This is a genomic window from Burkholderia sp. Bp9004 (genome assembly GCF_003858025.1).
Classification (GTDB): domain Bacteria; phylum Pseudomonadota; class Gammaproteobacteria; order Burkholderiales; family Burkholderiaceae; genus Burkholderia; species Burkholderia diffusa.
In genome coordinates this window covers 1-115343 of the sequence record NZ_QTQD01000009.1, presented here as the reverse complement: position 1 = coordinate 115343, position 115343 = coordinate 1, and the positions used below count along the sequence as shown (strand labels likewise).

The 115343-nt window shown below is 67.8% G+C and carries 90 protein-coding genes, 1 pseudogene and 1 riboswitch (1 of these 92 running past the window's edge); of the genes and pseudogenes, 49 read left to right on the top strand and 42 right to left on the bottom strand.

Going from position 1 to position 115343, the window contains the following annotated elements:
* The 3 genes in view from DIE08_RS12930 to DIE08_RS12920 are tightly spaced (at most 10 nt apart) and all read right to left on the bottom strand, a layout consistent with a single transcriptional unit that may run on beyond the window.
* Positions 1-589, bottom strand: the 5' portion of a protein-coding gene (locus tag DIE08_RS12930) for a cytochrome c oxidase assembly protein (protein ID WP_124623296.1). Its footprint begins 284 nt before the window's first position; only the first 589 of its 873 coding nucleotides appear in the window; the start codon lies at positions 587-589; the stop codon falls past the left edge of the window.
* A 10-nt stretch (positions 590-599) separates the two neighbouring features.
* Positions 600-1040 (bottom strand): copper chaperone PCu(A)C, encoded by a 441-nt coding sequence (locus DIE08_RS12925; protein WP_124623294.1) that lies wholly within the window; start codon positions 1038-1040, stop codon positions 600-602.
* A gap of 8 nt (positions 1041-1048) precedes the next feature.
* Complete coding sequence (locus DIE08_RS12920; RefSeq protein WP_124902099.1) at positions 1049-1693, bottom strand: SCO family protein; 645 nt, start codon at positions 1691-1693, stop codon at positions 1049-1051.
* A 282-nt stretch (positions 1694-1975) separates the two neighbouring features.
* Between DIE08_RS12920 and otsB the strand changes: the two genes are divergently transcribed.
* Both otsB and otsA read left to right on the top strand, forming a co-directional pair.
* A complete protein-coding gene (gene otsB / locus DIE08_RS12915) occupies positions 1976-2728 on the top strand; it encodes a trehalose-phosphatase (protein WP_124902098.1) in 753 nt (250 codons plus the stop codon).
* Complete coding sequence (gene otsA / locus DIE08_RS12910; protein WP_124902097.1) at positions 2725-4101, top strand: alpha,alpha-trehalose-phosphate synthase (UDP-forming); 1377 nt, start codon at positions 2725-2727, stop codon at positions 4099-4101. The genes otsB and otsA overlap by 4 nt, the downstream gene beginning before the upstream one ends.
* A gap of 96 nt (positions 4102-4197) precedes the next feature.
* On the opposite strand, the gene DIE08_RS12905 is transcribed toward otsA, so the two are convergent.
* A complete protein-coding gene (locus DIE08_RS12905) occupies positions 4198-6027 on the bottom strand; it encodes an ABC transporter ATP-binding protein (protein ID WP_124902096.1) in 1830 nt (609 codons plus the stop codon).
* 561 nt (positions 6028-6588) lie between these two features.
* On the opposite strand from DIE08_RS12905, the gene DIE08_RS12900 reads away from it, so the two are divergent.
* From DIE08_RS12900 to DIE08_RS12885, 3 genes are all read left to right on the top strand, one after another.
* The gene (locus tag DIE08_RS12900) at positions 6589-7653 is read left to right on the top strand and encodes a glycosyltransferase family 4 protein (RefSeq protein ID WP_059599136.1); all 1065 of its coding nucleotides are present in this window, start codon (positions 6589-6591) and stop codon (positions 7651-7653) included.
* A 236-nt stretch (positions 7654-7889) separates the two neighbouring features.
* Positions 7890-8690: a hypothetical protein gene (locus tag DIE08_RS12890; protein ID WP_124902094.1), complete on the top strand. Its 801-nt coding sequence runs from the start codon at positions 7890-7892 to the stop codon at positions 8688-8690.
* A gap of 37 nt (positions 8691-8727) precedes the next feature.
* Complete coding sequence (locus DIE08_RS12885; RefSeq protein WP_059599138.1) at positions 8728-9192, top strand: DUF2214 family protein; 465 nt, start codon at positions 8728-8730, stop codon at positions 9190-9192.
* Between the two features lie 42 nt (positions 9193-9234).
* Here the strand turns inward: DIE08_RS12885 and gudD are convergent, their stop codons facing one another.
* Entirely contained in the window at positions 9235-10587 is a 1353-nt protein-coding gene (gene gudD / locus DIE08_RS12880; RefSeq protein WP_124623282.1) for a glucarate dehydratase, read from the bottom strand.
* Between the two features lie 428 nt (positions 10588-11015).
* On the opposite strand from gudD, the gene DIE08_RS12870 reads away from it, so the two are divergent.
* Positions 11016-11777 carry a FadR/GntR family transcriptional regulator gene (locus DIE08_RS12870; protein WP_059599140.1) on the top strand — a complete coding sequence of 254 codons (762 nt, stop codon included), beginning with the start codon at positions 11016-11018 and terminating at the stop codon, positions 11775-11777.
* A 205-nt stretch (positions 11778-11982) separates the two neighbouring features.
* Here DIE08_RS12870 and DIE08_RS12865 read toward each other — a convergent pair whose 3' ends face one another.
* The 3 genes from DIE08_RS12865 to pdxY all read right to left on the bottom strand — a co-directional run bounded on the left by DIE08_RS12865 (position 11983) and on the right by pdxY (position 16816).
* Positions 11983-13131 carry a branched-chain amino acid ABC transporter substrate-binding protein gene (locus DIE08_RS12865; RefSeq protein WP_124902092.1) on the bottom strand — a complete coding sequence of 383 codons (1149 nt, stop codon included), beginning with the start codon at positions 13129-13131 and terminating at the stop codon, positions 11983-11985.
* Between the two features lie 371 nt (positions 13132-13502).
* The gene (locus tag DIE08_RS12855) at positions 13503-15647 is read right to left on the bottom strand and encodes a phosphocholine-specific phospholipase C (protein ID WP_124623275.1); all 2145 of its coding nucleotides are present in this window, start codon (positions 15645-15647) and stop codon (positions 13503-13505) included.
* A gap of 308 nt (positions 15648-15955) precedes the next feature.
* Positions 15956-16816, bottom strand: a complete 861-nt coding sequence (gene pdxY, locus DIE08_RS12850) for a pyridoxal kinase PdxY (protein ID WP_059523664.1) — start codon at positions 16814-16816, stop codon at positions 15956-15958.
* A gap of 174 nt (positions 16817-16990) precedes the next feature.
* Between pdxY and DIE08_RS12845 the strand changes: the two genes are divergently transcribed.
* Complete coding sequence (locus tag DIE08_RS12845; RefSeq protein WP_124902091.1) at positions 16991-18055, top strand: alpha/beta fold hydrolase; 1065 nt, start codon at positions 16991-16993, stop codon at positions 18053-18055.
* A 25-nt stretch (positions 18056-18080) separates the two neighbouring features.
* Here the strand turns inward: DIE08_RS12845 and DIE08_RS12840 are convergent, their stop codons facing one another.
* Positions 18081-19079: an LLM class flavin-dependent oxidoreductase gene (locus DIE08_RS12840; protein WP_124902090.1), complete on the bottom strand. Its 999-nt coding sequence runs from the start codon at positions 19077-19079 to the stop codon at positions 18081-18083.
* Between the two features lie 641 nt (positions 19080-19720).
* On the opposite strand from DIE08_RS12840, the gene hpnI reads away from it, so the two are divergent.
* The 16 genes from hpnI to DIE08_RS12745 all read left to right on the top strand — a co-directional run bounded on the left by hpnI (position 19721) and on the right by DIE08_RS12745 (position 38015).
* Positions 19721-20896, top strand: coding sequence for a bacteriohopanetetrol glucosamine biosynthesis glycosyltransferase HpnI (hpnI, locus tag DIE08_RS12835; protein ID WP_124902089.1), 1176 nt, complete (start codon positions 19721-19723; stop codon positions 20894-20896).
* A gap of 168 nt (positions 20897-21064) precedes the next feature.
* Positions 21065-22507, top strand: a complete 1443-nt coding sequence (gene hpnJ, locus DIE08_RS12830; RefSeq protein ID WP_306426965.1) for a hopanoid biosynthesis associated radical SAM protein HpnJ — start codon at positions 21065-21067, stop codon at positions 22505-22507.
* A gap of 3 nt (positions 22508-22510) precedes the next feature.
* Positions 22511-23395, top strand: a complete 885-nt coding sequence (gene hpnK, locus DIE08_RS12825; RefSeq protein WP_124902088.1) for a hopanoid biosynthesis-associated protein HpnK — start codon at positions 22511-22513, stop codon at positions 23393-23395.
* The gene (locus DIE08_RS12820) at positions 23392-24432 is read left to right on the top strand and encodes a lysylphosphatidylglycerol synthase domain-containing protein (RefSeq protein ID WP_124623267.1); all 1041 of its coding nucleotides are present in this window, start codon (positions 23392-23394) and stop codon (positions 24430-24432) included. Before hpnK ends, DIE08_RS12820 begins: the two co-directional genes overlap by 4 nt.
* A gap of 87 nt (positions 24433-24519) precedes the next feature.
* Positions 24520-25077, top strand: coding sequence for a hypothetical protein (locus DIE08_RS12815; protein ID WP_059599148.1), 558 nt, complete (start codon positions 24520-24522; stop codon positions 25075-25077).
* A 265-nt stretch (positions 25078-25342) separates the two neighbouring features.
* Positions 25343-26032, top strand: coding sequence for an ABC transporter permease (locus DIE08_RS12810; protein ID WP_059523652.1), 690 nt, complete (start codon positions 25343-25345; stop codon positions 26030-26032).
* Positions 26029-26742 carry an ABC transporter permease gene (locus DIE08_RS12805; protein WP_059447650.1) on the top strand — a complete coding sequence of 238 codons (714 nt, stop codon included), beginning with the start codon at positions 26029-26031 and terminating at the stop codon, positions 26740-26742. The genes DIE08_RS12810 and DIE08_RS12805 overlap by 4 nt, the downstream gene beginning before the upstream one ends.
* Before the next feature lie 21 nt (positions 26743-26763).
* The gene (locus tag DIE08_RS12800; RefSeq protein ID WP_124902087.1) at positions 26764-27564 is read left to right on the top strand and encodes an ABC transporter ATP-binding protein; all 801 of its coding nucleotides are present in this window, start codon (positions 26764-26766) and stop codon (positions 27562-27564) included.
* A gap of 21 nt (positions 27565-27585) precedes the next feature.
* A complete protein-coding gene (locus DIE08_RS12795) occupies positions 27586-28623 on the top strand; it encodes a GlxA family transcriptional regulator (protein ID WP_059599151.1) in 1038 nt (345 codons plus the stop codon).
* Between the two features lie 1015 nt (positions 28624-29638).
* Positions 29639-30871 carry an aspartate aminotransferase family protein gene (locus tag DIE08_RS12780; RefSeq protein WP_059603334.1) on the top strand — a complete coding sequence of 411 codons (1233 nt, stop codon included), beginning with the start codon at positions 29639-29641 and terminating at the stop codon, positions 30869-30871.
* A 30-nt stretch (positions 30872-30901) separates the two neighbouring features.
* Positions 30902-31954: an arginine/ornithine succinyltransferase subunit alpha gene (gene aruF, locus DIE08_RS12775; RefSeq protein WP_124623257.1), complete on the top strand. Its 1053-nt coding sequence runs from the start codon at positions 30902-30904 to the stop codon at positions 31952-31954.
* Positions 31951-32997 carry an arginine N-succinyltransferase gene (gene astA, locus DIE08_RS12770; protein WP_124623255.1) on the top strand — a complete coding sequence of 349 codons (1047 nt, stop codon included), beginning with the start codon at positions 31951-31953 and terminating at the stop codon, positions 32995-32997. The genes aruF and astA overlap by 4 nt, the downstream gene beginning before the upstream one ends.
* A gap of 7 nt (positions 32998-33004) precedes the next feature.
* Positions 33005-34468, top strand: a complete 1464-nt coding sequence (gene astD, locus DIE08_RS12765; RefSeq protein ID WP_124902086.1) for a succinylglutamate-semialdehyde dehydrogenase — start codon at positions 33005-33007, stop codon at positions 34466-34468.
* Positions 34469-34482: 14 nt separating this feature from the next.
* A complete protein-coding gene (gene astB, locus DIE08_RS12760) occupies positions 34483-35823 on the top strand; it encodes an N-succinylarginine dihydrolase (protein ID WP_124623251.1) in 1341 nt (446 codons plus the stop codon).
* A 7-nt stretch (positions 35824-35830) separates the two neighbouring features.
* Positions 35831-36865 carry a succinylglutamate desuccinylase gene (gene astE / locus DIE08_RS12755; protein WP_185715859.1) on the top strand — a complete coding sequence of 345 codons (1035 nt, stop codon included), beginning with the start codon at positions 35831-35833 and terminating at the stop codon, positions 36863-36865.
* 355 nt (positions 36866-37220) lie between these two features.
* Positions 37221-38015, top strand: coding sequence for an ABC transporter substrate-binding protein (locus DIE08_RS12745; RefSeq protein WP_059467138.1), 795 nt, complete (start codon positions 37221-37223; stop codon positions 38013-38015).
* Between the two features lie 70 nt (positions 38016-38085).
* On the opposite strand, the gene DIE08_RS12740 is transcribed toward DIE08_RS12745, so the two are convergent.
* Both DIE08_RS12740 and cdpA read right to left on the bottom strand, forming a co-directional pair.
* Positions 38086-39597, bottom strand: coding sequence for an HDOD domain-containing protein (locus DIE08_RS12740; RefSeq protein ID WP_124623247.1), 1512 nt, complete (start codon positions 39595-39597; stop codon positions 38086-38088).
* A gap of 27 nt (positions 39598-39624) precedes the next feature.
* Positions 39625-41364, bottom strand: coding sequence for a cyclic di-GMP phosphodiesterase CdpA (gene cdpA, locus DIE08_RS12735; RefSeq protein WP_221622505.1), 1740 nt, complete (start codon positions 41362-41364; stop codon positions 39625-39627).
* A 279-nt stretch (positions 41365-41643) separates the two neighbouring features.
* On the opposite strand from cdpA, the gene DIE08_RS12730 reads away from it, so the two are divergent.
* A complete protein-coding gene (locus DIE08_RS12730) occupies positions 41644-42195 on the top strand; it encodes a peroxiredoxin (protein WP_124902083.1) in 552 nt (183 codons plus the stop codon).
* A gap of 90 nt (positions 42196-42285) precedes the next feature.
* Here the strand turns inward: DIE08_RS12730 and DIE08_RS12725 are convergent, their stop codons facing one another.
* The gene (locus DIE08_RS12725) at positions 42286-42915 is read right to left on the bottom strand and encodes an NAD(P)H-binding protein (RefSeq protein WP_124902082.1); all 630 of its coding nucleotides are present in this window, start codon (positions 42913-42915) and stop codon (positions 42286-42288) included.
* A gap of 254 nt (positions 42916-43169) precedes the next feature.
* On the opposite strand from DIE08_RS12725, the gene DIE08_RS12720 reads away from it, so the two are divergent.
* Complete coding sequence (locus DIE08_RS12720; protein WP_124902081.1) at positions 43170-44618, top strand: NYN domain-containing protein; 1449 nt, start codon at positions 43170-43172, stop codon at positions 44616-44618.
* Between the two features lie 115 nt (positions 44619-44733).
* Here the strand turns inward: DIE08_RS12720 and DIE08_RS12715 are convergent, their stop codons facing one another.
* The 8 genes from DIE08_RS12715 to DIE08_RS12680 form a co-directional block, all read right to left on the bottom strand.
* Positions 44734-45117 (bottom strand): VOC family protein, encoded by a 384-nt coding sequence (locus DIE08_RS12715; protein WP_059603371.1) that lies wholly within the window; start codon positions 45115-45117, stop codon positions 44734-44736.
* A 94-nt stretch (positions 45118-45211) separates the two neighbouring features.
* Positions 45212-48520: an efflux RND transporter permease subunit gene (locus DIE08_RS12710; protein WP_124902080.1), complete on the bottom strand. Its 3309-nt coding sequence runs from the start codon at positions 48518-48520 to the stop codon at positions 45212-45214.
* A 3-nt stretch (positions 48521-48523) separates the two neighbouring features.
* The gene (locus tag DIE08_RS12705) at positions 48524-51643 is read right to left on the bottom strand and encodes an MdtB/MuxB family multidrug efflux RND transporter permease subunit (RefSeq protein ID WP_124623235.1); all 3120 of its coding nucleotides are present in this window, start codon (positions 51641-51643) and stop codon (positions 48524-48526) included.
* A 15-nt stretch (positions 51644-51658) separates the two neighbouring features.
* Positions 51659-53032, bottom strand: coding sequence for an MdtA/MuxA family multidrug efflux RND transporter periplasmic adaptor subunit (locus DIE08_RS12700; protein WP_124902079.1), 1374 nt, complete (start codon positions 53030-53032; stop codon positions 51659-51661).
* A 251-nt stretch (positions 53033-53283) separates the two neighbouring features.
* Positions 53284-54108, bottom strand: a complete 825-nt coding sequence (locus tag DIE08_RS12695; protein WP_124902078.1) for an IclR family transcriptional regulator — start codon at positions 54106-54108, stop codon at positions 53284-53286.
* Positions 54109-54703: 595 nt separating this feature from the next.
* A complete protein-coding gene (locus tag DIE08_RS12690; protein WP_124902077.1) occupies positions 54704-56662 on the bottom strand; it encodes a PhoX family phosphatase in 1959 nt (652 codons plus the stop codon).
* A gap of 193 nt (positions 56663-56855) precedes the next feature.
* Positions 56856-58049 (bottom strand): ammonium transporter, encoded by a 1194-nt coding sequence (locus DIE08_RS12685; RefSeq protein WP_124623226.1) that lies wholly within the window; start codon positions 58047-58049, stop codon positions 56856-56858.
* Positions 58050-58292: 243 nt separating this feature from the next.
* A complete protein-coding gene (locus tag DIE08_RS12680) occupies positions 58293-58628 on the bottom strand; it encodes a hypothetical protein (protein WP_124902076.1) in 336 nt (111 codons plus the stop codon).
* A 193-nt stretch (positions 58629-58821) separates the two neighbouring features.
* Between DIE08_RS12680 and DIE08_RS12675 the strand changes: the two genes are divergently transcribed.
* The 4 genes from DIE08_RS12675 (at position 58822) to DIE08_RS12660 (ending at position 61332) form a co-directional block, all read left to right on the top strand.
* A complete protein-coding gene (locus DIE08_RS12675) occupies positions 58822-59250 on the top strand; it encodes a hypothetical protein (RefSeq protein WP_124902075.1) in 429 nt (142 codons plus the stop codon).
* A gap of 91 nt (positions 59251-59341) precedes the next feature.
* The gene (locus DIE08_RS12670; protein ID WP_124902074.1) at positions 59342-59797 is read left to right on the top strand and encodes an Rrf2 family transcriptional regulator; all 456 of its coding nucleotides are present in this window, start codon (positions 59342-59344) and stop codon (positions 59795-59797) included.
* 136 nt (positions 59798-59933) lie between these two features.
* Positions 59934-60575, top strand: a complete 642-nt coding sequence (locus tag DIE08_RS12665) for an NAD(P)-dependent oxidoreductase (protein WP_124902073.1) — start codon at positions 59934-59936, stop codon at positions 60573-60575.
* Between the two features lie 286 nt (positions 60576-60861).
* Positions 60862-61332 carry an Lrp/AsnC family transcriptional regulator gene (locus DIE08_RS12660; RefSeq protein WP_006754321.1) on the top strand — a complete coding sequence of 157 codons (471 nt, stop codon included), beginning with the start codon at positions 60862-60864 and terminating at the stop codon, positions 61330-61332.
* A gap of 80 nt (positions 61333-61412) precedes the next feature.
* Here DIE08_RS12660 and DIE08_RS12655 read toward each other — a convergent pair whose 3' ends face one another.
* From DIE08_RS12655 to DIE08_RS12645, 3 genes are read right to left on the bottom strand one after another with little or no spacing between them, the layout of a single operon-like run.
* Positions 61413-62186: an ABC transporter ATP-binding protein gene (locus DIE08_RS12655; protein ID WP_124623220.1), complete on the bottom strand. Its 774-nt coding sequence runs from the start codon at positions 62184-62186 to the stop codon at positions 61413-61415.
* A gap of 4 nt (positions 62187-62190) precedes the next feature.
* Positions 62191-63867: an iron ABC transporter permease gene (locus DIE08_RS12650; protein WP_124902072.1), complete on the bottom strand. Its 1677-nt coding sequence runs from the start codon at positions 63865-63867 to the stop codon at positions 62191-62193.
* Entirely contained in the window at positions 63857-64900 is a 1044-nt protein-coding gene (locus DIE08_RS12645; RefSeq protein ID WP_124902071.1) for a Fe(3+) ABC transporter substrate-binding protein, read from the bottom strand. Before DIE08_RS12645 ends, DIE08_RS12650 begins: the two co-directional genes overlap by 11 nt.
* Before the next feature lie 242 nt (positions 64901-65142).
* Here DIE08_RS12645 and DIE08_RS12640 point away from each other — a divergent pair, with 242 nt between their 5' ends.
* Complete coding sequence (locus DIE08_RS12640; RefSeq protein ID WP_011884072.1) at positions 65143-65304, top strand: hypothetical protein; 162 nt, start codon at positions 65143-65145, stop codon at positions 65302-65304.
* Between the two features lie 160 nt (positions 65305-65464).
* Here the strand turns inward: DIE08_RS12640 and DIE08_RS12635 are convergent, their stop codons facing one another.
* Both DIE08_RS12635 and DIE08_RS12630 read right to left on the bottom strand, forming a co-directional pair.
* Positions 65465-66832, bottom strand: coding sequence for an amino acid permease (locus DIE08_RS12635; protein WP_059603412.1), 1368 nt, complete (start codon positions 66830-66832; stop codon positions 65465-65467).
* Between the two features lie 297 nt (positions 66833-67129).
* Positions 67130-69421, bottom strand: coding sequence for an FUSC family membrane protein (locus DIE08_RS12630; RefSeq protein ID WP_124902070.1), 2292 nt, complete (start codon positions 69419-69421; stop codon positions 67130-67132).
* A 181-nt stretch (positions 69422-69602) separates the two neighbouring features.
* On the opposite strand from DIE08_RS12630, the gene recC reads away from it, so the two are divergent.
* The 4 genes from recC to arfB are packed head-to-tail and all read left to right on the top strand — an operon-like array spanning position 69603 to position 79316.
* A complete protein-coding gene (gene recC / locus DIE08_RS12625) occupies positions 69603-72941 on the top strand; it encodes an exodeoxyribonuclease V subunit gamma (RefSeq protein WP_124902069.1) in 3339 nt (1112 codons plus the stop codon).
* Positions 72938-76654 carry an exodeoxyribonuclease V subunit beta gene (gene recB, locus DIE08_RS12620; protein WP_124902068.1) on the top strand — a complete coding sequence of 1239 codons (3717 nt, stop codon included), beginning with the start codon at positions 72938-72940 and terminating at the stop codon, positions 76652-76654. Before recC ends, recB begins: the two co-directional genes overlap by 4 nt.
* Entirely contained in the window at positions 76651-78915 is a 2265-nt protein-coding gene (locus DIE08_RS12615) for an AAA family ATPase (RefSeq protein WP_124902067.1), read from the top strand. Before recB ends, DIE08_RS12615 begins: the two co-directional genes overlap by 4 nt.
* A complete protein-coding gene (arfB, locus tag DIE08_RS12610) occupies positions 78912-79316 on the top strand; it encodes an alternative ribosome rescue aminoacyl-tRNA hydrolase ArfB (protein WP_124902066.1) in 405 nt (134 codons plus the stop codon). Before DIE08_RS12615 ends, arfB begins: the two co-directional genes overlap by 4 nt.
* 55 nt (positions 79317-79371) lie before the next feature.
* Here the strand turns inward: arfB and DIE08_RS12605 are convergent, their stop codons facing one another.
* The 5 genes from DIE08_RS12605 to thiC all read right to left on the bottom strand — a co-directional run bounded on the left by DIE08_RS12605 (position 79372) and on the right by thiC (position 85035).
* Positions 79372-80652, bottom strand: coding sequence for an EAL domain-containing protein (locus DIE08_RS12605; RefSeq protein WP_059603432.1), 1281 nt, complete (start codon positions 80650-80652; stop codon positions 79372-79374).
* Between the two features lie 448 nt (positions 80653-81100).
* Positions 81101-82027, bottom strand: coding sequence for a DMT family transporter (locus DIE08_RS12595; protein ID WP_124623206.1), 927 nt, complete (start codon positions 82025-82027; stop codon positions 81101-81103).
* Between the two features lie 146 nt (positions 82028-82173).
* Positions 82174-82422 (bottom strand): hypothetical protein, encoded by a 249-nt coding sequence (locus tag DIE08_RS12590; protein WP_059603438.1) that lies wholly within the window; start codon positions 82420-82422, stop codon positions 82174-82176.
* Between the two features lie 210 nt (positions 82423-82632).
* A complete protein-coding gene (locus DIE08_RS12585; protein ID WP_059449419.1) occupies positions 82633-82848 on the bottom strand; it encodes a glycine zipper 2TM domain-containing protein in 216 nt (71 codons plus the stop codon).
* Positions 82849-83103: 255 nt separating this feature from the next.
* Positions 83104-85035: a phosphomethylpyrimidine synthase ThiC gene (thiC, locus tag DIE08_RS12580; protein ID WP_059603441.1), complete on the bottom strand. Its 1932-nt coding sequence runs from the start codon at positions 85033-85035 to the stop codon at positions 83104-83106.
* A 124-nt stretch (positions 85036-85159) separates the two neighbouring features.
* Positions 85160-85276, bottom strand: a riboswitch (TPP riboswitch).
* A gap of 269 nt (positions 85277-85545) precedes the next feature.
* Here thiC and DIE08_RS12575 point away from each other — a divergent pair.
* The 3 genes from DIE08_RS12575 (at position 85546) to DIE08_RS12565 (ending at position 87336) form a co-directional block, all read left to right on the top strand.
* Positions 85546-85797 carry a pentapeptide MXKDX repeat protein gene (locus DIE08_RS12575; RefSeq protein ID WP_124902065.1) on the top strand — a complete coding sequence of 84 codons (252 nt, stop codon included), beginning with the start codon at positions 85546-85548 and terminating at the stop codon, positions 85795-85797.
* 88 nt (positions 85798-85885) lie between these two features.
* Positions 85886-86518, top strand: a complete 633-nt coding sequence (locus DIE08_RS12570) for a cytochrome b/b6 domain-containing protein (RefSeq protein ID WP_124902064.1) — start codon at positions 85886-85888, stop codon at positions 86516-86518.
* A gap of 29 nt (positions 86519-86547) precedes the next feature.
* On the top strand, positions 86548-87336 hold the full coding sequence (locus DIE08_RS12565; RefSeq protein WP_059603447.1) for a molybdopterin-dependent oxidoreductase: 789 nt from the start codon (positions 86548-86550) through the stop codon (positions 87334-87336).
* A gap of 42 nt (positions 87337-87378) precedes the next feature.
* Here DIE08_RS12565 and DIE08_RS36710 read toward each other — a convergent pair.
* A pseudogene (locus DIE08_RS36710) lies at positions 87379-87543 on the bottom strand (helix-turn-helix domain-containing protein); the annotation flags it as partial.
* Between the two features lie 415 nt (positions 87544-87958).
* Here DIE08_RS36710 and DIE08_RS12550 point away from each other — a divergent pair.
* Positions 87959-89140: an EamA family transporter gene (locus tag DIE08_RS12550; RefSeq protein WP_059603453.1), complete on the top strand. Its 1182-nt coding sequence runs from the start codon at positions 87959-87961 to the stop codon at positions 89138-89140.
* 21 nt (positions 89141-89161) lie between these two features.
* On the opposite strand, the gene DIE08_RS12545 is transcribed toward DIE08_RS12550, so the two are convergent.
* From DIE08_RS12545 to DIE08_RS12515, 7 genes are all read right to left on the bottom strand, one after another.
* Complete coding sequence (locus DIE08_RS12545; protein WP_124902062.1) at positions 89162-90361, bottom strand: MFS transporter; 1200 nt, start codon at positions 90359-90361, stop codon at positions 89162-89164.
* A 251-nt stretch (positions 90362-90612) separates the two neighbouring features.
* Positions 90613-91437, bottom strand: coding sequence for a phosphodiesterase (locus tag DIE08_RS12540; protein ID WP_124902061.1), 825 nt, complete (start codon positions 91435-91437; stop codon positions 90613-90615).
* Positions 91438-91479: 42 nt separating this feature from the next.
* Positions 91480-92511: an ABC transporter ATP-binding protein gene (locus tag DIE08_RS12535; RefSeq protein WP_124902060.1), complete on the bottom strand. Its 1032-nt coding sequence runs from the start codon at positions 92509-92511 to the stop codon at positions 91480-91482.
* 24 nt (positions 92512-92535) lie between these two features.
* On the bottom strand, positions 92536-93432 hold the full coding sequence (locus DIE08_RS12530) for an ABC transporter permease (RefSeq protein WP_124902059.1): 897 nt from the start codon (positions 93430-93432) through the stop codon (positions 92536-92538).
* 10 nt (positions 93433-93442) lie between these two features.
* Positions 93443-94267 carry an ABC transporter permease gene (locus DIE08_RS12525; protein ID WP_124902058.1) on the bottom strand — a complete coding sequence of 275 codons (825 nt, stop codon included), beginning with the start codon at positions 94265-94267 and terminating at the stop codon, positions 93443-93445.
* A gap of 16 nt (positions 94268-94283) precedes the next feature.
* The gene (locus DIE08_RS12520; RefSeq protein ID WP_124902057.1) at positions 94284-95312 is read right to left on the bottom strand and encodes an ABC transporter substrate-binding protein; all 1029 of its coding nucleotides are present in this window, start codon (positions 95310-95312) and stop codon (positions 94284-94286) included.
* A gap of 64 nt (positions 95313-95376) precedes the next feature.
* The gene (locus DIE08_RS12515; RefSeq protein WP_124902056.1) at positions 95377-96402 is read right to left on the bottom strand and encodes a substrate-binding domain-containing protein; all 1026 of its coding nucleotides are present in this window, start codon (positions 96400-96402) and stop codon (positions 95377-95379) included.
* Positions 96403-97439: 1037 nt separating this feature from the next.
* On the opposite strand from DIE08_RS12515, the gene DIE08_RS12505 reads away from it, so the two are divergent.
* From DIE08_RS12505 to DIE08_RS12460, 9 genes are all read left to right on the top strand, one after another.
* Complete coding sequence (locus DIE08_RS12505; protein ID WP_124902055.1) at positions 97440-98588, top strand: porin; 1149 nt, start codon at positions 97440-97442, stop codon at positions 98586-98588.
* A 345-nt stretch (positions 98589-98933) separates the two neighbouring features.
* The gene (locus tag DIE08_RS12500) at positions 98934-99560 is read left to right on the top strand and encodes a flavin reductase family protein (RefSeq protein WP_059603478.1); all 627 of its coding nucleotides are present in this window, start codon (positions 98934-98936) and stop codon (positions 99558-99560) included.
* Positions 99561-99971: 411 nt separating this feature from the next.
* Entirely contained in the window at positions 99972-101204 is a 1233-nt protein-coding gene (locus DIE08_RS12495) for a 3-methyl-2-oxobutanoate dehydrogenase (2-methylpropanoyl-transferring) subunit alpha (protein ID WP_059603482.1), read from the top strand.
* 2 nt (positions 101205-101206) lie between these two features.
* The gene (locus DIE08_RS12490) at positions 101207-102250 is read left to right on the top strand and encodes an alpha-ketoacid dehydrogenase subunit beta (RefSeq protein WP_059603485.1); all 1044 of its coding nucleotides are present in this window, start codon (positions 101207-101209) and stop codon (positions 102248-102250) included.
* A 1-nt stretch (position 102251) separates the two neighbouring features.
* On the top strand, positions 102252-103589 hold the full coding sequence (locus DIE08_RS12485; RefSeq protein ID WP_124902054.1) for a dihydrolipoamide acetyltransferase family protein: 1338 nt from the start codon (positions 102252-102254) through the stop codon (positions 103587-103589).
* Positions 103590-103594: 5 nt separating this feature from the next.
* On the top strand, positions 103595-104986 hold the full coding sequence (lpdA, locus tag DIE08_RS12480) for a dihydrolipoyl dehydrogenase (protein WP_124902053.1): 1392 nt from the start codon (positions 103595-103597) through the stop codon (positions 104984-104986).
* Positions 104987-105436: 450 nt separating this feature from the next.
* Positions 105437-106066, top strand: a complete 630-nt coding sequence (locus tag DIE08_RS12470; RefSeq protein WP_124902052.1) for an NAD(P)H-binding protein — start codon at positions 105437-105439, stop codon at positions 106064-106066.
* 190 nt (positions 106067-106256) lie between these two features.
* Positions 106257-106934, top strand: a complete 678-nt coding sequence (locus DIE08_RS12465) for an SOS response-associated peptidase family protein (protein WP_124902051.1) — start codon at positions 106257-106259, stop codon at positions 106932-106934.
* Positions 106935-107248: 314 nt separating this feature from the next.
* Positions 107249-108679, top strand: coding sequence for a cytosine permease (locus DIE08_RS12460; protein ID WP_124902050.1), 1431 nt, complete (start codon positions 107249-107251; stop codon positions 108677-108679).
* 115 nt (positions 108680-108794) lie between these two features.
* On the opposite strand, the gene DIE08_RS12455 is transcribed toward DIE08_RS12460, so the two are convergent.
* A complete protein-coding gene (locus DIE08_RS12455) occupies positions 108795-110000 on the bottom strand; it encodes an MFS transporter (protein ID WP_124902049.1) in 1206 nt (401 codons plus the stop codon).
* A 504-nt stretch (positions 110001-110504) separates the two neighbouring features.
* Positions 110505-111416 carry a LysR family transcriptional regulator gene (locus DIE08_RS12450; protein WP_124623184.1) on the bottom strand — a complete coding sequence of 304 codons (912 nt, stop codon included), beginning with the start codon at positions 111414-111416 and terminating at the stop codon, positions 110505-110507.
* A 172-nt stretch (positions 111417-111588) separates the two neighbouring features.
* On the opposite strand from DIE08_RS12450, the gene DIE08_RS12445 reads away from it, so the two are divergent.
* Entirely contained in the window at positions 111589-112509 is a 921-nt protein-coding gene (locus DIE08_RS12445) for a pyridoxal-phosphate dependent enzyme (RefSeq protein ID WP_124902048.1), read from the top strand.
* Positions 112510-112779: 270 nt separating this feature from the next.
* Here the strand turns inward: DIE08_RS12445 and DIE08_RS12440 are convergent, their stop codons facing one another.
* Together DIE08_RS12440 and DIE08_RS12435 are read right to left on the bottom strand one after the other, a co-directional pair.
* A complete protein-coding gene (locus DIE08_RS12440; RefSeq protein WP_124902047.1) occupies positions 112780-113895 on the bottom strand; it encodes a DUF2242 domain-containing protein in 1116 nt (371 codons plus the stop codon).
* 126 nt (positions 113896-114021) lie between these two features.
* Complete coding sequence (locus DIE08_RS12435) at positions 114022-114915, bottom strand: LysR family transcriptional regulator (protein ID WP_124902046.1); 894 nt, start codon at positions 114913-114915, stop codon at positions 114022-114024.
* 107 nt (positions 114916-115022) lie between these two features.
* Here DIE08_RS12435 and DIE08_RS12430 point away from each other — a divergent pair.
* A partial coding sequence (locus DIE08_RS12430; protein ID WP_375142006.1) for a TerC family protein occupies positions 115023-115343 on the top strand: 321 nt, incomplete at its 3' end.

Here is a 115343-nt window from a genome sequence, read left to right as displayed (position 1 = left end):
CCGCGACGACGATCAGGATCCGGCGGCCCGGTGACAGCCGCGCGGGCGGCGCGGGACGCGGATCGACGACGAGCCACCAGAACAGCAGCCCGTCGATTACCATGCTCCAGTTCATCACGCGATACAGGCGCCAGTCGAGCATCGCGATGAAGTGGATCGGCGATAGCAGCCAGAAATAGATCAGCCCGACGAACAGCACGACCGCGACGACCGGATGGAACACCACGTCGAGCGTCGCGCGCATGGGCGCCCACGCGAGCGCGGGGCGCACGAAGCGCTGCCGCCAGCGAAACGGTATGCCCGCGCGGATCGCTGCGCCCGGGTAGGCCAGCGCGATGAAGAACGGCCCGAGGTGATGCAGCACGAGGTGCTGCGCACGGTGCATGAAGAATTCGTGCTCGAAGAAGTAGTCGAGCCGGGTATGGAGCGCGATGTAGAGCGCCGTCAGCCCGAGCCAGAACGAGAACTGCCGCAGCGGCGACACCTTCGCCTTCTTCACGCCGCGCGCGAACAGCACGGCGGCCGTCAGCACCGCGATGACCACGGTCGGCGACGGTTCCCACGGATCGAGCCAGTACAGGACGTTCATCGCGCGCGCATCACTTCGCCTGGGCCGGCGACTTCACGGCGAACGGCGTGTCGACCGTCTCGCCATCGGAGAACTTCAGGCGCAGGCGCACGGTGTCGCCGGGCTTGATCGTGTGCCTGGGTTCCTCGAGCATGAAGTGATAGCCGCCCGGCGCGATGTCGACCTTGCCGCGCGCGGGGATCGTCAGCTTGTCGACCATTTCCATCTTCTGCGTCGAGCCGTTCGACACGGTCTGGTGCAGCATCGCCATCCCGTAGTCGGGGCTGTCGACGTCGACGAGATCGACCGGTTTGTCGCCCGTGTTGACGAGCGTCACGTAGCCGCCCGCGGGCAGCTTGTTCGGCAGCCAGCGCACCCATGCGTTCTGCGCGATGATCGCGCCTGCGGCATACGCGTGCGCGCCGGTGCACAGCGCGGCGAGGAGGGCGAACGTCTTGAGGGGCGTCTTCATGTCGGAGTTCAGGTGGTGGAGGCGGTGTCGATGATCCGGCGCACATCGGCGGCGATGGCGTCGGGTGAATCGCGGTCGGTCGCGAGCAGGCGCGCGCGACCGTTCGCGTCGAAGATGTAGACGGCCGAGCTGTGCGTAACCTCGTAGCCGCCGGACGGATCGCGTTTTTCCATCTGGTACGCGACGCGATAGCGTTTCGCGAGCGATTCGATCTGGCTGTCGGTGCCGGTCAGGCCGCGCGCGTGCGCGGCGTCGAACGCGGCGACGTACGCCTGCATCGTCTGCGGCGTGTCGCGCGCGGGGTCGACCGAGACGAACAGGATGCGCACGTCGTTCGCCCGCGGGCCGAGCTTCGCGAGCACTTCCATCAGGCGTGCCATCGTTTCGGGGCAGACGTCCGGACAGTGCGTATAGCCGAAGTAGACGAGCGCGACGCGGCCGCGAAACGCGTTCGCGTCGACTGCCCGGCCGTCGCCGCCGGTGAGCGTGAACGACAGGTCGGGCAGGTGGCCCGTGACGTTGGTCAGGTGCCAGTTCGGCTCGTCGCGCGTGCATGCGGCGAGCGCGACGGCGGCGGTCAGCGCCGCGACCGTGCGGACGAAGCGGGTCAGACTGAAGAGGCGCCGGTGCGGCGCGGGACGGGCAGACGACATCCTGGGGCTCGATCGGACGGAATGGTCGTCGGCCGGCGCGGCGCCATGCGTCGCGCGGCCGGCGGTTGCAGACTGTAGCGCAATTCCTGCGCCTGCGTCCTTTCGAAACCCGTACGGCATGGGCGAGCGGGGCAATATGTCGCAGTTGATGCGGATGGCTGCGCGAGGCTCGCCCGCCACCGGTTTCGCCCATCTCGCTACGCAGGCGCGGTAAGATGCGCACAATTCCATTCTCGCAGCGGCGGCCCGCGTTTGCAGGCCGCTCCTCAGACCATCGAATCGATGCAATCCGTTCCGGCTTCCCTGTCCCTGACCGATACCGCGTTCTTTTTCGACTTCGACGGCACGCTCGTCGAGCTGGCGCCGACACCCGACAGCATTCACGTGCCACCGTCGCTGCTGACGCTGCTCGATGAACTGCGGCGTCGCACGCACGGCGCGGTCGCCGTCGTGTCGGGTCGCGGCATCGACAATCTCGACACGTTCCTGAACATGCCGGACCTGCCGATCGCAGGCCTGCACGGCGCCGAACGTCGCGATGCGAACGGCGACACGCAGCGTATCGGCTTCAACGACGAACGGCTGCTGCGCATCGAGCGCGAGCTCGCGGCCGTCGTCGACCGTCATCCGGGCATGCTGCTCGAAATCAAGGGTGCGGCCGTCGCGCTGCATTACCGCAACGCGCCCGAGCGCGAGCCGGCCGCGCGCGAGGCGGCCGAGCGCCTCGTCGCCGAATATGCGGATGCGTACGTGCTGCAGCCCGGCAAGATGGTATTCGAGATCAAGCCGAAGGGCGTCGACAAGGGTCGCGCGCTGGCCGCGTTTCTCGACGAGCCGCCGTTCGCGGGCCGCATGCCGCTGTTCGCGGGCGACGACCTGACCGACGAGAAGGGCTTCGCGGTGGTCAACGCGCGCGGCGGCCTGTCGATCAAGGTCGGCGCGGGCGAGACGTCGGCCCGCACGCGACTCGACTCGGTCGACGCGCTGCACGAGCAGATCGCCCGCTGGCTTGGCGCGGAGCAGCAGGGCGCATGAGTCGACTCATCATCGTTTCGAACCGCGTCGCCCCGATTTCGGAAGGCGAGCCGGCGGCGGGCGGCCTCGCGATCGGCGTGTACGACGCGCTGAAGGAGACGGGCGGCATGTGGTTCGGCTGGAGCGGCGAGGTGGTCGCGTCTGGTGCGCCGCAGATCCGGGTCGAGGAGCGCGGCCCCGTGACGTTCGCGACCGTCGGGCTGTCACGCCGCGATTACGACCAGTACTACCGAGGTTTCTCGAACGCGACGCTGTGGCCCGCGTTTCATTACCGCGCCGACTTGATCCAGTACGACCGCCACGAGTTCGAAGGCTACAGCCGCGTGAACGTCTGGCTCGCACAGCAGCTCGTGCCGCTGCTGCAGGACGACGACGTGATCTGGGTGCACGACTATCACCTGATCCCGTTCGCGCGTGCGCTTCGTGCGGCCGGCGTGAAGAACCGCATCGGCTTTTTCCTGCACATTCCGTTTCCGGCCGCGCAGGTGCTCGTCAACGTGCCGCCGCATCGCGAGCTCGTCGAGTCGCTGTGCGCGTTCGACCTGCTCGGCTTTCAGACCGAGCCGGACCTGCGCGCGTTCTGCGACTACATCGAGTTCGAGGCCGGCGGCGAAGTGGCGCGCGAAGGGCGCACGGTGCGCGTCAGCGCGTTCGGCAAAACGCTGCGTGCGGCGGCCTATCCGATCGGCGTGTATCCGGACGAGATCGCGTCGCTCGCGCAGGCCGGCGAGAACGGCAAGGCCGCGCGCATGGCCATGTCGCTGCGCGGGCGCCAGCTGATCATGAGCGTCGACCGGCTGGATTATTCGAAGGGGCTCGTCGAGCGGTTCCGCGCGTTCGAGAAGCTGCTGGAGCACCAGGCGTCGATCCGCAACCGCGTGTCGTTCCTGCAGATCGCGCCGTCGACGCGCGCCGACCTGCGCGCGTACCAGGACATTCGCCTGCAGCTCGAAGCGGAGTCGGGGCGCATCAACGGCCGCTACGCGGAGCTCGACTGGGCGCCGATCCTCTACATTCACCGCCAGTACGACCGACAGGTGCTGGCCGCGCTGTATCGCCTCGCGCGCGTGGGCTTCGTGACGCCGCTGCGCGACGGCATGAACCTCGTCGCGAAGGAATACGTGTCCGCGCAGAATCCGGACGATCCGGGCGTGCTCGTGCTGTCGCGTTTCGCGGGCGCCGCGCGCGAGCTGACGGGCGCGCTGATCGTCAATCCGATCGACATCGACGGGATGGCCGATGCACTGTCGCAGGCGCTGACGATGCCGCTCGCCGAGCGGCGCGCGCGCTATGCGGACATGATCGCGCAGCTGCGCGAGAACAACGTGTCGGTGTGGCGCGACAACTTCCTGCGCGACCTGCAGCGCGTGTAACCCGCGCGCTGCACGGCGGAGGCCGCGCGATGCCGTGAAAAAAAGCCGCCGTGCGCGAAGCACGGCGGCTTTTTTTGTCGGCTGCGCTGCGCGGCGTCAGGCCACGCGTTCGCCGGTCGGTGCGGTGCCGTCGGGCGCGTGATGGCGGCCGTGCTGCTTCGCGAGCAGGTCGCGGTACAGGCCCGGACGGTTGCGCAGCACGTCGGGGCTGCCGTCGTCGATCACCTTGCCGTTGCTCATCACGATGATCCGGTCGAAGTTGCGCAGCGTCGACAGCCGGTGCGCGATCGCGATCACCGTGCGGCCGACCATCAGGCGGTCGAGCGCGCTCTGGATCGCTTCCTCGGATGCGCTGTCGAGTGCGGACGTCGCTTCGTCGAGCAGCAGGATAGGGGCATCCTTCAGGATCGCACGCGCGATCGCGATGCGCTGGCGCTGGCCGCCCGACAGCTTCACGCCGCGGTCGCCGACGATCGTGTCATAGCCTTCCGGCATCGCCTCGATGAACTCCGAGCAGCGGGCGTCGCGCGCGGCGGCGAGCACTTCCTCGCGGGTCGCGTCGGGGCGGCCGTATGCGATGTTGTCGTAGATGGTCCGGTGCAGCAGCGAGATGTCTTGCGGCACGAGCGCGATCGCGTGCCGCAGGCTGTCCTGCGTGATCGCCTTCACGTCCTGCCCGTCGACCTTCACGGCGCCGTCCTGCGTGTCGTAGAAGCGCTGCAGCAGCGCGAGCACGGTCGACTTGCCGGCGCCCGACTTGCCGATGAGGCCGACGCGCTGGCCCGGTTCGATATGGAGGTCGAAGTGGTCGAGGATCGCGCGGCGATGCGGATACGCGAACGTCACGCGTTCGAAATCGACGCGCCCACCCTTGGCCGACAGCGGTTGCGCGTCGGAGCGGTCCGGCATCCCGTGCGGCTCGAGCAGCGTCTTCACGGCTTCGGACAGGCGCGCCACATGCTGCGTGACGTCGACGAGCGCGACCGCCAGATCGCGCGTGCCGTGTAGGATCGTGAAGCCGAGCGAGCTGACGAGCACGATGTCGCCGGAGGTCGCGCGGCCTTGGTCCCACAGCCACAGTGCCCAGCCGAGCAGGCCGGCGGACAGCATCGCGGTGATCACCGCGTGCAGCAGGCGCAGCTTCTCGAGATAGAGCAGGCTTTGCTGGCGCGCGTCCATCTCGGCCTTCACCGTCGCGCCGAAGCGCTTCTGTTCGCGCAGCGTCATCCCGAACGCGCGCACGAGGCCCATGTTGCCGATCACGTCGACGAGCTCGCCGTCGACCGCCGCGGCCTTCGACGCGAACGCGTGATGGCGCGCGGAACCGCGCCCGGCAAGCTTGAACAACACGACCGAGAGCACGGCCGAACAGCCGAGCAGGCCGGCGGCCATCAGCGGGTTCACGACGATGATCATCAGGATCGCGCCCATCACCGCGATGCACGGCGGCAGCACGTTCCACGCCATCGTGTTCTCGGACGTATAGACGGCGTTCGACGTGGCGGTGATGCGGCTCGCGAGCGTGCCCGGCTGCTTTTCCGAGTAGTACGTCGGCGAATGGCCGATCAGGTACTGGAACAGGTCGCGCCGCAGGTCGCCGGTGACCGCGACGAACGTGTGCGCGGCGACCCAGCCGCCGACGCGCCACAGCAGGTTGTCGGCCGCGATCAGCCCGACGAGCAGCGCGAACGCACTCCACAGCGGGCCAGGATGATGACGCCCGGTCGCGAGCACGTCGATCAGGTGTTTGATCGCGTATTGCGAGCCGAGTGCGCAGCCGACGGCGGCCAGCACGCTGCAGAGCACGATCAGGTGCGCGACGGGATGCAGGCGGATGTAGCGGAACAGAAACGCGATCGGCCGATGCGCGTAGCTCGACAGCTTCGCGTTGTGGGCGTTGCGCTGGGCAGGGGTGAGAGATTCCAAAATATGCGTGCGGTGATTCGGTGATTGAGCGGATCGGTGGATCGCAGCCCACGGTCGCCCGGACTGAATAATCCGGCATTGTAAACAAGGCCGTGCATTGCGCTGCGCGAATCTTGCCTTGGTCAGGGGCGCGCGACCAATTTTGAGATAAAATTCGGCATCCGTCCTGCCGCATGCGCCGGAATCGCGATGCCGGCAGCGAGGGGACGACTCGGAACGCCAAAAGGGCCTTCCACTCTAGAACGGACGCCCAAGTCCGCGGGTTGCAAAGTGTTGCACCTTTGTAACAAAGTAAAGTGTTTGAAATGTTGTGCGCCGTATCGGGATTAACCCTAGATAATCGGCTCCGGGTTCGATTCCAGGTTTTTACGAACCCCTGTCAACGGGTCTTCGTTTCAAACGTTCTATGCCTGTCGCGTCGCCGACGCTCCTTGAGCAGCGCGGGTTCGACGCCCCCGGCAGGCTGATTCGTCCGATTTTCGGACGAAATGCATCCAGCCCGGACCGCCGGCAGGTTGCCGACCCATACCTGGTTTTTAGCCGATTTTTTAGGAGTTACGCATGCGAATCGCCCAAATCGCTCCGTTGCACGAAGCGGTGCCCCCGAAACTGTACGGTGGTACCGAGCGAGTGGTGTCCTACCTCACCGAAGCGCTTGTCGAGATGGGGCATGACGTCACGCTGTTCGCGAGCGGCGATTCGCAAACGTCGGCGAAGCTCGAAGCGTGCTGGCCGCAGGCGCTGCGCCTCGACCCGACGATCCGCGACGTGATGGCCCCGCACATGCTGCTCCTCGAGCAGGTGCGCCGCCGTGCGGAAGAGTTCGACGTCCTGCACTGCCACATCGACTACTACCCGTTCTCGCTGTTCTCGCGCCAGCCGGTCCCGCATCTGACGACGATGCACGGCCGTCTCGACCTGCCGGAACTGCAGCCGATCTTCAACGCGTTCAGCGACGTGCCGGTCGTGTCGATCTCCGACAACCAGCGCATCCCGCTGCCGCAGGCGAACTGGCTGTCGACCGTGTACCACGGCCTGCCGGAAAACCTGCTGACGCCGATCCCGAACGTGAAGCCGAGCTACCTCGCGTTCCTCGGCCGCATCTCGCCGGAGAAGCGCGTCGACACCGCGATTCGCATCGCCGAGCAGGCCGGCCTGCCGATCAAGATCGCCGCGAAGCTCGACAAGGCCGACCGCGCGTACTACGAAGAGAAGATCAAGCCGCTGTTCGCGCTGCCGCACGTCGAGTACATCGGCGAAATCAGCGAGTCGGAAAAGACCGAATTCCTTGGCAACGCGCACGCGCTGCTGTTCCCGATCGACTGGCCGGAGCCGTTCGGCCTGGTGATGATCGAGGCGATGGCCTGCGGCACGCCGGTGATCGCATTCAAGCGCGGTTCGGTGCCGGAAGTGATCGAAAACGGCGTGTCGGGCTTCGTCGTCGAAGACGAACTGTCGGCCGTCGCGGCGCTCAAGCGTCTCGATACGTTGCCGCGCGAGAAGGTGCGCGCCGCGTTCGAAGCACGTTTCTCGTCGAAGGTGATGGCGCAGAACTACGTGAAGGGCTACGAGGAACTGCTGCGCCAGAAGCACCGCACGGTGCTGCGCGAAGTCAACGCAGGCTGATGCCGGCGCGTTGGCCGCACTGCGGCTGAGGCCGTCATTGACGCCCCGTCCGGGTCCCCGGCGGGGCGTTGTCACATCTGCGGCGCCGATCTGTTGTATTCTCGCCGCGCCCGGCGCCGCGAACGGTCCCGGAAGCGGCCCGGCACGCCATCCGGTCGTCTGTCCAGACGGTAATGTCCCTATAATGGCCGTGCCGCGAAATCCGGCCCCGCAAGAACATCGAGAGGAGAGCAGTCTTGGCGAGATCGAAAACCACGCGCGCAGCGCCGGCCCCCGGCGCCGGCGTGATCTTCGCGTTGCGCGCGATCGGTCTCGTGCTGCTCGCGCGCTGGCTGTTCTCGATGTCGCAGATGGGCTATCGCGCGTCGCTGTCGGCGATGGTGTCGTCGCCGTGGGCATTCGTCTATCTCGTGCTGATTTTCCTGCTGCTCGCGCTGCCGGGCGCCGTCGCGCGCGCCGAGCGGCCGTTCCATCCGCTGCCGCAGTGGCTGCGCCAGGCGCTGCGGGTCTTCGCGCTGATCGGTTTCCTGTTTGCCGTGTGGTCGATCGGCGCGTTCGCGTGGGCGGCCGGCTGGCGCCGTGCGCTGCACGCGGTGACGGCGACCAACGGCTGGCTCGTCGCCGCGCCGGCGCTGTATGCGGCGATCGTGTGGATGTGTCGCCCGCGGCCGCTGTGGCGCACCAACGTGGCCGCGCGACGCTTCGCGGTCGGCCGCTACGCGATCTCGCTCGATACGCTCACGCGTACCGCGATCGTCTGGATGGAGAGCCGTAAGGTCGGCCAGTACGACGCGCGCGAACTGTCGGTGCGCTGGCCCGGCCGGGGCGCGTCCGCCGCGGCCGAGCAGGGTGCGCAGGCGGCCGTCGTGCCGCCGCGTCGCGGCAGCCTGTTTCGGCGGCCGAAGGTGGAACTGCTGTGGGATTCTCCGGCGGCCGTCGGCCATAACCGGCAGATCGTGATGCGCGCGCCGCTCGCGACCGAGGGCGACCGCGTTGCGGTGCTCGCGCTCGACGCCGCGCTCAAGCAGATCGTCTGACAAGGCCTGCGCGGCGCGCGGGCGACAAGGAGGCGCAATGATCGTTCGCTGGTTGCTGGCAGCCGTTCACCTGATGGCGTTCGGCGTCGCGTTCGCCGCGATCGCGGGGCGCAACCGCGCGCTGCGCCGGGTCATCGCGTCGGCGCAGGCCGCCGACCTGCCCGGCGTGTTCAAGGCCGACGCGGCCTGGGGATTGTCCGCGCTGGTGCTGATCGCGACGGGGCTCGCACGCGCGTTCGGCGGCTTCGAGAAGGGCGCCGCGTATTACCTTCACGCGCCACTCTTTCACCTCAAGATGACCGCGCTCGTGCTGATCCTGCTGCTCGAGATCGTGCCGATGCTCGGGCTGATCCGCTGGCGCATCGCCGCGCGGCAACAGCAGATGCCCGATCTGGGCCGCGCACGGACCTATGTGCGCATCGGCCATTGGCAGGCCGTGCTCGTGATGGTCATCGTGTTCGCCGCGTCGGGAATGGCGCGGGGGATCGGGGCGGCCGGTTAGGCCTTCCGGCCGGGCGGACCAGCCGCCCGGCTCGTCCTGCGCTCAGCGCACGAGGCAGGGGCGCTTGTTGTTGAACGTCCAGCCCGGAATCAGATACTGCATCGCGGCTGCATCGTCGCGCGCGCCGAGCCCGTGCTGCTTGTACAACTCGTGCGCGACCGCGACCGCATCCATGTCGATGTCGATGCCGAGACCCGGACGCTTCGGCACTTCCACGAGCCCGTTCTCGATCTTCAGCGGCTCGCGCGTCAGCCGTTCGCCGTCCTGCCAGATCCAGTGCGTGTCGATCGCGGTGACTCGACCGGGCGCGGCGGCCGCGACGTGCGTGAACATCGCGAGCGACACGTCGAAGTGGTTGTTCGAATGCGAGCCCCACGTGAGGCCCCAGTCGCGGCACATCTGCGCGACGCGCACCGAGCCCTGCATCGTCCAGAAGTGCGGGTCGGCGAGCGGGATGTCGACCGCCTGTAACTGCACCGCATGGCCCATCTGCCGCCAGTCGGTCGCGATCATGTTGGTCGCCGTCGGCAGCCCGGTCGAGCGGCGGAATTCGGCCATCACCTCGCGGCCCGAGTAGCCGTTTTCCGCACCGCACGGATCTTCCGCATAGGCGAGCACGTGATGCAGGTCGCGGCACAGCCGCACGGCCTCGTCGAGCGACCACGCGCCGTTCGGATCGAGCGTCACGCGCGCGTCGGGGAAGCGCTCGGCGAGCGCCGTCACGGCTTCGATCTCGCGCGCGCCTTCGAACACGCCGCCCTTCAGCTTGAAGTCGTTGAACCCGTAGCGCGCATGCGCGGCTTCGGCGAGGCGCACGACCGCCTCGGGTGTCAGCGCGGCCTCGTCGCGCACGCGCGTCCAGTCGTCGGTCGCGCCGCGGCCGTCGCGATAGGGCAGCGCGGTTTGCGTCCGGTCGCCGACGTAGAACAGGTAGCCGAGCATCTCGACGCGCTCGCGCTGCTGCCCCTCGCCGAGCAGGGCGGCCACGGGCACGCCGAGATGCTGGCCGAGCAGGTCGAGCAGCGCGGCTTCGAGCGCGGTGACCGCGTGGATCGTGGTGCGCAGGTCGAAGGTCTGCAGGCCGCGGCCGCTCGCGTCGCGGTCGGCAAAGGTGCGCCGCACGTCGTTGAGCACCGCATGGTAGTTGCCGACCGGCTGACCGACGACGAGCGCGCGCGCATCCTCGAGCGTGCGGCGGATGCTTTCGCCGCCCGGCACCTCGCCGACGCCAGTGCGGCCCGCGCTGTCCTTCAGGATCAGGAGGTTGCGGGTGAAGAACGGGCCGTGCGCACCGCTCAGGTTGAGCAGCATGCTGTCGTGGCCGGCGACCGGGATGGCTTGCAGGTCGACGATGCGCGGCGTGTCGTGGGAAGGCGAGGCAGTGACGGCGTTCATGGCGGCGATGGCGAAAGAGTGGGCAATGCCGTGCGGCAAAAGCTTTGCCGCGCGCGGCGGGAGGTGCGATCATTCGACAACCGACGTGCGCGGCGCGCAAGCCCCGCATGTCGACAGCAACCCGAAAGGGTGAGGGCGACCCGCTCGATGCTGGTGTCGCGGCGGACCGGAGCCAAGCGCGGATGCGCGCTTCGGTGTCGACCGTGAAACCGGGCGCCGGCAGCCGCGCACAAGCGCGCATGCTGGCCGATCGCGAACCACGGGACCCGGCAGGTGCTTGTACACCAGCCTTGGTCAACAGGAGATCCGTATCGCGATCATCAGTCGTCGGATGACTTGTGACGCAGTATAATGAATCATCGGCGTTCGCTCAAACCCCGCGTAAACCCTCGGCTCACATTACGATCATTCAAAAAGGAACCGGCCTCATGTCCGTGCCCACGCTTCCCGCAGCGCCGCGCCGTCGCGCACGCAGCCTCGCACAAGATGTCGTCGACGCGCTGACCGCGCAGATCGAAAACGGCACGCTGCGTCCCGGCGACAAGCTGCCGACCGAAACCGAAGTCATGGCGGCGCAGGGCGTCAGCCGCACGGTCGTGCGCGAAGCGATCTCGCGGATGCAGGCGAGCGGCCTCGTCGAGACGCGCCACGGCATCGGCAGCTTTGTGCTCGAACCGACGCGCCGCCAGGCACTCGGCATCGATCCCGCGACCATCACGACGCTGCGCGACGTACTAGCCGTGCTCGAGCTGCGCATCAGCCTCGAAAGCGAATGCGCGAGCCTCGCCGCGCAGCGCGCGAACGATACCGACCTCGCCGCGCTGCGGCGGGCGCTCGACGCAATCGCGTCGGGGGCGGGCGGCGGTCGCGACACGGCGCAGCTCGATTTCCAGTTCCACCTGCAGATCGCGCAGTCCACCGGCAACCGCTACTTCGTCGACATCATGACGCAACTCGGCGCGTCGATCATTCCGCGCACGCGCGTGAATTCGGCGCGCTTCGCCGGTGACGACCTCGAGCGCTATGTCGGCCGGCTCAATCACGAGCATGAAGACATTTACGAGGCGATCGCGCGTCACGACCCGGAGGCCGCGCGTGCCGCAATGCGCACGCACCTGACCAACAGCCGCGAGCGGCTGCGCCGTGCGCACGAGGCGGCCGAGGCGGAACGCGACACGCAGGCCAGCTGACGAGACGCCCCGCAAAATACCGCGGGTCACGTCGAATACCGTCCAAACATCAGTCATCGTATAAGATCAGCGCGATTGCGCCGATCGTTTTATTGCTTGCGATGCATCCGTCGGCACGCGCATCGTGCGAGAGAAGACGGGGCGGCGTTTCCGCCGTGGCCCGCCCCCAGGCCGCCTGGCTATCCAGGCAGCCGATCCCGCTCGATCAGCCTCCCTTCGTCACGATGGTCTTCCACGTACCGCTCTTCACCTGATACAGCGTCGACATCCCGCTCTTCAGCGAGCCGTCGCTCGCGAACGAGATGCGGCCGGTGACACCTTCGAAATCGACTTTCTTCAACGCCGGGCGATAGACCTTCGGATCGGTCGAGTTGACTGCCTGCATCGCCTTGATCGCCGCCCACGCCGCGTCGTAGCCGAACTGCGCATACGACAGCACGTCGACACCGAAGCGCTTCTTGAACCGCTGCTCGAAATCCTTGCCCTGCGGCAGCTCGTCGAGCGGCCGTCCGTATTCCCACGCCATCGCGCCTTCCGCGGCCGGGCCGGCGATCTTGATGAACTCGTTGTCCTTCACGCCGCCGCCGCCGACGAACTGCGCGTTCAGCCCGAGCTGGCGCATCTGCTTGATGAAGTTCGCGGCGAGCGAATCGAGACCGCCGAAGAAGATCAGGTCGGGATTCTTGCCCTTCAGGCTCGTGATCTGCGCGCGGAAGTCGACCGCCTGGTTGCTGGTGAACTCGCGGCCGATGATGTTGCCGCCGGCCGCCTTCACGGCCTTCTCGAACTCGTCGGCCTCGCCCTGGCCGAACGCGGTGCGGTCGTCGATGATTGCGATGCGCTTCGCCTTGGTCACGTCCACGGCGTACTTGCCCGCGTTGCCGGCGTTCTGGCCGTCGGTCGCGATCACCATGAACATGTTCGCGAGCCCGCGCGACGTGAGCGTCGGGTTGGTCGCGGCCGGGTCGATCACCGGGATGCCGGCCTTGTCGTAGACCACCGATGCCGGAATCGTCGTGCCCGAGTTGAAGTGGCCGACCACCACCGACACGTTCTGGTCGACGAGCGCCTGGGCGGCCTGCACGCCGATGCGCGGGTCGGCCTGGTCGTCCTGCACGACGAGGTTGAAGTGCGCGGGCTTGCCGGCGATCTGGATCTTCTGCGCGGCCGCATCGTCGAGCGCGAGCTGCACGCCGTTCTGGAGATCCTTGCCGTAACCGGCGTTCACGCCGGTGAGCGGCGCGGCGAAGCCGACCTTCACGTCGGTTGAGTCGGCCGCCTGAGCGGCCTGTTGCGAGAGGAGAGCTACCGCGGATACGACCGATACCGACAACAGGGAATGACGGAATTTCATGTTCGTTCCTCTTGTTCTTACACCAGCGGGTGGGTACCGCACGCAGCCGGCGGGCCGGGCGCGTGCGACGGGCGGGCGGTTCGACCGCTTCTCGGAATCGGGCGGGGAGGTTGGCATGCTGATGCTTCCCGGAAGAATCTCCCGTCAGGCTCTGCGAGGAGCCCCGATCGCTTCGATATATAGGTCGCCGATATGCGCGGGTCTTGGCAATTTGCTGCGCATTCGGTGCGGATTTGCGCATAGCTTCTACGCGAGCGTGGGCGGCCGGTATCGGGAGTTTCCCGTCGCGAGCGCAACGGGTCGGAAGGCGGGCGGCGGTGGGGGGCAGACACGGCGCGGCCCGCCGGGGCCGCGCCGTGTCATGACAGACGTCAGTCGGACAGCGCGTCCGATGCGGCTTCGGCGTCGTCGTGCGCCGCGGTCGTGCGGATCAGCGGGTCGCTGGTGCTCGGGCGGCCGGTCTCGACGTGGCCCGCGAAGCGGCGCTGGAATCCGAGCGGCTTGCCGTCGCTGATGGTCAGGTCATACCAGCCGTTGCTGCCGCGCAGGTCCCAGTAGTCGTCGACGTGCGTACCCGGCTTGAGGTCGAACTCACGTGCATGGCCGTGGCCGTATGCGTTCGTCACCTTGAGCCGCACGGTCTTGTGGCCGCGGTTCATCAGGCGCAGCGTGATGTTGCCGTTCGCGACGTCGTAGCCGTAGATCACCTCGGGGTTGACGCTCGCGGGGCCGACCGCCGACGCGGCGGGGCTGCGGAAGTGGCAATAGAAGCCGTTCGGGCCGTACACGTCGAGGTCGTACAGGCCGAGCGACGGCGCCGGGCTCCACGTGTCGGAGAGCCGCTTGCCGGCGTCGACCGTGTAGGTCCACGGGCCGTCGACGCGGTTGCGCGCCTGAACCTGGAACGCCGCGCCCGCCGCGCCGGTGTTCGCGAAGGTCAGCCGGAACTGGCCGCTCGCGTTGTCGATCCGGCCGTGCACGAACAGTTCGTACGGCAGCGCGCGCGCCGGACGCAGGCCGGCCTCCTGCTTCGGCAGATGCTGGACGACCGGCGGCACCGGGATGTAGTCGGGGTGACGGTTGCGGTCGGGCGGCGCGTAGCCGCTCGTGTCCGGGAGCTGTGGCCAGCTTGCGTCGGGCGTTGCGAAGTCGAACGCGGACGTCAGGTTGCCGCACACCGTACGGCGCCACGGCGACACGTTCGCCGCGGTGACCGCGTACTGCGCGCCGAAGCGCGCTTCGATGAATTGCAGCAGCGACGTGTGATCGAAGGTCTGCGAACAGACCCAGCCGCCCTTGGTCCACGGCGATACCACCAGCATCGGCACGCGCGGCCCGAGCCCGTACGGGCCGGCCATGTGCGACGCATCGCCGGCGAACACCTCGTTGGTCGTCGCGACCGTTGACAGCCCGTTGTCGCGCGACTGCGGCGCGAACGGCGGCTGCACGTGATCGAAGAAGCCGTCGTTCTCGTCGTAGGTGATAAAGAGCGCGGTCTTGCTCCACACGTCCGGATTCGACACGAGCGCCTTCAGCACCTGCTCGATGTACCACGCGCCGTAGTTCGCCGGCCAGTTCGGGTGCTCCGAGTACGCTTCCGGCGCGCAGATCCACGACACCTGCGGCAGCGTGCCGTTCTTCACGTCCTGCTGCAGCACGTCGAACAGCGTGCCGCCGGCGCTGATGTTGGTGCCGGTGCGCGCCTTGTCGTACAGCGGCGTGCCGGGCAGCGCGCTGCGGTACTGGTTGAAGTAGAGCAGCGCGTTGTCGCCGTAGTTGCCGATGTACGGGTTCTGCGTCCAGCCCCACGAGCCGTTGGCGTCGAGCCCCGTGCCGATGTCCTGGTAGATCTTCCACGACACGCCGGCCTGCTCGAGCACTTCCGGATAGGTCGTCCAGCCGTAGCCCTTTTCCTCGTTGCCGAGCACCGGGCCACCGCCCGTGCCGTCATTGCCGACGTAGCCGGTCCACATGTAGTAGCGGTTCGGGTCGGTCGAGCTCGGGATCGCGCAGTGGTACGCGTCGCAGATCGTGAACGCGTCGGCGAGCTGGTAGTGGAACGGAATGTCGTCGCGCTTCAGGTACGCCATCGTCGTGGTGCCCTTGTTCGGCACCCACTGGTCGTAGCGGCCCTTGTTCCACGCGGCGTGCATGTCCTGCCAGCCGTGCGGCAGGTCCTGCAGGAACTGCAAACCGAGCTTGTCGGCGCCCGGGTGGAACGGCAGCAGCTCGGCCGGGCCGACCGGCTGGTGAAACACCGACTTGCCGTTCGCGAGGCGCAGCGGGCGCGGGTCGCCGAAGCCGCGGACGCCGCGCATCGTGCCGAAGTAATGGTCGAACGAGCGATTCTCCTGCATCAGAATCACGATGTGTTCGATGTCGCGGATCGTGCCGGTACGGCGGTTCGCGGGAATGGCGAGCGCATCGCGGATCACGGGCGGGAACAGGTTCAGCGCGGCGGCGCCGGCGGTGCCGGCGGCGACGCGCAGGAAGTCACGACGGTTCGATCGGGTCATGGTCGTTATCGTGCGTTAAAGAGGGAGCCGGTTGGCGGGACATGCGGGAAATAACGGGCGCGTCGGCGGCGCAGGATGCGGCTGCACCGGTCGTGCCGCCGCGAGCATAGCGAGTATTCGGTGTCATTCATGTGAAGTCCGGAAACGTTTGCAGGCGCGGCGTTGAACGGACAACGGCCGACGGTCGTGGTGCAAGGGAGACGGGGACGCGGACAGCGGGAAGGCGGGACAGCAGGACAGCAGGACAGCAGGACAGCAGGACAGCAGGACAGCAGAGGGCGCGCGCCGGCGACGCGGATGCGGCGGCGTCAGGCGTCCGTCACCCACGCGCCGAACCATTCGCTCGGGCGGGCGATTTCATCCTGCGCGGCGACGAGTTCGAGCTCGTAGCGGCGCGCGTCGTAGGTCGCCTTCACGACCGCGTGCACGGCCGCGAGCGTGTGCTCGAACGCGGCGCGCACCGAGTCGCCGCGCAGCCGGCGTGCGACGAAGATGGCGCTGGTGAGGTCGCCGACGCCGACCGGATGGCGCGGAAACGCATACAGCGGGCGCTGGCCGATCCACGCCTCGGTCTCGGTGACGGCGAGCATGTTGAAGCGGTCGGCCGGGCTGTTGCGGTCGTGCAGGTGCTTGACGAGGATGATCTTCGGGCCGCGGCGGATCAGCGCGCGGCAGGCATCGACGGCTTCGGCGACGGTCTCGATGCGCCGCCCGGCGAGCTTCTGCAGCTCGGTGTGGTTCGGCGACATGCCGTCCGCGAGCGCTGGCATCTCCTGGACGATGAATTCCTCGACGCCGGGTTCGGGGCGGATGCCGCCCGTCTGGCCCAGCGCCGGATCGCAGAAGTACCACGCGTTCGGGTTCATCGCCTTCACCGTGCGCACGATTTCGACCGTCGCGCGCGCCTGCGCGGGCGAGCCGACGAAGCCGGACAGCACCGCGTCGCAGCGCTTGAGCGCGCCGATCGCGGCGACGCCGTCGACGAGCTGCTCCATCTTCGCGGCATCGATCGCGCTGCCGGCCCAGTGGCCGTACTGCATGTGATTCGACAGCTGGACGGTGTTGAGCGGCCAGACGTTGACGCCGAGGCGCTGCATCGGGAACACGGCCGCGCTGTTGCCGGCGTGTCCGTAGATGACGTGCGACTGAATGCTGAGGACGTTTTTCATGAGCGTTCGCCTGCAGGCGTTTCAGGGTCACGTCACACGATACCCGAGATCGTCGCGTGCGCGGAAGCCGCGCAGTCACCGAGTGTTGCGCGCCGTCGTCAGCCCGACCGCGTAGAATCGCGGTGCGCGGGGCCGCCTGGTTGCCCGCGTGCATTTCTCATTACCGTGATCGCCATGCCCTCGATTTGCAAGATGTTGTCCCTCGCGCGCGCCGCCGTGCTCGGCGCGGGTGTCGCTGCCGCATGCGCGACGCCAGCCGTGGCCGCCGTCCCGGCGCCGGCCGGTAACGACGGGCCCGCGTACGGCCCCCGCCTGGAAGGCTTCGCCTATCCGGAGCCGGTGCACCGCTACGCGTTCGTGTCCCAGCGCGAAACCCTCGAGATGATGTACATGGACGTGCGGCCGGCGCACCCGAACGGCCGCACCGTCGTGCTGCTGCACGGGAAGAACTTCTGCGCGGCGACGTGGGAGGACACGATCGGCGTGCTGAGCCGCGCCGGCTATCGCGTGATCGCGCCGGACCAGATCGGCTTCTGCAAATCGTCGAAGCCCGAGCGCTACCAGTTCAGCTTCCAGCAGCTCGCGCGCAACACGCATGCGCTGCTCGAGTCGATCGGCGTGAAGTCGGCGACGATCGTCGGACATTCGACGGGCGGGATGCTCGCGATGCGCTACGCGCTGACGTACCCGAAGGCGACCGAGCAGCTCGTGCTGGTGAACCCGATCGGCCTCGAGGACTGGAAGGCGCTCGGCGTGCCGCCGCTGTCGGTCGACTACTGGTATGCACGCGAGCAGAAGACGACGGCGGACGGCATCCGCCGCTACGAGCAGGCGACCTATTACGCGGGCAAGTGGGCACCGTCCTACGAGCGCTGGGTGCAGATGCTCGCCGGCATGTATCGCGGCCCGGGCCGCGACGCGGTCGCGTGGAACTCCGCGCTGATCTACGACATGATCCTCACGCAGCCGGTGGTCTACGAACTCGGCGCGATTCGCGTGCCGACGCTGCTTCTGATCGGCGACAAGGACACGACCGCGATCGGCAAGGACGTGGCGCCGCCCGACGTGCACGCGAAGCTCGGTCGTTACCCGGAACTCGCGAAACGCACGCAGGCGGCGATTCCCGGCGCGCAGCTCGTCGAATTCCCGGCGCTCGGGCACGCGCCGCAGATCCAGGACCCGGACGCGTTCCACAAGGCGCTGCTCGAAGGGATGGAGGCGGTGCACCCGCCGCAATGACGCGTGCGCGGGCGCATCCGCCCGGTCAGCAGGTTTCGTTCGCGAGTTCGTCGCGGATCTGTGCCGCCAGTTCGAACGAGCGCACCCGCGCGGCGTGATCGTAGATCTGCGCGGTGATGATGACCTCGTCCGCGCCCGTCTGCGCGATCCGGTCACGCAGCTTGTCGCGCACCGTGTCGCGCGAGCCGACGGCCGCGAACGACAGCGCGTGCGCGACGTTCGCGAGTTCGAACTCGCTCGCCTCGAGCGCGTCGACGGGCGGCGGCAGCTTGCCCGGCGTGCCGCGGCGCAGGTTGATGAACTGCTGCTGCAGCGACGTGAAGAGGCGCCGGGCCTCGTCATCGGTATCGGCCGCGAACACGTTGACCCCGACCATCGCATGCGGCTTCGGCCACGCGGCCGACGGCCGGTACTGCGCGCGATACAGCTCGAGCGCACGCATCAGATAGTCCGGCGCGAAGTGCGACGCGAACGCGAACGGCAGCCCGAGCATCGCGGCGAGCTGCGCGCTGAAGAGGCTCGAACCCAGCAGCCACACGGGCACGTCCAGCCCCGCGCCGGGCACCGCGCGCACGCGCTGGCCGGGCACCGGCTCCGCGAAGTAGCGCTGCAGCTCGGCGACGTCGTCCGGAAACGAGTCGGCGCTGCCGATCAGGTCGCGGCGCAGCGCGCGCGACGTGGTCTGGTCGGTGCCGGGCGCGCGGCCGAGCCCGAGGTCGATGCGCCCTGGATACAGCGACGCGAGCGTGCCGAACTGCTCGGCGATCACGAGCGGCGCATGGTTCGGCAGCATGATCCCGCCCGAGCCGACACGGATCGTCTTCGTCGCGCCCGCCACGTGACCGATCACGACGGCGGTCGCCGCGCTCGCGATTCCGGGCATGTTGTGATGTTCGGCGAGCCAGTAGCGCCGATAACCGAGGCGCTCCGCGTGCTGTGCGAGATCGACGGTGTTGCGGAACGCCTCGGCAGCGTCTGCGCCGGCGGGAATGGGAGCGAGATCGAGAACGGAAAACGGAATCATCGGGTGGCCTTCGAAAGGGAGGGGCGCGGTGATGCGCATGCGCAACAGATGGCGACGATTTTGCCAAAGGGTTCCGGAACGCGCTGGCGACGCGCGGATACCCATGCGCCTTTCAGGGGTGCAAGGTAAGGTCTGGTGATTGTTGCAAAAATGGACCCAATCACCAAATAATTACCGATCTTTACCGCGATTGCGCGTGTCTTCGCATCGACGTACAAATTTCCACGAAACGTTTGATTTTCAAGACTGCAATATGCCTGCAAAGCGCTTACGCTAACGTGAACGGGGTGGCACCAGAATGGTTCCCCGGCCGCACAGCTTTGCCGAAATCGCACCAGTCCGTTACGCGAGGCGTCCGAGCGCACGTCGGCTCGGGCTGATAAAATCCGGCGCCTGCCCATGTTGTGCCGATGGTAGCCATTCGAATCTTCCCGCATCCCGTCCGGGCATCGCGCGAGGATGTGCCACGCGAAGCCGGGCATGGCCGCCTTCGGGGAATGGGCCGTGCCTCCCCATTACACAGACGCTGCTGGAACAAGGAGTCGGGTCGTGCCCGCGTTCGTTGCTGTCGGAATATCCAATCACGTTCAACCCGGTTCGATCGATCGGCAGGGCGCGCGCGTTGCCGGAGGGCATCGCGCATGACGCCGGCCGTCACGCTGCTGGACTGGCTCCTGACCGTGTTCACGCTGGCCGCGGCTGGCTACGCGCTCGTCGCCGCGTTCGCGCCGCAGCCGCGCACGCCGCGCACCGCCGCGCGCGACGGCTTCGAGCCAGTCAGTGTGCTCAAACCGCTGTGCGGCGCGGAGCCGCACCTGTACGAGAACCTCGCGACGTTCTGCGAGCAGAGCCACCCGCGCCATGAAGTGCTGTTCGGGGTCGCTTCGGCGGCTGATCCGGCCATCGCCGTGGTGGAGCGGCTGCGCGCCGATTATCCCGAATGCGACATCACGCTCGTGATTGACGCGCGCGTGCACGGCAAGAACCTGAAGGTCAGCAACCTGATCAATCTGGCCGAGCGGGCGAAGTATGGCCGCATCGTGATCGCGGACAGCGACATCGCGGTGAAGCCGGATTATCTGGAGCGCGTGACGGCGCCGCTCGCCGACGCGTCGGTCGGGGTCGTCACGTGCCTGTATCATGCGCGCAGCGTCGGCGGGTTCTGGACGCGGATCGGCGCGCAGTTCGTCGATGCCTGGTTCGCGCCGTCGGTACGGATCACGCACCTCGGCCGCTCGAGCCGCTTCGGCTTCGGCGCGACGCTCGCGCTGACGCGCGACACGCTCGCCCGGATCGGCGGCTTCATCGCGTTGAAGGACGAACTGGCCGACGATTTCTGGCTTGCCGAGCTGCCGCGTCGCCTCGGGCGGCGCACCGTGCTGTCCGAGGTCGAGGTCGCGACCGACGTGATCGAGCCGTCGTTCGGGCCGCTCTGGCACCGCGAGACGCGCTGGCTGCGCACGATCCGTTCGCTGAATCCGGCCGGCTTCGCGTTCCTGTTCATCACGTTTACCGCGCCGTGGCTCGCGATCGGCGCGGCACTGGCACTGCGCCTCGACGGCACCGTCGCCGGGACGCTGGCGGGTGGCGCGGCCGTCGTCGGTGCGTTCGGGCGGCTCGTGCTGCACGCGCGCGGCGAGGACGGCTGGTGCGCCTTCTGGCGCGATCTGCCGCTCGTCGCGGTGCGCGACACGCTGCTCGCGCTCGAATGGCTCGCGGCCGCGTTCGGCACGCACGTCGTATGGCGTGGCGCGAGGATGACGGTCGTCGGCGGCGAACGCGCGACGGCGGCAGTGGAAGGCGGGGACGGCCGCTGAGGTGCGTTCCCCGAGGGAGCCGGCCATGCGTGCGGTCCCGATCGAATCCGGCCCGAAGGCCGAGACGCGCCGCGCGGCAACGCCCGCGCGACGCGACATGACAGAGAGGCGGGCGCCGGCAGGGCGGCCCGCGGTTGATTGACTGAATCGTTGAAAACGAATCGAACTATGCAGGCTACCGGAGCATTCATGAAAACGCTGTTCTTGCAGGCCCCTTCGTATGACGGCTTCGACGGCGGAGCCGGTTCGCGCTACCAGGCGAAGCGCGAAATCCGTTCCTTCTGGTACCCGACGTGGCTCGCGCAGCCGGCGGCGCTCGTGCCGGGCAGCCGCGTCGTCGACGCGCCGGCCGACGGCCTGTCGGTCGAAGAGACGCTGAAGATCGCCAACGACTACGATCTCGTGATCATCCACACGAGCACGCCGTCCTTCCCGACCGACGCGATGTTCGCGCAGGATCTGAAGAAGATGAAGCCGTCGATGCTGGTCGGCATGGTGGGCGCGAAGGTGATGGTCGATCCGCACAATTCGCTCACGGCGAGCGAGGCGATCGACTTCGTGTGCCGCGAGGAATTCGACTACACCTGCAAGGAAATCGCCGAAGGCAAGCCGTTCCCCGAGATCAAGGGCTTGAGCTGGCGCGCGAAGGACGGCTCGATCGAGCACAACGAAGCGCGTCCGATCCTCGAGAACATGGACGAACTGCCGTTCGTCGCGCCCGTCTACAAGCGCGACCTGAAGATCGACAACTACTTCATCGGCTACCTGAACTACCCGTACGTGTCGATCTATACGGGCCGCGGCTGCAAGTCGCGCTGCACGTTCTGCCTGTGGCCGCAGACGGTCAGCGGCCACCGCTACCGCACGCGCTCGGTCGAGAACGTGCTCGCCGAAGCGAAGTGGATCCGCGACAACATGCCCGAAGTGAAGGAACTGATGTTCGATGACGACACCTTCACCGACGACCTGCCGCGCGCCGAAGCCATCGCTATCGGCCTGGGCAAGCTCGGCATGACGTGGTCGTGCAACGCGAAGGCGAACGTGCCGTACAAGACGCTGAAGGTCATGAAGGAAAACGGCCTGCGCCTGCTGCTGGTCGGCTTCGAATCCGGCGACGACCAGATCCTCGTGAACATCAAGAAGGGCGTGCGCACCGATTTCGCGCGCCGCTTCAGCGCGGACTGCAAGAAGCTCGGCATCAAGATCCACGGCACCTTCATTCTCGGCCTGCCGGGCGAGACGCAGGAAACCATCAAGAAGACGATCGAGTACGCGAAGGAAATCAATCCGCACACGATCCAGGTGTCGCTCGCCGCGCCGTATCCGGGCACGACGCTCTACAAGCAGGCCGTGGAAAACGGCTGGATGGAAGAGAACAAGACCATCAACCTGGTGAGCAAGGAAGGCGTGCAGCTGGCGGCGATCGGCTATGCGCACCTGTCGCGCGACGAGATCTATCACCACCTCGAGCAGTTCTATCGCCAGTTCTACTTCCGTCCGTCGAAGATCTGGGAGATCGTCCGCGAAATGCTGACGAGCTGGGACATGATGAAGCGCCGGCTGCGCGAAGGCGTCGAGTTCTTCCGCTTCCTGCGCGCGCACGAGGCCTGATTCGTGACGACGCAGCGGGCGGCGCGGGCGCTGATCTTCACCGCGGACGACTTCGGGCTGCACCCGCGCGTCAACGCGGCGGTCGAGCGCGCGCATCGCGACGGCGTGCTGAACGCCGCGAGCCTGATGGTCGGTGCGCCCGCGGCGCAGGATGCGATCGAACGCGCGCGGCGCCTGCCGTCACTCGCGGTCGGCCTGCATCTGGTCCTCGCGGACGGGCCTGCCACGCTGCCCGCGCATGAGATCCCCGCGCTCGTCGGCCCCGACGGGCGGTTCGGCGACGCGATGGCGAAGGACGGCTGCCGCTTCTTCTTCCTGCCGCACGTGCGCGCGCAGCTGCGCCGCGAGATCCGCGCGCAGTTCGAAGTTTTTGCGGCGAGCGGCCTGCCGCTCGACCACGTGAACGCGCACAAGCATTTCCACCTGCATCCGACCGTGCTGTCGATGATCATCGAGATCGGCCGCGACTACGGGCTGCGCGCGGTGCGGCTGCCGTACGAAACGAGCGCGCCCGCGCTGCTCAAGCCGTGGATCGCGCTGGTGCGCGCGCGGCTCGACCGCGCGGGGCTCGCACATAACGACTATGTGGTCGGGATCGAGCATACGGGCGCGATGGACGAGGCCGTGCTGCTCGACGCGCTGACCAAGCTGCCGCCCGGAGTCGGCGAGATCTACTGTCATCCGGCCGAAGCGGGCGACGGCCCGATCACGCCGACCATGGCCGATTACCGTCCGGTCGACGAACTGGACGCGCTGCTGTCGCCGCGCGTCGCGGCCGCGCTGAAGGCCGCAGGCGTCGCGACCGGCGGTTTTGCCGACGTATTCGGCCAGCCCGCAGTGCGGCGCGGCGCGCAATCGTCGCGCGCACCGGGAGCGCAGCCGTCATGACCAAGTGGATCAAATGGCTCGGCTGGCCGCTCGGCATCGGCATCCTCCTCGCGCTCGGGTTGCACGAAGGCATCGGCGACGTTACCCAGATGCTCGAGCGCGCCGGTTTCGCGCTGCTGTGGCTCGTGCCGTTCCACGCACTGCCGCTGCTGCTCGACGCGTATGCGTGGCACCAGTTGCTCGACCGGCGCGCGCCGCTGTCGTTCCTGTGGTGGGTCGCGACCGTGCGCGAAGCTGTGAACCGGCTGCTGCCGGTGGTCGGGATCGGCGGCGAGCTGGTCGGGATCCGGATGGCGCGCTGGCAGGTGCCCGATGCGAGCCGCGTGACCGCGTCGGTGATCGTCGAGGTGCTGGTGACGATCGTGGTCCAGTATGCGTTTGCCGCGCTCGGCCTCGTGCTGCTGCTCGCGACGACGCACGACATGGGCGGCGGCACGATCGGCCTCGCGCTGCTGCTGACGCTGCCGCTGCCGGTGCTCGGCGTCGTGCTGATGCGGCGCGGCGGAATCTTCCACGCGATCGAGCGATTCGCGGGGCGTCTGCTCGGCGATTCGCACCGGTTGCTGCAGGGCGTCGACGGCAAGCGGCTCGACGCCGACATCGATGGCCTGATGTCGCGCACCGGCCTGCTGTTCAGCGCGTTCTTCTGGCAGCTGTCCGGCTATGTGCTCGGCGCGCTCGAAATTTACTGGGCGCTCGCGCTGCTCGGCCATCCGGTATCGATCGGCGGCGCGATCGCCATCGAGGCGATGACGCAGGCCGTGCGGCATGCGGCGTTCATGGTGCCGGGCGGTCTCGGCGTGCAGGAGGCGACCGTCGTGCTGCTCGCGCAGATGTTCGGCGTCGATCGCGAGACGGCGCTGTCGCTCGCGCTGGTCAAGCGCGGCCGCGAGGTGCTGTTCGGCTGCCTGGCGCTCGGTTCGTGGCAGCTGGCCGAACTGGTGCGCACGCGCCGCCGGATCAAGGCCGCGCCGGCCGGGGCGCGCGCGGCGCAGGCGAGCCGCGAGGCCGAGGTGGAAACCGAAACGATGCATTGAACACGAGACGGGCCGCGCGCCCGTCTCGCGCTTTTGGCGTCGCGCGGGTATCCTTGCCGCGTGTTTTCTCGACGCGCATTTCTTCTGATGATTTTCCGTTTCCGGCTTCTTCCCGTGACGATGCTGGCCGCCGCGCTGGCGCTGACCGGCTGCGACGACAAGCAAGGCAATTTCGACGTGCAACGCATCAGGGACTTTTTCAACGCGATCAAGCCGGCACCGCTGCTGCTCAAGGGGCTGAAGGCCGGCGTATCCACCGAAGCCGACGTGCGCGCCACGATGGGCAAGCCCGAGACCGAGCGCGCCTTCACCGACGGCTCGAAGCGCCTCGAATATCCGCGCGGCCCGATGGGCAACCAGACCTGGTTCGTCGACCTCGACGCGAGCGGGCACTACACGGGCGCGACGCAGGTGCTGACCGCCGAGAATTTCGCGAAGGTGCGTCCCGGGATGACCGAGGACGAGGTGCGGCGCCTGCTCGGCAAGCCGGGCGACATCGCGCAGTACCCGCTGAAACCCGAGACGGTGTGGAGCTGGCGCTGGCTCGAGGACGGCGTGAACACCGACGCATTCTTTAACGTTCATTTCGGCCCGGACGGGCTTGTCTATACGACTTCGCGCTCCGACATCCTGAAGGGGCGGTGAGACCGGCTGCGGCGCTATATCGAAAAAGCGACCGGAAAATTGCAAAAAGTCCGCTTCCCTGCGTGTCATCCGACTGTCAGGAAGCGGCTTTTTTCCTTTTGAAACAGTGGCGTAGGCCGTGCCTGCAAATGGTGGGACGAATTGCTGCGGCGCAGCAATCGCGTGCACGGTGATTTGAGGCAATCAATTTCGCTTGCGACTATCCGCGTCAGCCCGGCGCGGAAAGGTATGCGCGCCGGTGTTCATATCAACACTGGAGACGCGCGTGTTCCTTTACGGCTTTGGTCCTGTTCTCTGGGCCGGCACCGTGCAGACCATCGAACTGTCGGTGCTGTCGCTCGCCGCCGCGGTGGCGCTGGGGCTGATCGGCGCGGTGGCGAAGCTGTCGCACAACCGGGTGCTGCGAGCGATCGCGACCGGTTATACGACGCTCATCCGCTCGGTGCCCGATCTCGTCCTGATGCTGCTGCTGTTCTACAGCATCCAGATCTGGCTGAACCAGTTCACCGACCTCGTCGGCTGGGACCAGATCGACATCGACCCGTTCGTCGCCGGCGTGCTGACGCTCGGCTTCATCTACGGCGCGTACTTCACCGAGACGTTCCGCGGTGCGTTCCTGTCGGTGCCGCGCGGCCAGCTCGAGGCCGGCGCGGCGTACGGGATGAGCGGCATGCGCGTGTTCGTGCGGATCATGTTTCCGCAGATGATGCGTTTCGCGCTGCCGGGCATCGGCAACAACTGGCAGGTGCTTGTGAAGGCGACCGCGCTGGTGTCGATCATCGGTCTCGCGGACGTCGTGAAGGCCGCGCAGGACGCCGGCAAGAGCACGTTCAACATGTTCTTCTTCATCCTCGTCGCGGCGCTGATCTACCTCGCGATCACGACCGTTTCCAACCTCGTGCTGATCCAGCTCGAGAAGCGTTATTCCATGGGCGTGCGGCACGCAGAACTATGATCGAGATCCTCCAGGAATTCGGCCAGGCGTTCCTTTACTGGGACGGCCAGCGCCTCTCCGGCCTTGCGGTGACGTTGTGGCTGCTCGTCGCGTCGATTTCGCTCGGCTTCGTGTGCGCAGTGCCGCTCGCGGTCGCGCGCGTATCGAAGAAGAAGTGGCTTTCGATGCCGGTGCGGTTCTACACGTACGTGTTCCGCGGCACGCCGCTCTACGTGCAACTGCTGCTGATGTACACGGGCATGTACAGCCTCGAGTTCGTGCGGTCGCACTCGCTGCTCGACGCGTTTTTCCGCAGCGGCTTCAATTGCGCGATCCTCGCGTTCGCGCTGAACACCTGCGCGTATACGACCGAGATCTTCGCCGGCGCGATTCGCGCGATTCCGCACGGCGAGGTCGAGGCAGCGCGTGCTTACGGGATGTCGCCGTTCACGATGTACCGCCGGGTGATCCTGCCGTCGGCGCTGCGCCGCGCGCTGCCGCTGTACAGCAACGAGGTGATCCTGATGCTGCACGCGACCACCGTCGCGTTCACGGCGACCGTGCCCGACATCCTGAAGGTCGCGCGCGACGCCAATTCCGCGACCTACATGGCGTTCCAGTCGTTCGGAATCGCCGCGCTGATCTATCTTGCGGTATCGTTCGCACTCGTCGCGGCATTTCGCCGGGCGGAGCGCCACTGGCTCGCGTATCTCGCGGCCGGCCGTCATTGATTTCACTTCGAGGAGAGCCAGTTGGCCGAGATCACTCAAACGAGCGCGTCCGCTTCCGTCAAGCTTGCAGCGGTCGACATTCACAAGCGCTACGGCGACAACGAGGTGCTCAAGGGCGTATCGTTGAACGCGAAGGCGGGCGACGTCATCAGCATCATCGGTGCGAGCGGTTCGGGCAAGAGCACGTTCCTGCGCTGCATCAATTTTCTCGAGCGGCCGAATGCGGGGCAGATCGTCGTCGACGGCGAGGCGGTGCGCACGAAGACCGACCGCGCCGGCGCGCTCGAGGTTGCCGATCACAAGCAGTTGCAGCGCATCCGCACGAAGCTCGCGATGGTGTTCCAGCACTTCAATCTGTGGGCGCACATGAACGTGCTCGGGAACGTGATGGAAGCGCCGGTGCACGTGCTCGGCATTTCGAAGAAGGAAGCCGAGGAGCGTGCGCGCGAGTATCTCGAAAAGGTCGGCCTCGCGCCGCGCGTCGAGAAGCAGTATCCGTCGCATCTTTCGGGCGGCCAGCAGCAGCGTGTCGCGATCGCGCGTGCGCTGGCGATGCATCCCGACGTGATGCTGTTCGACGAGCCGACCTCGGCGCTCGACCCGGAACTGGTCGGCGAAGTGCTGAAGGTGATGCAGAAGCTGGCCGAGGAAGGCCGCACGATGATCGTCGTCACGCACGAGATGGGTTTCGCGCGCAACGTGTCGAACCACGTGATGTTCCTGCATCAGGGGCGGACCGAGGAAGAGGGTGATCCGAAGGAGGTGCTGGTGCGTCCGCAGAGCGAGCGTCTGAAGCAGTTCCTGTCGGGCAGTCTCAAGTAACGCGAAGGGCGGGTTTCATACGTGGTACCGGTGTCTCGTCCCGCAGGCGCCACCCGCACGACGCAGGTGGTGATCGTTGCATTGCCGCCCGTGTCGATGTCGGGCGTGGGTCCGATCGTCGATGCGTTGCATCTCGCGAACGAGATCGACGGGCGCTTGCTGTATCGCTGGCAGGTGTGTTCGTGGGACGGGCGGCCGGTGCCGCTCGTCGGCGGGGCGCAGTGGCATGCCGATGCGGCGTTCAACGATGCGATCGCGTGCGACTGGCTGATCGTCGTGTCGGAGCGGTTTCAGCAGTTTGCCGACTACCGGTTGTTTCTCGCGAGTCTCGCGCGGGTCGGGCAGCGGACGCCGGTCGTGACCGGCATTCATCACGGCGTGTGGTGGCTTGCGATGGCCGGACAGCTTTCCGGATATCGCGTGAGCGTGAACTGGGAGACGTATCAGCAGTTCGCCGAGCAGTTCGAGCGGTCGATCGTCACGCAGCAGATCTTCGAGATCGATCGGGACCGCGCGACCTGCGCGGGTGGGCAGGCTACCGTGGATTTCATGCTGGCCATGATCGGCCGGGAACATGGGCCCGATCTCGGTGAGCGGATTGCCGATGCGCTCGGGGCCGGCACGCTGCGCAGCGGCGAGGAGCGGCAGCGGATTCCTTTCGTGACTGCGCCGGGCGAGCGGCATCCTCGGCTGAACGATGCATTGCTGTTGATGGAAGCCAATATCGAGGATCCCCTGACGACCGACGAGATCGCCGGGCTCGTGGGCGTGTCGCGGCGGCAGCTCGAAAGGCTCTTTCGGCAGTATCTCGGGGCGATGCCCTCCAAGTATTACCTCAATCTCCGGTTGCTCAAGGCAAGGACGCAGTTGCAGCGCACGAGCAAATCGGTCGTGCAGGTCAGTCTCGCTTGTGGGTTTTCTTCTGCTGCGCATTTTTCCAATGCCTATCGGGAGCGGTTCGGCGTGACGCCACGCGAGGACCGGCGAGCCTGGCTCGAAAAGCAAACCGGGAGTGAGCCTCGCGGGGGGGCGTTGGTCGAGCGCGGGGCGAAGGATTGATTCTCGTGGGTTGCTCGCCGGTTGGCGTGAAGCACCTGTGATCGTGTCGGTCTATTAGCGTCGCCCCTGCGCGGGGCGGCGGTTACTTTTCTTTGTCTTGCCAAAGAAAAGTAACCAAAAGAAAGGCGCTGTGAAAACGCATGACTTCCCGGTGCCGTGGCCCACGAAGTGGCCCTCGCCTAAAAGTGTCGGCGCCAATCAGGAAACCGGAGTGGTTCGAGCAATGGTTCTGACACCTCTCACCACACAACAAAGCGGTATACCGCCCGCGAGCTCCATCCTCGCTTCGCTCGGCTGCAAGGTACTTCAAGCCGCGCGGTTTGCGTTTATGTGCTTCCACTCGCGAAGCATTGCCGGGGCCGGCACGCTCGCCGTTTGTATGGTCGGGCCGGTTGTCTGCCATCAATGCTGGGCCAGCGGCGCTATGCCGGCGCGCGTTTCCGCATGTGCGTTGAGTGCGTCCCTTTTTCTGAAGTAAGGGATGCGGATCGCATGCGTCCCGGATTCTGGGCGTGGATTATTTCGATAGTGCTGCCTGAGGGGATGTACCTTGCAGCCGAGCGAAGCGAGGATGGAGCTAGCGGGCGGTATACCGCTCCGTCGGGTGGTGCGACGAGTCAGAACCATTGCTCGAACCACTCCGGTTTCCTGACTGGCGCGGACACTTAGGCGAGGGCCACTTTGTTGACCACGGCACCGGGAGGTCATGCGTTTTCACAGCGCCTTTCTTTTGGTTACTTTTCTTTGGCAAGACAAAGAAAAGTAACCGCCGCCCCGCGCAGGGGCGACGCTAATAGACCGACACGATCACAGGTGCTTCGCGAAGAACGTGGGCGCACCACCCGAGAAGCCCCCAAAAAAACACCGCCACCCCCGACCCCCCCGCCGGGAAGGGCAAAATAGACCGAAGAAAAGCGCTTCCGATAGAACCCGTCGCAAATCCGCAAGACGCTTGCGTCACCCTTACCTAAACTTGATCCTGTTGAACCCTCTTACGAAACCGAAAGGAACGACCATGACGACCTCGACCGTGACCCGCCAGACATTCGATGAAGTGATGGTGCCGGTATTCTCCCCCGCGCCGTTCGTGCCGGACCGTGCAGAGGGCTCGCGCGTGTGGGACACGGCCGGCCGCGAGTATGTGGATTTCGCGTGCGGCATCGCAGTGACGTCGCTGGGCCACGGCCACCCGGAACTGCTGAAGGTCCTGGACGAACAAGGCCGCAAGCTCTGGCACATCGGCAACGGCTACACGAACGAGCCGGTGCTGCGCCTCGCCAAGCGCCTCGAATCGCTGACCTTCGCCGACCGCGCGTTCTTCGCGAACTCGGGCGCGGAAGCGAACGAAGCCGCGCTGAAACTCGCACGCCGCGTCGCATTCGACCGCCATGGCGCCGACAAATACGAAATCGTGTCGTTCGTCCAGTCGTTCCACGGCCGCACGTTCTTCACGGTCAGCGTCGGCGGCCAGCCGAAATACTCGGAAGGCTTCGGCCCGGTGCCGGCCGGCATCAAGCACCTGCCGTTCAACGACATCGAAGCCGCGAAGGCCGCGATCGGCCCGCAAACCTGCGCGGTGATCGTCGAGCCGGTGCAGGGCGAAGGCGGGGTGATCCCGGCCGATCCGGCCTTCCTGAAGGCACTGCGCGAAGCATGCGACGCGAACGACGCACTGCTGATCTTCGACGAAGTGCAAACGGGCGTCGGCCGCACGGGCCAGTTCTACGCGTACATGGACACGGGCGTCACGCCGGACATCCTCACGACCGCGAAAGCGCTCGGCAACGGCTTCCCGATCGGCGCGATGCTGACGACGAACGAATTGGCCGCACACTTCAAGGTCGGCGTGCACGGCACGACGTACGGCGGCAACCCGCTCGCGTCGGCGATCGCGGACAAGGTCGTCGAACTGATCGGCGATCCTGCATTGCTCGAAGGCGTGCGCGAACGCAGCGTTCGGCTGAAGGGCGCGCTGGAACGCATCAACGCACGCTTTGGCATCTTCAAGGACATCCGCGGCAAGGGCCTGCTGGTCGGCGCGGAACTCACCGCCGCATTCGACGGCCGCGCGAAGGACTTCGTCGCCGCCGCCGCCGAGAACGGCCTGATCATGCTGATCGCGGGCCCGAACGTGCTGCGCTTCGTCCCGTCGCTCGTGATCCCGTTCGACCTGCTCGACGAAGGCATGAAGCGCTTCGAGAAGGCAGTCGAGCAGGTGCTCGCGGCCCAGGAAGCCACCGCGCGCTGATCGGCGCACCCATCGCAGACAGGAACGACGATGCTATTTGTTCGCCCCGGCAAACTCACGGATCTCGATGCGCTCGCGCACATGGCGCGCACCGCGCAGCCGGTCCTGCACTCGCTGCCGCACGACCGCGCGGCGCTCGAAGCGCGCGTGGCGCTCTCCGAGGATTCGTTTCGCGCGGACGTCGATTTCGCCGGCGAAGAGTTCTATCTCTTCGTGCTCGAGGATTCGTCGACGGGCAAGCTGCTCGGCACGGCGAGCATCGTGGCCGCGGCCGGCTACTCGGAACCGTTCTACGCGTTCCGCAACGACGCACTGATCCACGCGTCGCGCGAGTTGCACGTGAACCGCAAGATCCACGCGCTCACGATGTCGCATGAGCTGACCGGCAAGAGCCGGCTGGCGGGCTTCTACGTCGATCCGTCGCTGCGCGGCGACGCGGCCGCCCACCTGATTTCGCGTGCGCGGATGATGTACATCGCCGCCAACCGCCGCCGCTTCACGCCGGAAGTGTTCACGCTGCTGCTCGGCGTGAGCGACGACACGGGCGCATCGCCGTTCTGGGAAGCGGTGGGCCGCAAGTTCTTCGGCCGCAACTTCACCGACGTCGACATCGCGTCGGGCGGCCGCAGCCGCACGTTCATCGCGGAAGTGATGCCGGCGTATCCGCTCTACGTGCCGCTGCTGCCGGAAGCGGCGCAGCGCGTGCTCGGCGAGCCGAACGAAACGGCACTGCTCGCCTACGACATCCATCTCGAGGAAGGTTTCGAGCCGGACCGCTTCGTCGACATCTTCGACGCGGGCCCGGTGCTGACCGCGCAGGTCGACCGCACCGCATGCGTGAAGCACGGCGCGGAGCGCACCGTGCGCGAAGCCGCGCGTCAGCAGGGCGATGTCGCGTACATGGTGTCGACGGGCAGCGGCGAATCGTTCCGCTGCGTGCTGGCCGACCTGCCGGGCGACACGGCCGACGCGCCGCTGGCCGGCGACGTGCGCGCGGCGCTCGATGTGAAGGATGGTGATGTCGTGCGCTGCGTGCCGCTGCATCGCCGCGACGATGAAGAGATGAAGGGAGACGCAGCATGATCGTCGTTCGGGTCGTACAAACGGGCGACGTCGACGCGCTCGTGTCGCTCGCGAAGGAAACCGGGCCGGGCCTGACCACGTTCAAGCCCGACCGCGACGCGCTCGCCGCGCGCATCGAACGTACGCGTCGCACGCTCGACGGCGAGGCCGCGCCGGGCGAAGCCGGCTACTTCTTCGTGATGGAAGATTCGAAGACGGGCGACATCGCGGGCGTGTGCGGGATCGAGTCGCAGGTCGGCCTCGAACAGCCGTTCTACAACTATCGCGTGAGCACGGTCGTGCATGCGAGCCAGGAGCTCGGCGTGTGGACGCGGATGCACGCGCTGAACATCTCGCACGACCTGACTGGCTACGCGGAAGTGTGCTCGCTGTTCCTGAGCCCGCGCTATCGCACGGGCGGCGTCGGCGGCCTGCTGTCGCGCTCGCGCTTCATGTTCATTGCGCAGTTCCGCGACCGCTTTCCGGAACGCATCTGCGCGGAGCTGCGCGGCCACTTCGACGAGGACGGCACGTCGCCGTTCTGGCGCGCGGTCGGTTCGCACTTCTACCAGATCGATTTCAACGCGGCCGACTACCTGAGCTCGCACGGCCGCAAGTCGTTCCTCGCGGAACTGATGCCGCGCTATCCGGTGTACGTCGACCTGCTGCCGCAGGACGCGCAGGACGCGGTCGGCCTCACGCACCGCGACACGCTGCCGGCCCGCAAGATGCTCGAAGCGGAAGGGCTGCGCTACCAGAATCACGTCGATATCTTCGACGCGGGCCCGGTGCTCGAATGCCACGTCAACGACCTGCGCACGGTGCGCGAAAGCGTCGTCGTGCCGGTCGCGATCGGCGAGCCGGATGCGCGAGAGGATGCGTGGGGCGGCCATCCGCCGAAGTCGCTCGTGTCGAATACGTCGCTCGGCGATTTCCGCGTCGGCGTCGCGCCGGGCGTGGTCGCGAATGGCTCGTTCGTGCTGTCGGCCGACGATGCCGCCGCGCTCGACGTGAAGGCCGGCGATCCGGTCCGCGTGCTGCCGCTCAAAGTCAAACAGGGATAAACGAATCATGACGGAACTCTTCATCGACGGCGCCTGGGTCGCAGGCTCGGGCCCCGTCTTCGCTTCGCGCAACCCGGGCACCGACGCGATCGCATGGCAGGGCGACAGCGCATCGGCGGCCGACGTCGACCGCGCGGTCGCGAGCGCGCGTCGCGCATTCGCCGGCTGGTCGGCACTCGACTTCGAATCGCGCTGCGCGATCGCCAAGCGCTTCGCGGCGCTGCTCACCGAGCGCAAGGAAGCGATCGCCACCGCGATCGGCCGCGAGACGGGCAAGCCGCTGTGGGAAGCGCGCACCGAAGTCGCGGCGATGGCCGCGAAGGTCGGCATCTCGATCCAGGCGTACCAGGAACGCACCGGCGAGAAGCGCCAGGACATGGCCGACGGCGTCGCGGTGCTGCGCCATCGTCCGCACGGCGTCGTCGCGGTGTTCGGCCCGTACAATTTTCCCGGCCACTTGCCGAACGGCCATATCGTGCCGGCGCTGATCGCGGGCAACACGGTCGTGTTCAAGCCGTCGGAGCTCGCGCCGGGCGTCGCGCGCGCGACGGTCGAGGTGTGGCAGGAAGCCGGGCTGCCGGCCGGCGTGCTGAACCTCGTGCAGGGCGAGAAGGACACGGGCATCGCGCTCGCGAATCATCGGCAGATCGACGGGCTGTTCTTCACCGGCAGCTCGGACACCGGCACGCTGCTGCACAAGCAGTTCGGCGGCCGTCCGGAAATCGTGCTCGCGCTCGAGATGGGCGGCAACAACCCGCTCGTGATCGGCGAAGTCGAGGACATCGACGCGGCCGTGCATCACACGATCCAGTCGGCGTTCCTGTCGGCCGGCCAGCGCTGCACGTGCGCACGCCGCATCTTCGTGCCGCAAGGCGCGTTCGGCGACCGCTTCCTCGCACGTTTCGCCGACGTCACGTCGAAGATCACGGCCGACGTGTTCGACGCCGATCCGCAGCCGTTCATGGGCGCGGTGATCTCGGCACGCGCGGCCGCGAAGCTCGTCGACGCGCAGTCGCGTCTGATCGAGCAGGGCGCGAAGCCGATCATCGCGATGACGCAGCGCGATCCGCGCCTCGGTTTCGTGAACGCGTCGATCATCGACGTGACCGGCGTGGCGAACCTGCCCGACGAAGAGCATTTCGGCCCGCTCGCGCAGATCGTCCGCTACGCGACGTTCGACGAAGCGATCGAGCGCGCGAACGACACGGCGTTCGGCCTGTCCGCCGGCTTGCTGGCCGACGACGCGCAGGCATGGGACCACTTTCGCCGCACGATCCGGGCGGGGATCGTCAACTGGAACCGCCCGACCAACGGTGCATCGTCCGCCGCACCGTTCGGCGGCACGGGCCGCTCGGGCAATCATCGGCCGAGCGCGTACTACGCGGCCGACTATTGCGCGTATCCGATGGCGTCGGTGGAAAGCACCGAACTGACCTTGCCCGCGAGCCTGTCGCCGGGCCTGCATTTCTGATCGAGGGAACGACGATGAACGCACAAGAAGCCAATTTCGACGGACTCGTCGGCCCGACCCACAACTACGCCGGGCTGTCGTTCGGTAACGTGGCGTCGCTCAACAACGAGAAGTCGGCCGCGAACCCGAAGGCCGCCGCGAAGCAGGGGCTGCGCAAGATGAAGCAGCTCGCGGATCTCGGCTTCGCGCAAGGCGTGCTGCCGCCGCAGGAGCGCCCGTCGCTGCGCCTGTTGCGCGAGCTCGGCTTCTCCGGCAAGGACGCGGACGTGATCGCGAAGGCCGCGAAGCAGGCGCCCGAATTGCTCGCCGCGGCGAGCTCGGCGTCGGCAATGTGGACCGCGAACGCGGCCACCGTCAGCCCGTCGGCCGACACGAGCGACGGCCGCGTGCACTTCACGCCGGCCAACCTGTGCAGCAAGCTGCATCGCGCGATCGAGCACGAAGCGACGCGCCGCACGCTGTCGACGCTGTTCGCCGATCCCGCGCACTTCGCGGTGCACGAGGCGCTGACGGGCACGCCGGCACTCGGCGACGAGGGGGCCGCGAACCATACGCGCTTTTGCGCGGAATACGGCCAGCCGGGCGTCGAGTTCTTCGTATACGGCCGCGCGGAATATCGCCGCGGCCCGGAGCCGAAGCGCTTCCCGGCGCGCCAGACCTTCGAGGCGAGCCGCGCGGTCGCGCATCGCCACGGTCTCGCCGAGACGGCGACGGTCTATGCGCAGCAGGATCCGGACGTGATCGATGCAGGCGTGTTCCACAACGACGTGATCTCGGTCGGCAACCGCGACACGCTGTTCACGCACGAGCGCGCGTTCGTCAACAAGCAGGCGATCTACGACACGCTGACCGCCGCGCTCGACGCGCGCGGCGCGCGCCTGAACGTGATCGAGGTGCCCGATGCGGCCGTGAGCGTGAACGACGCTGTCACGTCGTATCTGTTCAACAGCCAGCTGCTGTCGCGCGCGGACGGCTCGCAGGTGCTCGTCGTGCCGCAGGAGTGCCGCGAGAACGCGAACGTCGCCGCCTATCTGGACCAGCTCGCGGCCGGCAACGGGCCGATCCGGGACGTGCTGGTGTTCGACCTGCGCGAAAGCATGAAGAACGGCGGCGGCCCCGCGTGCCTGCGCCTGCGCGTCGTGCTGAACGAGGCCGAGCGCGCGGCCGTCACGTCGAACGTGTGGATCAACGACACGCTGTTCGCGTCGCTCGACGCGTGGATCGAAAAGCACTACCGCGACCGTCTCGCACCGGAAGACCTCGCCGATCCGACGCTGCTCGACGAATCGCGCACGGCGCTCGACGAACTCACGCAGATCCTGCGCGTCGGGTCGCTGTATGACTTCCAGCGCTGAGTCCGGCATGCCGGGCGCCGCGCTGCTCGACGATTTTCTCGCGTTCACGCTCGCGGGCGGCGCGCCGCCCGTGACGGACGGCACGGGCGCGGGCGGTGCGGTGCGCTGGCAATGGCTCGGCGACGGGCTGCTCCAACTCGCGCCGGCTTCGGCCAATGGGGCCGGCGACGCGGCGAGCGTGCTCGTGTCGGCCGGCGTGCATGGCGACGAGACTGCGCCGATCGAGCTGCTGTCGATGCTCGTGCGCGATCTCGCGGCAGGCACGCTGCCGCTCGCGTGCCGATTGCTCGTCGTGCTCGGCAACGTGCCGGCGATGCGCGCGGGCGAACGCTATCTCGACGACGACCTGAACCGCCTGTTCAGCGGCCGTCACGCGCAAGTGCCCGCGAGCCGCGAGGCGCCGCGCGCGGTGCAACTCGAAGCGGCGGCTGCCGCGTTCTTCGCGGCCGCGCCGGCGGGCGGTGCGCGCTGGCACATCGACATGCACACGGCGATCCGCGCATCGGTGTTCGAGCAGTTCGCGCTGCTGCCGCACACGGGCACGCCGCCGACCCGCGCGATGGTCGAATGGCTCGGCGATGCGCGCATCGCGGCCGTGCTGTTGCATAGCGCGAAGGGCAATACGTATTCGCATTACACGGCCGAGCATTGCGGCGCGCACGCGTGCACGCTCGAACTCGGCAAGGTGCGGCCGTTCGGCCAGAACGATCTGTCGCGCTTCGCGTCGGCCGATCATGCGGTGCGCAACCTCGTCTCGGGCGCGCCGCGCGACGTCGACCCTCCGCCGTTGCCGCGCGTGTTCACGGTGATCGACCAGATCACGAAGCAGAGCGACGCGCTCGAGTTGTTCGTCGCGGCCGACGTCGCGAACTTCACCGCGTTCGCGCGCGGCACCGTGCTCGCGCAGGACGGCGACTACCGCTACACGGTGCAGCACGACGAGGAGCGCATCGTGTTTCCGAATCCGACCGTGAAGCCGGGTTTGCGCGCGGGCCTGCTCGTCGTCGACACCACGCGCGAGACGCTCGCCGCACTCGTCTGACGGAAGACCGGCGGTGCGCGGCTACGGCGATCCGTCGCCCGCGCATCGTCCGGCAGCATCCCCGAAGTGCGTCGACGCCCGCATGCCGCGCAGACGGCCCGCGCGTCGCGCCTTGCGTATTTGCGACATCGTCTTGCAAGTTCGACGGCGTATCCGGTCGTCATCGCGCATGCAGTGCAGCATCGTGTGCCGGCGGCCGCTTTGCCGTATCGGGCCTCGCGGATTGGTACAATCGCGGCCTTGCGGCTGTTGCGCCGCATCAAGGCGCGGCATCGGCATTGTGGTTGTCATCCGACCCTGCAATGATGCATGCGCCCGTAGTTCCGGAACATTCGAGTATCGAGGAGAACACCTGATGAAGTTGGATTGGCGTAAAGTGGCCGCGCACGCGGTAGTGGCGGCATCGGCCGTGGCGGCAGGCAGCGCGATGGCTGCGGATCTGAAGGAGATCCGGTTCGGCGTCGAGGCCTCGTACGCGCCGTTCGAATACAAGACGCCCGACGGCAAGCTGACCGGCTTCGACATCGACATCGGCAACGCGGTGTGCGCGAAGCTGAAGACGAAGTGCGTGTGGGTCGAGAACGACTTCGACGGCCTGATCCCCGCGCTGCAGGCGCGCAAGTTCGACGCGATCAACTCGGACATGACGATCACCGACCAGCGCAAGCACGCGATCGCGTTCACCGATCCGATCTACACGATCCCGAACCAGCTGATCGCGAAGCAGGGCAGCGGCCTGCTGCCGACCCCGCAAGCGCTGAAGGGCAAGCGCGTCGGCGTGCTGCAGGGCACGATCCAGGAAGCGTACGCGAAGAAGAAGTGGGCGCCGGCCGGCGTCGACGTCGTGCCGTACCAGACGCAGGACCTGGCCTACGCGGACCTGAAGTCCGGCCGTCTCGACGCGACGTTCCAGGATTCGGAGGCGGGCTCGAAGGGCTTCCTGTCGAAGCCGCAAGGCCAGGGCTTCGGCTTCGCCGGCGGCACGGTCAGCGATGCGGAGATCCTCGGCTCGGGCGTCGGTTTCGGTCTGCGCAAGAACGACGCGGCGCTGAAGACGGCGCTCGATCAGGCGCTGAAGGAACTGAAGGCCGACGGCACGATCGACAACCTCGCGAAGAAGTACTTCAGCGTGCCGGTCACGCTCAAGTAAGCGTTTCGATCCGTCGCACGATGCAGCCGGCCGCTTTCGCGGCCGGTTTGCTTTTGGGGCGCCCCTTGCGTTACGCGGGGAAGAACCGCCCCAGTTCCCGCGCGAGCTCGTTCAGCACGCTCATCTCCTGCTGCGTGATCTTGCGCGCCGGCTGCGCACCGGCCCAGTCGCCGTAAAGCAGGCCGACGGTCTTCGTGCCGACGCGTACCGGCAGCAGCACGAACGCGCGCGTGCCGGGAAGCGCATTGAGATACCACGCGGGCAGGCGCTTCACCATCTTCGGGTCCTGCGCCTGCTCGATGAAGATGCCGACCGAGTTCGTGATCGCGAGATGGAACACGTCCGGCTCGAACCGCTCGTCGAAGCACAGCCGGTCGAGCGCCGCGTCGACGTCCTGGCCGAAGCCGAGCCGCGCGGCGAACGCGCCGTCTTCACGGCGCACGAACATCACGGTGCGCGTGAACGCGAGGCCCGCGAGCAGGCTTTCCGACGCGAGTGCGAGCACCGGCGTCAGCACGTGTTCGGACGGCAGCGCGCGCAGGTCGGCGAGGCCGGCCTCGAGGCATGCCTCGGGGTCGGGCTGCGCCCGTGCGATCGCGTCGGCGTTCGCGCGCAGCTCGACGATCTCGCGCATCACGGTGTCGCTCGCTTCCTCGCGTGCGAGCCGGTCGGCGATTTCCACCAGCGCGTCGGCGTCGATATCCAGCTCCTGCGCGTAGTGCTGCGCGAGCGCCGCGATATGCGCATCGCGCTGCGGGCCAGCAGGCATCGCGAGCGCACCGGCGACGTCGGTCGAGCAGCGGCTCACCGCGCGCAGCCAGCGCACGCGCTCGGGGCTGTCGTCGGCGCAGGCGTCGCGGGGCCGCTGGCGGTCTTCGTCGATGTCGTCCTCGTCGAGGCCGGCGGCGTGTGCGCTACCGCCGTCGCCGTCGGCCATGCCGGCGCGGATCACGTCGGGCAGTCGCCAGCTCGCGGCGGCCTCGAGACCGATCTCGTCGAAGCCGACGCCCAGGACGTCGACACACGCGGCCGCTTCGTCGCCGTTCAGCTCGGCGGCGCGGCGCCGGATCCGGTCCCACTCGCTGTCGAGATAGCACACCACCAGGAGCTTGCCGACCTGACGCATCAGCGTGCAGACGACGGCTTCCTCGCCGCCGCGCAACTCGGCATGCTCGGTCAGCTTGCGGGCGACGCAACCGGACAGCAGTGCGCGGTTCAGCTCGAGCTTCGCGTCGATGCGGCGCGGCGTGCTTTGGTGGAAATGGTCGACGAGCTTGAGCCCGACGACGAGATGGCCGACGGTGTCCATGCCGAGCACCATCAGCGCCCGCGTGACGGTCGTGATGTTGCCGCCGAACGCCATGTACATCGCGGAATTGGCGAGCCGCAGGACTTTCTGCGTGAGCGCGAAATCCGACAGCACGACGCTCACGAGCGCGGTGAAGTCGAGATCGTCGTTCTTCATCGCGGCCATCGTCGCGCGTAGCGACTCCGACAGCAGCGGGAAGTCGCCCCGTTCGTTCATCCGGGCCCACAGCTTGTCGAGCAGCGCCGTGCGGGGCAGGTGTGCGGTGATTGACATACGGATGTATCCGGTTCGCCGCGCGCGTCAGGCGGCGTGCAGGCGCAACTGCTGCGCCTCGAAGCGCCGCGCGAGCTCCTCGGACGGCAGCGCCTGACAGACGAGCCAGCCCTGGATGTGGTTGCAGCCCATCTCGGTCAGCAGTTCGCGCTGCGCCTCGGTCTCGACGCCTTCCGCGACGAGCTCGAGATCGAGCGTTTGCGCGAGGCCGACCACCGCCGACACGATCGCGCGGTCGTTGCGCGACGTCAGCAGGTTTTCGACGAAGCTGCGGTCGATCTTCAGCTTCGCGAGCGGGAAGCGCTGCAGGTACGCAAGGCTCGAATAGCCGGTACCGAAATCGTCGATCGCGAAGCGGATGCCGAGCGCGGTCAGCTCCTCGAGCAGCCCCTTCGCCTGGACGGGATCGTGCATCAGCAGGCTTTCGGTGATTTCCAGCACGATGCGGCGCGGGTCGATGCCCGTCAACGCGATCGCCTCGCGCACGCTTTGCGTGAAGCGCGGGTCGCGGAACTGCTGCGGCGACACGTTGACCGCCACATACTGCAGCGCGAGCCCCTGGCGATCCCAGGCGACGAGCTGCATGCACGCGGCCTTGAGCACCCAGTTGCCGAGATAGTTGATGAGGCCGATCGATTCGGCGAGCGGAATGAAGGTTGCCGGCGGCACGAGGCCGTGCACGGGATGACGCCAGCGGATCAGCGCCTCGACGCCGTCCACCGCACCCGACTGGCTGCGCGTGATCGGCTGGAAGTGCAGCGAGAACTCGCCGTTGCGCACGCCGTCGTACAGGTCGGCCTCGAGCTTCAGTCGTTCCGCGTCGGCCGGATCGTCGACCGGCTCATGGAACGCGAGCGCATTGCCGCCGGCCGCCTTTGCCTGCGCGAGCGCATGGTCGGCGCGGCGCAGCAGCGGGCTGTGATGCTGCGCGCGATGGTGTGCGGCGCGTTCGTCCGGGTACAGCGCGATGCCGATGCTCGCGGACAGGTGGACGGTCTGCCCCTGGTAGGCGTAAGGCTCACGCACCGCGGCCTGCAGCCGGCGCGCGAGCGCGTCGGCGGCATCGCTTGCCCGCGCGCGGTCCGGCGCGGTGAACACGATCGCGAACTTGTCGCTCGCGACGCGCGCGAGCTGCTCGCCGGGCGCGACGAGCGCCTGCAGCCGCTGCGCGGTGTCGCGCAGCAGCGTGTCGCCGGCGTCGTAGCCGAGCGCGCGGTTGATGCGCTGGTAGTCGTCGAGGTCGAGCAGCAGCAGCGCCGCGCAGGTGCCGCTTTCGTCGGCGGCCTGCTGCGCGCGCATCAGCGCGGGCACGAGCGCGGACAGATTGTCGAGCCCCGTCATCGGGTCGTGGTGCATTTCGTACGTCAGGCGCGCCTCGAGCGCACGCCAGGCCGACACGTCGAACGCCGCGATCGCGAAGCCATCGACGCCGTGGTGGCGGCTCTTGAACGCGCGGATCTCGACGTCGAGCGGGTAGGTGAGCGACTTGACGATGCACATCGTCGCCTTTTCGACCTGGCCGGAACGCGCGGCGCGCGCAAGCAGACCTTCGAGCGCCGCGGTATCCTGTTCCGCGATCAGGTCGCGCAGCGTCAGCGTGTGCAGGTAGTCGCGGTGATAACCGATGAAGCGCAGGCTTGCGTCGGACACGTACAGAAAGCGCAGCTCGCGGTCGACATGGGCGAGGAAATCCACCGTGCCGACCGTCTGTTCCAGCCAGTTGCGCACGGTGTCGTCGCGGCGCGGCATGCCGGCGCGTGCAGGCATCAGCGCGCCGCCCGACCAGGCGAAGCGGCGCAGCGTATGCAAGGCGTTGCGCCAGGAGCCCTTGCGTGGCGTCTGTTTCCTGTTGGCTTCCATGTATCTCGCTGACGTGAAGGGCTGGAACCGGCTGTCCGGAAGGAATAACGGCAGACCAGGCGGAATCTTTAACCGGTCGGCCGCGGCTGGCGTTGCCGCCGGACCGGGTCATGCACACTGGCGTTCGACAGGCGAACGCCAGTATGGCCTACATCGAGGCTGACTTTATAAGAAATGAGGACGCAGATGAAGCGAAAACTGTTGGTGGGCGCCGCGGCGGCGCTGATGGTGGCCGGCCATGCGCTGGTTGCGCAGGCGCAACTGAAGCCGGGCGCCACGGCGCCCGACTTCACGACGCAGGCGTCGCTGGGCGGCAAGACCTACGCGTACTCGCTGGCCGATGCGCTGAAGCACGGGCCGGTCGTGCTGTACTTCTACCCGGCGGCGTTCACGAAGGGTTGCACCATCGAGGCACATGCGTTCGCGGACGCGGTCGATCGTTACAAGGCTTACGGCGCGACGGTAATCGGCGTATCCGCGGACAACATCGACACGTTGACGAAGTTTTCGGTGAGCGAGTGCCGCAGCAAGTTCCCGGTCGCGGCCGATCCGGACGCGAAGATCATCCGCGAATACGACGCGAAGCTGCCCGCGCTCGATCGTGCGAACCGCGTGTCCTACGTGATTTCACCGGAGCGGAAGGTGCTGTACGAATACACGAGCCTGTCGCCCGACAAGCACGTCGAGAACACGCTCGGCGCGGTGAAGGCGTGGGCCGACGCGCATCCGAAGCAGTAAGCCGGAGGCAGCAGGCGCGCAGTCGAGCGGCCCGCATCGCGGGCCGCCGGCACGACGAAATGCGCCGCCCCGTGGCGGCCCGGGCGTGTGTTACGCGCGCAACGCCTGTTCGATCGGCACGCTGCCGCCGACGAAACCGACGACCTTGCGTGAAATGCCGAGCTTGATCGCCTCGATCGCGGCCCATGCGACATCCTGGCGCGACACCGGCAGCGCCGAGTCGAGCGGTTCCTCGGTCAGCGCGATCTTGCCGACGCCTGGCCCGTCCGCGAGCGGGCCGGGGCGCAGGATCACGTAGTCGATGCCCGACGCGATCACGCGCTCGTCGCCTTCGCGCTTCATCTGCGAGTAGTGGCGCAGCGCGTCGCCGCTGCGCTCCGGCCAGTAGGCGCTCAGCGAACTGATCACGACCAGCTTCTGCACGTTGTAGGCGAGCGCATGCTCGGCCGTGCGCGCGACCGCGTCGCGGTCGATCTGCTCCTCTTCGGCGGCGCCTTCCGATTCCGCCGAGCCGGCCGCGTAGATCACGTGCGAGATGCCCTGGAACGCGTGCGAGAAATCGCCCGTCAGATCGGCCTCGACGACCTTCGCGCCCGGCAGCGCATAGCCATGCCGGCGCACCAGCGCAGTCACCTCGAATTCCGGCTGCTCGAGCAGCAGATCCGCGCAGGCCCGACCCGTGCGGCCGGTCGCGCCAATCAGCAATACCTTCGTCGTCATGAAACCGCTCCTTGCGCGATGCGTCATCCTCCCAGATAGGGACGGACGACCGATACTCAAGTGTATGTCGATTTGGGGCGGCGGCGCGCGGGTAATTGGGGCTGCACCACTCCGTAACGGCCGGCGCCGCAACCCGTTATCCGCGCGGTCGCGCGCATGGATGGCGGAATCGACCCGCCGACCGGCTATCATGTGCGCGATGCATTCTTCGCCGCTACGCAATACAACGCGGCGACCAACCGGTTGGAGTACACATGGCATTACCCCTGGACAACGTCAGCATGGCCGTGTTCTGCGACTTCGAGAACGTCGCGCTCGGCGTGCGCGACGCGAAGTACGAGAAATTCGACATCAAGCCCGTGCTGGAGCGGCTGCTGCTGAAAGGCAGCATCGTCGTGAAGAAGGCGTATTGCGACTGGGAGCGCTACAAGGGCTTCAAGGCGTCGATGCACGAGGCGAGCTTCGAACTGATCGAGATTCCGCACGTGCGCCAGTCGGGCAAGAATTCGGCCGACATCCGGCTCGTCGTGGACGCGCTCGACCTCTGCTACACGAAGTCGCACGTCGACACGTTCGTGATCATCAGCGGCGACTCGGACTTTTCGCCGCTCGTGTCGAAGCTGCGCGAGAACGCGAAGAAGGTGATCGGGGTCGGCGTGAAGAAGTCGACGTCGGACCTGCTGGTCGCCAACTGCGACGAATTCATTTTCTACGACGACCTGGTGCGCGAGCAGCAGCGCGCGCTGGCGAAGCGCGAACAGCAGCGCACGGGCAACGGCGGCGCGAAGCGGCCCGACGAGCCATCGCGCAAGCCGGAGCTGGAAGCGCGTCGCAGCGAGGCGATCGCGCTCGCGGTCGAGACCTTCGATGCGCTGGCATCGGAGCGCGACGACGTCGGCAAGATCTGGGCGTCGGTGCTCAAGAGCGCGATCAAGCGCCGCAAGCCGGACTTCAACGAGTCGTATTACGGCTTCCGCGCGTTTGGCAACCTGCTCGACGAAGCGCAGGCGCGCGGCCTGCTCGAAGTGGGCCGCGACGACAAGTCGGGCGCGTTCGTGTCGCGGCCGCGTCAGCCGGCCGTGGCCGAACCGGTGATGGCGCACCGCGATACGGGCGGCGCGCACCACGGTCACGGCGGACGCCACGCGGAGCCGGCACCGGCCGAGCGCGGGTCGCGACGTCGCGGGCAGCGCGCGGAAGCGGCCTCGCCTGAACGCGAGCAGGCCGACGTGGAGGAGGCGATCGTCGACGTGACGAGCGAGGCGGCAAGCGTGCCGGCCGAAGCAGCCGAAGTGACCGAAGCGGTCGAGACGCACGGTGACGCGAAGGATGGCCGCAAGCGCGCGCGCAAGAGCGCGGCGAAGAAGGCCGGTGCGAAGAAGGGCGCCGCCGCGAAGCACGGTGGCGACGCACGCGCGGACGGCAAGCACGCCGAAGCGGCACATCGCGACCCGGAGCATGGCGACGACCGCCATGTTGCGGCGCAGCATGCGGCGCCGACGGCCGACGACCACGTCGCGGCGGCACGTGCCGCGCAGCCGTCGCACGACGCAGCACCGGCCGTACCGGCGGCCGAGCCGGCCGGGGAAGCGGTTGGTGAAGGGGCTGGTGAAGCAGCCACCGGCACCAAGCCGAAGAAGCCGGCTCGCAAGACGGCGACCCGCGCACGTCGTCCGCGCAAGACGGCGGCTGCCGCCGAGTAACGGTGGCAGGGCGGGGGCCGCTGTCCGACGCGATGGCGCTACCCGCCACCCGCGGCCGGGTGCCCGTCGCTCGTGCCGTCACGTCGGCCGGCGCAACGCCGGCCGATGCGTTCCGTTATCCGTTCAGCACATACGGCTGGGTCATCACTTCGAGGAAGTGACCGTCAGGATCGTCGAAATACACGCCGCGGCCGCCGTTATGGCGGTAGATGTCATCGGGCTGCCGCTTGGCCGGATCGGCCCAGTGCGGCAGCCCTCGCTCGCGAATGCGCGCATACACGCGATCGAAGCCGGCTTCGTCGGTCAGAAATGCATAGTGCTGCGCCGTGATGTCTCCCGCCTTCTCGTAGAAATCGAGCGACACGCCGTTGTCGAGCTGGACGACCAGCATCGCGCCGAATGGCGTCGGTGCCGGCAGTTCGAGAAGCTCGGCGAGAAAGCGGCTCGACGCATGCTTGTCGCGGCACCAGACGATCGTATGGTTCAGCTGGACGTTCATGACGGGTCCCCGGAACGGGGCGCGAGGATGGGCATGGACACACGATAGCCGATTGCGGCCGGTGTGCAAGCCCGTCGCTCGTGCCGTTACCCGCTTACTCGCCCGCCACCGCCGGTCCGCCCGAATTGCCGCGGCGGTTGCGGCGCTTCTCGCCCCACACGCGGAACCGGTCCATGTACAGGTAGACCACCGGCGTCGTATAGAGCGTCAGCACCTGCGACATGATCAGGCCGCCGGCGATCGCGATCCCGAGCGGCGCGCGCAGCTCGGCGCCGTCGCCGTTGCCGAACGCGAGCGGCAGCGCGCCGAGGAGCGCCGCCATCGTCGTCATCATGATCGGCCGGAAGCGCAGCAGGCACGCCTCGTGGATCGCATCGAACGACGACTTGTTGCCGTTGCGCGTCTGGTCGATCGCGAAGTCGACCATCATGATCGCGTTCTTCTTCACGATACCGATCAGCAGGATCACGCCGATCAGCGCGATGATGCTGAACTCGGTCTTGAACAGCAGCAGCGCGAGCAGGGCGCCCACGCCGGCCGACGGCAGTGTCGACAGGATCGTGATCGGGTGGATGTAGCTCTCGTACAGGATCCCGAGCACGATGTAGACGGCCAGGAGTGCCGCGAGAATCAGGATCGGCTGGTTGTTCAGCGACTGCTGGAACGCCTGCGCGGTGCCCTGGAAGCTGCCGACGATCGTCGGCGGCACGCCGATCTGCGCCATCGTCTGGTAGATCACCTGGGTCGCTTGAGACAGCGACACGCCCGGCGGCAGGTTGAACGAGATCGTCGTCGCGACGAACAACCCCTGGTGGTTGACCGACAGCGGCGTCGTGCTCGGGCCGAAGGTCGCGATCGCGGAAAGCGGAATCATCGTCGACTTCGACGTCGACACCGCCGCGCCCGACGACGCGCTCGACTTGCCGCTCGACGCGATCGAGTTCAGCGCCTGGTTGCGCGCCGAATCGGACGCGATCGCCGCGGCGCTGGTGGCGGCCGTCCCGGCGCTCGACGTGCCGGCCGAGGTCGCGACGAAGGTACCGGCCGCGGCGTTGGTCGTCTGCGAGCCGTTCGCGCTGCCTCCCGACGTGCTGATCCACACCTGGTTCAGCATCTCCGGGCTCTGCCAGTATTTCGGCGCGACTTCCATCACGACGTGGTACTGGTTCAGCGGGTTGTAGATCGTCGAGACCTGGCGTTGGCCGAACGCGTCGTACAGCGTGTTGTCGATCTGTGCGGGCTTGATGCCGAGCCGCGCGGCAGTTGCGCGGTCGATCGTCACCATCGCTTCGAGGCCGCCTTGCTGCTGGTCGGAGTTCACGTCGGTCAGCTCGGCGCGCTTCTGCAGCGCCTCGGTCAGCAGCGGCCCCCACTTGTACAGCTCGGCGCTCGAATCGCCGAGCAGCGTGAACTGGTACTGCGCATTGCTCTGCCGGCCGCCGACGCGGATGTCCTGCGCGGCCTGCAGGAACGTGCGCGCACCCGCGACGTCAGCGAGCGGCTTGCGCAACTGCTGGATCACCTGGTCGGCCGACAGCTTGCGCTCGGTGCGGTCCTTCAGCGTGACGAACATGAAGCCCGAGTTGGTCTGCGTGCCGCCGGTGAAGCCCGCGACGCTCTTCACGTTCGGGTTCGCCTGCACGATCCGCATCATCTCGGAGAACTTCAGCTTCATCGCCTGGAACGACGTCGACTGGTCGGCCTGGATGCCGCCGATCATCAGCCCGGTGTCCTGCTGCGGAAAGAAGCCCTTCGGCACGACGATGTACAGGTAGACGTTCAGGCCGATCGTCGCGAACAGGATCAGCAGGACCAGCAGCGGACGGCGCAGCGCCCACGACAGCGTGCGCTCGTAGCCGCGCTGCATCCGCGTGAAGAAGCGCTCGAGGAACCGGCCGAGGCGGCCTTCCTCCTGCACCTCGTGCGACTCGCGCAGCAGCCGCGCGCACATCATCGGCGTGACGGTCAGCGAAACGGCGAGCGACACGCCAATCGCGAGCGACAGCGTCAATGCGAATTCGCGGAACAGGCGCCCGACGATGCCGCCCATCAGCAGGATCGGCAGGAACACCGCGACGAGCGAAATGCTCATCGACAGCACGGTGAAGCCGACCTCGCGCGCGCCGTCGAACGCAGCCTGCAGCCGCGGCTTGCCGTTCTCGATGTGACGCGTGATGTTCTCGAGCACGACGATCGCATCGTCGACGACGAAGCCGGTCGCGACGATCAGCGCCATCAGCGACAGGTTGTCGATCGAGAAGCCGAGCAGGTACATCGCGCCGAACGTGCCGATGATCGAGATCGGCACCGCGACGCTCGGAATCAGCGTCGCGCGCCAGTTGCGCAGGAACAGGAACACGACCATCACGACGAGGCTCACCGCGATCAGCAGCGTGTGTTCGGTGTCCTTCAGCGACGCGCGGATCGTCGTCGAACGGTCGAGCACCGGCGTCACCGTGATGTCGGCCGGCAGCGACGCGGTGAGCTGCGGCAGCGCCGCGCGCACGCGGTCGATCGTCTCGATGATATTCGCGCCGGGCGAGCGGTAGAGGATCACGAGCACCGCGCGCTTGCCGTTCGACAGGCCCAGGTTGCGGAGGTCCTCGACGCCGTCGACGACCTCGGACAGGTCGGACAGCCGCACGGCCGCGCCGTTGCGGTAGGCGACGACCAGGTCGCTGTACTGCGACGCCTGCGAGGCCTGGTCGTTCGTATAGAGCTGATAGTGCTTCGGGCCGAATTCGATCGCACCCTTCGGGCTGTTCGCGTTCGCGGATGCGAGCGCGGCCCGCACGTCCTCGAGGCCGATTCCGTAGTGGAACAGCGCGTGAGGTTCGAGCTCGACACGCACGGCCGGGTTCGCGGAGCCGCTCACCGACACCTGGCCGACCCCGTCGATCTGCGACAGCGACTGCTGCAGCACCGTCGACGCGGCGTCGTACAGCTTCGCGGGCGACGACGTTTCCGATGTCAGCGACACGACCATGATCGGCGAATCGGCCGGGTTGACCTTGCGGTACGTCGGGTTGCTTTTCAGTGATGCGGGCAGGTCGGCGCGCGCCGCGTTGATTGCGGCCTGCACGTCGCGCGCGGCGCCGTCGATGTCGCGGTTCAGCCCGAACTGCAGGATGATCCGTGCGTTGCCGACGGTGCTGGTCGACGTCATTTCGCTGACGTCGGCGATCGAGCCGAGGTGCCGCTCGAGCGGGCTCGTCACGCTGGTCGCGACCGTCTCGGGACTCGCGCCGGGCAGCGACGCCTGCACCGAGATGGTCGGGAAGTCGACCTGCGGCAGCGGCGACACCGGCAGCTTGATGAATGCGAACAGGCCCGCGAGCGCGACGCCGAGCGCGAGCAGCGTCGTCGCGACCGGGCGGGTGATGAAGGGACGCGACAGGTTCATCGCTTATGCGCCCGTGTGCTTGCCGGTGTCGCGGCCGGGGCCGTGCCGTTCGAACCAGCCGCGCACGCGCCGTGCGAGGCTGTCGAAGCCGAGGTAGATCACCGGCGTCGTGAACAGCGTCAGCACCTGCGACACGATCAGGCCGCCCGCGATCGCGATCCCGAGCGGCTGGCGCAGCTCGGAGCCCGCGCCGGCGCCGACGATCAGCGGCACCGCGCCGAGCAGCGCGGCGAGCGTCGTCATCAGGATCGGCCGGAAGCGCAGCAGGCACGCCTGGTAGATCGCCTCACGCGGCGGTTTGCCTTCGACGCGCTCGGCCTCGAGCGCGAAGTCGATCATCATGATCGCGTTCTTCTTCACGATGCCGATCAGCAGCACGATCCCGATGATCCCGATGATGTCGAGGTCGTGCCCGGTGATCATCAGCGCGAGCAGCGCGCCGACGCCGGCCGACGGCAGCGTCGACAGGATCGTGATCGGGTGGATGTAGCTCTCGTATAGCACGCCGAGCACGATGTACATCGTGACGACCGCCGCGAGGATCAGGAACAGCTGGTTCGACAGCGACGCCTGGAACGCGAGCGCCGCGCCCTGGAAGCGCGTCTGGAACGAGCCGGGCAGGCCGATGTCCTTCTCGGCGGCGTCGATCGCCTTCACGGCCTCGCCGAGCGATGCGCCCGGTGCGAGGTTGAACGAGACCGTCGTCGACGGGAACTGCGACAGGTGCGCGACGAGCAGCGGCGACGGCCGTTCATGGAACGACGCGATCGACGACAGCGGCACCTGGCCGCCGCCCGCTGACGGCAGGTAGATGTCGTTCAGCGATTCGGCGTAATGCTGCTCCTTCGGCTCCGACTCGAGAATCACGCGGTACTGGTTCGACTGCGTGAAGATGGTCGACACGATACGCTGGCCGAACGCGTCGTACAGCGCGTTGTCGACGGTCGCCGGCGTGATGCCGAAGCGCGCGGCGCTCGCGCGGTCGATCTCGATGTAGACCGACTGGCCGTTGCTCTGCAGATCGGTCGCGACGTCGGCGAGCGACGGCTCCTGCTGCAGCCGCGTGACGAGCTTCGGCACCCAGGTCGCGAACTCGTCCGGATTCGGGCTCGTCAGCATGAACTGGTACTGCGTCGGGCTCACGGTCGAGTCGATCGTCAGGTCCTGCACCGACTGCATGAAGAGCGTGATGCCGGTCACGTTCGCGACACGCTGCTGCAGGTTGCGGATGATCTGCGCGGCCGACTCGGCGCGCTCGTCGCGCGCCTTCAGGTTGATCAGCATCCGGCCGCTGTTCAGCGTGATGTTGCTGCCGTCGACGCCGATGAACGACGTGAGGCTTTCGACGTTCGGATCCTTCAGGATCTCGGCCGCGAGCGCCTGCTGGCGTTCGGCCATCGCGCCGTACGAGATCGACTGCGGCGCCTGCGTGATCGCCTGGATCACGCCGGTATCCTGCGCGGGGAAGAAGCCTTTCGGCACGTACACGTAGAGCAGGGCGGTGAGCCCGAGCGTCAGCAGCGCGACAACGAGCGTCGAGCGCTGGCGGTTCAGCACCCATTCGAGCGCGACCGCGTAGCGCGCGATCACCCAGTCGATCGCGCGGTGCACGCGCGCCTCGAAGCGGTGGCTTTCAGGCGGCGGCGAGTGGCGCAGCAGCTTCGCGCACATCATCGGCACGAGCGTGAGCGACACGATCGCCGAGATCACGATCGTCACTGCGAGTGTGATCGCGAACTCGTGAAACAGCCGGCCGACCACGTCGCCCATGAACAGCAGCGGGATCAGCACCGCGATCAGCGACACCGTCAACGATATGATCGTGAAGCCGATCTGCCGCGAGCCCTTCAGCGCGGCCTCGAGCCCCGAATCGCCTTCCTCGACGTAGCGCGCGATGTTCTCGATCATCACGATCGCGTCGTCGACGACGAAGCCGGTCGCGATGGTGAGCGCCATCAGCGACAGGTTGTTCAGCGAGAAGCCGGCCATGTACATCACCGCGAGCGTGCCGATCAGCGACAGCGGCACCGACAGGCTCGGGATGATCGTCGCGTAGACGTTCGCGAGGAACAGGTACATCACCAGTACGACGAGCCCGACCGCGAGCAGCAGCTCGAACTGCACGTCGCGCACGGCGGCGCGGATCATCGTCGTGCGGTCGGTGACGATCTGCACGTCGAGCGCGGCGGGCAGCGTCTCCTGCAGCTTCGGCAGTTGCGCCTTGATCGCGTCGACGGTCGCGATCACGTTCGCGCCCGGCTGGCGCTGCACGTTCAGGATGATCGCGGGCTCCGAGTTCACCCACGCGCCGAGCTTGGTGTTCTCCGAGCCGGCGACGACCTTCGCGACGTCGGTCAGCATCACCGGACGGCCGCTCTTGTAGGCGACGACCGCGTCGTTGTATTGATCGGCGCTGGTGAGCTGGTCGTTCGCGTTGATCGTGTATGCGCGCGTCGGGCCGTCGAAGTTGCCTTTCGGCGTGTTCACGTTCAGGTTCGAGATCGTCGTGCGCAGGTCGTCGAGGTTCATCCCGTACTGCGCGAGCGCGGTCGGGTTCGCCTGGATCCGCACGGCCGGCCGGTTGCCGCCCGACAGGCTGACGAGGCCGACACCCGCGATCTGCGAGATCTTCATCGCGAGGCGCGTGTCGGTCAGGTCCTGCACCTGCGTGAGCGGCAAGGTCTTCGACGTGATGGCCAGCGTCAGCACCGGCGCGTCGGCCGGGTTGACCTTCGCGTAGATCGGCGGGGCGGGCAGATCGGACGGCAGCAGGTTGCCGGCCGCGTTGATCGCGGCCTGCACTTCCTGTTCGGCGATGTCGAGCGGCAGGTCGAGCGAGAATTGCAGCGTGATCACCGACGCGCCGGCCGAGCTTTGCGACGACATCTGGTTCAGCGACGGCATCTGGCCGAACTGTCGCTCCAGCGGCGCGGTGACCGACGACGTCATGACCTCCGGGCTCGCGCCGGGATAGAAGGTCTGGACCTGGATCGTCGGGTAGTCGACTTCGGGCAGCGCGGCGAGCGGCAGGAAGCGCAGCGCGACGAGGCCGGCCAGCATGATCGCCGCCATCAGGAGGGCGGTGCCGACAGGCCGGAGAATGAAGAGGCGGGACGGATTCATCGAGCGGCCCGCGCGTTACTGGGCCGCGGGGGCCGCAGCCTGCGACGCGTCGTGCTTGTGTCCGCCTCGGTGGGCGGCCGCACCCGATGCGCCGGACGCCGCGCCGGCGCCATGCGCGCCCGACGCGCCTTTCGGCTTGTCGGCCGGGATCGTGATCTTCGCGCCTTCGCGCAGCCGGTCGGAGCCGTCGGTGACCACGCGCTCGCCGATCGCGACGCCGCTGACGATGCTGGTGCGCTCGCCGTCGACCGGGCCGACCTTGACCTTGCGCACCGTCACCGTGTTGTCGGGTTTCACGATGTACACGAACTGGCCGATCGAGCCCGTCAGCACGGCGGCCGTCGGCACGATCGTCGCATTGCGCATCACGTCGACCAGCAGCCGCGTGTTCACGAACTGATTCGGAAACAGCAGGCCTTCCTTGTTGTCGAAGGTCGCGCGCAGCTTGACCGTGCCGGTGCTCGTGTCGATCTGGTTGTCGAGCGTTTCGAGCGAACCCGTCTCGAGCGGCACGGTGTTGTTGCGATTGTAAGCGGTGACCGACAGTTTCTGGCCCGCATTCACCTGCTTGACGATCTGCGGCAGGTTGTCCTCCGAGGTCGTGAAGATCACGCTCATCGGCTGCAGTTGCGTGATCACGACGATCCCGTTCGTGTCGCCCGCAGTCACGTAGTTGCCGGGGTCGACCTGGCGCAGGCCGACGCGGCCCGACACGGGCGCCGTGATGCGCGCGTACGTGAGGTTCAGTTTCGCGGAGTCGATCGCTGCCTGGTCGGTCTTCACCGTTCCTTCGTATTGCTTGACGAGTGACGCCTGGGTGTCGACCGTCTGCGACGCGATCGAGTCCTGCGACAGCAGCGTCTGGTAGCGCTTCAGGTCGATGCGGGCCGTCGCGAGCAGCGCCGAGTCGCGCGCGTGCGTGCCTTCGGCATTTTCGAGCGCGACCTGGTAGGGGCGCGGGTCGATCTGCGCGATTAGGTCGCCTTTCTTGACGATCTGGCCTTCCCGGAACGCGACCGACTGCAGATAACCCGACAGCTGCGTCTTGACAGTCACGCTCGCGAGCGGCGTCACGGTGCCGAGCGCGGACAGCACGATCGGCATCTCGCCCTGCGTCGCGGTCGCGACCGATACGGGCTGCGGAACGTTCGCCATGGCGGCGGGGCCGCCGCGGCCGCGATGGCCGCCACTGCCGCCGGCGCTCGCGCCGGAGGCCGCGTTGCCTGCCGCCGACGCGTCCGCCTGCGTACGGCCCCACGGGTGCCACCACAGCAAGCCGCCGATGACGACGACCGCGAGCGTCCCGATCACCAGCGTGCGGCGCGGGCGGCGCGCGGCGGGGGAGGCGGGATCCTTCGAAGGGGGCGTGGGCTTTTGTTGGTTGTCCATCGTGTTCTGTCAGGAAGACGGCGCGGCGGGCCGGGAGACGGGCCTGGGGTGGCGCGTGGGCATGCGGTGCCGGAGGGCCGGCTCGGTCCGGGCCCTTCCGGTCCGCGCGGGAAAAAGAAAAGAGCGGTGCGCGCCGCGGATGCGGCGCGACGATGGGCATGATGCTACGTCCCGTCCCCGTTACAGTCCAGTCGTCTATCTTTCAACGGGTTACGGTCGTTACATAAGGCGACAGGACGATGACGGACCGATTACACGGCGCTGCGCCGGGCTGGCGCGCCGCCGATCTCGCGGGTGATTTTCGCGATGCATTCGTGCAACGCGGGCACCACGTGTTCCTGCAGCCATTCGGGCGGGCACTGACTGGATGCGCCGCCGCAGTTCACCGAATAGTGCTGGCCCGACGGGCCGACGAAACCGGCCGCGACCGCGTTCAGCCCTTCACGCCATTCGCCGATCGCGATCGCATGGCCCGCGCGCATCGCGTCCTCGAGACCGGGGGTCAGGCGCGCCGATACGTGCGGCCAGTCATCGCCGGCCGTCGCGCGCAGCGCGTCGAGCAGTACGCGGCGCTCGTCGTCCTCCAGTGCCGCGAGATACGCGCGGCCGACCGCGGTGCGTGCGATGTCCATCCGCGAGCCGATCTCGAGGCGCGTGACGAGCACGGCCGAGCGCGGCCGGATCACGTCGATCGCGACCATGTCGAGCCGGTCGCGCACCGCGAGGTGCACCGACAGCGACGTGCGCTCGGCGAGTTCGATCATGAACGGCCGCGAGCGCGCGCGGATGTCGAAGTTGCGCAGGAAGCCGTGGCTCAGCTCCAGGACCGACGCGGTCAGCACGAAGCGCTCGCTGTCGGGCAACTGGAACAGGAAGCCGGCGCTGACGAGGGTCGCCGTGATGCGTGACACGGTCGGCTTCGGGATGCCCGTCAATTCGGTGAGCTCGCGGTTGCTGACCGGGGCGTCGGCGGCCGCGATGCGCCGCAGCACGGCGAGGCCGCGCGCGAGCGCGGTGATCTCGTCCGGCGACGATTCGCGGTCTCGGGGCGCGGGAGGCGTTACAGGTGTCGACACGAGGGATTCTCTCTATTTCCGAAACTCGATTTCAATTTTGTTGGTATTGTAGGATGATTGTCAAAAGATGCATGTTCCATGGGTGAATCGTTCATCGGATGAGATTTTACGGGTTCACCCTTGGTTTATTAGGAAAGCGCTCAAATGAGCATTGCCGGAAAGCGAACAAACCGGTGCAAATACCGCTTGACTTGTCGGGCGGAAACGGAAAGAATGTCTCACGTTTTCGAAACATCGTTTCAGGAGTTTAACCGGCAACGGTGTTTCGCGCAGTCTCTCAGGTTCTAGCACGGCCCTCGGAATGGCTAGAACTTTTTTAGCGCCACGGTCTCCGTGGCGCTTTTTTTTGCCCGTCCGCCGGACGCGTCAGGTCCGTATTATCCCCCGATCGCTGAAATCGCCCGTTCGACCGGGCTCGTGCGCACTCGCGTGCGCGTGGCGCGCGCAAAAAAAAGCGCGATGCCCGCAATGGGCATCGCGCGTAAACCGGCGTGGAGCGCCGACGAATGAACGGTGATGAAGAAAGGGACGCCCAGTCAGGGACGCCCGGTCAGGGGCGGCCTGCCAGGGGCGCTGCCCCCCTCGTGCGAAGCGGTCAGGCCTTCGCGAGCTTGATGCTGGTCGGCTCGGCCGTCAGGTAGCCGACGCTGGCGCCGAAGCGATCCTTGAAGTTCGCGCGCACGAGCGGATCGAGCGTCGGCTTGACCTTGTCGTGCAGCGGCGACTCCCAGTCGCCCGCGTGCTGGAAGTTGCTCATGATGTAGGTCCAGCCGTTGATCTCGTCGACCGCGTGCAGGCCCGTCGATTCGGCGCCGGCCGGGCACGACAGCACGCGCGCGAGCGACTTCGTGTCGACGTTGTACGCCCACAGGAAGTTGTTGACGTGCATGCCCGAGTCTTCGCCGATGAAGAGCGTGCGCAGCTTCTCGGAGAACTTCAGGTTGTCGGGGTTCGCGATCTTGTCCGGGTTCGCCAGGTTGCCGAGCGCATCGGCCGCGGCGAGGTCCTCGCCGACGAGCGCGGCCGGCGCGCCCATGTCGACCGGCACCCACTCGCTGTCGATCGCGCCGCCCGTCGTGTCGCGCTGGCCGGCCTTCAGGTTCAGCGCGTAGACCGCGCCCGAGGCGATCTTCTTGTCGACCGCGACGTCGCGCGACACCGCGTTGCCCTGGACCATCGACGTCTCGATCCGCGACATCGCCGTGTAGACGATCTTGTCCTTCGCGTTCACGGTCGTGCCTTCGAGCTTCGTGAACGCCATGCTGCCGCCGAGCAGCGCCGCGTAGCGGTGCGTCTCGAGGAACGCGGCCGCTTTTTCCATGCCCGGCTTCACGCGGATCCAGTTGAACTTGCCGCCGAAATGGATCTTCGTGTAGCTCGCATCGTTCGGGTCGGTGGTCACAAGGTCCATGATGTCCGACGCCTTCAGCGTGTTCGCGAGCGTTTCGATCTCGCCGCTGGTCGCATGGCCGATCCTGATCCACGTGAGCGTCGCGGTGCCGGCGCCGGCCGATGACGTCTGCGTCCACTTCGCGACGTACAGCGTGCCGGCCGACAGGTCGGCCGCCTTGTCGGCGACGAACATGAACAGGCCGCCGTTGGTGGCGTCGTCGCCCATCATCACGGTGCGCTGGTCCGGCATCACCTGGATCAGCTCGTGCGAGATGCGGCCGAGACAGTAGTGCTTCTTCACGGTGCCGGTGCCGTCCGGATTCACGGTGATCTCGGGCAGGTGGCCGTAGTGGTAGGGGTTCGCCTTCGTCTCGTCACCGAACGTGTTCTTGCTGAACGCCTTGAACTGCGCGTCGGTCGCGGCCTTCGTCGCGTCCGGCTCGTATTCCTCGCTCGACAGGTGCGTGCCCCACGGCGACAGGCTCGCGCCGCAGGTGATCCACAGGCCGTGCGCCTTCGACGTGTCGACGTTGTGGTACTTCACGACCTTCAGCGCGCCGGTGGACGGATCCTGGTCGAGTGTGAGCACGGCGATCGGCGACGGCAGCTGGCCGTACTGCGACGCGCTCGCCTGGTCGCGCGTCGTGTATTCGAACTGCACGACCGCGAACACCGTGTTGCCCTTCACGCCGGGCACGTTCGCATTTTTCAGCGTCAGCAGCGAGCTGCCGTCCGGGCAGTCGGAATAGAACTGGCGCTCCTTGCCGGCCACCGAGCGATCGATGATCGGCTGGTTGTTGATGTCGTAGTAGCCGCCCGCGAGCGTCGTGCCGCCCTTGCCGTCCGGCACCATGTCGCCCGTCACGAAGAACGGCCGGTACGCGAGCTTGAAGTTGCGCGACGAGCCGTCCGAGAAGGACACCGACAGCGTCGAACCGACCGTCGTCGTGGCCATCGCGGCCGCGTTGTCGAGCGTGGGCGCGGCCATCGCCGAGAACGCCGCCGACGTGTACGCGGCGGCGGCCGGCGTCACCGCCGGATTGTCGTCGCCGCCGCAACCTGTCAGCAGGGCCGGCAGCGCGAGGCCGGAGAGGGGCAGCATGGGTGCGCCGGCGAGGATCTTCAGGGCCTGACGACGGGAAGCATTGGGCAACGCGGGCATGTGGAGTCCAGTTTCGAATGTTGGAAGAATCGCCTTTCGCGCAGCAGGCGATCAGCAAGCATTGCGAAGGCAAGTTGAAAACTGGACCGAAGTTTAGGGGCGCTCGATGAAAGTTTTTTGAATTGAAAACGTAATGATGCGTTGGGCGTCCGTCAGGCGGGCTGCCGGACGCCGATCGGACGCGTATTCGCGCTCAGTCGCGCTCGGGCGTCGCCGAGATGCGATGGATCGACAGGTCGGCGCCGTCGAATTCGGCTTCGCGCTCGAGGCGCAGCCCGACGGTCGCCTTCAGCGCGCCGTACACGAGCGTGCCGCCCGCGGTGGCGATCGCGATGCCGCCGAGCGTGCCGATGAGTTGCGACATGAACGACACGCCGCCGAGGCCGCCGAACGCGGGTTGCCCGAACACACCGGCCGCGATGCCGCCGAGCGCGCCGCACATTCCGTGCAGCGGCCACACGCCGAGCACGTCGTCGATGCGCCACTTGTTCTGCACGCAGGTGAACATCGCGACGAACAGTGCGCCGGCTGCCGCGCCGGTGACGAGCGCACCGATCGGGTGCATCACGTCGGAGCCCGCGCAGACCGCGACGAGGCCCGCGAGCGGGCCGTTGTACGTGAAGCCCGGATCGTTGCGGCCGGCCATCCACGCGGCGAGCGTGCCGCCGACCATCGCCATCAGCGAGTTCACGGCGACCAGGCCGCTGATCTTGTCGAGCGTCTGCGCGCTCATCACGTTGAAGCCGAACCAGCCGACCGCGAGCACCCACGCGCCGAGTGCGAGAAACGGAATGTTCGACGGCGGGTGCGCGGCGATCCGGCCGTCCTTCGCATAGCGGCCGTGGCGTGCGCCGAGCAGCAGCACGGCCGGCAGCGCGACCCAGCCGCCGAACGCATGCACGACGACCGAGCCCGCGAAATCGTGGAACGGCGCGCCGAAGGCATGCGTGAGCCAGCCCTGCACGCCGAAGCGTTCATTCCATGCGATCCCTTCGAAGAACGGATAGATGAAGCCGACGATGATCAGCGTCGCGACGAGCTGAGGATTGAATTTCGCGCGTTCGGCGATGCCGCCGGACACGATCGCGGGAATGGCCGCCGCGAACGTCAGCAGGAAGAAGAAGCGCACGAGCGCGTAGCCGCTGTGCTGCGACAGCGTGCCGATATCGTCGAAGAACTCGACGCCGTACGCGATCGTATAGCCGATGAAGAAATACGCGAGCGTCGACACCGAGAAGTCGACCAGGATCTTCACGAGCGCGTTGACCTGGTTCTTCTTGCGGACCGTGCCGAGCTCGAGAAATGCGAAGCCCGCGTGCATCGCGAGCACCATGACGGCACCGATCAAGAGGAACAGTGTATCGACGCCGGATTTCAGACCATCCATGCCGTGGCTTCCTTGCGCAAAAAACGGGCAAGGAACGCAAATATCGAGCCAACTTGGTGAACGCGTGCGTACAAGTGGTGCGGAAGGCCGTGCGATGCGGCACGCCGGCGATGCGTGCACGGTAGCGGGGCAGGCCGCGTGTGGGCCCGGAGCCGCAGTGGGTGCACGCGCGTGGTGCGATGAGAGCTCAAATGGTGCGTGCGATGCGTGGCATGGTGCGCCACGATGCACCGGTCTGGCGCGTCAGCGGCGGGCGAACAGCACGCGTGAGCGCCACAGCCGCAATGCGCAGGCGCACCAGTAGGCGGCGACGGTGGTGAGCCCGAGTGCGGCAAATGCGAGCGCCGCGAAGCCGGCGTGCGACTGGCCGTCGCCGTCGGGGCCAAGGATGCCCTGCGCGACGATCAGCGCGGCCGTCCAGAAACCGATCACAGCCTGAACGAGCAGGCGAGCGCACGCCACGCGGCGCGGGCGCCCGGCTGCACGCAGGCGCGGCGCGGACGGTGAACGAAGGCACAGGAACAAGGTGGTGGCGAGCGCGGCGGCCAGCGCGATGAACCAGTCGATGAGGAAAGCCATGAAGAAACGGGAAGCAGACGGAGCGGATTGAAGCCTGCCCACTTTAGTCTCGGCACGCCTGCAATTGAATCAGACAAATCCGAAATTGAAAGGCATTTTTAATCACGAGTCGTCATTGGCCCTGTTCCACAGGCGGTATCATCGACGCTGGTTCAACCATTCAGGCCGTGCTGCGCACGGCCGGAGATCGCTGATGAAGATGAAGACTTGGCCGGCGCGTTGCGTGCCCGGGTCCGTGCTGGCGGCCGCGGCCGTCGGTGCGGTGCTGTTGCTCGCAGGCTGCGAGAAGTCCGGCACGCCGGCCACGCAACCCGATACGGCCGCCAGCGCGGCCGCCGATGCCGCCAACAACGCGGCCAAGGCGCTCGATCAGGTGGCGAGCACCGTCAACCAGCAGATCAATGCCGCGAAGGCCGGCATTGCGAGCGCGGCCTCGGCCGTGCCGCCGCTGTCGGCGAGCGGCCTTGCGTCCGCCGCGCAGGCGCAGATCGATGCGGCCGCTTCCGCCGTCGTCGCACACGCGGCATCGGAAGCGGGCGCGAAGATGGCGGAGGCCGGCAAGAAGCTCCAGCAGTGGAGCCAGCAGAACGCCTCGGGTGCGAAGCCGGCCAGCGGCGAGTGAAGGGCCCTTGCGGAATCTTCAATATGTAATTATCATGGTTACACATTGTCGCCGGCTGCCGTTCGAGCCGGCGTCACCGAGAGAGTGAGGAATGAATACCAGCAGCCGGTTCGCGTTTGCCGTTCATGTGCTTGCGTTGCTGTCGATGCAGGAAGGTGCGCCGCTGTCGTCCGACATCATCGCGGGTAGCGTGAACACGAATCCGGCGCTGATTCGCCGTCTGCTGTCGATGCTGGCGGCCGCGGGGCTGACCACGTCACAGCTCGGCGCGGGCGGCGGCGCGCTGCTGGCGCGCGAGCCCGGCGAGATTACGTTGCTCGACGTGTACCGCGCGGTCGACGATGCGCAGCTGTTCGCGCTGCATCGTGAGGCGCCGAATCCCGCGTGTCTCGTCGGGCGGCACATCCAGGGCGTGCTGCTCGACTATATCGGCGACGCGCAGCGCGCGATGGAAGCATCGCTTGGCACACGCACGCTCGCGGACGTCACGGCCGACGTGCTCGAATCGGAGCAGCGCAGCCGGCCGGCGGGAAGCGCCGGCGGGTGATCGCGGGCAATGGATGATGCCGGGCAGGAGGCCGGGTGACGCGCATGCGCGGCGACCGGCACGACGGAGTGTTGCTCCGTTTTTTTTCGGTCTTATATGTAATCATTGTAGTTACTTTTATTTCTGGAGAATCGACATGACGCAACGTACCTTGAACATCGCACTGTTCGGCGCCACCGGGATGATCGGCTCGCGCATCGCCGCGGAAGCCGTGTGCCGCGGCCATCGCGTGACCGCGCTGTCGCGCCACCCGGGCGCGGCCGGCGACGGCATCACCGCGAAGGCCGCCGACCTGTTCGATGCGGCCAGCATCGCGGCCGCGCTGCCGGGCCACGACGTCGTCGCGAGCGCGTACAGCCCGAAGCAGGACGATCCCGCGAAGATCGTCGCCGCGGCGAAGGCGCTGGTGGAAAGCACGCGCCAGGCGGGCCTGAAGCGGCTCGTGGTGGTGGGGGGCGCCGGTTCGCTCGAAGTTGCGCCGGGCAAGCAGCTGGTCGACACCGAAGGTTTCCCGGACGCGTACAAGGCGGTCGCGCTCGCGCACCGCGATGCGCTCGATTACCTTGAAACGGTCGTCGATCTCGACTGGACGTTCTTCGCGCCCGCGGCCCTGATCGCGCCGGGCGAGCGCACCGGCACGTTCCGCACGGGCGTGGGCAAGCTGATCGTGGACGCAGAGGGCAACAGCAGGATCTCGGCCGAAGACTATGCGGTCGCGTTCGTCGACACGCTCGAGCAACACGGCTTCGTGCGCGAGATCGCGACGGTCGCGTATTGAGCGATCTCACGGCGACGCGGCGCGCAGGCGCCGTATTCGTCGTGAGCGGCTGGCCAGGCAGCGCAGGCGCAGCGACTTCAGGCGATTCCACCTCGACGGGTGGAATCGCCTGTTTCGTCTGGTGTGCCGATGATCGATGGACCGCTGCGCACGGGATCGTGCGTGATGCGGATTCTTCCCGGCCTGATTGGTATTTATCCCGGTCGACGCCGCGCAGCGGTTTCCATATTGTTCCCCGTCATGCAGGATGCATAGAAAAAATTTCTATCTACGAGGGACTGGGTAAATGGATGCCATCGATCGCAAACTGCTTGAGCTGTTGCAGGCAGATGCCACCTTGCCGATCGCGGAGCTCGCGCAGCGCGTGAACCTGTCGCAGACGCCGTGCTGGAAGCGCGTGCAGCGGCTCAAGGAAACCGGCGCGATCCGTGCGCAGGTCGCGCTGTGCGATCCGCGCAAGCTCGGTGTCGGCACGACCGTGTTCGTCGCGATCCGCACGAACCAGCACACCGAGGAGTGGGCGCAGCGCTTCACGCAGGCCGTGCGCGACATGCCGGAAGTCGTCGAGGTCTATCGGATGAGCGGCGAGACCGACTATCTGCTGCGGGTCGTGGTGGCCGGCATCGACGATTACGATCGCGTGTACAAGCAACTGATCCGCGCGGTGCCGCTGTTCGACGTGAGCTCGTCGTTCGCGATGGAGCAGATCAAGTATTCGACCGCGCTGCCGGTGCGCGATCTGTCCGAGCCGGCATAGCGCGCGGGACGGCAACGGATCGCGTCGGTGCGCACGGATGTTACGTGTGTGCGCCGCCAATACGCGCCATTGTCGCCCGGTCAGCGGCCGCGCGACAGCGCGCGTGCGCGTTCGTCCGCCAGCGCGTCGCGGCGCACGAACTCCGCGACGAACGGACTGGCCGGATGGTGGTGCAGCGCGTACGGCGTGTCCCATTGCGCGAGCTGGCCATCCTTCATCACGCCGATCCGGTCGGCGATCGCGAATGCTTCCGCCTGATTGTGCGTGACGAGGATCGCGGTGTGACCCGTGCGCTTCAGGATGTCGCGCAGCTCGAACGCGAGCCGCTCGCGTGTATCGACGTCCAGATTCGAGAATGGCTCGTCGAGCAGCAGCAGCTCCGGTGACGGCGCGAGCGCACGGGCGAGGGCGACGCGCTGCTGCTGGCCGCCCGACAGTTCGTGTGGATACGCGTCGCCGGAAGCGGCGAGCCCGACCAGCTCGAGCATGTCCGCGACGCGCGCGCGCCGCTCGGCCTTCGGCATGCGCCGCAGTCCGAACGCGACGTTGTCGGCCGCACTCAGGTGCGGGAACAGCGCGTAGTCCTGGAACATCATCCCGATGCGCCGCCGCTCGGGCGGCACGTCGAGCGACGGCGCCGCGACGGGCGTGCCGTCCAGCACGATGCGTCCCATGCGTACGGGCTCGAAGCCCGCGATCGCGCGCAGCACGGTGGTCTTGCCGCAGCCCGATGCGCCGAGCAGGCAGCCGATATCGCCGCGCGGCAGCGCGAGGCTCAGCCCGTCGACCACCGTGCGGCGGCCGTGCGGCGTGTCATAGGCGACGCAGAGGTCGTCGAGTTCGAGCAGATTCACGGTGTCAGGCTCCGATCTTGTGACGGGTGCGCGCGAGCAAGATCACGGGCACGAGCCCGGCCAGCACGATTGCGAGCGCGGCGACCGCGCCTTCCTCATAGGTGCCGCGCGCGGCCTCCGCGTACAGCCAGGTCGCGAGCGTGTCGAAATTCAGCGGGCGCAGCAGCAGTGTCGCCGGCAGCTCTTTCATCGCGTCGACGAAGACGAGCAGTGCGCTCGTCGTGAGCGCGGGCCGCAGCAGCGGCAGGTGCACGCGGCGCAGCGTGCCGCCGGCCGTCTCGCCGAGCGAGCGCGCGGCGTGTTCGAGCGACGGCGGAATGCGCGCGAGGCCGGCTTCGATGCTGCCGGCCGAGATCGCGAGAAAGCGGACGGTGTAGGCGATCACGAGCGCGGCCGCCGACCCCATCAGCAGCAGCCCGTCACGGCCGAGCGCCGCGCCGAGCAGCCGGTCGGCCGCCGCGAACGGGATCAGCAGGCCGATCGCGAGCACGGTGCCCGGCACCGCGTAGCCGAGGCTCGCGATGCGCGCGCACACGCGGGCCGGGCCCGCACGCGCGCTGTCGCGCTGCGCGCGCGCCGCCCACGAGACGACGAGCCCGCATGCGAGTGTCGCGACGGTTGCGGCGGCGGCGATCGTCAGCGTGTTCGCGAGCCCGGTCGTCAATTGAGCGGATACGCCGCCGACGAGATGCAGCCGCTTGCCGGTCTCGACCGCGAGGTATGCGGCCGGCGCGCCGAAGCCGAGCAGCACCGGCAGCCAGCCGAGCGCGGCGGCGCTCCACGCGGCCGCGCCCGTCAGCTTGCGCGGTGCGACCGGACGCATGCGTCGGCCGTGCGCGTAGCGCTGGCGACGGCGCCCGTAACGTTCGAGCACGATCATGCCGACGACGATCGCGAGCATCGCGAGCGCGATCTGCGCGGCGCCGGCGAGATCGGAGCGCGTGATCCACGTCGTGTAGACCGACACGGTGAGCGTCTGCACACCGAGGAATTCCGACGCGCCGATGTCGTTCAGCGTTTCGAGCAGCGCAAGGCTCACGCCGACGGCGATCGCGGGCCGGGCGAGCGGCACGACGACGCGCCAGAACGTCGCGATGCGTCCCGCGCCGAGCGTGCGCGCGGCTTCGAGAAGACTCGCGGACTGCGTGACGAACATTGCGCGCGTGCTCAGGTACACGTACGGATACAGCACGAAGCCGAGCACGAAGATCGCACCGGGCAGCGAGCGCAGGTCGGGCAGACGGAACTGGCGCGGGCTGTCGAAGCCGAGCAGCCAGCGGATCGCGCCCTGCACGGGGCCGATCGGGTGGAGCAGGTCGAGATAGGCGAATGCGACGATATAGGTGGGCACCGCGAGCGGCAGCAGCAGCGCCCAGGTCAGCATCCGGCGGCCGGGAAAATCGTAGGCGGTGACGAGCCACGCGCAGCCGGTGCCGACCACCGTGACGATTGCGCCGACGCCCGCGAGCAACAGCAGCGTGTTGACGAGCGCCTGCGGCAGCACGAACTCGGCGAGATGCTTCCAGTGCGCGAGATCGGCGCCGAACGCGGCGGCGACCAGCACCGCGAGCGGCGCCGCGACCGCCGCCGCGATCGCGACGGCCGCGCCCAGCCAGAGGCCGCCCGCGCGCGAACGGAGCGGCCGGCGGCGCGTGCGGACGAACGTTGCGTCAGTTGTCAAAGCCGACCTTGTCGACGAGCTGGCTGGCCGCCTTGCGGTGCTTCGCGATGTCGGTCAGCGGAAGCGGGTCGACCTTCAGCGTGCCGAAGCTCGCGATCACCGGGTCGAGCTTCACGTTCGCGCGCACCGGATATTCGTAGTTCGCCTGCGCATACAGCGCCTGCGCTTCCGGCGACACGAGGTACTCGAGCAGCTTCACCGCGTTGGCCTTGTGCGGCGCGTGCTTCGCGACCGTCGCGCCGCTGATGTTCACGTGCGTGCCGCCGCTCTTCGCGTTCGCGAACGTCGGCCGCACCACCTTGATCGCGTCGCCCCACTTGCGCGCATCGGTGCCGGGCTCTGCGTTCTTCATGTGACCGACGTAGTACGCGTTGGCCAGGCCGACGTCGCAGATGCCGCCGAGAATGTCGCGCGCGACGTCGCGGTCGCCGCCCGTCGCCTTGCGGGCAAGGTTCGCCTTCACGCCTCGCAGCCACTTTTCGGTCGCGGCTTCGCCGTCGTGCGCGATCATTGCCGCGACGAGTGCCGTGTTGTACGGATGCTGCCCCGAGCGGATGCAGACCTTGCCCTTCCATTTCGGATCGGCGAGATCCTCGTAGCGGAACGCGTCGACCTTCAGGTCCTTCTCCACGTACAGCACGCGATCGCGCAGCGACAGCGCGTACCAGTCACCCTGCGCGCCGCGCAGGTTCGCGGGGATCGCATCGTCGAGCACCTTCGAGCGCACCGGCTGCGCGAGCCCGCCGTCGACAAGGTCGAGCAGGTTGCCGATGTCGACCGTCATCAGCACGTCGGCCGGCGACTGCGCGCCTTCCGCCTTCACGCGCTCGAGCAGGCCGTCCTTCACGAACACCGTGTTGACTTTGATGCCGCTCTGTTTCGTGAACGCGTCGATGAGCGGCTGGATCAGCTTCGGTTCGCGGGTGGTGTACAGGCTCACTTCCTCGGCCGCGTGGGCGAGGGGCGCGAATGCGGCGGCGGCAAGGGCGAGGGCGCCGACGAGCGGCAGCAGGCGGGTGCGCGGATTCGACATGAAGACTCCGATGAGGCAGGCGGACGAAGAAGCGTTCCGGGGCGTGCCTGCCGCCCGAGCAACCCGAAACATTACAAAACGAAAGATTTCGGATTCTAGATCGGAATGGGAATGATTATCAAATGAAAGGTGATGGAAAGCAGGGAGGAAGGCGGGGGGAGGGGACGCTACCGGGGCGTCGCAGCGCGGGCGCAAGCGCGTAGAATGCCCGCTTCAACGAAATCGACGGAGCCGTACCGATCATGAACGATCAGCGCAAGAAGAACCCTGTCCGCAACGTGAGCATCCTGATCGTCGTGGCCGTGCTGCTCGTGATCGGGACGATCATGTATAACGCGATCTCGCAGAAGCACGCGTACGACGAGGCCCATCCGGCCGAGGCCGCGAGCGCCGCGTCGCACTGACGCCGGCGCGGATGCGCATGATCGCTGGGTGGCCCGGTCGGGCCGCCAGCGATGCGCGGAAACGGCAGGAAGCGTGGACGCGGTGCGTGGCGCGAGGCATCGCGCCGGGACGGGCGCGGGCGCCGAAGCCGGCGCGCCGCGTGGAAGGGTCAGCCGTGCGTCAACGTGACGCAGGCGCAAATTTCGGGCGGATTCGTGCGTAGAACACGGCCGCGAGCAGCACGAGCCATGCCGCGCCGACGTAGAGCGCGACGCGCGTATCTTCGAACCAGCCGAGCATCACGATCACGAAAGCCATGAACGCGATCGTCAGCGCGGGTGCGACGGGCCACAGCGGCACCTTGAACTTCAGCGCCGCGACTTCCGCGCTCGACAGGCGACGGCGCATCGCGACCTGCGACAGCAGGATCATCAGCCACACCCATACGGTCGCGAACGTCGCGATCGCCGCCACCACCAGGAACACGTCCTTCGGCATCAGGTAGTTGAGCAGCACGCCGATCAGCAGCGCGCCGGCCATCACGAGCACCGTGACCCATGGCACGCCGTGCCGCGACGTCGCCATCAGCACGCGCGGCGCCTGGCCCTGCCGCGCCATCCCGAACATCATCCGGCCCGCGCCGAAGATGTCGCTGTTGATCGCCGAGATCGCCGCGCTGATCACCACGAGGTTGAGAATGGTCGCGGCCGACTTCACGCCGAGCGCCGAGAAGATCTGCACGAACGGGCTGCCATCGCTGCCGACGCCGGTCCACGGGCTGATCGACATCAGGACGACCATCGTCAGCACGTAGAACAACAGGATGCGCGCGGGCACCGCGTTGATGGCGCGCGGAATCACGCGCTCCGGATCCTTGGCCTCGCCGGCGCTCATCCCGATCACCTCGATGCCGCCGTACGCGAAGATCACGACCGACAGCGACGCGATCAACCCGCCGATCCCGTTCGGGAAGAAGCCGCCGTGGTTCCACAGGTTCGCGAACGTCGGCACGTCGGCCGAATGGCCGAAATGCATGCCGGTCAGCAGGATCGCAACGCCGCCGCCGATCATCGCGACGATCGCGCCGACCTTGATGAGCGACAGCCAGAATTCGAGCTCGCCGAACACCTTCACATGGCACAGGTTCAGCCCGCAGATGACCGCGACGACGCCGAGCACCCAGATCCATTGAGGGACATCCGGAAACCAGAAGCCCATGTAGATGCCGAACGCGGTGATGTCGGCGATGGCGACGATCACCATTTCAAGCGTGTAGGTCCAGCCGGTGACGAAGCCCGCGAATGGGCCGAGGTTTTCGGTCGCATAGTGGCCGAACGAGCCGGCGACGGGCTCGCGCACGGCCATCTCGCCGAGCGCGCGCATCACCATGTAGACAGCCGCGCCGCCCAGGATGTAGGCCAGGATCACCGCCGGGCCCGCGAGCTGGATCGCGGACGCCGAGCCGTAGAACAGGCCGGTGCCGATCGCCGAGCCCAGCGCGAGAAAGCGGATGTGCCGCGCGCTCAGATGGCGCTGCAAGTTCTTCATTGAGTCTCCGATATCGTTATGCGACAGACCGGGCGAACGGGGCCGGCCCGGTTGGTTCAAGTTGTATATACAACTTAGGCGTGCCCGAATGATAACAAGCCTGACCATGCGACCGGAATCGGGTATTCCCTGACTGGCGCAACCGGCGCAATCGAAGGTGGGGCCATTGCGCAGCGGGCGCGTGGGCCGTAAGGGGCGTGCGGGTCATGCTTCGGGAGGGTGTTGCGGGCGCGGGGAGCGCTGCCGGCCGGCCCGCTCGTGTGTGCGGGCGGCTGGTGGCGGAACGACGTCACGGCGTCATGCGGGCAGGCGGATGACGCTCGCGTCCTTGCGGATCAGCAGCGACGACGCGAGCATCTGCTTGCACTGGTGCGCGAGCACCTTCAGGTCGTGCGTGAGCTCGGCGCCGACCGCGTCGGATTTTTCCGCGGACACGACCATCGCGTCGAGGTCGCGGGTGATCTGCTTCGTCGCGTCGAGCTGGTCGGCCGGCGGCGGTTCGCCGGCTTCTGCCTTCTCGAGGTTCTCGAGCACGGCGGACAGGCCGCGGCGCAACGCATCGTCGTGGACGATGTTCTCGTCGGCCGCACACGCGCTCCGGATCAGTGGCGCGGCGGCGGTGATCTGCGCACCGAGCACGTGGGTCTGCACGAGCAGGTCGTTCAGCTCCGGCACGAAGCGCTGGTGCGCCTTCGGCTCGATCATCATCCGCTGGAACGCCTGGCCGAGATTCGCGAACGCGATGTGCACGTCCTTGCGCGCGAGGCGGTAGCGGTAGTCGTCGTCGAGGGCGGCGGCCGGCGTCTCGATTGCCGCCGCGACGACCGGCACGACCGCCGCGCCGTCGGCGGCCGGCACGGGCGGCGGCGACACGCCGCGCCCGGCGCGCCACACTGCTTCGAAATACCTGCGTGTCGAGGTCAGCATGTCGGTGACGAGCTTGCCCATCAGCCGGTATTCCCAGTACGGGAACAGGCGGCTCGCCGCGATCGCGATCATGCAGCCGACCACCGTGTCGATCGCGCGCTCGCCGATGATCCGCATGCTGCCCGGCGCGAGCAGGTGGAACATCAGCAGCACGTAAGAAGACGTGAACACGACGCTCGCCGCGTAGTTGAACAGCAGCAGGCTGTAGCTCATCACCATCGACCCGAACATGATTGCGATCAGCAGGTGCGGTTCCTTGACCGTGTAGATCAGCGCGATGCTCGCCGCGCAGCCGATCAGCGTGCCAACGATACGCTGCGCGTTGCGCTGCTTGGTGAGCGAGTAGCCGGGCTTCAGGATGATGATGGTCGTCATCACGATCCAGTAGGCATTCGTGAGCGGTAGCAGCCGGCCGAGCCAGAAGCCGACCGCGACCGCGATCGTCACGCGCAGCGCGTGGCGAAAGCTCGGCGAGCGCATGTTCAGGTTCGAGAAGATCAGGAGCGGCGACATCCGGCGCCGCTGCAGGAAGCGCGTGAGCGCCTTGTCGATCTTCAGTTCGGTCTGCTGCGGATCGGCATGGCCCGACAGGTTGCGGCGCATCCGGTCGATCAGGCGCGTCGCGCTCCAGATGCGGCGGAAGGTCGCGAGCACGGCTGCGTAGGCTTCCGCGTTGGTGGCCGGGAAGTTCTTCTTGCGCATCAGCTCGATCTCGTACTCGATCGCGCGCAGTTCGGCCTTCACGCTGATCCGCGAATGCGGCGCGCGATTCTCGAGCACCGCGAGGCCGATTTCCTCGAGGTCGCGGGCCGCCTTGTGGATCAGGTCGCGATAGAAAATGATCAGGTCGGAGCCGCCGAACGTGTTGCGCACGAGCGGGTAGTCGGTGTGCGCGCCGACGAACAGCTCGTGCAGGTCGACGCTGTTGATGAACAGGTTGTACATCATCGTGCGGCCGGGGTCGAGCTTGCCGCGGCGCAGCTTCGGCAGGTTGCGCAGCACGATGTCGCGCGCGGTTTCCTGGGTTTCGACCGCGGTGATCTGCTTCGCGACGAGATTGCGATAGCACTCGTCGAGATCGGCATCGAGATCGTAGAATTGCGCACGGGCGAGCAGGTAGTCGGCGCATGCGAACAGGCTTTCGGCGAGCGCCTGCTGTTCGATCCGGCGCGCCTGCCATTGCGACACGAGCGTCGCCCAGTACGTGTACCAGAGGCCGCCGGCGAGAATCCAGCCGGCATTGACGAACGCTTGCAGCGGCGTGAAATTCTCCTCGAGCGTCATCACCATCATGAACAGCGTCGCGAAGCTGATCTGCGGCCAGCGGTTGCCGTAGACGACGATCAGCGACAGCACGAACGTGAGCGGCACGATCGTCAGCCACAGCGCGAAGATGTTCGGCGTGGCGAGGCCTGTCGCGAGCGCGGCCAGGAAGCCGATCACGCTGCACGCGAGCATTTCGTTGTGCTTGTACTTCAGCGGGCCAGGCATGTCGACGACGCACGCGCCGAGCGCACCGGTCGAGATCGTGAAGCCGAGCTCCCGGTTGTGAAACACGATCAGGCACAGCACGGCCGGCAGCGATACGCCGACCGCGATCCGCAGGCCGCCGAAAAAGTACTGGCTGTAGAAAAACTTTCTGATTTCGACCGAATAGCGCATCGATGGGCTGAATGACAGACGAAGACGCCCGGGGCGTCGTAATGACTGGCGACGAGTCTATCGTATTTCGCGGTCCGCAAAACCTGGCCTTTCGGACGAGGTTCGCCGCGACGGCCCTTTTGCTATCCTTGGTGCTCCCGTTCGCACGGCCTGGCCGGCGCGAGGCTCCGACACCCGCTTCATGCTCCATCTCTTCTATTCGAACCGTCACGAAACGCTGGCCGACGCGCTGCTCGACGACCTGGCCGCGTTCCCGGCCCGCAACGGCCCGTGGGCGCCGCAACAGGTCATCGTACCGAGCGCGGCGCTTCGCCGCCGTCTGGAACTCGACATCGCCGCGCGCCACGGCGTGTGCGCGAACGTCGAGTTCACGTATCTCGCGCAGTGGCTGTGGGCGCAGATCGGCCGCGTGCTGACGGTGCCCGCGCGCTCGCCGTTCGCACCCGATCGCCTCGTGTGGCGCTGCTACCGGCTGTTCGCACAGGGCGCGGGCAGCGCGCCGTGGCTCGCGTCGCCGCGGCTGGCTGCGTATCTGTCGGCGTCCGACGACGCGATGCGCTACGAGCTCGCACAGCGCGTCGCGGCCGTGCTCGATCATTACCTGACCTATCGGCCCGAATGGCTGGCCGCATGGCAGGCCGGCGAGTCGGTGCTCGCGGGCGACGCCGCGCCGCGCGGAATCAGCGATGCCGCACGGGACGACGAGCACTGGCAGGCGGCGCTGTGGCGTGCGCTGCTCGCGGAGCTGAGCGACAGCGGCACGCCACCCGCGCATCGCTTCCTCGTGGAGGCGCGCAACCTCGATCTCGAGACCGTCGCGCGTGCCGACTGGCCGGAATCGGTCAGCGTGTTTGCGCTGCCGACGATGCCGCCGCTGCACGTCGCGTTGCTGCGCGAGCTGTCGCGCTGGATCGACGTGCGCGTCTATGCGCTCAATCCGTGCCGCGAATTCTGGTTCGACATCGTCACCGCCGCGCATGCCGAAGCGCTCGATGCGGCCGGCCGGCTCGACTATCAGGAAGTCGGCCATCCGCTGCTCGCGGAGTGGGGCCGGCAGACGCAGGCGCAGCTGCACATGCTGCACGAACTGACTGAAAGCGCCGCGTCGGGCGATGCGTCGCGTTTCGTCGGGAATCCCGCGCCGACCTGGCTCGCGCGCGTGCAGAACGCCATCCTCGACCTGCAACCGGAGGCCGAGCTCGGCGAAGCGCCGGCCGAGCGCGGGATCGAGGTGCACGTGTGCCACAGCCTCGCGCGCCAGCTCGAGGTGCTGCATGACCGCCTGCTCGCGTGGTTCGATGCGGACGCGACACTGCAGCCGTCCGATGTGCTCGTGGCGGTCGCCGATCTCGCGGCGGCCGGGCCACTGATCGATGCCGTGTTCGGAACGGCGGGCGCCGGCGGCGCGCGCGTGCCTTACCGGATCACCGGCCTGCCGCCGTCGCAGGCGAACCCGGTCGCGCGCGTGCTGCTGGAATGGCTCGCGTTGCCGGAGCGGCAGGTCGGCGCGCCTGAGTTGGTCGAATGGCTGCGCGTCGACGCGGTGGCGGCCCGTTACGGCATCGACGCAACCGCGCTCGAGACGGTTCAGACCTGGCTCGCGGCCGCAGGCGCGCGGCGCGGCCTGTCGCCGACGGTGAGCGACGATGCGGCGGTGCCTGCGCCGCGCCATACGTTTTCCGATGCGCTCGCGCGGCTCTTCCTCGGCTATGCGATGCCCGAAGGCGCGGCACCGGTCGGCGCGTGGCTGCCTATCGAGGCGGCGACCGGCAGCGAGGCCGAACTGCTCGGCCGGCTCGCGCGCTTCACCGACGATCTCGACGGCTTCTCGCGACGGCTCGCCGACGCGCACACGCCGCGCGCCTGGAGCGAACTGTTCGCCGACACGCTCGCGCGGTTCTTCGACTCCGGTGCCGCATATGCCGATGCGCTGTCGGGTGTGCGCGACGCGCTCGACGCGATGCTCGCCGCGATGACGGAAGGCGCGCCCGACGAAGCCTTGCCCGCGGCCGTCGTACGCGCGGGGCTGGCAGCCGCGCTCGACGATCCGGCGCGCGGCGGGGTGCCGTGGGGCGGCGTCACGTTCTCGTCGCTGACGAGCCTGCGCGGGCTGCCATACCGCGTCGTGTGCCTGCTCGGCATGGACGACGGCGTGCTGCCGAGCCTCGCTCGCGCGGACGAGTTCGACCTGATGGCCGTGTTGCCGAAGCTCGGCGACCGGCAGCGCCGCGACGACGAACGCAACCTGTTCCTCGACCTGCTGCTCGCCGCGCGCGACCGGCTGCTGATTGCCTATACGGGGCGCAGCATTCGCGACAACGCGCCGTTGCCGCCCGCAGCGCTCGTCGACGAATTGCTCGACCATCTCGCGCTCGTCACGGCCGGCGCGGACGCCCCGCCGGACGCCGTCGATGCCGCGCGGCGCTCGTTCGTCGTCGAACATCCGCTGCAACCGTTCGCGGCCGAGTATTTCCGGCCCGGCAGCGAACTGGCTTCGTACGACGCCGAGCGCGCGACGCTCGCGGCACTGCTGGCGGCCGAATCCGCACGCGATGCCACGCGCGAGCAGCCGTTCTTCGCGCAACCGCTGCCGGCCGAGCCGGTCGAGCCCGTCGCGTTCAGCGAATTCGAGCGGTTCTGGCGGCATCCGGCCCGCGCGCTGCTGCGCGCGCGGCTCGGCATCGTGCTGGCCGACGCGCAGGCCGAACTGCTCGATACGGAGCCGTTCGCACTCGACTTCGCGGGCAGCGACGCGCTCGCCGAGCGCCTGCTGCCGCTTTTGATCGAATCGGATGAAGGCGGCGTGCACGATCACGCGCTGCGCATCGCGGACGCCAGCCCGGAGCTGCCGGGCGGCGCGACAGGCGCCGTCTGGCGCGACCAGGCGCTCGGCTCGATGACGCAGCTTGCGTCGAACGTGCGGCGTGCGCTGGCCGACGGCATGGAACGGCGGCCATTCACGCTCGCGATCGCGCCTGCATGGCCCGACACCGAACAGGCGCTGTTCGGTGCCGATGACGCGATGCTGTCGGGCGATGCGGTGAGCGCGCCGCTCGAGTTGCACGGCACGCTGAACCGGCTGACGCCGGCGGGCCAGATCATCTATCGCTATGCACGGCCGAGCGCGCGCGACTACCTGTCCGCGTGGCTCGCGCACCTCGTCTACTGCGCGGTGGAGCCCGACGGCCCGCGCCGCACGCTGTGGTTCGGCAGCGGCGGCGCGTTCGAACTCACGCCGGTCGCGGCACCGCTCGAGCGCCTCGCGCCGCTCGCCGCGCTGTTTCGCGCGGGGCGGCGCATGCCGCTGCGGTTCTTCCCGCGCAGTGCGTGGGCGCGCATTTCCGACGGCGAGGCGAAGGCCGCGAGCGTCTGGATCAACGAGCGCGTGGTGAGCGAAGCCGACGATCCGGCGATCGCGATCGCGTGGCGCGGCGCACATCCGTCGCTCGACGAGCCGTTCGGCACGCTCGCCCGGCTCGTGTTCGAGCCGATGCTGGAACATCTGAAGGAGGTCGCATGAGCGCCGCATCCCAGCCGCAGGCGGCGCTCGAACTCGACGTGTTCGCGTGTCCGCTCGACGGCGTCAACCAGATCGAGGCGTCGGCCGGTACCGGCAAGACGTGGAACATTTGCGCGCTTTACGTGCGCCTGCTGCTGGAGAAGGATCTCGGCGCGGACGAAATCCTCGTCGTGACCTTCACGAAGGCGGCGACGGCCGAACTGCACGAGCGGATCCGCGGGCGGCTGGCGCAACTCGCGCATGCGCTCGATACCGATGACGACGGCGGCGATCCGTTCGTCGCGCGCCTGCTCGAGACGACGCTCGGCGAAGCCGGCGCGCTCGACCCCGAGACCGCCGCGAAGCGGATCCGGCGAGCGCTACGCTCATTCGACCAGGCGGCGATCCACACGATCCACGCGTTCTGCCAGCGTGCGCTGCAGGAGGCACCGTTCGCGGCCGCGATGCCGTTCGCGTTCGAGATGCAGGCCGACGATGCGGCGCTGCGCTTCGAGCTCGCGGCGGACTTCTGGCGCACGCGCGTCGAGCCGATGGCCGCGCGCTGGCCCGGCTTCGCGACGTGGCTCGTCGATTCGGGCGCGGGCCCGGCCGCGCTCGACGCCCAGCTCGCGCGGCGGCTGAAGAAGCCGCTCGCCGCGCTGCGCTGGGACGGCGTCGTCGAACCGGACGCATCGGCGGAGGCCGCTGCCGTCGAATGCTTCGCGGAGGCCGCGCGGATGTGGGCCGACGAGCGGGATGCGATCGACGCATTGCTGCGCACCGCGCAGCCCGTGCTCAATCAGCGTTCGCACAAGCCCGACGCGGTTGCCGATGCGCTCGGCGCGTGGTCCGCGCATTTCGCGCAAGGCAACGCGGCTGCCGCGATACCGAAGGCGGCGCTCAAGCTCACCCGCACCGCGCTCGCGAAGGCGACGAAAAAGGGCGGCGCGACCCCCGAACACCCGTTCTTCGACGTGGCCGACGCGCTCGAAGCGGCGGTGGCCGCCGCCGAGGCCGCGCAACGCGCGCGCTGGCTCGCGCTGGTCGCCGACTGGCTCGACACAGCGCCGGGCGAGCTGGCCGAACGCAAGCGTACGCGCCGCGTCGTGTCGTTCGACGATCTGCTGGCGAACCTGTATCACGCGTTGCACGCGCATCCGTGGCTCGCCGAGACGCTGCGCGCGCGCTATCCGGCCGCGCTGATCGACGAATTCCAGGATACGGACCCGCTGCAGTTCGCGATCTTCAACAGGATCTTCGCACCGGGCGGGCCGCTCTTTCTCGTCGGCGATCCGAAGCAGGCCATTTACAGCTTCCGCGCGGCGGATCTGCATACGTATCTCGCCGCGCGGGCAGGCGCGAGCGCGTGCTACACGCTCGCGGTCAACCAGCGCTCGACACCGGCGATCGTCGATGCGTGCAACCGCTTCTTCATGTCGAACCCGCGTGCGTTCGTGCTCGACGGGCTCGACTATTACGCGGTGCGCGCCGGCACGCGCGTGCGCGCACCGTTCGTCGACGGAACCGATCCTGGCCCATCCGGCGATTTCCGGATCTGGGCGCTGCCGGGCGGCGACGGCACGCTGCTCAAGCGCGACGCGCAGGCACAGGCCGCCCAGGCGTGCGCGGCCGAGATCGCACGGCTGATGCGCGGCGCGCGCGAAGGACATGTGCGGCTCGGCGATACGCCGCTGTCGCCGGGCGACGTCGCGGTGCTGGTGCAGACGCACCGGCAGGGCAGCCTCGTGAAACGCGTGCTCGCCACGTGGGGCATCGGCAGCGTCGAACTCGCGCAGGCGTCCGTGTTTTCGACCGGCGATGCGGAGCAGCTCGAGCGCGTGCTTGCAGCGATCGATGCGCCGGGCGACCTGCGGCGCTTGCGTGCGGCGCTGGCCGCCGACTGGTTCGGCCTCGATGCGGGGGCGCTGTGGCGGATGGAGCAGGGCGACGGCGATGTGTCGCGCGCAGCGGCCGACGGTGCGGACGCGATGAGCTGGGTCGAGCGCTTCTCGCGCTATCGGCTGTTGTGGCGCGAACGCGGCTTCGCGGTGATGTGGCGCACGTTCACGCGCGAGCTGCGGGTCGCCGAGCGGCTGATGGCCGGCGCCGACGGCGAACGCCGCGTGACCGACATCAACCACCTGGCCGAATTGACGCAGGCGCGTGCGTCCGCGCAGCCGGGCATCGCGCCGACGCTGCGCTGGCTCGCCGCGCAACGGCTCGACGGCGGCGGCGAGGAAGCGCAACTGCGTCTCGAATCCGATCGCAACCTCGTGCAGATCGTGACCGTGCATAAGTCGAAGGGCCTCGAATATGCGGTCGTGTTCTGTCCGTTCCTGAACGACGGGGGGCTGCGCGAGCCGCCCGCGTCGGCGCTACCCGACGCGCGCGAGTATCACGACGATGCGGGCGACGCCGTGCTGCATTACGGGTGCGACGACGAAGCAGCCGAGCATGCCGCGCGCCAGGCGTTGCGCGAACAGGCGGCGGAACGCGCGCGGCTCGTCTACGTGGCGCTCACGCGCGCGGTCTATCGGTGCTATCTCGTCGCCGGGCCTTATCTGTCGTCGCGCTCGACCCGCGAGGCGCGGCGCAGCGTGCTGAACTGGCTCGTGGCCGGGGCCGGCCAGTCGTTCGACGCGTGGCTCGACGAGCCGCCCGACGAAGCGGCGCTCGACGCCGCGTGGCAAGCGCTCGCGGGCGGGCCCGTGAGCGTTGCACCGTTGCCGGTGCCGGCGCGCCGTGAGCGGCTGGCTGCCGGCCACGATGCATCGCAGACGCTCGCCGCACGCCATGCGACGCGCGTGCTGCGCGACGCGTGGCGGATGGCGAGCTTCAGTTCGCTGACCGCGTCGATGGCGCGCGAGGAGGCGGGCGTCGCGGTCGTGCCGGACGACGATCTGCGGCCCGATCACGATGCGCTTGCCGCCGTCGCGCCGGACGGCGCGCTTGCCGTGGCCGACACCGTCGCGGTCGAGGTCGAGGTCGAGCCGCCGGACGACGATATCCTCATGTTTCCGCGCGGCGCGGCAGCGGGCGAGTGTCTGCACCGCCTGTTCGAACTCAGCCGATTCACCGAGCCCGATTCGTGGCACCAGGCGGCGCTCGGCGCGCTGCATGACCGGCCAGTCGAGGCCGAGCCCGAACTCGCGACGCGCCTGCCCGCGATGATGGCGCGGCTCGTCGACGATGTCGTGCGCACGGAGCTCGTGCCGGGCATGCGGCTCGCGGATCTCGATCCCGCCAAGCGGCTCGACGAAATGGGTTTCCTGTTCCCGGCGCCATCGCTCGAGCTGGGCGCGCTGCGTCGGCTGCTGGTCGCGCACGGCTATCCGGACGTTGCGCTGGACGCGGGCGTGCTCGCCGGTTTCATCAAGGGTTTCATCGACATGATCGTCGAACACGACGGCCGCTTCTGGATCGTCGACTGGAAGTCGAACCATCTCGGCAATACGCCGGACGCTTACGGCCCGCGTGCGCTCGACGTCGCGATGGCCAATCACGCCTATCACCTGCAGGCGCTGCTCTATACGGTTGCGCTGCATCGCTATTTGCGCGGGCGGCTGCCCGACTATGACTACGACACGCATATCGCGGGCTATCTGTACCTGTTCGTGCGTGGCGTGCGGCCGGACTGGCGCAGTGCCGGCGAACCGGCCGGCGTGCATGCGCGGCGGCCCGCGCGCGAACTCGTCGACGCGCTCGACCGGATGATGGAAGGGGGCCGCGCATGAACGTGTCCGACGATACGCTCGAATTCACCGGCGGCCTCGTCGCGCGCCTGCCCGAGCCGGCTGATTTCGGTATCGCGCTCGCGGAAGGATTCGCGCGGCGCATCGGCGACCTGTCGCGCCGCGCGGGTGCACCGGCCGCGGCTGCGCGCTGGGCGGCGCGTGCCGCGTTTGCGACGAGCCGGGCGACCGCGGGCGGCCACGTATGCGTGTCGCTCGGCGCGCTCGCGCAGCGCTACGAGGAACCGCTCGACGACGTGCGCGCGGCGCTTGCCGCGAGCGGCGTGGTGGCCTTCGGCACGCTCGCGCGCGGCGACGAGCGGCCGCTGATCGTCGACCGGCACGACCATCTGTATCTGTCGCGTTATTTCGACTACGAACGTCGGCTCGCCGATGCGCTCGTCGCGCAGGCCGGCGTCGCCGCACCGGGCGACGTGCTGTCGCCCGACCGGTTGCGCGACAGTCTCGTGCGTTACTTCGGGCCCGCGACGGGCGAAGTGGACTGGCAGCGCGTCGCGGCGATCGTTGCGCTGACAGGACGCGTGACGATCGTCAGCGGCGGCCCCGGCACCGGCAAGACGACGACCGTCGTCGGCGTGCTGGCTTGTCTGCTCGACGCGCAGCCGGGATTGCGCATCGCGCTGGCGGCACCCACCGGCAAGGCTGCGCAGCGGATGCAGGAAGCGCTGCACGCGCGGGCGGGCGACCTGCCGCCGGAACTTGCCGCGCGCCTGCCCGACACGTCGTACACGCTGCATCGCCTGCTCGGCGGCGGCGGGGCGGCGGGCTTCCGCCATCATCGCGACAATCCGTTGCCGTACGACCTGATCGTGGTCGACGAGGCGTCGATGATCGACGTCGCGCTCGCCGCGCATCTGCTCGATGCGCTCGCGCCGGGCGCCCGGCTCGTGCTGCTCGGCGACAAGGATCAGCTTGCCGCGGTCGAGGCCGGCGCCGTGTTCGCCGAACTCAGCGCACGGCCGACGTTCACCGCCGCTGCGCGCACGCGCATCGCGGATGCGCTCGGGATCGACGAAGCGGCTTTCGTCGCGGCCTTGCCGGTGCCGGACGGCGAGGCGGCGGGGGGGGTTGCTGTTGCGGCCCAACCCCCGGCGTCCGCGCCATTGTCGGCGAGCGCGGCGCGCAAGCCACCGGCGCGGCGCAACGTGGATACGCGCCAGGCGTCGTTGTTCGACGACGACCCGCAGGACGAAGTGGTTTCCCCGGCGGTTTCGTCGTCACCTGCACCCGCCGGCCTCGAAGGCGCCTCCGTAGCCACCGATCCTGCGTGGATCGAGGCCGACGAGCTCGCGTGGCTCGACGCGGTCGAACTCGCGCCGCTCGATCCGGCCCATGCGCGAGGGGCGGCAACACGGGTGTCGACCACTGCAACGCGAGCCGATGACATCGCCGCCCCGTCACCCGCACCGCTCGCAGACTGCGTCGTGTGGCTCGAACGCAATTACCGCTTCGGTCTCGATTCGCCAATCGGCCGCCTGTCGCTCGCGATCCGCCGCGGCGACGTGCAGGGCGCGCTCGACGCGTTGCCGGCTGACGATGCGGCTGCCGCGTCGTTTCACGACGACGCGGGCGAGACGCTTGCGGCGTCGACGGTCGAGCGGCTCGCGCGCCGGTTCGGTGCGTACATCGATGCGTTGCGCACTGCGTTGTCCGGGCCGCAGCCCGATCCGTTGCCGTTGTTCGATGCGCTCAACCGTTTCCGGATCCTGTGCGCGACGCGCACCGGCTCACGCGGCGCCGAGCACGTCAATGCAATGGTGGCCACGCACGTGCGGCATGCCGTGCACGTGCCGCTCGCGGTCGGCGCACACTGGTTCACCGGGCGGCCGATCATGGTGACGCGCAATGACTATGCGCTCGGACTGTTCAACGGCGACATTGGTATCGCGTTGCCGGACGCGCACGGCGTGCTGCGCGTATGGTTCCGCCGCGCGGACGGCACTGCGCGCGCCGTGTCGCCCGCGGCGCTGCCGCCGCATGAGACGGCGTTCGCGCTGACCGTCCACAAGTCGCAGGGCTCCGAATTCGACGAGGCCGCGCTCGTGCTGCCGGCGTCGTTCAGCCGTGTGCTCACGCGCGAACTCGTCTACACCGCCGTCACGCGTGCGCGCACGCGCGTGCAGGTGATCGGCCCGCGGCGCGTGCTGGCGCAGGCAGTCGCGACACGTACGCAACGCGATTCGGGCCTTGCGGCCCGCGTCGACGAGGCGCTCGCGCGGCGCCGCAAGGAGACGTCGCGATGATGATCCGCTATACGCTCGATCCGGCCGAAGTCGAATGGACTGCCGTGCGCGCGCAGGGTGCCGGCGGCCAGAACGTCAACAAGGTGTCGAGCGCGATTCACCTGCGTTTCGACATCCGCGCGTCGTCGCTGCCGCCCGTCATCAAGGAACGGCTTCTCGCGCTGTCCGACCAGCGCATCACGCGCGACGGCATCGTCGTGATCAAGTCACAGGAATACCGCACCCAGGAGAAAAACCGCGAGGCGGCACTCGCGCGGCTCGATGCGTTGATCGGCAGCGTCGCGTACACGCCGCGTGCGCGGGTCGCGACACGGCCGACACGCGCATCGAAGGAGCGGCGGCTCGAACACAAGTCGCGCCGCAGCGTGGTGAAGTCCGGAAGAGGGAAGGTGATCGACTGACGAAAGAAAAGGCCGACCGGCCGGCATGGCGGGCGGCGTCGTGCGGCAATATGCGCTACCGCATCACGGTGCCCGCACTGTCGAGCACGAAGTCGACGCAGAACACGACGAGACGGTTTTGCGCGCGAATCGCGACGGCTGCGGTGTAGCAATCGCGGCCTTCGGTCAGCGAGAAGTGCGGACCCATTAACGCGACGCGCCCTGGTGCCGCGATCGCGCGCTGGAAGTACGGTCGCCGCGACCAGTTGCTGTGCGTCTCCGGGAACAGCGGCGAGAGCCGCGTGCCGCTCGTCTGGCCGTCCTCGGGACGCGCGCCGATCGACGGCAGGAACTGTTCGCCGATCTCGTCCGTGACGAACACCCGGCGCGCGGCCGGCACCACGAATACGCGCTGCGCGGCGTCCTGCAGGCTGCCGCTCGCGGAAAATGCGGCCGCGCCGGCGAGCACGAGCCGCTCGATCGCGTCGAAGCCTGGCTGCTCGGCGATCGCTGGCGTATGCCGACGGGCGATAAAGCGTTGCCACGCGGCGTCGAGCATCGCGGGCGCCGCGGCGCTCGCGTGCGCGATCGACGCATCGGGCTGGCCGAACTGGAAGCCCTGGACGAAATCGATATCGGCCTCCATCAGCGTCTGCAGCGCATCGTCGCTTTCGACACCCTCGGCGAGCACCATCGCGCCGGCCTGATGGAGCATCGATACCAGGTGATGCATGATGCGGCGATCGTCGGCCGACGCGTTCGCGCGTTCGACGAGCGATCGATCGAGCTTGACGATATCGGGCCGTGCGCGCCACACGCGGTCGAAATTCGAGAACCCGGTGCCGAAATCGTCGATCGCGATCAGGAAGTCCCGATGCTGGATCATGTCGATCGTGCGGGCGAGCGCGGCTTCATCGCGCGCCGGCTGCTCGACGACTTCCAGCACGATGCGGTTCGGCGGCAGCGCGAAATGACGGCACAGCGCCTCGACGAATTCGCGCTGCACGAGGCCCGAATCGAGCACGCGCGGCGTCACGTTCAGGAACAGCCAGCCGTCGCCGATGCCTTGCGCAACGAAGTTCGCCGTATGCAGGCAGCGAGCGAGCCGGTCGAGCAGCAACGCGTCGGCAGCGGCACGCGTCCTGTCGAACAGCGCGACCGGCGAAACCAGCGTGCCGTTCTCGTCCACGACGCGCAGTAGCGCTTCATAGCCGACCACGCGCTTGTGCGTGATCGACAGCACGGGTTGAAACACACTGCGCAGCGTCGTCTCGCGATACGTGGCGATCCAGCCGCTGGGCGTCGGCGTGAGGCGTTCGAGCAGGGAATCGAGCGAGAGGTCGCGGGAGGGCTTCATGTCAACGATGCCCTGGGGCGATCGGGGGGCGGTATCGTGCGCGCCACGCAGAAACCGTCGCACGCACAGGTGGACGCGAGAGAACGTGGTGCATCGTAACCGCCTTCTGCGGATGAGTGATCCGAGTGTAACGGGAATGGCGCGGCGCGCGTATCAGGGTAACTCCAGACGCAAACGCTACACCGACGGCTGGACGGGGCATTCCGCCCGGGAGCGCGACACGCAAGGGCCACCGGTCGCGTATGCGGCGACAGCGTCGCGTGTGCCGCGTGCATCGCGTGCGAAGAATCCGGGAGAGCGGGAGAGCGGCAAAGCCGGGCGGCTGCATCGGCATCAGGCGAAACTCGACATGCGCCGTCGCGCACCGGCCGACGCGCGGCGCTCGAGGATCGGCGGCCGGCGCGTCGCGGGGAGCCCGCACCGGCGGGGTGCCGGCCCTGCCCGCCGCTCAGGCCGCTTCGCCGCCGCGTGGGCGGAGCCCGGGAATCCGCTTGATCACGCCGGTGGCAAGCGCGGTGCCGACGAGCACGATCGCGCAGCCTTCGATCATCACGACCGATACGTGTTCGCCGAGGAACAGCGCGCCCCATAGCAGGCCGAACACCGGGATCACGAACGTCACCGTAATCGCGCGGGCCGGGCCGACATGCGCGATCAGGTAGAAGAAGATGAAATACGCGATCCCCGTGCAGGCGATGCCGAGCGCGAGCACGGCGCCCCATGCATGCGCGCCGACGGCTGCCGCGGGCCAGGTCGCGATCGCGAACGGCAGCAGCAGCACGGTCGAGCCGATCATGCTGCCGGTCGCGTTGACGAGCGGATCGACGCCGCTGAGCGTGCGTTTCGTGTAGTTGGCCGCGATGCCGTACAGCAGCGTCGCGCCGAGCGCGGCGGCGGCGGCGAGCGCGGTCGCGTTGGCGCCGGTGCTGCCGTGCGCGTTCGCGATCTGATCCCACACGAGCGTGAGGACGCCGGCAAAGCCGATCACGAGGCCGAGCGCGCGCGGCAGCGACAGCTTGTCCTTCAGCCAAACATAGGCGACGAGCGCGCCCCACAGCGGCGTCGTCGCGTTGATCACCGACGTCACGCCGGCCGACAGCGTCAGTTCGGCGAACGCGAACAGGCAGAACGGGATGCCCGAGTTCAGCGCGCCAACGACGAACAACGGCCACGCGCGACGGCGTAGCTGCGCGCCGAGCTCGGCGGGCTTGAAGCGCGTCAGCGCGAAGCCTGCGAGAAACAGCGCGCCGATTCCCACGCGCAGCGCCATCAGCGGCGCGACACCGAAGTCGGCGACGCCGATCCGGATGAACAGGAACGACGCGCCCCACAGGGCAGCGAGGACGGTCAGCAGAAAGGCGTTCTTGGGTGACATCGAGCGTGGCGGGCGAGGGGACGGGATGCGGAGAATCTTACACCGCGCTCCCGTGCCGTCGTTTCACGATCGGATGAAACGGCAAGAACCGGGAAATGCGCTCGCCCCCGACGCGAACCGGCCGGACGGCCGGCCTGGGCGGCCGTTCAATGATGGCGCCAGCCGCCGCGTCCACCGAAGCCGAAATTGAGCGACACCGCGGGGCCCCAGTAGCCACCCCAGGCCGGGGCATAGGCGGGGGCCGGATAGTAGTACGCGGGGCCCGGATCGACATAGACGGGCGCGGGCTGCACCGGCGCCGCCGTGTAATAGCCGGACGGATAGTAGCCGTAAGGGTAGTAACAGCCGGCGAGCGTCGTGCACGCGAGCGCCGCGGCGACGAGGGTCCTGTTCATGATGTCTCTCCGGCGGAGCCGGCAATCGGCAGATGCTTAAAGCTTAGGCCGCCCGGGGATGACAAGATGCGCTAAACGGTAACGGATCATTTCCGGGCCGCTGCGGCGTGTTGCGGCGCCGCATGTGAAAAACGGCGTTTCCGCCGTGCGGAAACGCCGTCAGGCCGGAGCTTGCCGCGTGTCGCGCGGCAGCCGGATAAGCCGGCCGGCTTATTTGCCGACCTGGTTGCCGATGATGCCGCCGGCTGCCGCGCCGCCCAGCGTCGACAGCGCGTTGCCGCCGATCGCCGCGCCGGCGACGCCGCCGACACCCGCACCAATCGCGGTATCGCGCTGGCGTCGTGTCATCGAATCACAGGCCGAGAGGCTGGCCACCGTCGCGACGAGCAGCGCGCATACCCCAAAACGCCGAATCGAATGGTTCATGATCGTTGTCCTTGTGGTAGTGAACGGAGGTCGCGCGACCGCCTGACGGCCGCGCATGCAATCAATCTACGCGTCGTTCCGCGCGGCGGTTGTAAGGACTTGTTAAGGCTCGAGCGGTTTCGTAATCAATTGTTTCCCGTGCGCAGGCGGGTACACGGGATGCGTGCGCGCAAAAAAGCCCGCTCGAAAGCGGGCTTTCTGCCGTGCTTCACGAAGCGAAGCGGTCCGTGCGGACCGCCGCGTTCGCTTGCCGACTTACTGACGGTGATAGATCTCGGCGCCGGTCTTCACGAACTCGACCGCCTTGACTTCCATCCCCTTCTTCAGCGCCTCGGTTTCCGACACGCCCTGCTGCGCCGCGAACTCGCGCACGTCCTGCGTGATCTTCATCGAGCAGAAGTGCGGGCCGCACATCGAGCAGAAGTGCGCGACCTTCGCCGAATCCTTCGGCAGCGTCTCGTCGTGGAATTCGCGCGCCTTGTCCGGGTCGAGGCCGATGTTGAACTGGTCTTCCCAGCGGAACTCGAAACGCGCCTTCGACAGCGCGTTGTCGCGCACCTGCGCGCCGGGGTGACCCTTGGCCAGGTCGGCCGCGTGCGCGGCGAGCTTGTACGTGATGATCCCTTCCTTCACGTCGTCCTTGTTCGGCAGCCCGAGGTGCTCCTTCGGCGTCACGTAGCACAGCATCGCGGTGCCGAACCAGCCGATCATCGCGGCGCCGATGCCCGACGTGATGTGGTCGTAGCCCGGTGCGATGTCGGTGGTCAGCGGCCCGAGCGTATAGAACGGCGCTTCCTTGCACCAGTCGAGCTGGAGATCCATGTTCTCCTTGATCAGCTGCATCGGCACGTGGCCGGGGCCTTCGATCATCACCTGCACGTCGTGCTTCCACGCGATCTGCGTGAGCTCGCCGAGCGTCTTCAGTTCGCCGAGCTGCGCTTCGTCGTTCGCGTCGTAGATCGAGCCGGGACGCAGGCCGTCGCCGAGGGAGAAGCTCACGTCGTACGCCTTCATGATCTCGCAGATCTCTTCGAAGTGTTCGTACAGGAAGCTTTCCTTGTGATGCGCGAGGCACCACTTCGCCATGATCGAGCCGCCGCGCGACACGATGCCCGTCATCCGGTTCGCGGTGAGCGGCACGTACTGCAGGCGTACGCCCGCGTGGATCGTGAAGTAGTCGACGCCTTGCTCGGCCTGCTCGATCAGCGTGTCGCGGAAGATTTCCCAGGTCAGGTCCTCCGCCTTGCCGTTGACCTTTTCGAGCGCCTGGTAGATCGGCACCGTGCCGATCGGCACCGGGCTGTTGCGGATGATCCACTCGCGCGTTTCGTGGATGTGCTTGCCGGTCGACAGGTCCATCACCGTGTCGCCGCCCCAGCGGATCGCCCACGTCATCTTGTCGACTTCCTCGCCGATCGACGACGTGACGGCCGAGTTGCCGATGTTCGCGTTGATCTTCACGAGGAAGTTGCGGCCGATGATCATCGGCTCGGATTCCGGGTGGTTGATGTTCGCGGGGATGATCGCGCGGCCGCGCGCGACTTCGTCGCGCACGAACTCGGGGGTGATCTCGGCCAGCGCGTTCGCGCCGAAGGCCGCGGCGCCGAACGCCTGGCCCGGGTGCTGGCGGCCCATCATCGCGGCGAGCTTCGCACCGTTCGGGCCGCTCGACTTCAGGCTCTCGATGTACTCGGCGCGGCGCTGGTTCTCGCGGATCGCGATGTATTCCATTTCCGGCGTGATGATGCCCTGGCGCGCGTAGTGCATCTGCGTGACGTTCTTGCCGGCTTGCGCGCGGCGCGGGTTGCGGTGCAGGCCCGGGAAACGCAGGTCGGCGGTGGCCGGGTCGGCCGCGCGCTCGAGGCCGTACCGGCTCGACAGGCCGTCGAGCACCTCGGTGTCGCCGCGCGCTTCGATCCAGCGCTGGCGCAGTGCCGGCAGGCCGGCGCGGATGTCGATCTTCGCGTCCGGATCGGTGTAGGGGCCCGACGTGTCGTACACGTAGATCGGCGGGTTCTTTTCGCCGCCGAAGCCGGTCGGGGTGTCGGCCTGCGTGATTTCACGCATCGGCACGCGGATGTCGGGCTGCGAGCCGGTTACATAAACCTTTCGCGAATTGGGCAGCGGGGCGACGGCAGCGGCGTCGACATGGGCGTCCGCGGACAGAAACTTCGGATTGGCGTTCATGCAATCTCCTGTGTGAGCGCCGGACAGGCGCCACGGCGCTTGCCCGGAGCCCTTGACGAATGTGGGGCTCGAGCTAAGCAGGAGACGAGGCTTGGTGAGGCGGCGGATTTCGTCAGAAGGATGGCGGCGAAATCCGTACGCTTCCCTGCGCTGGCATTATCCAGATCAGGTTCAAAGGGTATTTCTCACCCGCAATGCCGGTTGTTTGACCGAACGCATTGCAGGACCCCCGCGTTAGCAGCGCACACGATACACTGGCTTCGCGGCGGTTTCAACCGGTGGCAGATCGGTTGCCGCGGTGCAGTTGCAGCATTGCGGGCGGCGCGCCAGCCGCGCAAGCCGCGATGCATGACACCGCCGCACGGCCCTGCAGCCCGGCTGACGACGACGGCGCGGCGCAGCATTGCGGCACTTCTGGCAGCCCCAAAAAAATATTTTCGAAACGGCTGTCATATCCCGCGACGTCCTCCGTCTATTCGTCTCCTCAAACCCATGTTTCGGAGAGATGTCATGAAAAAAGTACTGATCGCAGCGTGTGTCGCCGGTTTCGCCATGGCCGCAACGGGTGCGTATGCGCAGAACGACGCGATGTCGAAGGAAGGCTCGTCGATGTCGAAGGATGCGATGGGCCACGACGCGATGGCGAAGGATGGGGCGATGAAGAAAGGCGCCACGAAGAAGCACGCGATGAAGAAGGACGCGATGTCGCACGACGCGATGGGCAAGTCGATGTCGGGCGACAAGATGGCACCGTCGAACTGACCGACGCGGGCGGGGCGCGGCCCGCGCATGCGGTACACGAGGCCGCCCGCGCATCGCGCACCGCCGCAACGTTTCGGGAGTCTTCATCATGCAAACCGTTCCCGCTGCCGGGCGCACGGCAGCCACGCCGCCCGCCCGCAAGATTCATCCGCTGTGGGTGCGCGTGAGCCACTGGCTCAACGCGCTCGCGGCGATCCTGATGGCACTGTCCGGCTGGCGCATCTACGATGCGTCGCCGATCTATCCGCCGTTCACGTTCGCGCACGGCATCACGCTCGGCGGCTGGCTGGGCGGCGCGCTCCAATGGCATTTCGCGGCGATGTGGCTGCTGGTCGGCAACGGGCTGTTCTACCTCGCGATGTCGATCGCGACGGGCCGCCTCGCGCGCAAGATGCTGCCGGTCACGCCGGCGTCGATATGGCGCGACGTGCGCGCGGCGCTGGGCGGCCGGTTGTCGCACGACGACCTGAGCGTCTACAACGCGGTGCAGCGTGCCGCATACCTGACCGCGATCGTCGATCTGATCGTGCTGGTGCTGTCGGGGCTCACGATCTGGAAGTCCGTGCAGTTTCCGCTGCTGCGCGAGTTGTTCGGCGGTTACGACAACGCGCGCGTCGTGCACTTCTGGACGATGTCGCTGCTCGTTGCATTTTTCGTCGTACACGTCGCGATGGCGCTGCTGGTGCCGCGCTCGCTGCTCGCGATGCTGCGCGGTCGCTGACCCGCACGCCGCGGGCGAAGGAACCCATCATGTCGGAATCCGGAAACAACCGCGGTCAGCCGAGCTGGACGCTCGACCGCAAGTCGCTCGAGCTCGATGTGCGCCGCGAACTCGAGATGCCGTCGCGGCGCCTCTTCAACCGGCGCGTGCTGACGCTCGGCGGCCTGACGATGCTGACCGGCTGCACGCTGCAGGACGACGCATCGGTCAACGCGTTCCTCGAGAAGGTGTCGCGCATGAACGATCGCGTGCAGGCCTGGCTGTTCAGCGGCGAGCGGCTCGCGCCGACCTATACCGAGGCCGACATCACGCGGCCGTTCCCGTTCAATGCGTATTACGGCATCGACGACGTGCCGCACGTCGACGCATCGACGTACCAGCTCGTGCTGTCGGGCCGGGTGACGGGCAAGCGCGTGTGGACGCTCGACGAGCTGTATGCGCTGCCGCACGCGGAGCAGATCACGCGGCACATCTGCGTGGAAGGGTGGAGCGCGATCGGCCGCTGGGGCGGCACGCCGTTCGGCGCGTTTCTGGCACGCGTCGGCGCCGATACGCACGCGAAATACGTCGGCTTCAAATGCGCGGACGATTACTACGAAAGCATCGACATGCCGACCGCGCTGCATCCGCAGACGCTGCTCGCATTCGACTACGACGGCCGTCGCCTGCCGCCCGAATTCGGCTTTCCGATGAAGCTGCGGATGCCGACCAAGCTCGGCTACAAGAATCCGAAGCACATCATGGAAATCTTCGTGACCGATACCTACCCGGGCGGCTACTGGGTCGATCAGGGGTACAACTGGTTCGGCGGATCGTGAGCGGCGGGGCGCGGCCCCGCACCGCCGTGCTTAACGGGTGCGTCACGCGGATTCGCGTACCTGCAGATCGACGCGCAGGCCGACCGCCGCCGCCATGTTCACGAGCGCGTCGAACTCGAACCGTTTGATCTTGCCGCGCAGCAGATCGGACCCGCGCGGCTGAGTGACGCCCAGCTGCTTCGCGGCTTCGGCCGGCTGGCCCTCGCTGGCGTCACGGACATGCGTATCGCATCCGTGGGTCATCGTTTCTTCCCGATCGTCAACGCACGATAGCGCCGTGCGGCCCGCGCGACGTCCGCGCAGCGCATATCCGGCCCCGGATTCCCGTTCGTCCGGATGCCGAAAAATGTCGCGCCGAAACGTCAGTCGATATCCTTTCAGACGGGTCCGATGATGCTTTCGAATCCTTGATGCCATAATGCCGAGCGTGCGCGGCCGAAGCCGTCTGCGCGCGTGTTTTCGACCCTCTGCCGCCGCCTGCCGGTCCTTATTCGTCGCCGTTCGCACTGCCATGTCGTTCCGCACGTTCGTCTCCGCCTTCCTGGTCCCGTCGGGGCCGCTTGCCGGTATTGCCGGCGTCTTTCAGCGGAGCACGCGACACGTCGTGCGGGCGGGCTGAACGATGACACCGCTCGATCGCCTCCTCGATTTCCTCGCTCGCCTGCCGATCCGGATCCGCCTGCCGCAAAGCCGCGGCGGCCGTGTCGCTCTGGCCCTGGTATTCATCTATTTCGTCTGGGGCTCGACCTACAGCGGCCTGCATTTCGCGCTGCAGTCGTTCCCGCCGCTGCTGCTGTCGGGGTTGCGCAACCTGCTCGGCGGGATCGGTCTGTTCATCTTCGCGCTGCGTCGCAAGCCCGAATGGCCGACGCTGCTGGAAATCCGCAACTCGGCGATCGTCGGCACGATGCTGGTCGCGCTGTCGTCCGGCACCATCGCGCTCGGGATGCGCACGGTCAGCAGCGGCTCGGCCGCGGTGATGGTCGCGACCGTGCCGCTCTTCGCGACCGTGATCGCGGCGGTCGCCGGGCGTCCGGTGACGAAGGGCGAGTGGGCGGCCGTCGCGCTCGGGATGGTCGGCATCGTCGTGCTGAATTCGGGCGGCGCAGCCGCCGCGAACTCGGCGCTCGGCACGATCTGCGTGCTCGCCGGCGCGTTGTTCTGGGCGGGCGGCGCGCATCTCGCGACACGGCTCAAGCTGCCGTCGGACCTGTTTCTGTCGACATCGCTGCAGATCGGCCTGGGCGGGTTGATGTCCACGATCGCCGCGTGGCTGATGGGCGAGCGCATCGAGCAGGTCGCGGTCGGTCCGGTGTTCGCGTTCGTCTACCTGATGGTGTTCTGCACGATGGCCGCGTACGTCGCGTACGGCTACCTGATTCGCCATACGAGCCCGATCATCGCGAGCAGCTGCATGTACGTGAACCCGATCGTCGCGGTCGCGCTCGGCGCGCTGATGCTCGGCGAGCCCGTGACGACGGCGACCGTGGTCGCGACCGTCGCGATTCTCGGCAGCGTCGGGCTGTCGTTCGTGTTCGATCCCGCGCGCCGGCCAGCGGCGCGCGCGGCGGCCGACGCTTCATCGGCCGCGGCAACCGTGGCCGTCGAATCAGCGGCAGGTGCGGCGTCCGCACCGGATCAAGCCGCGATGCCGGACCCGGCACCGATCCTCGCGCCTTCCGCGGTATCGCTTGCGGTGCCGGTACCGGCTGCCGTCGTGGACCCGGCCGCGGTCATGGATCCCGCCCCGGCATTCACGCTTCCACCGGCCGACGAACCGGCCGCGTCTCGCGCCGACGCGTGACGCCGGCGCGCGGGGCGGCGTTCAGCCGTGCCGTGCGCCGCGATGGTGGGACCAGCCGGCGAGCGCGGCAAACAGCAGGCCGGCCGCGCACATGCCGGTCCAGCCGAACGCGTGCCACGCGGCGACGCCGGCCGACGAGCCGAGCGCGCCGCCAATGAAGTAGCACACCATGTACACGGTGTTTACGCGGCTGCGCGCCTCGGGCTTCAGCGCATAGATGCGCGACTGGTTCGAGATCTGCGCGGCCTGCACGCCGACATCCAGCACGATCACGCCGATCACGAGCCCGACGAGGCTCGTCCCCGACAGCGCGAAAATCACGAACGACGCCGCGAGCAGTGCGATCGCGAGCGAGATGATCGCGCGCGGGCCGCGCTTGTCCGCGAAACGTCCCGCGTATGGCGCGGCCAGCGCACCCGCCGCGCCGACGATCCCGAAGAGACCTGCGGCCTGCGGGCCGAGGTGGAACGGCGCACCGGCGAGCAGCAGCGTGAGCACCGGCCAGAACGCGCTGAACGCGGCGAACAGCGCGGCGCCGGTCAGCGATGCCTCGCGCAGCCCGCGCAGTTCGACCACGAGGTGCCACATCGAACCGAGCAGCTTGCCGTACGGCAGCGTCGACGTCGGCGAACTGCGCGGCAGTCGCAGCACGATCACCGCGGCCAGCGCGACGAGCGCTGCGACCGATGCACCGAACACCGCCCGCCAGCCGAAATATTCGGCGACGAAGCCGGCCGCCGTGCGCGCCAGCAGGATGCCGAGCAGCAGGCCACTCATCACGGTGCCGACCGCATGCCCGCGCTCGGCCGGCGGCGCGATTTCGGCCGCGAACGGCACGGCCTGCTGCGCGATCGTCGCGAGCACGCCGATCGCGAGGCTCGCGCCGGCGAGCACCGCCAGCGATGGCGCGGTCGCGGCCACGATCAGCGCGATCGACAGGCCCGCGATCTGCATCAGGATCAGCCCGCGGCGATCGAAACGGTCGCCGAGCGGCGCGAGCAGGAACATGCCGGCCGCGTAGCCGAGCTGCGTCGCGGTCGGCACCGCGCCGATCCATGACGCGCCGTTGGGAAAGGCCGAGCGGAAGCTGTCGAGTAGCGGCTGGTTGTAATAGATGTTCGCGACCGATACGCCCGCGATCGTCGCGAGCAGCAACAGCAGGCTGCGCGAATAGTGGGGCGAGGCGGCGTCGGTCGGACGGTCGGTGGAGGCGGCGGACATGGCGGCAACGGAACGAAGTTGGGCGGCGTGGGCGCGCGGCACGGCGTCGGCCGCGCGCCGATCGAGGGTGCCGATCATACCGGAGCACGGTGAATCCTGCCGGCTGTGCCGCTGGGCGATCGGGCGGCACGGCCAGGGCGTGACGGGCCGCTTTCAGTCGCTATCGGTCGCTATCGGTCGCTATCGGTCGCGATCCGCCGAACGGGCCGCGACCGCCCGCAGCCGCCCGTCATCGCGAGCGACGCGCGCCTTCAGTCGACCAGTTCGCCGCTCGGTTCATAGAACGGATAAGGCCCGTCGCCTTCGTCCACGTACACGTGATGGGACATCATTCCCCCTTCCGGCGTAAGCACGTGGACCGCGAACGCGGGCGGCTCGAGCCGGAACGCGGACGGCGCGTCCGCGCGCAGGTCGAACGCGACCTGGTGCGCGGGCGCCGGCACGGCCGACGCAAGCGTGCCGCCAAAGCGGGTGAACATCGTCCGGTGCACGTGGCCGCACAGCACGCGTTCCACGTTCGGATGGCCGCGCAGCAGCGCATCGAGTTTCGCGGCGGCCGCGGGCGCGAGGCGCAGCGCGTCCATGTGCCCGATCCCGGATGCGAACGGCGGATGGTGCAGCGCGACGATCACCGGCCGGTCGCGCGCGGCGTCGAGCTGCGCGGCGAGCCACGCGAGCCGCGCGTCGCACAGGTCGCCGTGGCTGGCGCCGGGCACCTGCGAATCGAGCGCGAGCACGCGCACAGCGCCGACGTCGAGTGCGTACTGCACGAATTCGCCGTCCTGCAATTCGGGGCGATCGGCGAACGCGCGGCGCAGCCCCGCGCGATCGTCGTGATTGCCGACCATCAGGTAATACGGAATCTCGAGCGGCGCGAGCAGGTCGCGCAGATGGCGGTATTCGTCGTCGTGGCCGAAGTCGGTCAGGTCGCCCGTGACGAGCACCGCGTCGGGACGCGGCACCAGCGCGTTCAGCCTCGCGATGCAGCGCGCGAGCGCGGCGGCGGTGTCGACGCGCCGGTACGCGAGCTGGCCCGGACGCTTGATGTGGAGATCGCTGATTTGAGCAAGCAGCATCGTCGTTCCTCGGAATGTCTGGTTATCGTTGGGCGGTGTTACTCACGCGGCGAGTGCGATCAGGCCCTCTGCCGCGATCGTGAGGCCGACCGCCGTGCCGCGCGCGAGCTCGATGCGGCCCGGCACGTCGATGACGAGCGCGTCGGGCGCCGCATGCTCGATCGTGAGCCGCGTGCGCTCGCCAAGGAACGCGCACGCGCCGATCGCGCCGCGCAGCGGCGCATGCGCGGGATCGGCGAGCTGCGCATCCTCCGGGCGGAAGAACCACTCGTCGGCGGCGTGCGGCGTGACGATCGAGCCGCCGGTCGTCACGAGCGCGCCGTCCTGCCATTGTCCCGCAAGCCGGTTCAGCGTGCCGATGAACTGCGCGACCGTGCGGTTCGCCGGCCGGTAATAGATGTCGCGCGGCGTGCCGATCTGCTCGATGCGGCCCGCGCCCATCACGACGATCCGGTCGCCGAGCTCCATCGCCTCGGCCTGGTCGTGCGTGACGTACACGGTCGTCACACCGAGGTCGCGCAGCAGCGTATTCATCTCGCGGCGCAGCACGTCGCGCAGCTTCGCGTCGAGCGCGGTCAGCGGCTCGTCGAGCAGCAGCACGCGCGGGCGCACCGCGAGCGCGCGCGCCAGCGCGACACGCTGGCGCTGGCCGCCCGACAACTGATCGACCGGTTTGTCCGCATGCGCGTCGAGCCGCATCATCGCGAGCAATTCGTCGACGCGTTCGCGCAGCGCGCGCGGCTCCGTCTTGCGGATCTTCAGTCCGTAGCCGACGTTGCCGCGCACCGTCAGGTTCGGGAACAGCGCGTAGTTCTGGAACACCATGCCGACCTGGCGGCGCTCGATCGGAAGCGCGGTCACGTCGTCGCCGCCGAACAGGATCGTGCCGCCGGCGTCCGGCGTGTCGAGGCCGGCGATCAGGCGCAACGTCGTCGTCTTGCCGCAGCCCGACGGGCCGAGCAGCACGAGCGTCTCGCCCGCGCCGATCGACAGGTCGAGCGGTTCGAGCACGCGCGTGCCGCGGAACGTCTTCGCGCAGCGGGTCAGGGTGATGGGAGTGGAATCGAGTTTCATGGGAGCGGGAAAGTCAACGCAGGGTCAGCGCGGGCGACGCTTCAGTGCGCGCGTGCCGGACGGATCGACGCCGAGCCACTGCATCGCGACGAGAAGCGGCAGCGTCATCAGCAGGAACACGATCGTGTAGGCGCTGCCGACCTCGAGGCGCAGCGATGCGTAGGTGTCGGCGAGCCCGACGGGCAACGTCTTCGTGTCGGGCGTATGCAGCATCCACGTCAGGTTGAATTCGCCGATCGACAGCGTGAGCACCGCGAGCGCGCCCGCGACGATGCCGGGGCGCAGGTTCGGCAGCACGATCGTGACGAAGCGCGTGACGAACGACGCGCCGAGGCTCGCCGCGCCTTCCTCGAGCGTGCGCAGGTCGGCACCGGCGGCAACCGCCGCGACCGCGCGCACCATGAATGGCAGCGTGAACACGACGTGGCCGACGACGATGAACCACAGGCTCATCCGGAACGCGGTGAAGCCGCCGTACACGACCAGCAGCGCGAGCGCCGAGGCGAGGCCCGGCAGCGCGACCGGCAGCACGAGCGCTTCCTCGATCACGCGGGCGACGCGGTTCTTGCTGCGTGCGAGCGCATAGCCGGCCGGCACGCCGACGACGAGCACGATCGCGAGCGTCGCGAACGCGACGCCGAGCGACAGCGCGACCGAACCCTGGTATTGCTGCCATACCTGTTCGAGCCAGCGCAGCGTGAGGCCGCTCGACAGCCCGCGGAAATAGTTGACGGTGAGGCCCGCGAGCACCGACATCACGACGGGCACGATCAGGAACGCGCACAGCAGCAGCGTGACGCCCCATTGCAGCGCGGCGACCGCACGCGCGCCCGACACGCGCGGCGCGCGCCGTGCCGCGCCGTGCGCATGCGACGGGGCGGGTGCCGGCGACTGCGCCGACGAACCGGAAAGCGATTGCATGAAGAAATCCTCAGGCCGCGGCGGCGGCGGTGTGGCCGGTGAACCGGCGCGCGAGCGCGAGCACGGCCCAGGTGACGATGCCGAGCACGATCGACAGGCCGGCCGCCGTCGCGATGTTCGCGTTCAGCGTGAATTCGGTGTAGATCGTCATCGGCAGCACGTTCAGGTCGGTGGCGAGCGTGAAGGCGGTGCCGAACGCGCCCATCGCGGTCGCGAAGCAGATCGCGCCGGCCGCGATCAGGCCCGGCGCGAGCGCCGGCAGCACGATGTCGACGAAGATGCGCCACGGCGACGCGCCGAGCGAGCGCGCGGCTTCCTCGAGCGACGCGTCGAGCTTCGACGCGGCCGCGATCACCGTGACGATCACGCGCGGAATCGAGAAGTACAGGTAGCCGACGAACAGCCCCGCAACTGAATACGCGAACACCCACTTGTCGCCGGTCAGCTTCGCGGACAGCATCCCGATCAGCCCTTGCCGGCCGGCGAGCATGATCACCATGAAGCCGACCACGACGCCCGGGAACGCGAGCGGAAAGGTGAGCAGCGCGAGCAGCACGCGCTTGCCGGCGAATTCGCGGCGCGCCAGCAGCAGGCCCGAGATCGTCGACAGCGCGAGCGTCGCGAGCGTGACGCCGGCCGACAACGCAACCGTTTCACCGAGGCTCTTCATGTAACGCGCGTTGCCGAGCAGCGCCGCGTACTGCGTGAAGAACGCGCCGTCGGCGGACACCTGCACGAGCGCCGCCATCGGCAGCAGCCAGAACGCGGCGAACACCGCGAGCGCCGGCGCGACGAGCGCGACGCGCCAGCGCAGCGGGAAAGTCAGGTCGAGCATGGCTTGAGTCCGGCGCTTACTGCATCACCTGCAGGTATTGTTGGCCGAACGCCTGCTGACCGGCGGCCATCTTGCCGAAGTCGACCGATTTCGCCCGCGCATATTCGCTCGCCGGCAGGAACTTCGCGGCGACGTCGGCACCGAGCGTCTGCGCGCGCACCGGACGCAGGTATGCGTTGGCCCACAGCTTCTGGCCTTCGTCGGACAGCACGAAGTCGAGCACCTTCCTGCCGTTCGCATCGTGCGGCGCGCCCTTGACGAGGCTCATCACGTACGGCACCGCGATCGTGCCTTCCTTCGGGATCACGAACTCGACGTTCGCGTGATCCTTGTACTTCGCGCGATACGCGTCGAAGTCGTAGTCGAGCAGGATCGGAATCTCGCCGGACAGCACGCGCGCATACGCGGTCTGCTTCGGCACGATAGGCGCGTTGGCCTTCAGCTTGCGGAACCAGTCGAGCGCCGGCTTGAAGTTGTCGAGGCTGCCGCCGAGCGCCTGGTTGACGGCGACCGCGCCCGCATAGCCGACGAACGCGCTCGACGGATCGAGGTAGCCGACCATCCCCTTGTATTCGGGCTTCAGCAGGTCGGCCCACGAGCGCGGAACCGGCTTGCCCTCGAGCGCGTCCTTGTTCACGAAGAAGCCGAGCGTGCCCGAGTGGATCGCGAACCAGTAGCCCTGCGGGTCTTTCAGGTTCGCGGGGATGTCGTTCCAGTGCGCGGGCTTGTACGGTGCGATCACGTCGTTGTCCTTCGCCTGGAACGCCGACGACACGCCGAGATAGACGACGTCGGCGACCGGGCTCTTCTGCTCGGCGATCAGCTGCGCGATCGCCTGGCCCGAGTTCTTGTTGTCGAACGGCACGCGGATGCCGGTCTTCTGCTTGATCGCCGCGATCTGCGCGGCCCAGTCTGCCCATTCGGGCGGGCAGTTGTAGCAGATCGCGGTTTCGTCGGCGTGGGCGGCGGGTGCGAACGCGACGAGCGCGGCGCAGGCGAGGGGTGCCGCGAGCACGCGCAGCAGCGAGGTCAGGCGAAAGGACACGGTGGGTCTCCGGGCAGGGTAAGGGTATGTCGCCGCGCCGTGCGCGATGGCGCGGCGCGTGCGTTCAGGCCTGGTGCAACTGAAGGTCGGCGGCCGGCGGCGCGACCGTCGCGCCGTCGCGCACGGCATGCGGCAGGATCAGCGACGTGCGCTCGATCGTCGTGCCGCCGATGCATTCGACGAGACGCCGCCATGCATGGCGGCCGATGTCCTGGTTCGGCGTCGCGACGCTCGCGAGCGGCGGCGCGAGCAACTCGCCGATCGCGATGCCGTCGAAGCCGAGCACCGACAGGTCGTCGGGAATCGAGAAGCCCGCGCGGCGCAGGCCGCGCATGACGACCATCGCGAGCAGGTCGTTGCTGCAGAAGAGGGCGGTCGGGCGCGTGGCCTGCGCGGTGAGGTGCGCGAGCACCGCGTCGGGCAACTCGGCCGCGTTGAAGTCGACTTCGACCGGCGGCAGCGTCGCGACGCCGGCTTCCTCGAGTGCCTGCGCGTAGCCGAGATGGCGCTGGCGTGCGCGATCCGACGCGGCGAGCGAGCCGGCCAGCATCAGCACGCGGCGATGACCGCGCGCGGTCAGCAGACGGACGCCGTCATAGGCGGCGCGGCGGTTGTCGACCGACACCGACGGGCGGCGTTGCGTGTCGTTGTGCATCAGCACGTAATGCGGGCCGTCGCGGTCGAGCATGTCGAGCAGCGGATGCGTGTCCGCATCGGCGACGGTCAGGATCAGCCCCTCGACGCGCTGCTCGCGCAGCGTCTCGATCGCATGGCGCTCGCGCGCCGCATCGTATTCGGTCGTCATCAGGATCAGCTTGAAGCCGGCCGCGGTCGCGAGTTCGTCGATGCCCTGCAGGCAGTCGGCGAAGACCGGGTTCGACAGCGTCGGCACGACGACGCCGACGAGCCGCGTGCGCTCGCCGCGCAACTGCCGGCCGAGCGGGCTCGGGCGGAACTGCAGCGTGTCGATGGCGGTGCGGATCGTCGCCAGCGTGGCGGGGCTGACGGTGTGCGGCGCGTTGATCGCGCGCGAGACGGTGGCGATCGAGAAGCCGGCGAGCGCGGCGACGTCCTTGATGGTCGGGGTCATGAAGTTACGCGATGTAAACGTTTTCGGCAGGGAAATTATCGAAAACGTTTGTGACCTCGCGATGACGCGCGAGACGTCTGTTTCGCGAGCAGCACGACACAAACATCTGACGTTTGGCGCCCGGCGAGCGGGGCGGATTCGATTGTATCGGCGGATGCTGCGGCGCGGGACGAAATCGATGAAGGTGTCGCGTCGATGTCGATGACGGCGGATAGATCGGGGCGCGGACGGTGTGGGCCGACATGCTGCATCGCGATGCAATGCGCGTGAATCCCCTAACGCATGTGCAAGCAATGGTAGAATCGCGTCCGCCCTTTTGCCGGGGTGATGAAATTGGTAAACATAGCGGACTTAAACGATTGAGTGCCCGGCCGGAAACGGTCGGTGCAGAACCCTTCAAATTCGGCGAAACCCCTGATGCGCGCATCGAGGCAACGCCGAGCCAAGCCTCGCGGTACAGCTCAAGCGAGGAAGGTGTAGAGACTAGACGGGGGGCGCCTAAGGCGCACGGGCGGCGATCACGCCCGCGCGCGACGGCGAAGGCATAGTCCAGCGCACGAACGGCTTCGTTTCGACGCCGCCGGCTTTGAAAGAAGCAGTGTGACGAAAATCCGCCGCCTTGATTGGCTTGCCGGTTCAAGTCCGGTCCCCGGCACCAGATTCGCTTCAATGCGATGCCATGAAGTTCAGAAGACCCGCGAGAAACACGTTTCTCGCGGGTTTTTTGTTTTCAGGCCCTGCACGGGTGCCATTCACGTCCGAGGGCATGCGGGTGTATGCCGGCATATGGGTACGGGCTGTTACGCGTCGCACGTCGTCGCCCCCGATGAAGTGGTCTTTACCGCCTTGCTATCCGGTTTCCGTGCCGAAAAATAGTCTCCGTTCCGGAGAGCACCTTTCCGCTGCCGGTCACTAACAGTAGAAAAACGGCTCATTACACTGCGCCCGTCGCATCGCGGGATACATCGACGCGGCACGCATTCGCAGCGCGCAAGCCTTGCGACCAGCAAACGAGAGACCTTGGGGGGTAAATCATCATGAACAAGCGTTGGGGGATCATCGTGCCCGCCGCGTTGCTTGCCACCGCCGCGCATGCACAAAGCAGCGTGACGCTCTACGGCAAGATCGAGGACGGTATCAACTACACGAGCAACGCACGCGGCCACGGTACCGTGCAACTGCAAAGCGGCTACGATTACGGCAGCCGCTGGGGCATCAGGGGTACAGAGGACCTCGGCGGAGGCTACCAGGCCATCTTCACGCTCGAGAGCGGTTTCGACGTCAACAACGGGAAAATGAGCCAGGGCGGCCGGGAATTCGGCCGTCAGGCTTTCGTCGGCATCGCGTCGGAGCGTTACGGCACCGTGACGTTCGGCCGCCAGTACGATCCGAGCGTCGACATTTTCTCGCCGCTCACCGCGAACGGAAACTGGACCGGCTATCTGTTTGCGCATCCCTACGACAACGACAACACCGATTACTCGTTCCGGGTGAACAACTCGGTGAAATACGTGTCGCCCGTGTGGCACGGGATTACCGCGGAAGCCATGTACGGATTCAGCAATCAGGCGGGCGGCTTTGCGAACAATCGTCTGTATGGCGCCGCGCTGCAGTACCAGCAGGGCGGGCTGACGGTCGGCGCGTCGTATTTGAAGATCAACAACGCACACAATGGCGATACGACCGGCGCGATCACCGGCGACAACACGTTCGATGCGTCGTCGCAGCAGAACATCGGCATCGGCGTGAACTACGCGTTTGCGAATGCGCTCGTCGGGTTCACATACTCGCACGTGGATGTGTACGATCCGACGTCCAATGCGTATTTCACCGGGACGACGCAGCCGGCCGGCGGCACATGGAACGCGTGGAAATTCGATAACTTCGAGGTCAACGGGCTCTATCATTTCACGCCCGCGTTATACCTCGGCGCGGCTTACACCTATACGCAGGCCCGTGTCGCCTCGACGGTCGGCTCGTTCAATCCGAAGTGGCATCAGCTGAGCACGAAGTTGAATTACGACATGTCGAAGCGCACGTCGGTATTCGTGGAAGGGGTCTATCAGCATGCAATGAACGCACACACCGGGACCGACTTCGACTACGCGTACGTTCCGGGCGCGGCCGACATCTCGTCGAGCCCGAACCAGTACGTCGTGCGTGTCGCGCTACTGCATCATTTCTGACACGGCTGCTGTTCGCGGGCACCGTTCGCCAGCCACCGCATCGGCCCGCACGCGATAGCGTGAAGGATCGCGGGCCGTTCTCCTCTTGCAGTGGTGCCGGACGGGTGGATCGCGTGGAGTCCGGCCTCGATAAGACCCGCGAGATGCCATGCACTCGCGGGTTTTTCATTGTGCGCGCCGCCCGCATCGGCGTTGCAACGCTGCCCGCGGTGCAGCTTCGCTGCGACGAACGTGAGGCCATGTGATACTTGGAACACACGTCGCGCCGCACGCATGTGCTTCACCGGCACACGCACCTGCGCCGAGCGCTTTCAACACAATTTGCCTGTCGCAACACGATCCGCCATGACCGATTCGAACTACCACTATTACGAACCGTCGCAAGGCCACGGGCTGCCGCACGACCCGCTGAACGCGATCGTGGGTCCGCGCCCGATCGGCTGGATTTCATCCCGAGGCGCCGACGGCACGCTGAACCTCGCGCCGTACAGCTTCTTCAACGCGTTCAACTATCGTCCGCCGATCATCGGCTTTTCGAGCACCGCCGCGAAGGACAGCCTGCGCAACGTGCAGGAAACCGGCGAGTTCGTCTGGAACCTCGCGACGCGCGACCTTGCCGAGCGGATGAACCAGACCTGTGCCGCGGTGCCGTATGGCGTCAACGAATTCGAACTCGGCGGCCTGACCGCGATTGCGTCGCGCCTCGTCGACGTGCCGCGCGTGGCGGAAAGTGGCGTGAACTTCGAATGCAAGGTGACCGACGTGATCCGGCTGCGCGATCACCGCGGCGTCGAGACACCGGCGACGCTGGTGCTCGGCGAGGTCATCGCCGTGCATATCCGTCATGACCTGCTGAAGGACGGCATCTTCGACACGTTCGGCGCGGGCATCATCCTGCGCGCCGGCGGCCCATCGGCCTACGTGCACGTGACGCCCGGCAGCCGCTTCGACATCGCGCGCCCCGACGCGTGATTCATCGCCCGCCGGGGCTAGCCGGCCAGCCGGCCAAGCTGGCGCGCAAGCGCCCCGACGCACCGAGACCCCGCCGGGATCCAGGATTTCGCGGGGTCTTTTGCTTCGTATCGTCCGATATGACCGCGGTGTGCCGATCGGTCCGGCCTCGACACGCACGCTTCACCGGCCGTTGACGCAGCGCAGCACGGGCGGCGCGCGTTCACGCCGCCGCCAGCATCGATCGTCCATCGACCCCGCCATGGCAAATCTGCTCACCCGCAACGAGCGGGTTGGCCATCGACGTTTCGCGCCATAAGGCATAAATTTCCAAGGTTGGCGCGCTTACCCGTGCGCCAGCTCGCGCGTGAGCCGGCAACCGGCCGCGCGTTTCCATCAGCGTGAGACACAATCGAGCGTGGAGACGACACGATGAGCCTGTCAGAGCCATTGCGTCTGCATGTGCCGGAGCCCACCGGGCGTCCGGGCTGCAAGACGGATTTTTCCTATCTGCATCTATCGCCGGCAGGCGCGGTTCGCCGCCCGCCGATCGACGTTGCGCCGGCGGATACCGCCCATCTCGCCCGCAGCCTGGTGCGCGTGCTCGACGACCACGGCGAAGCCCTCGGCCCGTGGGCGCCGGACCTCGACGATGCGCGCCTGATCGCGGGGATGCGCGCGATGCTCAAGACCCGCATCTTCGACGCGCGCATGATGATCGCGCAGCGTCAGAAGAAAATCTCCTTCTACATGGTGAGCCTCGGCGAAGAGGCGATCGGCGCCGCGCATGCGATGGCGCTGCGTCATGGCGACATGTGCTTCCCGACTTACCGCCAGCAAAGCATCCTGATTGCGCGCGACGTGTCGCTCGAACGGATGATCTGCCAGTTGATGTCGAACGAAGGCGATCCGCTGAAGGGGCGCCAGCTTCCGGTCATGTATTCGGACCGCGAAGCCGGCTTCTTCTCGATCTCGGGCAATCTGGCCACGCAGTTCATCCAGGCGGTCGGCTGGGCGATGGCGTCGGCGATCAAGGGCGACACGAAGATCTCGTCCGCATGGATCGGCGACGGCGCGACCGCGGAATCCGACTTTCACACCGCGCTGACGTTCGCGCACGTGTATCGCGCGCCGGTCGTGCTGAACGTCGTCAACAACCAGTGGGCGATCTCGACGTTCCAGGCGATCGCGGGTGGCGAGGGGACGACGTTCGCCGGGCGCGGCGTCGGCTGCGGCATCGCTTCGCTGCGCGTCGACGGCAACGACTTCCTCGCGATCTACGCGGCATCGACCTGGGCGGCCGAACGCGCGCGCCGCAATCTCGGCCCGACGCTGATCGAGTGGGTGACCTATCGCGCCGGCGCGCACTCGACGTCGGACGATCCGACCAAATACCGGCCGAGCGACGACTGGGCACATTTTCCGCTCGGCGATCCGATCGCCCGCTTCAAGCAGCACCTGATCGCGAAGGGCATCTGGTCGGACAGCGCGCACGACGCGCTCACGGCCGAGCTGGAGGCCGAGGTGATGGCCGCGCAGAAGGAAGCGGAGAAGTTCGGGACGCTGGCCGACGACCGGATTCCGTCGCCGGCCTCGATGTTCGACGACGTGTACAAGGAGCTGCCCGCGCATCTGCGTCGTCAGCGCCAGGAACTGGGAGCCTGATCATGGCGCAACATGAAACGACGACGGCATCGGCGCAGCCGATGACGATGATCCAGGCGCTGCGCTCCGCGATGGACGTGATGCTCGGCCGCGACGACGACGTGGTCGTGTTCGGGCAGGACGTCGGCTACTTCGGCGGCGTGTTCCGCTGCACCGAGGGGCTGCAGGCCAAGTACGGCAAGTCGCGCGTGTTCGATACGCCGATCTCGGAAGGCGGGATCGTCGGCGCCGCAGTCGGGATGGGCGCGTATGGATTGCGGCCGGTCTGCGAGATCCAGTTCGCGGACTACTTCTATCCGGCGTCCGACCAGATCGTGTCGGAAGGCGCGCGGCTGCGCTATCGCTCCGCGGGCCAGTTCACGGCGCCGATGACGATCCGGATGCCGTGCGGCGGCGGCATCTACGGCGGCCAGACGCACAGCCAGAGCCCGGAGGCGATGTTCACGCAGGTCTGCGGATTGCGTACGGTGATGCCGTCGAATCCGTACGACGCGAAAGGACTCCTGATCGCCTCGATCGAGAACGACGATCCGGTGATCTTCCTCGAACCGAAACGCCTGTACAACGGGCCGTTCGACGGCCATCACGAGCGTCCCGTCACGTCGTGGCTCAAGCATCCGGGCAGCGCGGTGCCGGAAGGCTATTACACGGTGCCGCTCGATACGGCTGCCGTCGTGCGGCCCGGCAACGACTTGACGGTGCTGACGTACGGCACGACCGTGCACGTGTCGCTGGCCGCCGCCGAGGAGACCGGCATCGATGCGGAAGTGATCGACCTGCGCACGCTGTGGCCGGTCGATCTCGACACGATCGTCGCGTCGGTGCGCAAGACCGGCCGCTGTGTGGTGGTGCATGAAGCGACGCGCACCTGCGGCTACGGCGCGGAGCTGGTGTCGCTCGTCCAGGAGCACTGCTTCTACCATCTGGAAGCGCCGATCGAGCGGACGACCGGCTGGGACACGCCGTATCCGCACGCGCAGGAATGGGCGTATTTCCCCGGCCCGGCGCGGGTCGGCGAAGCGTTGCGACGCGTGATGGAGGCCTGAGATGGGGATTCATGTCATCAAGATGCCGGATATCGGCGAAGGGATTGCCGAGGTCGAGCTGGTGGCCTGGCACGTGCAACCGGGGCAGACGATCGCCGAAGACCAGCCGCTCGCCGATGTGATGACCGACAAGGCGGCGGTGGAGATTCCGTCGCCGGTGGCCGGCAAGGTGCTGGAGCTTGGCGGGCGAATCGGCGAGATGATGGCGGTCGGCAGCGAGTTGATTCGTCTCGAAGTCGAAGGCGACGGCAACCTGAAGCCGGGCGCGAAGGCGCGCGATGCCGGCGCGGAGGTGACGCAGCCTCCGGCGGCGGTCGATGTGCGTGCGGAGCCGTCGTCCATCGCTGAGGGATCCGAAACACATGCGTCACCGACGGCGACGCCGCCTGCCGCGTCGCGCGTGCCGGCCGAGACGCGCCGCGCGGAACACGCGGTGCCGCCGCGCGCGGCGCTCGCGCCGGGCGAACGGCCGCTCGCGTCGCCGGCGGTGCGCCAGCGCGCATGGGACATGGGCATCGAGCTGCGCTACGTGCGCGGCACCGGCGAAGCCGGGCGGATCCTGCATGCGGACCTCGATGCGTACGCACGCACGGGCGGCGGCGCGCCGCGCGGATCCCAGGCGCGCGGCTACGACGAGCGCAACGACGAAACCGACGTGCCGGTGATCGGCCTGCGGCGCGCGATCGCGCGCAAGATGCAGGAAGCGAAGCGCCGCATTCCGCACTTCAGCTACGTCGAGGAGCTCGACGTCACCGAGCTCGAATCGCTGCGCGCCGAGCTGAACCGGCGCCACGGCGACACGCGCGGCCGGCTCACGCCGCTGCCGCTGCTGATTCGCGCGATCGCGATCGCGCTGCGCGATTTCCCGCAGATCAACGCGCGCTACGACGACGAAGCCGGTGTGGTCACGCGCTACGGCGCGGTGCACGTGGGCGTCGCGACGCAGACGGACGGCGGTCTCACGGTGCCGGTCCTGCGTCACGCGGAAGCGCGCGACGTGTGGTCGATCTCGGCGGAAATCGCGCGGCTCGCCGACGCGGTGCGCGCGAACCGCGCGCAGCGCGACGAACTGACCGGCTCGACGATCACGATCTCGAGCCTCGGCGCACTCGGCGGCATCGTGTCGACGCCGGTCATCAATCATCCCGAGGTCGCAATCGTCGGCGTGAACCGGATCGTCGAGCGACCGATGATCCGCGACGGCGCGATCGTCGCGCGCAAGATGATGAACCTGTCGTCGTCGTTCGACCATCGCGTCGTCGACGGCGCGGATGCGGCCGAATTCATCCAGGCCGTGCGCGGGTTGCTCGAGCGTCCGGCGCTGCTGTTCGTGGAGTGAGCGCGATGAAGAACGAACACACCACGTTGCTCGTGATCGGGGGCGGGCCGGGCGGTTACGTCGCTGCGATTCGCGCGGGGCAGCTCGGCATTCCGACGGTGCTGGTCGAGCGCGAACGGCTCGGCGGCACGTGCCTGAACATCGGCTGCATTCCGTCGAAGGCGCTGATCCATGTCGCCGATGCGTTCGAGCAGGCGTGCGGGCAGGCCGGCGACGGGATGCTCGGGATTCGCGTGCGCACGCCGGAGATCGACATCGCGAAAAGCGTCGCGTGGAAGGACGGCATCGTCGAGCGACTCACGCGCGGCGTCGGCGCGCTGCTGAAGAAGCACGGCGTGCGCGTGTTGCACGGCGATGCGCGCGTCGTCGACGGCAAGACGGTCGACGTCGTCGCCGGCGACCACACGACGCGGATCGCATGCGAGCACCTGTTGCTCGCGTCGGGTTCGGAACCGGTCGCGCTGCCGTCGATGCCGTTCGGCGGCCACGTCGTGTCGTCGACCCAGGCGCTGTCGCCCGCGTCATTGCCGAAGCGGCTGATTGTCGTCGGCGCCGGGTACATCGGGCTCGAACTCGGATTCGTCTATCGCAAGCTCGGCGTCGACGTCGGCATCGTCGAGGTGGCCGAACGCGTGCTGCCCGCATACGACGCGGAACTCGCGAAGCCGGTCGCCGATTCGCTCGCGCGGCTCGGCGTCGGGCTCTGGCTGGGCCACAAGGTGCTGGGCCTCGCGAGCGACGGCGCGGTGCGCGTGCAGGCGCCCGACGGCGAGGAGAAGACGCTGCCGGCCGATCGCGTGCTGGTCGCGGTCGGCCGCCGGCCGCGCGTCGACGGCTTCGGGCTCGAATCGCTGCCGCTCGATCGCAATGGCCGCGCACTGCGCATCGATGACGAATGCAGGACGTCGATGCGCAACGTATGGGCGATCGGCGACGTCGCCGGCGAGCCGATGCTCGCGCATCGCGCGATGGCGCAGGGCGAGATGGTGGCCGAGCTGATCGCCGGGCGCCGCCGCAAGTTCACGCCGGCATCGATCCCGGCCGTGTGCTTCACCGATCCCGAGGTCGTCACGTCCGGCTGGTCGCCCGACGACGCGAAGGCGGCCGGCGTCGACTGCATCAGCGCGTCGTTCCCGTTCGCGGCGAACGGCCGCGCGATGACGCTGCAGGCGACCGATGGCTTCGTGCGCGTCGTCGCGCGGCGCGACACGCATCTGATCGTCGGCTGGCAGGCGGTCGGGCGCGGTGTGTCGGAACTGGCCGCGGCGTTTTCGCAGTCGCTCGAGATGGGCGCGCGGCTCGAAGACATCGGAGGCACGATCCACGCGCATCCGACGCTCGGCGAAGCGATGCAGGAGGCGGCGTTGCGCGCGCTGGGGCATGCGTTGCATGTGTGATCTCCGCGTCGTTGCTCATATCGATCGAAGCCCCGCCACGGCGGGGCTTTTTTGTGTGCGCGGGTTACGCACACGGCCGTTCGACCGTCCGCCGTAGCTGAAGAGCGACGCTGCTGAACACGAGCGAGCACAGGCTCACGCGCCGGCTGCAGGAAGAGGGCGCATGCTTCGGCGACATCTCGAATGCGGTGCGCAAGACGCACGCGCAGGCGCTGGTCGCCGAAGGGCGGTTGTCGATCAAGGAAAATCGCGGCGGAACTGGGGTTCAGCGACTTGTCGCCGTTCTCGCAGGCGCACAAGCGCTGGACCAGCGTCGCGCCGAGCGTGTCGTGGCTGGCGGGGAACGCGCTCGTAGCGGGCGGGATGCGGGTTGCGGTTGACCCTCCCGCGCGGACCGTTCATCGTGTCGGTTCCACGCCGATTCACCGGCCTCACACGGAATGACCTGCCATGAAACTGTTGCTCGTCGGCGCGACCGGACTCGTCGGGCGTCACGTCCTTGAAGCCGCGCTGGCCGATGCGCGGGTGGACCAGGTCGTCGTGCTCGCGCGCCGGCCGTTGTCGCCGCATCCTAAGATGCGCGCGCTGGAGGTCGACTTCGATCATCTGCCCGAGGCGGCCGACTGGTGGCACGCCGACGCGGTGATCTGCACGCTCGGCACCACGATGCGCGTCGCCGGCTCGCAGGCCGCATTTCGACGCGTCGATCACGACTATCCGCTCGCGGTTGCGCATCTCGCGCATCGGTCCGGCACGCCGACCTACGTGCTGAATTCCGCGCTCGGCGCCGATCCGGGCTCGCGCATCTTCTACAACCGCGTGAAGGGCGAGGTCGAGCGCGCGCTCGCGGGCATCGGGTTCGCGTCGCTGACCTGCGTGCGACCGGGCCTGATCGGCGGCAGCCGCGACGAATTCCGGTTCGGCGAACGGATGCTGGTGCTTGCGTTGAGCGTCGCCGGGCCGCTGCTGCCGCGGAAGTGGCGCGTGAATCCCGCGCCGCGCATTGCCCGCGCGCTGCTCGACGCCGCGCTCGAGGCGCGCCCGGGCGTGCATGTGATCGGATCGGAGCGGTTGGCCTGAACCGGAACGGGCGACGACGCGCTGCCGACGGCACGGATGAACGAACGGACGGCCTGCACCGGCTGTTCGCGCACGACGCCGTCAAGCGGGCCGAACTGCTGTAAGACTGTTTCGTCACACCACGCAATGGCGGACAAGTGGCTGCACGCTGACCTACGATGAAGACATCGCGTCCATCGTCTGCCCAACCGTGTGCACCCACTACCGCGCCCCTGATGAAGACCCGGGTATCAGCGAGCTGAGGATCGGCATCGGCGACCTGTTTCGTCGCGCTCCGTGGGAGCCCGACGTCTATCCGGATTACGCGGCACCGATCGCGCGTGCCGACGGTGACGGCCTCGCGGTCGTTCGCGCGGTGTTCGGCTTCTGGCCGAAGTTCATGCAGCCCGAGCGTCTCGACGAGAACGGCCGTAAGCGAAAGAAGCTCGATACGGTGAACGCGCGCGCGGAAACGATCGGTTCGTCGCGACTCTACGGCAACGCCTGGCGCAACGGCCAGCGCTGCCTGATTCCACTGCGCTGGATCTTCGAGCCGTGCTACGAAACGGGCCGCAACGTATGGCACCGGATCGGTGTCGACGGCTGGCAACCGTGCTGCGTCGCCGGCCTCTGGCGGCGTTACGAAACCGCCGATGGCCATGAGTGCATCGGCATGACGATGCTCACGGTCAATGCCGACGATCATCCGGTGTTCGCGCGCATGCATCGGCCCGGCGACGAGAAGCGGGGCGTCGTGATCCTGCGTCGCGACGACTACGACGAATGGCTGCATGCGCGCGACGTCGAGGCTGCGCGGCGCATGCTGACGCTCCTTCCCGCCGGCGACATGGTCGCCGCATCCGATCAGGTGTCGCCCGCCGGCACCTGAGGTTTCGTTTTCCCTGCATTTTTCATACGTTCAACTGACGCATCCGGCCGCCGGATGTGCTCGGCTTTCCCGGGCGATCCGCAAAACTGCCAGACACCGGGTAATCACCGATATCAGCCATGTTGTATATACAAGATGATCCGCTGGCACTCTCGGCGCGGGTCGTGCCGGCTGCGCGCCCGCGTGCGGACCTTGCGTGGTGCGTGCCCCGGCGATCCACGGCGCGCCGCACCCGACGAGTCGAAGGGGCGGCTCGGCACGTTCCCCGTCTCGTCCAAACCATTTGCGATCCTCAGTATCCTGGAGATTTTCCCGTGTCGACGAATCCCAATGGAAAAGCCGGTGGTCTGATCGAGGTACGCTCGATCGATTTCATTCCCGACGCCGAACGCCACGGCGGCCTGTTGAGCCAGTTCACGCTGTGGCTGTCGGCGAACATGCAGATCACGGCCATCGTCACGGGGGCGCTGGCGGTCGTGCTCGGCGGCGACGTGTTCTGGTCGCTGGTCGCGCTGCTGCTCGGCCAGTTCGTCGGCGGCGCGGTGATGGCGTTGCACGGCGCGCAGGGGCCGCAACTCGGCTTGCCGCAGATGATCTCGAGTCGCGTGCAGTTCGGCGTCTACGGCGCGATGATCCCGATCGTGCTCGTGTGCCTGATGTACATCGGTTTTTCCGCCAGCGGCTCGGTGCTCGCCGGGCAGGCCGTCGCGCAACTGCTGCACGTCGACGACGCGGCCGGCATCCTGCTGTTCGCGGCCGTGATCGTCGTGCTGACGGTGTTCGGCTATCGTGCGATCCACTTCGTCGGCCGGATCGCGAGCGTGGTCGGCATCGTCGCTTTCGTCTACATGTTCGCGCAGCTGTTCGCGAACCACGACGTCGGCGCGCTGCTCGCGAACCGGCACTTCTCGCTCGCGAGCTTCCTGCTGTCGATGTCGCTGTCCGCGTCGTGGCAGATTGCGTTCGGCCCGTACGTCGCCGATTATTCGCGCTACCTGCCGCGTTCGACGTCGTCGGTCGCCACGTTCCTCGCGGTTGGCCTCGGCTCGGTGATCGGCGCGCAGGCGGCGATGGTGTTCGGCGTGTTCGCGGCCGCGCTGGCCGGCAGCCAGTTCGCGCACCATGAGGTGTCCTACATCGTCGGCCTCGGCTCGACGGGCGCCGTGGCTGCGTTGCTGTATTTCACCATCGCGTTCGGCAAGGTGACGGTGACGGCACTCAACGCGTACGGCAGCTTCATGTCGATGGCGACGATCGTCAGCGGTTTCCGCGGCAAGGGCGCGGTGTCGTCACGCAGCCGTCTCGGGTACATCTTCGGGATGATCTGCGTGTCGACGCTGATCGCGCTCGCCGGCCGCCATTCGTTCCTGAAGGAATTCACCGCGTTCATCCTGTTCCTGCTCGCGTTCTTCACGCCTTGGAGCGCGATCAACCTGGTCGACTATTACTGCTTCACGCGCTCGCGCTACGATGTGCCGGCGCTGTCCGATCCGGACGGCCGCTATGGCCGCTGGAACGTGATGGCGATCACGATCTACGTGGTCGGCATCCTCGTGCAGCTGCCGTTCATGTCGACGCATATCTACACGGGCCCGCTCGTCGACGCGCTCGGCGGCACCGACATCTCGTGGATCCTCGGCCTCGTCGTGCCTGCCGTGCTGTACTACGTCGGTGCGCGTGCATCGCGACGCAGCATCCCCGAGCGCCTGATCCTGCCGCTCGAACGCGGCGAGGTTCAGCACTGAACTGACTGACGCATCGCGTCGCCCGCGTGCCGGCAGGCAGCCGAGCTGTCCATGCCGGTGCGTGCGTTTCCTGCTTGCGGTGCCGCGTACCGGCACCGTGCGGATCGCCGTGTGCTTACGAACGCGCGGCGACCGGCGCGCGGCGGCGCTGGATCATCTGCAGTGCGACCAGCGCGAGTCCCGCCGCGGCGATCAGCCCGCCGACGAGCGGCACCGCCCCATAGCCGAAGCCGGCCGAAATCGCCGCGCCGCCGGCCGCCGCGCCGAGCGCGTTGCCGAGATTGAACGCGCCGATGTTGACGGCCGAGGCGAGGCCCGGCGCTTCGTGTGCGGCACGCATCACGCGCATCTGCAGCGGCGGGACCACCGCGAACGTCGCGACACCCCAGACGAGCAGCGTGACCGCGGCACCGACATGCGTGCGGGCGAGCAGCGAGAACGCGGCCATCGTCATGATCAGCAGCGCGAGGAAGCCGATGAGCGTGCCGTCGAGCGAGCGGTCGGCGAGGCGGCCGCCGGCGATGTTGCCGATCGAGAAGCCGACGCCGATCAGCACGAGCATCGCGGTGACGAAGCCGGGTGTCGCGCCGGTCAGGTGTTCGAGCGTCGGGGCGACATACGTGTACAGCGTGAACATCGCGCCGGCGCCGAGCACCGTGGTCCCGAGCGCGCCGAGTACGACGGGGCGCGTGAGCACGGACAGTTCGGCACGCAGGTTCGGCATCTTGCCGGGTGCGCCCTTCGGCAGGGCGGCCAACAGGCCGGCGATCGCGATCAGGCCGAGCGCCGCGGTTGCCGCGAACGACATGCGCCAGCCGATCATCTGGCCGAGCCAGGTCGCGGCCGGCACGCCGCCGACGTTCGCGATCGTGAGGCCCATGAACATCGTCGCGACCGCGCTGGCCTGCTTTTCACGCGGCACGAGGCTCGCCGCGACCACCGAGCCGAGCCCGAAGAACGCGCCGTGGTTGAGGCTCGTGACGAGCCGTGCGAGCAGCAGCGTCGTGTAGTCCGGCGAGACGGCCGACAACAGGTTGCCGATCGTGAAGATCGACATCAGCGCGATCAGCGCCGAGCGATGCGACCAGCGCGCGAGCAGCAGCGTCATCAGCGGCGCGCCGACCATCACGCCGATCGCATACGCGCTGATCAGCATGCCTGCCTGCGGAATCGACACGTGCACGCCGTCGGCGATCACGGGCAAGAGGCCCATCGGCGAGAACTCGGTCGTGCCGATGCCGAAGGCCCCGGCGGCGAGCGCCAGCAGCGGCAGCGCGGCGCTGCCGCCCGGGCGGGAAGGGGAAGAAGTCGTGCTGTTCACGCGATGAGCTCCTGCAAGCATTGGGCAACGGCACCGGGCCATTGCGGACAGGGTGAAGTGTGCCTGCATTACTTTTGCGGAAAAAGCCGCGCTCTGGCGAAATTATCTTGATTCGATATCAACAATCCGGAGTCGAGGCGGCATGCGCGTGCGGCCCGTGGGGCGCAGGTTTCAGCGATTCGTCGGCGCGGCTCGCCGTCGAAAAGAGCCCCGGTCACAGGGGGACCGTGACCGGGGCGAAAAGCATCCGCTCTTTGGCACGAGGGTTGGATGCGGGCGCAGTATATTTCGGGGCATAGGCTTTCGAACTGACGTTTAACGGCCTCTTTTCGTGCCAATTTAACAATTCCGACGTGACGGCGTCATTCGCCTTCGATCTGAAAGATTTTTCGTCGGTCCGAGCGGATGTTTAGTGCGCGATGACGGCGAAGCCGGCTGAATCCACGGCCATGCGACGAGGCGGAATCCACCGCCCGCGCGCGGATTGCGCGTGCCGGCGATCGATCATTCCGCCTGGCCGGCCGCGTCGCGCACCGCTTCGAGAAACCGCGCGACGACGGGAGACGCCGGTACCGCCGCCCCGTCGAATACGAACTCGATGTCGAAGCGGCTCGCGAGTTCGTCGAGCGCGACGAGCCGGACCGTGCGCGGGCACGTCGGCGACGCGCTTTCCGGCACGAATGCGCAGCCCATGCCGGCCGCCACGAGACCGATCAGCGTCGGGATGTCGCTACCCACCTGCGCGATGCGCGGCGTGAAGCCGGCCTGTTCGCACTGCACCATCAGGAAGCGGTGGTGCGCGGCGGAGCGCTGCGCGTCGAACCAGACGAACGGTTCGTGTGCGACGTCGGCGAGCGTGCGCGGCGCGCGGAAGCGGCCGCCGGGCGGCGCGGGCATCGCGAGCACGAAGCGGTCGCTCAGCAGCCGCACGCCCGACAGATGCGGCGCTTCGTCTCGGCGCCACGCCATGATGCCGCCGTCGAGCTGGCCGCGCGTCAGCGCTGCCGCCTGTTCGGCAGACAGCATCGGCGCGATCGATAGCTTCACGTCCGGACACGCGTCGCGAAACGCCTTCAGCACGTTCGCGACGACCGGCAGCGGCAGGCAGTTCGGCAGCGCGCCGAGGCGCAACTCGCCGAGCTGGCCGGACGCGCTGCGCAATGCGCGTTCGCGGCTGTCCTGCAACGTCGCGAGCAGGCCCGTCGCATCCTGCAGGAAACTCGCGCCGGCCGCCGTCAGCGTGACGCCCGTCGCGCGGCGGATCAGCAGCGGCGTGCCGATCGCATCCTCGAGTTCGCGAATCTGCCGCGACAGCGCAGGCTGGACGATGCCGGCCGCGCGGGCGCCGGCCATCACGCTGCCGGCTTGCGCGACGGCCACGAAGTAACGCAGGTGACGCAGTTCGATCTGGCGCATGCGGTGTCGACTCCGGTTGTCGGCCTTGATTCGGTGGATATGCCTGTCAAGCATAGCAAGTGCCATTCGATGGTATTGGAAAAGCATGGCGGACGTGCCGTACGATGATCGACGTTGCCGGGCCCGTTCACGGGCCGCGTGCGTTCCCTTTGTCCCGACCGTGTCCCGCACCATGCCGCTTCATATCCAGACCCCCTATATCCGCTCGCAAATCGCGTCGCGCCGTCTCGGCAAGCACATCCGATTGAAGCTCGACGCGCTGCAGCCGTCCGGTTCGTTCAAATTGCGCGGCATCGGCGCGATATGCGAAGCGCGGCATGCGGCCGGTGCGCGCCGGTTCGTGTCGTCGTCGGGCGGGAATGCGGGCATCGCGGTCGCGTATTGCGGTCGCGAGCTCGGCGTGCCGGTGCTCGTCGCCGTGCCGGAAACCGCGTCGGCCCGCGCGCGGGCGCTGATCCGCGCAGAGGGCGCGGAGGTGGTCGTACACGGCGCGAGCTGGGTCGAGGCGAACGCTTACGCGCTGTCGGCCGTCGGTGCGCAGGACGCGTTCGTGCATCCGTTCGACGACCCCGTGCTGTGGCAGGGGCACGCGACGATGATCGACGAGATGGCGGCGGCCGGCCCGAAACCCGACGCGGTCGTGCTCGCGGTCGGTGGGGGCGGGCTGCTGTGCGGCGTCCTCGAGGGGCTCGCACGCAACGGCTGGCACGACGTGCCGGTCGTCGCGGTCGAGACGGAGGGCGCGGACAGCTATGCGCGCTCGGTCGCGCAGGGGCATCCGGTCGAATTGCCGGCGATCACGAGCATCGCGACGTCGCTCGGCGCGAAGCGGCCTTGCGACGCGGCGGTCGAGTGGGCGAAGCGGCACGCGATCCATCCGGTCGTCGTGTCGGATGCGCAGGCGGTGGCTGCGTCGCTGCGGTTCGTGGACGAGCACCGGATCGTCGTCGAGCCGGCGTGCGGCGCCGCGCTGGCCGCGCTCGAACAGTCGGTGCCGGTGCTTGCTCGTGCGTCGGATATCGCGGTGATCGTGTGCGGCGGCGTGACGGCGACGGCCGAGCAGTTGCAGACGCTGAACGCGACGTTGCAGTAACGCGGTGGCGCGCGTGCCGCGGCGCAGCCGGGCGGAGATGCGGGCGAAGACGTAACGACGGCGTGATCGCGCGGCGGGAATGATCGGGGGCGTCCGAGGACCCGGGATTCATGTGGTCCGCGCGACGGGTTGCACTCGATCGCCGGTCACGTTACGGCGCGCATGCGCAACCGGCCTTCGGGTGTACGACGATCACGTGGCGCGGCGGGGAAGGGCGCACATGGCGCGCCGCGCGCGACGGGCGCACGACGCGGAGAGACGGTCGCGCGATCAGTTCGCGGACGGCGCGCTGGCACCGGTCGGTGCGGACGAGGCGACTGGATCGGCGGCAGCGGGCGCGGGCGCCTTGTCCGCCGATACCGGAGCAGCATTCGCGGGGGCAGGTGCCGAGGCTGCCGGGGCAGGCGCGGCCGATGCCGACGTTGGTGCAGTTCGCGTGGCAGCGGCAGGCGTCGATGCGGGCGGTGCCGAGGCAGACGCGGGCGTCCGAACGGAGGCAGGTGCCGAAGCCGACATCGAAGCAGGCACAGCCGACGCGGGTGCCGGAGCGGATGCCGAGGAGGAAGCCGGGACTGCGGCCGAAGCCGATGCCGAGGGCGAAGCCGGCACGCCACCCCGCATCGCCGCCGGCGCGACCACGGCCGATGCCGCAGGCGAGGCAGGCGCGGCCGACATGCCCGAAGCCGGCGCGACGCCCGGCCCCGACAGCGGCACCGGCGCGGCGGGCGGCGTCGGCACGACCGGCGTCGTCATCTTCATCGGCTCGCCCTGCGGCGTCGGCGCGGGTTCGGGCAGTGGGGTGACGGGTTCCTTCTCGGCCGCCTTCACGGTCGCGCGGTCGCGGCGGGCCGGATCGATCTTCAGAAAATGCTCGACGAGGTTGAAGAAGCGCTCATAGAACACGCCGGCGGGAATCGTCTCGCTGGCGGTCTTGACGAGCGCGTCGTCGCTCGACCCGATCGGCAGCGACAGCGAGCCGAACACGCTGAGCCCGACGCTCGCTGACGTATTCGACTTCTTCAGCGTGTAGCGGTCCTGCACCGCGTTCACGTACGCGATGCTCGACGAGCCGTCGGCATTCGCGTCGGCGCACACGACGTGAAACTCGATCACGACGTGCATGTCGTTGCTCGGCTGGAAATTCTTGCTGCCGTCGACCGCATCGTTGCGCGACGACGACACCACATAGCCCTGGCTCAGCAGCGCGCGCCGCGCGGCCTCGCAGGACGCGTCGGATTTCGAGCGGAACGTGTGCGCGTACGGGCTGCTCGTTGCGTCGAACTGCTCCTGCTGGTAGATCGGCTTGGGCGGCGACGAGCACGCCGCCAGCACGGTCGCGGCCGCGAGCGCGCACGAAACGGAAAACAGGCGAAATCGGTTGTGCATGGCGTCTTTCAGAAGGCTCGGCGAGATGCGCGGGGCTGCGGGCGCAGCGGCGGGGCCGGTGCGATGCGCGTGGCAATCTCGTATGGCCGGGGCGTCATTATAGTTTCGTTTGATGTCGCGCTCGCTTCAGGCGGTCGGCGCCGGCCGCGCGGCGGCGAGCAGTCGCGACGCCAGCGGGTGGTGTTCGCCGCGCCGCGAGCGGATCGCATGGATCTCCTCGGTCACGTCGCCCGCGCGGCCGAGCCGGCGCAGCCCGCGCAGCAGCGACGCGTCGTTCGCGCCGAGTTCGCTGAGCGGAAACACGCCCAGGCCGCGCGCCGCGAACACGGCCATCAGCGCGCTGTCCTCGAATTCCCCGGCCACGCGCGGCACGATCCGTTCCCGTTCCAGCCACAGGTCGAGGCGGGCGCGCAGCGCCGAGTGGGCGGTCGGCAGCAGCACCGGCAGCTCGGCGAGGCACTGCGGAAAGCGCTGCCGCGCAGCCGGCGTGACGAGTGCCGCGGGTCCGTACCAGTCGACCGGCGACGCGACGAGCCGCTCGCTCGTCACGCGCAGGTTCGACCCCGACGGCGCGCCCTGGCCCGCCAGCACGAGGTCGAGGTGATGCAGCGCCAGTTCCGCGAGCAGCGCGTCGTGCTCGCCCTCGTGGCACAGCAGCCGCAGCGTGGGCGTATCCAGCACGGGCGCGAGGATCGCGTGCGCGGCGAGCTTGGAGATGCCGTCGGCGAGCCCGACCGCGAGCCGCACAGTCGGCTGGCTGGCCGCCGCGCGCACTTCGTCGGGAATCAGCCGGCCCATCTCGAAGATGACCTCCGCGCGCGCATATGCGGCCTGGCCGGCGTCGGTCATCGCGACGCCGCGCCCGGCGGGGCGCAACAACTGGTGCCCGAGCGCCTTCTCGAGCTCGCGCACCTGCGCGCTGATCGTCTGTACGGCCATGTCGAGCCGCGCGGCCGCGCGCGCGAAGCCGCCTTCCTTCACGACGACCCAGAAATAGTACAGATGTCGGAAATTGAGCATCGGATCGTAATTTCGGAAAAACCGAACCAAAAATCAGATTCTCTCTGATTTTTACGAAGTTCGTGGCGGCATATCATCTGGCTTTCCACTTTCGTATCGGCCCATTCATGGACTACCTGCTGACGCTTGCCGCCGACCCCGCCGTCTGGGCCGCGCTCCTCACGCTCGTCGTGATGGAAGTCGTGCTCGGCATCGACAACCTGATCTTCATCTCGATCCTCAGCAACAAGCTGCCCGAAGCGCAGCGCGCCCGCACGCAGCGCCTCGGTATCGCGCTCGCGCTCGTGATGCGCCTCGCGTTGCTCGGCAGCGTCGCGTGGATCGCGAGCCTCACCGAACCCGTATTCACCCTGTTCGATCACGCGTTCTCGTGGCGCGACATGATCCTGCTGTCGGGCGGCCTGTTCCTCGTGTGGAAGGCGACCACC

Excerpts from the sequence above, each read along its gene's own strand:
- DIE08_RS12565 (WP_059603447.1), top strand. The coding sequence starts at position 86,548 with ATGTCGGAATCCGGAAACAACCGCGGTCAGCCGAGCTGGACGCTCGAC.
- DIE08_RS12885 (WP_059599138.1), top strand. The coding sequence starts at position 8,728 with ATGATCGTTCGCTGGTTGCTGGCAGCCGTTCACCTGATGGCGTTCGGC.
- DIE08_RS12820 (WP_124623267.1), top strand. The coding sequence starts at position 23,392 with ATGACCAAGTGGATCAAATGGCTCGGCTGGCCGCTCGGCATCGGCATC.
- DIE08_RS12635 (WP_059603412.1), bottom strand. The coding sequence starts at position 66,832 with ATGAAGAACTTGCAGCGCCATCTGAGCGCGCGGCACATCCGCTTTCTC.
- DIE08_RS12550 (WP_059603453.1), top strand. The coding sequence starts at position 87,959 with ATGACACCGCTCGATCGCCTCCTCGATTTCCTCGCTCGCCTGCCGATC.
- hpnI (WP_124902089.1), top strand. The coding sequence starts at position 19,721 with ATGACGCCGGCCGTCACGCTGCTGGACTGGCTCCTGACCGTGTTCACG.
- DIE08_RS12640 (WP_011884072.1), top strand. The coding sequence starts at position 65,143 with ATGAACGATCAGCGCAAGAAGAACCCTGTCCGCAACGTGAGCATCCTG.
- cdpA (WP_221622505.1), bottom strand. The coding sequence starts at position 41,364 with ATGCCTGCACGCGCCGGCATGCCGCGCCGCGACGACACCGTGCGCAAC.
- DIE08_RS12595 (WP_124623206.1), bottom strand. The coding sequence starts at position 82,027 with ATGTCACCCAAGAACGCCTTTCTGCTGACCGTCCTCGCTGCCCTGTGG.
- DIE08_RS12740 (WP_124623247.1), bottom strand. The coding sequence starts at position 39,597 with ATGTCAATCACCGCACACCTGCCCCGCACGGCGCTGCTCGACAAGCTG.
- DIE08_RS12805 (WP_059447650.1), top strand. The coding sequence starts at position 26,029 with ATGATCGAGATCCTCCAGGAATTCGGCCAGGCGTTCCTTTACTGGGAC.
- DIE08_RS12845 (WP_124902091.1), top strand. The coding sequence starts at position 16,991 with ATGCCCTCGATTTGCAAGATGTTGTCCCTCGCGCGCGCCGCCGTGCTC.
- DIE08_RS12590 (WP_059603438.1), bottom strand. The coding sequence starts at position 82,422 with ATGAACAGGACCCTCGTCGCCGCGGCGCTCGCGTGCACGACGCTCGCC.
- pdxY (WP_059523664.1), bottom strand. The coding sequence starts at position 16,816 with ATGAAAAACGTCCTCAGCATTCAGTCGCACGTCATCTACGGACACGCC.
- DIE08_RS12645 (WP_124902071.1), bottom strand. The coding sequence starts at position 64,900 with ATGTCGAATCCGCGCACCCGCCTGCTGCCGCTCGTCGGCGCCCTCGCC.
- aruF (WP_124623257.1), top strand. The coding sequence starts at position 30,902 with ATGCTATTTGTTCGCCCCGGCAAACTCACGGATCTCGATGCGCTCGCG.
- DIE08_RS12525 (WP_124902058.1), bottom strand. The coding sequence starts at position 94,267 with ATGCTCGACCTGACTTTCCCGCTGCGCTGGCGCGTCGCGCTCGTCGCG.
- DIE08_RS12815 (WP_059599148.1), top strand. The coding sequence starts at position 24,520 with ATGATTTTCCGTTTCCGGCTTCTTCCCGTGACGATGCTGGCCGCCGCG.
- recB (WP_124902068.1), top strand. The coding sequence starts at position 72,938 with ATGAGCGCCGCATCCCAGCCGCAGGCGGCGCTCGAACTCGACGTGTTC.
- DIE08_RS12710 (WP_124902080.1), bottom strand. The coding sequence starts at position 48,520 with ATGAACCTGTCGCGTCCCTTCATCACCCGCCCGGTCGCGACGACGCTG.
- DIE08_RS12675 (WP_124902075.1), top strand. The coding sequence starts at position 58,822 with ATGAAGATGAAGACTTGGCCGGCGCGTTGCGTGCCCGGGTCCGTGCTG.
- DIE08_RS12925 (WP_124623294.1), bottom strand. The coding sequence starts at position 1,040 with ATGAAGACGCCCCTCAAGACGTTCGCCCTCCTCGCCGCGCTGTGCACC.
- astE (WP_185715859.1), top strand. The coding sequence starts at position 35,831 with ATGCCGGGCGCCGCGCTGCTCGACGATTTTCTCGCGTTCACGCTCGCG.
- DIE08_RS12605 (WP_059603432.1), bottom strand. The coding sequence starts at position 80,652 with ATGAAGCCCTCCCGCGACCTCTCGCTCGATTCCCTGCTCGAACGCCTC.
- DIE08_RS12725 (WP_124902082.1), bottom strand. The coding sequence starts at position 42,915 with ATGACGACGAAGGTATTGCTGATTGGCGCGACCGGCCGCACGGGTCGG.
- DIE08_RS12920 (WP_124902099.1), bottom strand. The coding sequence starts at position 1,693 with ATGTCGTCTGCCCGTCCCGCGCCGCACCGGCGCCTCTTCAGTCTGACC.
- DIE08_RS12720 (WP_124902081.1), top strand. The coding sequence starts at position 43,170 with ATGGCATTACCCCTGGACAACGTCAGCATGGCCGTGTTCTGCGACTTC.
- DIE08_RS12445 (WP_124902048.1), top strand. The coding sequence starts at position 111,589 with ATGCCGCTTCATATCCAGACCCCCTATATCCGCTCGCAAATCGCGTCG.
- DIE08_RS12700 (WP_124902079.1), bottom strand. The coding sequence starts at position 53,032 with ATGGACAACCAACAAAAGCCCACGCCCCCTTCGAAGGATCCCGCCTCC.
- otsA (WP_124902097.1), top strand. The coding sequence starts at position 2,725 with ATGAGTCGACTCATCATCGTTTCGAACCGCGTCGCCCCGATTTCGGAA.
- DIE08_RS12435 (WP_124902046.1), bottom strand. The coding sequence starts at position 114,915 with ATGCTCAATTTCCGACATCTGTACTATTTCTGGGTCGTCGTGAAGGAA.
- DIE08_RS12630 (WP_124902070.1), bottom strand. The coding sequence starts at position 69,421 with ATGCGCTATTCGGTCGAAATCAGAAAGTTTTTCTACAGCCAGTACTTT.
- DIE08_RS12680 (WP_124902076.1), bottom strand. The coding sequence starts at position 58,628 with ATGGCTTTCCTCATCGACTGGTTCATCGCGCTGGCCGCCGCGCTCGCC.
- DIE08_RS12505 (WP_124902055.1), top strand. The coding sequence starts at position 97,440 with ATGAACAAGCGTTGGGGGATCATCGTGCCCGCCGCGTTGCTTGCCACC.
- gudD (WP_124623282.1), bottom strand. The coding sequence starts at position 10,587 with ATGAACGCCGTCACTGCCTCGCCTTCCCACGACACGCCGCGCATCGTC.
- DIE08_RS12545 (WP_124902062.1), bottom strand. The coding sequence starts at position 90,361 with ATGTCCGCCGCCTCCACCGACCGTCCGACCGACGCCGCCTCGCCCCAC.
- astB (WP_124623251.1), top strand. The coding sequence starts at position 34,483 with ATGAACGCACAAGAAGCCAATTTCGACGGACTCGTCGGCCCGACCCAC.
- DIE08_RS12470 (WP_124902052.1), top strand. The coding sequence starts at position 105,437 with ATGAAACTGTTGCTCGTCGGCGCGACCGGACTCGTCGGGCGTCACGTC.
- DIE08_RS12530 (WP_124902059.1), bottom strand. The coding sequence starts at position 93,432 with ATGCAATCGCTTTCCGGTTCGTCGGCGCAGTCGCCGGCACCCGCCCCG.
- DIE08_RS12490 (WP_059603485.1), top strand. The coding sequence starts at position 101,207 with ATGGCGCAACATGAAACGACGACGGCATCGGCGCAGCCGATGACGATG.
- DIE08_RS12685 (WP_124623226.1), bottom strand. The coding sequence starts at position 58,049 with ATGGATGGTCTGAAATCCGGCGTCGATACACTGTTCCTCTTGATCGGT.
- DIE08_RS12690 (WP_124902077.1), bottom strand. The coding sequence starts at position 56,662 with ATGCCCGCGTTGCCCAATGCTTCCCGTCGTCAGGCCCTGAAGATCCTC.
- DIE08_RS12660 (WP_006754321.1), top strand. The coding sequence starts at position 60,862 with ATGGATGCCATCGATCGCAAACTGCTTGAGCTGTTGCAGGCAGATGCC.
- DIE08_RS12440 (WP_124902047.1), bottom strand. The coding sequence starts at position 113,895 with ATGCACAACCGATTTCGCCTGTTTTCCGTTTCGTGCGCGCTCGCGGCC.
- DIE08_RS12780 (WP_059603334.1), top strand. The coding sequence starts at position 29,639 with ATGACGACCTCGACCGTGACCCGCCAGACATTCGATGAAGTGATGGTG.
- DIE08_RS12585 (WP_059449419.1), bottom strand. The coding sequence starts at position 82,848 with ATGAACCATTCGATTCGGCGTTTTGGGGTATGCGCGCTGCTCGTCGCG.
- DIE08_RS12540 (WP_124902061.1), bottom strand. The coding sequence starts at position 91,437 with ATGCTGCTTGCTCAAATCAGCGATCTCCACATCAAGCGTCCGGGCCAG.
- DIE08_RS12485 (WP_124902054.1), top strand. The coding sequence starts at position 102,252 with ATGGGGATTCATGTCATCAAGATGCCGGATATCGGCGAAGGGATTGCC.
- astA (WP_124623255.1), top strand. The coding sequence starts at position 31,951 with ATGATCGTCGTTCGGGTCGTACAAACGGGCGACGTCGACGCGCTCGTG.
- DIE08_RS12575 (WP_124902065.1), top strand. The coding sequence starts at position 85,546 with ATGAAAAAAGTACTGATCGCAGCGTGTGTCGCCGGTTTCGCCATGGCC.
- DIE08_RS12715 (WP_059603371.1), bottom strand. The coding sequence starts at position 45,117 with ATGAACGTCCAGCTGAACCATACGATCGTCTGGTGCCGCGACAAGCAT.
- DIE08_RS12570 (WP_124902064.1), top strand. The coding sequence starts at position 85,886 with ATGCAAACCGTTCCCGCTGCCGGGCGCACGGCAGCCACGCCGCCCGCC.
- DIE08_RS12900 (WP_059599136.1), top strand. The coding sequence starts at position 6,589 with ATGCGAATCGCCCAAATCGCTCCGTTGCACGAAGCGGTGCCCCCGAAA.
- otsB (WP_124902098.1), top strand. The coding sequence starts at position 1,976 with ATGCAATCCGTTCCGGCTTCCCTGTCCCTGACCGATACCGCGTTCTTT.
- hpnJ (WP_306426965.1), top strand. The coding sequence starts at position 21,065 with ATGCAGGCTACCGGAGCATTCATGAAAACGCTGTTCTTGCAGGCCCCT.
- DIE08_RS12705 (WP_124623235.1), bottom strand. The coding sequence starts at position 51,643 with ATGAATCCGTCCCGCCTCTTCATTCTCCGGCCTGTCGGCACCGCCCTC.
- recC (WP_124902069.1), top strand. The coding sequence starts at position 69,603 with ATGCTCCATCTCTTCTATTCGAACCGTCACGAAACGCTGGCCGACGCG.
- DIE08_RS12535 (WP_124902060.1), bottom strand. The coding sequence starts at position 92,511 with ATGAAACTCGATTCCACTCCCATCACCCTGACCCGCTGCGCGAAGACG.
- DIE08_RS12745 (WP_059467138.1), top strand. The coding sequence starts at position 37,221 with ATGAAGTTGGATTGGCGTAAAGTGGCCGCGCACGCGGTAGTGGCGGCA.
- thiC (WP_059603441.1), bottom strand. The coding sequence starts at position 85,035 with ATGAACGCCAATCCGAAGTTTCTGTCCGCGGACGCCCATGTCGACGCC.
- DIE08_RS12840 (WP_124902090.1), bottom strand. The coding sequence starts at position 19,079 with ATGATTCCGTTTTCCGTTCTCGATCTCGCTCCCATTCCCGCCGGCGCA.
- DIE08_RS12500 (WP_059603478.1), top strand. The coding sequence starts at position 98,934 with ATGACCGATTCGAACTACCACTATTACGAACCGTCGCAAGGCCACGGG.
- DIE08_RS12865 (WP_124902092.1), bottom strand. The coding sequence starts at position 13,131 with ATGAAATTCCGTCATTCCCTGTTGTCGGTATCGGTCGTATCCGCGGTA.
- DIE08_RS12670 (WP_124902074.1), top strand. The coding sequence starts at position 59,342 with ATGAATACCAGCAGCCGGTTCGCGTTTGCCGTTCATGTGCTTGCGTTG.
- DIE08_RS12855 (WP_124623275.1), bottom strand. The coding sequence starts at position 15,647 with ATGACCCGATCGAACCGTCGTGACTTCCTGCGCGTCGCCGCCGGCACC.
- DIE08_RS12450 (WP_124623184.1), bottom strand. The coding sequence starts at position 111,416 with ATGCGCCAGATCGAACTGCGTCACCTGCGTTACTTCGTGGCCGTCGCG.
- DIE08_RS12615 (WP_124902067.1), top strand. The coding sequence starts at position 76,651 with ATGAACGTGTCCGACGATACGCTCGAATTCACCGGCGGCCTCGTCGCG.
- DIE08_RS12730 (WP_124902083.1), top strand. The coding sequence starts at position 41,644 with ATGAAGCGAAAACTGTTGGTGGGCGCCGCGGCGGCGCTGATGGTGGCC.
- astD (WP_124902086.1), top strand. The coding sequence starts at position 33,005 with ATGACGGAACTCTTCATCGACGGCGCCTGGGTCGCAGGCTCGGGCCCC.
- arfB (WP_124902066.1), top strand. The coding sequence starts at position 78,912 with ATGATGATCCGCTATACGCTCGATCCGGCCGAAGTCGAATGGACTGCC.
- DIE08_RS12495 (WP_059603482.1), top strand. The coding sequence starts at position 99,972 with ATGAGCCTGTCAGAGCCATTGCGTCTGCATGTGCCGGAGCCCACCGGG.
- lpdA (WP_124902053.1), top strand. The coding sequence starts at position 103,595 with ATGAAGAACGAACACACCACGTTGCTCGTGATCGGGGGCGGGCCGGGC.
- DIE08_RS12515 (WP_124902056.1), bottom strand. The coding sequence starts at position 96,402 with ATGACCCCGACCATCAAGGACGTCGCCGCGCTCGCCGGCTTCTCGATC.
- DIE08_RS12870 (WP_059599140.1), top strand. The coding sequence starts at position 11,016 with ATGTCCGTGCCCACGCTTCCCGCAGCGCCGCGCCGTCGCGCACGCAGC.
- DIE08_RS12665 (WP_124902073.1), top strand. The coding sequence starts at position 59,934 with ATGACGCAACGTACCTTGAACATCGCACTGTTCGGCGCCACCGGGATG.